General features: G+C 60.0%; 128 protein-coding genes (2 of these 128 cut by a window edge). 74 read left to right on the top strand and 54 right to left on the bottom strand.

Features of this window, described 5'->3' with window-relative positions; genetic code table 11:
• The 4 genes from CWC48_RS27120 to CWC48_RS27105 all read right to left on the bottom strand — a co-directional run.
• Positions 1-286, bottom strand: partial view of a MalY/PatB family protein gene (locus tag CWC48_RS27120; RefSeq protein WP_100490851.1) — the 5' end (the start) only. The gene continues 866 nt to the left of window position 1, outside the view; the window shows 286 of its 1,152 coding nt (coding positions 1-286); it begins with the start codon at positions 284-286; its stop codon lies beyond the left edge, outside the window.
• Positions 287-345: 59 nt separating this feature from the next.
• On the bottom strand, positions 346-939 hold the full coding sequence (locus tag CWC48_RS27115; RefSeq protein WP_100490850.1) for an FMN-dependent NADH-azoreductase: 594 nt from the start codon (positions 937-939) through the stop codon (positions 346-348).
• On the bottom strand, positions 936-1,376 hold the full coding sequence (locus CWC48_RS27110; protein ID WP_100490849.1) for a GNAT family N-acetyltransferase: 441 nt from the start codon (positions 1,374-1,376) through the stop codon (positions 936-938). Before CWC48_RS27110 ends, CWC48_RS27115 begins: the two co-directional genes overlap by 4 nt.
• Positions 1,377-2,223: 847 nt before the next feature.
• Entirely contained in the window at positions 2,224-3,075 is an 852-nt protein-coding gene (locus CWC48_RS27105) for a LysR substrate-binding domain-containing protein (protein WP_100490848.1), read from the bottom strand.
• A 244-nt stretch (positions 3,076-3,319) separates the two neighbouring features.
• On the opposite strand from CWC48_RS27105, the gene CWC48_RS27100 reads away from it, so the two are divergent.
• The 10 genes from CWC48_RS27100 to metC all read left to right on the top strand — a co-directional run bounded on the left by CWC48_RS27100 (position 3,320) and on the right by metC (position 13,865).
• Positions 3,320-4,141: a transporter substrate-binding domain-containing protein gene (locus tag CWC48_RS27100; RefSeq protein WP_100490847.1), complete on the top strand. Its 822-nt coding sequence runs from the start codon at positions 3,320-3,322 to the stop codon at positions 4,139-4,141.
• 1 nt (position 4,142) lies between these two features.
• On the top strand, positions 4,143-4,949 hold the full coding sequence (locus CWC48_RS27095) for a transporter substrate-binding domain-containing protein (protein WP_100490846.1): 807 nt from the start codon (positions 4,143-4,145) through the stop codon (positions 4,947-4,949).
• Complete coding sequence (locus CWC48_RS27090) at positions 4,942-6,363, top strand: FAD-binding oxidoreductase (RefSeq protein WP_100490845.1); 1,422 nt, start codon at positions 4,942-4,944, stop codon at positions 6,361-6,363. Before CWC48_RS27095 ends, CWC48_RS27090 begins: the two co-directional genes overlap by 8 nt.
• Complete coding sequence (locus CWC48_RS27085) at positions 6,360-7,562, top strand: aminotransferase class I/II-fold pyridoxal phosphate-dependent enzyme (protein WP_100490844.1); 1,203 nt, start codon at positions 6,360-6,362, stop codon at positions 7,560-7,562. Before CWC48_RS27090 ends, CWC48_RS27085 begins: the two co-directional genes overlap by 4 nt.
• Positions 7,559-8,284 carry an amino acid ABC transporter permease gene (locus CWC48_RS27080; RefSeq protein WP_068933488.1) on the top strand — a complete coding sequence of 242 codons (726 nt, stop codon included), beginning with the start codon at positions 7,559-7,561 and terminating at the stop codon, positions 8,282-8,284. The genes CWC48_RS27085 and CWC48_RS27080 overlap by 4 nt, the downstream gene beginning before the upstream one ends.
• Positions 8,274-8,957 (top strand): amino acid ABC transporter permease, encoded by a 684-nt coding sequence (locus CWC48_RS27075; protein ID WP_068933485.1) that lies wholly within the window; start codon positions 8,274-8,276, stop codon positions 8,955-8,957. Before CWC48_RS27080 ends, CWC48_RS27075 begins: the two co-directional genes overlap by 11 nt.
• Positions 8,944-9,768, top strand: a complete 825-nt coding sequence (locus CWC48_RS27070) for an amino acid ABC transporter ATP-binding protein (RefSeq protein ID WP_100490843.1) — start codon at positions 8,944-8,946, stop codon at positions 9,766-9,768. The genes CWC48_RS27075 and CWC48_RS27070 overlap by 14 nt, the downstream gene beginning before the upstream one ends.
• Before the next feature lie 16 nt (positions 9,769-9,784).
• The gene (locus tag CWC48_RS27065) at positions 9,785-10,381 is read left to right on the top strand and encodes a cysteine dioxygenase (protein ID WP_100490842.1); all 597 of its coding nucleotides are present in this window, start codon (positions 9,785-9,787) and stop codon (positions 10,379-10,381) included.
• Positions 10,382-10,489: 108 nt separating this feature from the next.
• The gene (locus CWC48_RS27060) at positions 10,490-11,137 is read left to right on the top strand and encodes a glutathione S-transferase family protein (RefSeq protein WP_100490841.1); all 648 of its coding nucleotides are present in this window, start codon (positions 10,490-10,492) and stop codon (positions 11,135-11,137) included.
• Positions 11,138-11,165: 28 nt separating this feature from the next.
• On the top strand, positions 11,166-13,865 hold the full coding sequence (gene metC, locus CWC48_RS27055; RefSeq protein ID WP_100490840.1) for a cystathionine beta-lyase: 2,700 nt from the start codon (positions 11,166-11,168) through the stop codon (positions 13,863-13,865).
• A gap of 40 nt (positions 13,866-13,905) precedes the next feature.
• Here the strand turns inward: metC and CWC48_RS27050 are convergent, their stop codons facing one another.
• From CWC48_RS27050 to CWC48_RS27025, 6 genes are all read right to left on the bottom strand, one after another.
• A complete protein-coding gene (locus tag CWC48_RS27050) occupies positions 13,906-14,982 on the bottom strand; it encodes a nucleoside hydrolase (RefSeq protein ID WP_100490839.1) in 1,077 nt (358 codons plus the stop codon).
• Positions 14,983-15,010: 28 nt separating this feature from the next.
• A complete protein-coding gene (locus CWC48_RS27045) occupies positions 15,011-16,321 on the bottom strand; it encodes an MFS transporter (RefSeq protein ID WP_078048278.1) in 1,311 nt (436 codons plus the stop codon).
• Positions 16,322-16,641: 320 nt separating this feature from the next.
• Entirely contained in the window at positions 16,642-17,274 is a 633-nt protein-coding gene (locus CWC48_RS27040) for an N-carbamoylsarcosine amidohydrolase (protein ID WP_078048279.1), read from the bottom strand.
• 83 nt (positions 17,275-17,357) lie between these two features.
• Positions 17,358-18,110: an Asp/Glu racemase gene (locus CWC48_RS27035; RefSeq protein WP_034108840.1), complete on the bottom strand. Its 753-nt coding sequence runs from the start codon at positions 18,108-18,110 to the stop codon at positions 17,358-17,360.
• 14 nt (positions 18,111-18,124) lie between these two features.
• Positions 18,125-18,922 carry an alpha/beta fold hydrolase gene (locus CWC48_RS27030; protein WP_100490838.1) on the bottom strand — a complete coding sequence of 266 codons (798 nt, stop codon included), beginning with the start codon at positions 18,920-18,922 and terminating at the stop codon, positions 18,125-18,127.
• On the bottom strand, positions 18,919-20,052 hold the full coding sequence (locus CWC48_RS27025) for an FAD-dependent monooxygenase (protein WP_068933471.1): 1,134 nt from the start codon (positions 20,050-20,052) through the stop codon (positions 18,919-18,921). Before CWC48_RS27025 ends, CWC48_RS27030 begins: the two co-directional genes overlap by 4 nt.
• Before the next feature lie 307 nt (positions 20,053-20,359).
• Between CWC48_RS27025 and CWC48_RS27020 the strand changes: the two genes are divergently transcribed.
• The 4 genes from CWC48_RS27020 to CWC48_RS27005 all read left to right on the top strand — a co-directional run bounded on the left by CWC48_RS27020 (position 20,360) and on the right by CWC48_RS27005 (position 26,254).
• Positions 20,360-21,412 carry a 2,5-dihydroxypyridine 5,6-dioxygenase gene (locus CWC48_RS27020; RefSeq protein WP_100490837.1) on the top strand — a complete coding sequence of 351 codons (1,053 nt, stop codon included), beginning with the start codon at positions 20,360-20,362 and terminating at the stop codon, positions 21,410-21,412.
• 103 nt (positions 21,413-21,515) lie between these two features.
• The gene (locus CWC48_RS27015; protein ID WP_034108832.1) at positions 21,516-21,950 is read left to right on the top strand and encodes a MarR family winged helix-turn-helix transcriptional regulator; all 435 of its coding nucleotides are present in this window, start codon (positions 21,516-21,518) and stop codon (positions 21,948-21,950) included.
• Between the two features lie 288 nt (positions 21,951-22,238).
• Entirely contained in the window at positions 22,239-22,721 is a 483-nt protein-coding gene (locus tag CWC48_RS27010) for a (2Fe-2S)-binding protein (RefSeq protein ID WP_100490836.1), read from the top strand.
• Positions 22,722-22,726: 5 nt separating this feature from the next.
• Positions 22,727-26,254 carry a molybdopterin cofactor-binding domain-containing protein gene (locus CWC48_RS27005; protein WP_100492472.1) on the top strand — a complete coding sequence of 1,176 codons (3,528 nt, stop codon included), beginning with the start codon at positions 22,727-22,729 and terminating at the stop codon, positions 26,252-26,254.
• 121 nt (positions 26,255-26,375) lie between these two features.
• On the opposite strand, the gene CWC48_RS27000 is transcribed toward CWC48_RS27005, so the two are convergent.
• Positions 26,376-27,023, bottom strand: a complete 648-nt coding sequence (locus CWC48_RS27000; RefSeq protein WP_078048283.1) for a TetR/AcrR family transcriptional regulator — start codon at positions 27,021-27,023, stop codon at positions 26,376-26,378.
• 161 nt (positions 27,024-27,184) lie between these two features.
• Between CWC48_RS27000 and ggt the strand changes: the two genes are divergently transcribed.
• The gene (gene ggt, locus CWC48_RS26995; protein WP_100490835.1) at positions 27,185-28,909 is read left to right on the top strand and encodes a gamma-glutamyltransferase; all 1,725 of its coding nucleotides are present in this window, start codon (positions 27,185-27,187) and stop codon (positions 28,907-28,909) included.
• Between the two features lie 121 nt (positions 28,910-29,030).
• The gene (locus CWC48_RS26990) at positions 29,031-29,825 is read left to right on the top strand and encodes an exodeoxyribonuclease III (protein WP_078048285.1); all 795 of its coding nucleotides are present in this window, start codon (positions 29,031-29,033) and stop codon (positions 29,823-29,825) included.
• On the opposite strand, the gene CWC48_RS26985 is transcribed toward CWC48_RS26990, so the two are convergent.
• From CWC48_RS26985 to CWC48_RS26970, 4 genes are all read right to left on the bottom strand, one after another.
• The gene (locus CWC48_RS26985) at positions 29,822-31,327 is read right to left on the bottom strand and encodes an FAD-dependent oxidoreductase (protein WP_100490834.1); all 1,506 of its coding nucleotides are present in this window, start codon (positions 31,325-31,327) and stop codon (positions 29,822-29,824) included. The genes CWC48_RS26990 and CWC48_RS26985 overlap by 4 nt on opposite strands.
• Before the next feature lie 69 nt (positions 31,328-31,396).
• A complete protein-coding gene (locus CWC48_RS26980) occupies positions 31,397-31,918 on the bottom strand; it encodes an AAA family ATPase (RefSeq protein WP_100490833.1) in 522 nt (173 codons plus the stop codon).
• On the bottom strand, positions 31,915-32,478 hold the full coding sequence (gene pnuC, locus CWC48_RS26975; RefSeq protein ID WP_100490832.1) for a nicotinamide riboside transporter PnuC: 564 nt from the start codon (positions 32,476-32,478) through the stop codon (positions 31,915-31,917). The genes CWC48_RS26980 and pnuC overlap by 4 nt, the downstream gene beginning before the upstream one ends.
• 148 nt (positions 32,479-32,626) lie before the next feature.
• Entirely contained in the window at positions 32,627-34,261 is a 1,635-nt protein-coding gene (locus CWC48_RS26970; RefSeq protein WP_100490831.1) for a methyl-accepting chemotaxis protein, read from the bottom strand.
• Between the two features lie 220 nt (positions 34,262-34,481).
• Here CWC48_RS26970 and CWC48_RS26965 point away from each other — a divergent pair, with 220 nt between their 5' ends.
• Together CWC48_RS26965 and CWC48_RS26960 are read left to right on the top strand one after the other, a co-directional pair.
• On the top strand, positions 34,482-35,312 hold the full coding sequence (locus tag CWC48_RS26965; protein ID WP_078050914.1) for an undecaprenyl-diphosphate phosphatase: 831 nt from the start codon (positions 34,482-34,484) through the stop codon (positions 35,310-35,312).
• Entirely contained in the window at positions 35,309-35,692 is a 384-nt protein-coding gene (locus CWC48_RS26960) for a DUF1294 domain-containing protein (protein WP_078048290.1), read from the top strand. The genes CWC48_RS26965 and CWC48_RS26960 overlap by 4 nt, the downstream gene beginning before the upstream one ends.
• Before the next feature lie 700 nt (positions 35,693-36,392).
• Here the strand turns inward: CWC48_RS26960 and CWC48_RS26955 are convergent.
• From CWC48_RS26955 to CWC48_RS26945, 3 genes are all read right to left on the bottom strand, one after another.
• Positions 36,393-36,749, bottom strand: coding sequence for an MmcQ/YjbR family DNA-binding protein (locus CWC48_RS26955; RefSeq protein WP_099491236.1), 357 nt, complete (start codon positions 36,747-36,749; stop codon positions 36,393-36,395).
• Positions 36,746-37,654 carry a LysR substrate-binding domain-containing protein gene (locus tag CWC48_RS26950; RefSeq protein WP_078050915.1) on the bottom strand — a complete coding sequence of 303 codons (909 nt, stop codon included), beginning with the start codon at positions 37,652-37,654 and terminating at the stop codon, positions 36,746-36,748. Before CWC48_RS26950 ends, CWC48_RS26955 begins: the two co-directional genes overlap by 4 nt.
• A gap of 112 nt (positions 37,655-37,766) precedes the next feature.
• The gene (locus CWC48_RS26945) at positions 37,767-39,146 is read right to left on the bottom strand and encodes an NAD-dependent succinate-semialdehyde dehydrogenase (protein ID WP_100490830.1); all 1,380 of its coding nucleotides are present in this window, start codon (positions 39,144-39,146) and stop codon (positions 37,767-37,769) included.
• A gap of 157 nt (positions 39,147-39,303) precedes the next feature.
• Here CWC48_RS26945 and CWC48_RS26940 point away from each other — a divergent pair, with 157 nt between their 5' ends.
• Entirely contained in the window at positions 39,304-40,230 is a 927-nt protein-coding gene (locus tag CWC48_RS26940) for an AraC family transcriptional regulator (protein WP_100490829.1), read from the top strand.
• Here CWC48_RS26940 and CWC48_RS30290 read toward each other — a convergent pair.
• A complete protein-coding gene (locus tag CWC48_RS30290; protein WP_157806785.1) occupies positions 40,212-40,367 on the bottom strand; it encodes a hypothetical protein in 156 nt (51 codons plus the stop codon). The genes CWC48_RS26940 and CWC48_RS30290 overlap by 19 nt on opposite strands.
• A gap of 86 nt (positions 40,368-40,453) precedes the next feature.
• Here CWC48_RS30290 and CWC48_RS26935 point away from each other — a divergent pair, with 86 nt between their 5' ends.
• Both CWC48_RS26935 and CWC48_RS26930 read left to right on the top strand, forming a co-directional pair.
• On the top strand, positions 40,454-41,065 hold the full coding sequence (locus tag CWC48_RS26935) for an FMN-dependent NADH-azoreductase (RefSeq protein WP_100490828.1): 612 nt from the start codon (positions 40,454-40,456) through the stop codon (positions 41,063-41,065).
• Positions 41,066-41,272: 207 nt separating this feature from the next.
• The gene (locus tag CWC48_RS26930) at positions 41,273-42,310 is read left to right on the top strand and encodes a dienelactone hydrolase (protein WP_078048295.1); all 1,038 of its coding nucleotides are present in this window, start codon (positions 41,273-41,275) and stop codon (positions 42,308-42,310) included.
• Here CWC48_RS26930 and CWC48_RS26925 read toward each other — a convergent pair.
• The 10 genes from CWC48_RS26925 to CWC48_RS26870 form a co-directional block, all read right to left on the bottom strand.
• Positions 42,304-43,479 carry an MFS transporter gene (locus tag CWC48_RS26925; RefSeq protein ID WP_100490827.1) on the bottom strand — a complete coding sequence of 392 codons (1,176 nt, stop codon included), beginning with the start codon at positions 43,477-43,479 and terminating at the stop codon, positions 42,304-42,306. The genes CWC48_RS26930 and CWC48_RS26925 overlap by 7 nt on opposite strands.
• Before the next feature lie 223 nt (positions 43,480-43,702).
• Positions 43,703-45,289, bottom strand: coding sequence for an ABC-F family ATPase (locus CWC48_RS26920; protein ID WP_028616043.1), 1,587 nt, complete (start codon positions 45,287-45,289; stop codon positions 43,703-43,705).
• Between the two features lie 20 nt (positions 45,290-45,309).
• Positions 45,310-46,503, bottom strand: a complete 1,194-nt coding sequence (locus tag CWC48_RS26915; protein WP_100490826.1) for a tyrosine-type recombinase/integrase — start codon at positions 46,501-46,503, stop codon at positions 45,310-45,312.
• A gap of 553 nt (positions 46,504-47,056) precedes the next feature.
• Complete coding sequence (locus tag CWC48_RS26905) at positions 47,057-48,349, bottom strand: site-specific DNA-methyltransferase (protein WP_100490825.1); 1,293 nt, start codon at positions 48,347-48,349, stop codon at positions 47,057-47,059.
• 49 nt (positions 48,350-48,398) lie between these two features.
• The gene (locus CWC48_RS26900; RefSeq protein ID WP_100490824.1) at positions 48,399-48,632 is read right to left on the bottom strand and encodes a hypothetical protein; all 234 of its coding nucleotides are present in this window, start codon (positions 48,630-48,632) and stop codon (positions 48,399-48,401) included.
• Positions 48,633-48,964: 332 nt separating this feature from the next.
• A complete protein-coding gene (locus CWC48_RS26895; RefSeq protein WP_256581765.1) occupies positions 48,965-49,390 on the bottom strand; it encodes a hypothetical protein in 426 nt (141 codons plus the stop codon).
• 63 nt (positions 49,391-49,453) lie between these two features.
• Complete coding sequence (locus CWC48_RS26890) at positions 49,454-49,654, bottom strand: hypothetical protein (RefSeq protein ID WP_100490823.1); 201 nt, start codon at positions 49,652-49,654, stop codon at positions 49,454-49,456.
• Positions 49,655-49,700: 46 nt separating this feature from the next.
• Positions 49,701-50,237, bottom strand: coding sequence for a DUF4406 domain-containing protein (locus CWC48_RS26885; protein ID WP_256581764.1), 537 nt, complete (start codon positions 50,235-50,237; stop codon positions 49,701-49,703).
• Positions 50,238-50,457: 220 nt separating this feature from the next.
• Positions 50,458-52,599 carry a DNA cytosine methyltransferase gene (locus CWC48_RS26875; RefSeq protein WP_100490822.1) on the bottom strand — a complete coding sequence of 714 codons (2,142 nt, stop codon included), beginning with the start codon at positions 52,597-52,599 and terminating at the stop codon, positions 50,458-50,460.
• 45 nt (positions 52,600-52,644) lie between these two features.
• Entirely contained in the window at positions 52,645-53,499 is an 855-nt protein-coding gene (locus tag CWC48_RS26870) for a DNA adenine methylase (RefSeq protein WP_100490821.1), read from the bottom strand.
• A 182-nt stretch (positions 53,500-53,681) separates the two neighbouring features.
• Here CWC48_RS26870 and CWC48_RS26865 point away from each other — a divergent pair, with 182 nt between their 5' ends.
• Entirely contained in the window at positions 53,682-54,542 is an 861-nt protein-coding gene (locus CWC48_RS26865; RefSeq protein ID WP_100490820.1) for a putative phage abortive infection protein, read from the top strand.
• Between the two features lie 140 nt (positions 54,543-54,682).
• Positions 54,683-55,291: a tol-pal system YbgF family protein gene (locus CWC48_RS30285; protein ID WP_157806784.1), complete on the top strand. Its 609-nt coding sequence runs from the start codon at positions 54,683-54,685 to the stop codon at positions 55,289-55,291.
• A 90-nt stretch (positions 55,292-55,381) separates the two neighbouring features.
• Here CWC48_RS30285 and CWC48_RS26860 read toward each other — a convergent pair whose 3' ends face one another.
• From CWC48_RS26860 to CWC48_RS26805, 12 genes are all read right to left on the bottom strand, one after another.
• Positions 55,382-55,720: a hypothetical protein gene (locus CWC48_RS26860; RefSeq protein WP_100490819.1), complete on the bottom strand. Its 339-nt coding sequence runs from the start codon at positions 55,718-55,720 to the stop codon at positions 55,382-55,384.
• A 69-nt stretch (positions 55,721-55,789) separates the two neighbouring features.
• The gene (locus CWC48_RS26855) at positions 55,790-56,260 is read right to left on the bottom strand and encodes a hypothetical protein (RefSeq protein WP_100490818.1); all 471 of its coding nucleotides are present in this window, start codon (positions 56,258-56,260) and stop codon (positions 55,790-55,792) included.
• Positions 56,257-56,499 carry a hypothetical protein gene (locus CWC48_RS26850; protein WP_100490817.1) on the bottom strand — a complete coding sequence of 81 codons (243 nt, stop codon included), beginning with the start codon at positions 56,497-56,499 and terminating at the stop codon, positions 56,257-56,259. Before CWC48_RS26850 ends, CWC48_RS26855 begins: the two co-directional genes overlap by 4 nt.
• Positions 56,496-57,362 (bottom strand): ATP-binding protein, encoded by an 867-nt coding sequence (locus tag CWC48_RS26845; RefSeq protein ID WP_100490816.1) that lies wholly within the window; start codon positions 57,360-57,362, stop codon positions 56,496-56,498. Before CWC48_RS26845 ends, CWC48_RS26850 begins: the two co-directional genes overlap by 4 nt.
• Positions 57,363-57,372: 10 nt before the next feature.
• The gene (locus CWC48_RS30280) at positions 57,373-57,519 is read right to left on the bottom strand and encodes a hypothetical protein (protein ID WP_157806783.1); all 147 of its coding nucleotides are present in this window, start codon (positions 57,517-57,519) and stop codon (positions 57,373-57,375) included.
• Between the two features lie 7 nt (positions 57,520-57,526).
• Positions 57,527-58,690 (bottom strand): hypothetical protein, encoded by a 1,164-nt coding sequence (locus CWC48_RS26840; RefSeq protein WP_100490815.1) that lies wholly within the window; start codon positions 58,688-58,690, stop codon positions 57,527-57,529.
• Between the two features lie 51 nt (positions 58,691-58,741).
• The gene (locus tag CWC48_RS26835; protein ID WP_100490814.1) at positions 58,742-58,963 is read right to left on the bottom strand and encodes a hypothetical protein; all 222 of its coding nucleotides are present in this window, start codon (positions 58,961-58,963) and stop codon (positions 58,742-58,744) included.
• Positions 58,960-59,190: a hypothetical protein gene (locus CWC48_RS26830; RefSeq protein ID WP_100490813.1), complete on the bottom strand. Its 231-nt coding sequence runs from the start codon at positions 59,188-59,190 to the stop codon at positions 58,960-58,962. The genes CWC48_RS26835 and CWC48_RS26830 overlap by 4 nt, the downstream gene beginning before the upstream one ends.
• Complete coding sequence (locus CWC48_RS26825; RefSeq protein ID WP_100490812.1) at positions 59,168-59,434, bottom strand: hypothetical protein; 267 nt, start codon at positions 59,432-59,434, stop codon at positions 59,168-59,170. Before CWC48_RS26825 ends, CWC48_RS26830 begins: the two co-directional genes overlap by 23 nt.
• Positions 59,435-59,453: 19 nt before the next feature.
• The gene (locus tag CWC48_RS26820) at positions 59,454-59,714 is read right to left on the bottom strand and encodes a DUF551 domain-containing protein (protein ID WP_100490810.1); all 261 of its coding nucleotides are present in this window, start codon (positions 59,712-59,714) and stop codon (positions 59,454-59,456) included.
• A 21-nt stretch (positions 59,715-59,735) separates the two neighbouring features.
• Positions 59,736-59,933 carry a hypothetical protein gene (locus CWC48_RS26815; protein WP_100490809.1) on the bottom strand — a complete coding sequence of 66 codons (198 nt, stop codon included), beginning with the start codon at positions 59,931-59,933 and terminating at the stop codon, positions 59,736-59,738.
• An 835-nt stretch (positions 59,934-60,768) separates the two neighbouring features.
• Positions 60,769-61,230, bottom strand: a complete 462-nt coding sequence (locus CWC48_RS26805; protein ID WP_157806782.1) for a hypothetical protein — start codon at positions 61,228-61,230, stop codon at positions 60,769-60,771.
• A 505-nt stretch (positions 61,231-61,735) separates the two neighbouring features.
• Between CWC48_RS26805 and CWC48_RS26800 the strand changes: the two genes are divergently transcribed.
• Positions 61,736-62,047, top strand: coding sequence for a DUF1654 domain-containing protein (locus CWC48_RS26800; RefSeq protein WP_100490804.1), 312 nt, complete (start codon positions 61,736-61,738; stop codon positions 62,045-62,047).
• A 49-nt stretch (positions 62,048-62,096) separates the two neighbouring features.
• Here CWC48_RS26800 and CWC48_RS26795 read toward each other — a convergent pair whose 3' ends face one another.
• From CWC48_RS26795 to CWC48_RS26780, 4 genes are all read right to left on the bottom strand, one after another.
• On the bottom strand, positions 62,097-62,630 hold the full coding sequence (locus CWC48_RS26795; RefSeq protein ID WP_157806781.1) for an SPOR domain-containing protein: 534 nt from the start codon (positions 62,628-62,630) through the stop codon (positions 62,097-62,099).
• Positions 62,631-62,770: 140 nt separating this feature from the next.
• Positions 62,771-63,112 (bottom strand): hypothetical protein, encoded by a 342-nt coding sequence (locus tag CWC48_RS30480; protein ID WP_218261624.1) that lies wholly within the window; start codon positions 63,110-63,112, stop codon positions 62,771-62,773.
• On the bottom strand, positions 63,105-63,428 hold the full coding sequence (locus tag CWC48_RS26785; protein WP_100490800.1) for a hypothetical protein: 324 nt from the start codon (positions 63,426-63,428) through the stop codon (positions 63,105-63,107). Before CWC48_RS26785 ends, CWC48_RS30480 begins: the two co-directional genes overlap by 8 nt.
• A 111-nt stretch (positions 63,429-63,539) precedes the next feature.
• On the bottom strand, positions 63,540-64,376 hold the full coding sequence (locus tag CWC48_RS26780) for a S24 family peptidase (protein WP_100492468.1): 837 nt from the start codon (positions 64,374-64,376) through the stop codon (positions 63,540-63,542).
• Positions 64,377-64,488: 112 nt separating this feature from the next.
• Between CWC48_RS26780 and CWC48_RS26775 the strand changes: the two genes are divergently transcribed.
• The gene (locus tag CWC48_RS26775; protein WP_017479602.1) at positions 64,489-64,725 is read left to right on the top strand and encodes a hypothetical protein; all 237 of its coding nucleotides are present in this window, start codon (positions 64,489-64,491) and stop codon (positions 64,723-64,725) included.
• Between the two features lie 82 nt (positions 64,726-64,807).
• On the top strand, positions 64,808-65,230 hold the full coding sequence (locus tag CWC48_RS26770) for a phage regulatory CII family protein (RefSeq protein ID WP_025856085.1): 423 nt from the start codon (positions 64,808-64,810) through the stop codon (positions 65,228-65,230).
• Between the two features lie 200 nt (positions 65,231-65,430).
• On the opposite strand, the gene CWC48_RS26765 is transcribed toward CWC48_RS26770, so the two are convergent.
• Positions 65,431-65,913 carry a DUF2513 domain-containing protein gene (locus tag CWC48_RS26765; protein ID WP_100490798.1) on the bottom strand — a complete coding sequence of 161 codons (483 nt, stop codon included), beginning with the start codon at positions 65,911-65,913 and terminating at the stop codon, positions 65,431-65,433.
• A gap of 155 nt (positions 65,914-66,068) precedes the next feature.
• On the opposite strand from CWC48_RS26765, the gene CWC48_RS26760 reads away from it, so the two are divergent.
• The 20 genes from CWC48_RS26760 to CWC48_RS26670 all read left to right on the top strand — a co-directional run bounded on the left by CWC48_RS26760 (position 66,069) and on the right by CWC48_RS26670 (position 78,852).
• Complete coding sequence (locus CWC48_RS26760) at positions 66,069-66,926, top strand: BRO family protein (RefSeq protein ID WP_100490797.1); 858 nt, start codon at positions 66,069-66,071, stop codon at positions 66,924-66,926.
• A complete protein-coding gene (locus tag CWC48_RS26755) occupies positions 66,926-67,675 on the top strand; it encodes a DnaT-like ssDNA-binding domain-containing protein (protein ID WP_100490796.1) in 750 nt (249 codons plus the stop codon). The genes CWC48_RS26760 and CWC48_RS26755 overlap by 1 nt, the downstream gene beginning before the upstream one ends.
• A complete protein-coding gene (locus CWC48_RS26750) occupies positions 67,672-68,385 on the top strand; it encodes a replication protein P (protein WP_100490795.1) in 714 nt (237 codons plus the stop codon). The genes CWC48_RS26755 and CWC48_RS26750 overlap by 4 nt, the downstream gene beginning before the upstream one ends.
• Complete coding sequence (locus CWC48_RS26745) at positions 68,382-68,969, top strand: hypothetical protein (RefSeq protein ID WP_100490794.1); 588 nt, start codon at positions 68,382-68,384, stop codon at positions 68,967-68,969. The genes CWC48_RS26750 and CWC48_RS26745 overlap by 4 nt, the downstream gene beginning before the upstream one ends.
• The gene (locus CWC48_RS26740) at positions 68,966-69,289 is read left to right on the top strand and encodes a hypothetical protein (RefSeq protein WP_100490792.1); all 324 of its coding nucleotides are present in this window, start codon (positions 68,966-68,968) and stop codon (positions 69,287-69,289) included. The genes CWC48_RS26745 and CWC48_RS26740 overlap by 4 nt, the downstream gene beginning before the upstream one ends.
• Positions 69,286-69,702 carry a recombination protein NinB gene (locus tag CWC48_RS26735; RefSeq protein WP_100490790.1) on the top strand — a complete coding sequence of 139 codons (417 nt, stop codon included), beginning with the start codon at positions 69,286-69,288 and terminating at the stop codon, positions 69,700-69,702. Before CWC48_RS26740 ends, CWC48_RS26735 begins: the two co-directional genes overlap by 4 nt.
• The gene (locus CWC48_RS26730) at positions 69,702-69,977 is read left to right on the top strand and encodes a hypothetical protein (protein ID WP_100490789.1); all 276 of its coding nucleotides are present in this window, start codon (positions 69,702-69,704) and stop codon (positions 69,975-69,977) included. The genes CWC48_RS26735 and CWC48_RS26730 overlap by 1 nt, the downstream gene beginning before the upstream one ends.
• Positions 69,974-70,648, top strand: coding sequence for a recombination protein NinG (locus tag CWC48_RS26725; RefSeq protein ID WP_100490788.1), 675 nt, complete (start codon positions 69,974-69,976; stop codon positions 70,646-70,648). Before CWC48_RS26730 ends, CWC48_RS26725 begins: the two co-directional genes overlap by 4 nt.
• Positions 70,645-71,226, top strand: coding sequence for a hypothetical protein (locus tag CWC48_RS26720; protein ID WP_100490787.1), 582 nt, complete (start codon positions 70,645-70,647; stop codon positions 71,224-71,226). The genes CWC48_RS26725 and CWC48_RS26720 overlap by 4 nt, the downstream gene beginning before the upstream one ends.
• Before the next feature lie 75 nt (positions 71,227-71,301).
• Positions 71,302-71,445, top strand: a complete 144-nt coding sequence (locus tag CWC48_RS30275) for a hypothetical protein (protein ID WP_157806780.1) — start codon at positions 71,302-71,304, stop codon at positions 71,443-71,445.
• Between the two features lie 380 nt (positions 71,446-71,825).
• On the top strand, positions 71,826-72,536 hold the full coding sequence (locus CWC48_RS26715) for a DUF1983 domain-containing protein (RefSeq protein WP_100490786.1): 711 nt from the start codon (positions 71,826-71,828) through the stop codon (positions 72,534-72,536).
• Positions 72,537-72,678: 142 nt separating this feature from the next.
• Positions 72,679-72,993 (top strand): phage holin, lambda family, encoded by a 315-nt coding sequence (locus CWC48_RS26710; protein ID WP_162276419.1) that lies wholly within the window; start codon positions 72,679-72,681, stop codon positions 72,991-72,993.
• Complete coding sequence (locus tag CWC48_RS26705) at positions 72,990-73,376, top strand: hypothetical protein (protein ID WP_100490785.1); 387 nt, start codon at positions 72,990-72,992, stop codon at positions 73,374-73,376. Before CWC48_RS26710 ends, CWC48_RS26705 begins: the two co-directional genes overlap by 4 nt.
• Positions 73,336-73,518, top strand: a complete 183-nt coding sequence (locus CWC48_RS30475; RefSeq protein WP_258166581.1) for a hypothetical protein — start codon at positions 73,336-73,338, stop codon at positions 73,516-73,518. Before CWC48_RS26705 ends, CWC48_RS30475 begins: the two co-directional genes overlap by 41 nt.
• 49 nt (positions 73,519-73,567) lie before the next feature.
• Positions 73,568-73,765, top strand: coding sequence for a hypothetical protein (locus CWC48_RS26695; protein WP_100490783.1), 198 nt, complete (start codon positions 73,568-73,570; stop codon positions 73,763-73,765).
• On the top strand, positions 73,762-74,370 hold the full coding sequence (locus CWC48_RS26690; RefSeq protein ID WP_100490782.1) for a hypothetical protein: 609 nt from the start codon (positions 73,762-73,764) through the stop codon (positions 74,368-74,370). Before CWC48_RS26695 ends, CWC48_RS26690 begins: the two co-directional genes overlap by 4 nt.
• Position 74,371: 1 nt before the next feature.
• A complete protein-coding gene (locus CWC48_RS26685) occupies positions 74,372-75,862 on the top strand; it encodes a terminase (protein WP_100490780.1) in 1,491 nt (496 codons plus the stop codon).
• Positions 75,862-77,322 carry a DUF4055 domain-containing protein gene (locus tag CWC48_RS26680; protein ID WP_100490778.1) on the top strand — a complete coding sequence of 487 codons (1,461 nt, stop codon included), beginning with the start codon at positions 75,862-75,864 and terminating at the stop codon, positions 77,320-77,322. Before CWC48_RS26685 ends, CWC48_RS26680 begins: the two co-directional genes overlap by 1 nt.
• Entirely contained in the window at positions 77,240-78,352 is a 1,113-nt protein-coding gene (locus CWC48_RS26675; RefSeq protein ID WP_177409456.1) for a minor capsid protein, read from the top strand. Before CWC48_RS26680 ends, CWC48_RS26675 begins: the two co-directional genes overlap by 83 nt.
• Before the next feature lie 8 nt (positions 78,353-78,360).
• Entirely contained in the window at positions 78,361-78,852 is a 492-nt protein-coding gene (locus tag CWC48_RS26670; protein ID WP_100490776.1) for a DnaT-like ssDNA-binding protein, read from the top strand.
• Between the two features lie 2 nt (positions 78,853-78,854).
• On the opposite strand, the gene CWC48_RS26665 is transcribed toward CWC48_RS26670, so the two are convergent.
• Entirely contained in the window at positions 78,855-79,412 is a 558-nt protein-coding gene (locus tag CWC48_RS26665; protein WP_100490775.1) for a hypothetical protein, read from the bottom strand.
• 158 nt (positions 79,413-79,570) lie between these two features.
• Between CWC48_RS26665 and CWC48_RS26660 the strand changes: the two genes are divergently transcribed.
• From CWC48_RS26660 to CWC48_RS26595, 14 genes are all read left to right on the top strand, one after another.
• The gene (locus tag CWC48_RS26660; RefSeq protein ID WP_100490774.1) at positions 79,571-80,344 is read left to right on the top strand and encodes a hypothetical protein; all 774 of its coding nucleotides are present in this window, start codon (positions 79,571-79,573) and stop codon (positions 80,342-80,344) included.
• A 3-nt stretch (positions 80,345-80,347) separates the two neighbouring features.
• The gene (locus CWC48_RS26655) at positions 80,348-81,325 is read left to right on the top strand and encodes a major capsid protein (protein WP_100490773.1); all 978 of its coding nucleotides are present in this window, start codon (positions 80,348-80,350) and stop codon (positions 81,323-81,325) included.
• 56 nt (positions 81,326-81,381) lie between these two features.
• Positions 81,382-81,687 carry a HeH/LEM domain-containing protein gene (locus CWC48_RS26650; protein ID WP_100490772.1) on the top strand — a complete coding sequence of 102 codons (306 nt, stop codon included), beginning with the start codon at positions 81,382-81,384 and terminating at the stop codon, positions 81,685-81,687.
• A gap of 10 nt (positions 81,688-81,697) precedes the next feature.
• The gene (locus CWC48_RS26645; RefSeq protein WP_100490771.1) at positions 81,698-82,075 is read left to right on the top strand and encodes a hypothetical protein; all 378 of its coding nucleotides are present in this window, start codon (positions 81,698-81,700) and stop codon (positions 82,073-82,075) included.
• A gap of 2 nt (positions 82,076-82,077) precedes the next feature.
• Positions 82,078-82,470: a hypothetical protein gene (locus tag CWC48_RS26640; protein ID WP_078048343.1), complete on the top strand. Its 393-nt coding sequence runs from the start codon at positions 82,078-82,080 to the stop codon at positions 82,468-82,470.
• 1 nt (position 82,471) lies between these two features.
• Positions 82,472-83,116: a hypothetical protein gene (locus tag CWC48_RS26635; RefSeq protein WP_100490770.1), complete on the top strand. Its 645-nt coding sequence runs from the start codon at positions 82,472-82,474 to the stop codon at positions 83,114-83,116.
• Positions 83,113-83,529 (top strand): phage tail terminator-like protein, encoded by a 417-nt coding sequence (locus CWC48_RS26630; protein WP_100490769.1) that lies wholly within the window; start codon positions 83,113-83,115, stop codon positions 83,527-83,529. The genes CWC48_RS26635 and CWC48_RS26630 overlap by 4 nt, the downstream gene beginning before the upstream one ends.
• 71 nt (positions 83,530-83,600) lie before the next feature.
• Positions 83,601-84,257, top strand: coding sequence for a phage tail protein (locus CWC48_RS26625; RefSeq protein WP_046489943.1), 657 nt, complete (start codon positions 83,601-83,603; stop codon positions 84,255-84,257).
• Between the two features lie 3 nt (positions 84,258-84,260).
• Positions 84,261-84,641 (top strand): phage tail assembly chaperone, encoded by a 381-nt coding sequence (locus CWC48_RS26620; RefSeq protein WP_100490768.1) that lies wholly within the window; start codon positions 84,261-84,263, stop codon positions 84,639-84,641.
• 17 nt (positions 84,642-84,658) lie between these two features.
• Entirely contained in the window at positions 84,659-84,961 is a 303-nt protein-coding gene (locus tag CWC48_RS26615) for a DUF1799 domain-containing protein (protein WP_100490767.1), read from the top strand.
• A gap of 27 nt (positions 84,962-84,988) precedes the next feature.
• Positions 84,989-88,045, top strand: coding sequence for a phage tail tape measure protein (locus tag CWC48_RS26610; protein ID WP_100490766.1), 3,057 nt, complete (start codon positions 84,989-84,991; stop codon positions 88,043-88,045).
• Entirely contained in the window at positions 88,045-88,383 is a 339-nt protein-coding gene (locus CWC48_RS26605; protein ID WP_010211410.1) for a phage tail protein, read from the top strand. The genes CWC48_RS26610 and CWC48_RS26605 overlap by 1 nt, the downstream gene beginning before the upstream one ends.
• A gap of 11 nt (positions 88,384-88,394) precedes the next feature.
• Positions 88,395-89,147 (top strand): phage minor tail protein L, encoded by a 753-nt coding sequence (locus CWC48_RS26600; protein WP_100490765.1) that lies wholly within the window; start codon positions 88,395-88,397, stop codon positions 89,145-89,147.
• A 2-nt stretch (positions 89,148-89,149) separates the two neighbouring features.
• Positions 89,150-89,914 carry a C40 family peptidase gene (locus CWC48_RS26595; RefSeq protein ID WP_100490763.1) on the top strand — a complete coding sequence of 255 codons (765 nt, stop codon included), beginning with the start codon at positions 89,150-89,152 and terminating at the stop codon, positions 89,912-89,914.
• Positions 89,915-90,137: 223 nt separating this feature from the next.
• Here the strand turns inward: CWC48_RS26595 and CWC48_RS26585 are convergent, their stop codons facing one another.
• Both CWC48_RS26585 and CWC48_RS30270 read right to left on the bottom strand, forming a co-directional pair.
• Positions 90,138-90,341 (bottom strand): hypothetical protein, encoded by a 204-nt coding sequence (locus tag CWC48_RS26585; RefSeq protein ID WP_100490761.1) that lies wholly within the window; start codon positions 90,339-90,341, stop codon positions 90,138-90,140.
• A 161-nt stretch (positions 90,342-90,502) separates the two neighbouring features.
• Positions 90,503-90,871, bottom strand: a complete 369-nt coding sequence (locus CWC48_RS30270; RefSeq protein WP_157806778.1) for a hypothetical protein — start codon at positions 90,869-90,871, stop codon at positions 90,503-90,505.
• A 127-nt stretch (positions 90,872-90,998) separates the two neighbouring features.
• On the opposite strand from CWC48_RS30270, the gene CWC48_RS30265 reads away from it, so the two are divergent.
• The 9 genes from CWC48_RS30265 (at position 90,999) to CWC48_RS26540 (ending at position 99,775) form a co-directional block, all read left to right on the top strand.
• On the top strand, positions 90,999-91,304 hold the full coding sequence (locus tag CWC48_RS30265) for a hypothetical protein (RefSeq protein WP_157806777.1): 306 nt from the start codon (positions 90,999-91,001) through the stop codon (positions 91,302-91,304).
• Positions 91,305-91,395: 91 nt separating this feature from the next.
• Positions 91,396-91,746 (top strand): hypothetical protein, encoded by a 351-nt coding sequence (locus CWC48_RS26580; protein WP_100490759.1) that lies wholly within the window; start codon positions 91,396-91,398, stop codon positions 91,744-91,746.
• Between the two features lie 62 nt (positions 91,747-91,808).
• Positions 91,809-92,420, top strand: a complete 612-nt coding sequence (locus tag CWC48_RS26575) for a tail assembly protein (protein ID WP_100490757.1) — start codon at positions 91,809-91,811, stop codon at positions 92,418-92,420.
• 59 nt (positions 92,421-92,479) lie between these two features.
• Positions 92,480-96,046 (top strand): phage tail protein, encoded by a 3,567-nt coding sequence (locus CWC48_RS26570; protein ID WP_100490755.1) that lies wholly within the window; start codon positions 92,480-92,482, stop codon positions 96,044-96,046.
• A gap of 817 nt (positions 96,047-96,863) precedes the next feature.
• Entirely contained in the window at positions 96,864-97,031 is a 168-nt protein-coding gene (locus CWC48_RS30655; protein WP_256581762.1) for a hypothetical protein, read from the top strand.
• A gap of 9 nt (positions 97,032-97,040) precedes the next feature.
• On the top strand, positions 97,041-98,390 hold the full coding sequence (locus tag CWC48_RS30650) for a hypothetical protein (protein ID WP_256581761.1): 1,350 nt from the start codon (positions 97,041-97,043) through the stop codon (positions 98,388-98,390).
• A complete protein-coding gene (locus CWC48_RS26550) occupies positions 98,387-98,779 on the top strand; it encodes a hypothetical protein (RefSeq protein ID WP_100490750.1) in 393 nt (130 codons plus the stop codon). The genes CWC48_RS30650 and CWC48_RS26550 overlap by 4 nt, the downstream gene beginning before the upstream one ends.
• 58 nt (positions 98,780-98,837) lie before the next feature.
• Entirely contained in the window at positions 98,838-99,263 is a 426-nt protein-coding gene (locus CWC48_RS26545) for a structural protein (protein ID WP_100490748.1), read from the top strand.
• The gene (locus CWC48_RS26540; protein WP_100490746.1) at positions 99,260-99,775 is read left to right on the top strand and encodes a lysis system i-spanin subunit Rz; all 516 of its coding nucleotides are present in this window, start codon (positions 99,260-99,262) and stop codon (positions 99,773-99,775) included. The genes CWC48_RS26545 and CWC48_RS26540 overlap by 4 nt, the downstream gene beginning before the upstream one ends.
• A gap of 90 nt (positions 99,776-99,865) precedes the next feature.
• Here CWC48_RS26540 and CWC48_RS26535 read toward each other — a convergent pair whose 3' ends face one another.
• On the bottom strand, positions 99,866-100,615 hold the full coding sequence (locus CWC48_RS26535; protein WP_100490744.1) for an SOS response-associated peptidase family protein: 750 nt from the start codon (positions 100,613-100,615) through the stop codon (positions 99,866-99,868).
• Between the two features lie 101 nt (positions 100,616-100,716).
• On the opposite strand from CWC48_RS26535, the gene CWC48_RS26530 reads away from it, so the two are divergent.
• Together CWC48_RS26530 and umuC are read left to right on the top strand one after the other, a co-directional pair.
• The gene (locus tag CWC48_RS26530; protein ID WP_100490742.1) at positions 100,717-101,142 is read left to right on the top strand and encodes a LexA family transcriptional regulator; all 426 of its coding nucleotides are present in this window, start codon (positions 100,717-100,719) and stop codon (positions 101,140-101,142) included.
• Positions 101,135-102,409 (top strand): translesion error-prone DNA polymerase V subunit UmuC, encoded by a 1,275-nt coding sequence (umuC, locus tag CWC48_RS26525; RefSeq protein WP_100490740.1) that lies wholly within the window; start codon positions 101,135-101,137, stop codon positions 102,407-102,409. The genes CWC48_RS26530 and umuC overlap by 8 nt, the downstream gene beginning before the upstream one ends.
• A 3-nt stretch (positions 102,410-102,412) precedes the next feature.
• Here the strand turns inward: umuC and CWC48_RS26520 are convergent, their stop codons facing one another.
• Both CWC48_RS26520 and CWC48_RS26515 read right to left on the bottom strand, forming a co-directional pair.
• On the bottom strand, positions 102,413-102,622 hold the full coding sequence (locus tag CWC48_RS26520; protein ID WP_078048366.1) for a hypothetical protein: 210 nt from the start codon (positions 102,620-102,622) through the stop codon (positions 102,413-102,415).
• Between the two features lie 402 nt (positions 102,623-103,024).
• Positions 103,025-104,263, bottom strand: coding sequence for an MFS transporter (locus tag CWC48_RS26515; RefSeq protein ID WP_099491278.1), 1,239 nt, complete (start codon positions 104,261-104,263; stop codon positions 103,025-103,027).
• A gap of 154 nt (positions 104,264-104,417) precedes the next feature.
• Between CWC48_RS26515 and CWC48_RS26510 the strand changes: the two genes are divergently transcribed.
• Positions 104,418-105,230 carry a bifunctional 2-polyprenyl-6-hydroxyphenol methylase/3-demethylubiquinol 3-O-methyltransferase UbiG gene (locus tag CWC48_RS26510; protein WP_100490738.1) on the top strand — a complete coding sequence of 271 codons (813 nt, stop codon included), beginning with the start codon at positions 104,418-104,420 and terminating at the stop codon, positions 105,228-105,230.
• A 31-nt stretch (positions 105,231-105,261) separates the two neighbouring features.
• Here CWC48_RS26510 and CWC48_RS26505 read toward each other — a convergent pair whose 3' ends face one another.
• A complete protein-coding gene (locus tag CWC48_RS26505; protein ID WP_078048368.1) occupies positions 105,262-105,651 on the bottom strand; it encodes a TIGR03067 domain-containing protein in 390 nt (129 codons plus the stop codon).
• 282 nt (positions 105,652-105,933) lie between these two features.
• Between CWC48_RS26505 and CWC48_RS26500 the strand changes: the two genes are divergently transcribed.
• Together CWC48_RS26500 and lpxO are read left to right on the top strand one after the other, a co-directional pair.
• Complete coding sequence (locus CWC48_RS26500; protein ID WP_100490736.1) at positions 105,934-107,277, top strand: LPS O-antigen chain length determinant protein WzzB; 1,344 nt, start codon at positions 105,934-105,936, stop codon at positions 107,275-107,277.
• 258 nt (positions 107,278-107,535) lie between these two features.
• Positions 107,536-108,435 carry a lipid A hydroxylase LpxO gene (gene lpxO / locus CWC48_RS26495; protein WP_078048370.1) on the top strand — a complete coding sequence of 300 codons (900 nt, stop codon included), beginning with the start codon at positions 107,536-107,538 and terminating at the stop codon, positions 108,433-108,435.
• Positions 108,436-108,450: 15 nt separating this feature from the next.
• Here lpxO and ligD read toward each other — a convergent pair whose 3' ends face one another.
• On the bottom strand, positions 108,451-108,560 hold the end of the coding sequence (gene ligD, locus CWC48_RS26490; protein ID WP_100490734.1) for a DNA ligase D. 2,377 nt of this gene lie beyond the right edge of the window; 110 of the gene's 2,487 nt are visible here — the last part of the coding sequence; its start codon lies beyond the right edge, outside the window; its stop codon occupies positions 108,451-108,453.

The raw sequence follows: 108,560 nt of genomic DNA, 5'->3' as shown, positions 1-108,560 counted from the left end.
TGAAGCCCGGTTCTACGCCCGGCAGGAACAGCAACTCTTCCGGCTGCACGCGCCAGGCGTACTTGTTCCACAGGTCGGCAATGATCGCCTCGCGCACATCCGGCCCCGCGACGCTGTAGCCCAGCACCTGTTGGTCGAGGCGTGCGTGCAGGGCCTTCAGCACGGCGGGTGGGGCGGCGATGTCCATGTCGGCGATCCACATCGGCAAAACGTCTTGCGGGTAGCGGTTCCACTTGGTGCTGCCGGTGCCGAGGCGGGGGTGGATCGTGTCGAAATCAAAGCTCATGGGGGGCTCGTATCAGGGCGTCAGGCGCAGGAATGGCGCTGATTCTAGCGCCATTATTTTTATAGGCCAGAGCTGATTGCCACCGACAGTTGCCGATGGGCCTGTTCCAGGGCGCGGTTGACGGCTTCCTCGCCCCGCACCATGGCTGGCAGGTACACGAAATCTACCGAATGGATGCCCACTGTCGCCAGGATGGCGGTCAGGTAGGGCGTGAGAAAGTCCGGCTCATGGCCCTTGCGGGCGTTACCCGAACTGACCAGCACAAAGGTGCGTCGATCCTGCAGCAAGCCGACTTTGGCAAACTGCGCATTCACCGTGAAACTGCGCTGGATGCGCACCACATGGTCGATCCAGGCCTTGAGCGCCGCCGGCACGGTGAAATTATGCACCGGGGTGCACAGGATCAGCAGGTCGCAGGCTTCCAACTCCACGATCAACTGTTCCGAGAGAGCCGTGGCGCTGCTGGTGATTGCGCCGGGGGTGGTCAGCGCGTTGGCATATTCACGGGTCAAGGGCGGCAGTGCCTGGGCGCCGTAGTCACGCTCGGTCACCTCGGCGTCGGGGACCAGGTCGCGCAACAAGGCGCGGGCCAGTTTGAAGGTTTGCGCGGCTTTGCCGTGGGGGCTGAAACTGAGGAGCAGGGCGCGGGTCATTGGCTCAGGTCCTGGGAAAAGTGCATGCCCAGGGGCAGCAGGCCCTGGCGGAAATAGAAGCGCTGGGCCAGGGACATGTGCATGCCGGTGTCCAGCACCAGCCAGCGATAGCCGCGGGTGCGGGTTTCTTCGCGTACGCGGTCGAGCAGTTGTTCGCCCAGGCGGCGACGTTGTTGTGTGGCGTCTATTACCAGGTCATCCACGTAGATGAAGCGGCCATACAGGGTGTTTTCGGTTAGCCGATAGCCGGCCAGGCCTATTACCTTGCCGTGCTCTTTTGCTGCGAGCAGGTGATAGCCGTTTTGCCGTTGGCGCTGGATTTGTGCGGCGAACGTGGGGGCGTCGGTGAGGTGGGGGCGCAGTTGGTGCATTACTGGGAAGCTGGCGATGAGGTCGGCGTCGGATTCCAGGTGGGCGAATTCGGTGTGGTCATTCATGGTGGGGGCTTTGTGTGGTGAGGGATATGCCATTGTTGTGGGTATGGCTGAGGTGGGACAGGGGCATGATTGGACATGTGGGTTGGGGCATATCCGTTATTTAGGTAACGGCTGGTATTGGTTCCGCCCTTACGGCGGGTCACTTTTGAAAAGAGCCCAAAAGTAACCAAAAGGCTCTTGCCCCAACACTCGGCACCTCGCCTAGGCTCGGTGTGCCCTCACTCCGGCTTGAATCCGTGGGCCGCCGTCATGTGCCATCCTTGGCCCAGGACGGCTAACCCGGCGTCCTGCCGGGTTACCCACGGATTCAAGCCTGCGTTCGGCCAGCGTGTTTAACGGGGCGCCTCAGATCAAGATCAAGATCAAGAGCGACTCGCTTCGCATCGTGGATACGCGGTCCACTGTAGGAGCCGGCTTGCCGGCGAAAAACGTGATACCGCCGCGTTTATCCAGATGTCCCCGCATTATCGTTAACGACCATCGCCGGCAAGCCGGCTCCTACAGGACCGCGTTTGCCTTTGCTCTACACCACTCAAGCCGGCTGTCAGGCCGCTGTGCTCTTGCTTTTTGATTTTGATCTTAGGCGCCCCGTCAAACACGCTGGCCGGAATTCGACAGGGATTTGGGGGGTAAACCGGCAGGGATGCCGGTTTAGCCGCCCCGCGCCATGGATGGCGCGTGGCGGCGGCCCCCCAAATCTCTGTCGGATTACGGGCATACCGAGCCTAGGCGAGGTACCGAGTGTTGGGGCAAGAGCCCTTTGGTTACTTTGGGGCTTTTCCAAAGTGACCCGCCGTAAGGGCGGAACCCATATCAGCCATCACCCAAATAACGGATATGCCCCCAATCACAACCCCTGACTCCCCCGAATCAAATCATAAGCCTTACGCGCAATCGGATTCGCCGTATTCGGCCGAATCCAAAGGTAATACGTCACCTCCGGCAACCGCGGCAACCCATCCGTCTCCCCCAGCACCCGCATATCCGGCCCCAACATCTCCATACTCCGCGGCGTCACCCCCAACCCCGCGCGCGTGGCGGCCTTGATACCGATGAGGTTCGAAGCCAGATACGCCTGCCGCCAAGGAATATTCGCCCGCTCCAACGCCTCCAACGCATAACGCCGATAAATGCTCGGCTCATCCACCAGAATCAACGGCAACGGCTCACTCGCCTGGTGAATGTACTGCGCAGAACAAATCCACCACACCGGCGACGTGCGCAACGCAAACCCCTCAAGGTTCGGATCAGACCGCGTAGAAATCACCATATCCACCTTGCCCCGATGCAAGTCATCCATCAAAAACGGACTGCGCCCCACATCAATCTCCAACCGCAAACGCGGCGCCGAGCGGGCGATGTGACTGAGGATCGGCGGCAATATCGTGTCAGCAATATCGTGCGGTGAGCCAATGCGCAACACACCACTCAAGCTGCTCTCACGCAGCGAATTCAACGCATCGTCATTCAACGAAAGCATCTGCCGTGCATGGCGCAGCAACTGCAAGCCAGGCTCGGTCAGTTGCTTCTGCCGGCCACGTTTCTCGAACAGACTGACCCCCACTTGCTGCTCCAGACGCTGCATATGCTGGGTCACGGACGATTGGGTGCGCGCCAGGTGCATGCCGGCGCCGGCGAAGCTGTGGTGGTCGACCACGGCAATGAAGGTACGCAGCAGTTCAAGGTCAAGGGTCGACATGGCCGGCTCCAGAGGCGGTTTTTATATCAAGGGCGTGAAGTTAAACATTACAGATATTTATGTATTGGTGAAGCGTAATTTTATAGAGCCCAACAAAACATGGTTTATGCCGTAAATGAAGGTCGTGCGTATACGGCAAGTTATAACGATATGAGATATTTGCATTTCCGTTGCCCCCGCACTCTCCCTAGCATGCCCCTCCATCAGGTCGGGGTACGCCGATCACTTGCCAGGGGGAAGTCCAATGAAGTTGAACAAATGGTTGCCGGTGGCCCTCGGGTCGATCATCGCGTTGGGCGGCAGCGTGGCGGCGCAGGCCGACGCGACCCTGGACAAGATCGAACAGCGCCACGTGCTGGTGGTCGGCGTGTTGTTGTCTGGCGGGCCATTCGGTAGCATCGATCCGGCCACGCAAAAGCCCAAGGGCCTGAACGTCGACCTGGCCAACGAGCTGGGCCGTCAACTCAAGGCTGAGGTGCAACTGGTGCCGGTACTGCCCGCCAACCGTGTGCAGTTCCTGCAGCAGGGCAAGGTCGACCTGTTGATCGCCAATATGGAATGGACCGCCGAGCGCGGTGAGATCCTCGGCTTTGTGCCGACCCCGTTCTACCGCATCGGCGGCGCCGCTGCGGTGCTCAAGGACAGCAAGATCGCCCGCTGGGAAGACCTCAAGGATCAACCCGTGTGCACCTCCCAGGGCAGCAGCTACGTGAAGCCGCTGACCGAGTTCGGTGCACAACTCAAGGCGTTCAAGAGCTCTTCGGAATCGCTGCTGGCCCTGCGTGGCAACAACTGCGTGGCGGCGGTGCATGACTCTACCCTGATCAATCCGCTGATCAACGACAGCGCCGAGTGGAAGGACTACCGCGTGATCGGCCCGGAACTCAACCCGGCGCCTTCGGTGATCTGGACCCGTCGCGGTGAAAGCGACACCCAGGCCAAACTCGATCCGATCGTCAAGGAACTGCACCGCAGCGGCTGGCTGATCGACGCCCAGACCCGCAACCGTATCAGCCCGGCATCGCCTGCGCTGGTGGAATTGCAGCAACAGTTCAAGGGCGCCTGACATGCATTTCAAGACCCTCACAGCACTCGGCCTGGCCTTGTGCGCAGGCTTCGCCCATGCCGACGCCACCCTCGACAAGATCCAGCAACGCCACGCCATCAGCGTTGGGGTGATCCTCAGCGGTCCGCCATTCGGCACCCTCGACCCCAAGACCGGTGAACACCTGGGCTACAACGTCGAACTGGCCAAGGGCATCGGCGCGGCGCTGGGCGTCGAAACCAAGACCGTTTCGGTGCTGGCGCCCAACCGCGTGCAGTTCCTGCAGCAGGGCAAGGTCGACATCCTGATCGCCAATATGCAGTTCACCGAAGAGCGCGCCGAGATCCTCGATTACGTGCCCACGCCGTACGAAGAAGTGGGCGGCGCGGCACTGATTCGCAAAGGCGCCGGCATCAAGCAGTGGGCCGACCTCAAGGACAAGCCGGTGTGCGTGTCCCAGGGCAGCAACTTCATTAAGCCGTTGCAAGAGACCTACGGCGCGCAGATCAAGGCCTTCCGCAGCCAGTCCGAGTCGCTGCTGTCGCTGCGTGGCAATGGCTGCGTGGCCGCGGTGCACGTCAGCCCGACCATGCACGCGCTGCTCAGCGATGCGGAGTGGGCGGGCTACGAGATCCCGTTGCCGGGCGACCTGATCCCGTCCAACTCGGTGATCTGGATCCGCAAGGGCGAACACGACACCCAGGCCAAGCTCGATGCCATCGTCAAGGGCTGGCATAAAAGCGGTTTCCTGATTGCCCTCGGCGAGCGTACCGGCATGGCGCCGTCCCAGGCCCTGCGTGATCTGCATGAGCTATACAGCCATGAGTGATGCGCTGTTCGCCACCTTGCAACAGCTGCTCGGCGCAGACCATGTGCAAACCAGCGAGGCAGCGGCGCATTACCTGACCGACAAGCAGGGCCGCTACACCGGTCAGGTGGTTGCGGCGGTGCACCCGGCCAACACCGAAGAAGTGGCTGCGGTGGTGCGTGCCTGCGTGGCTCTGAAGGCACCGATCGTGGTGCAGGGTGGCAACACGGGCCTGATGGCCGGCGCCACACCGGATGCCAGCGGGCGTTCGGTGCTGCTGTTGCTGGACCGCATGAACCGCGTGCGCACGGTGGATACCGACAACGACACCCTCACCGTGGAAGCCGGCTGCATCCTGCAAAACGTTCAGAACGCGGCCCGCGCAGCCGATCGCCTGTTTCCGCTGAGCTTGGGTGCCGAAGGCAGTTGCACCCTTGGCGGCAACCTCGGCACCAATGCCGGCGGTACCGGCGTGCTGCGGTATGGCAACACCCGCGAGCTGACCCTGGGCCTGGAAGTGGTGACCGCCGAAGGCGAGATCTGGCACGGCCTGCGCGGTCTGCGCAAGGACAACACCGGCTACGACCTGCGCGACCTGTACATCGGCAGCGAAGGCACGCTCGGCATCATCACCGCTGCGACTTTGAAATTGTTCCCGCTGCCCAAGGCCCAGGCCACTGCGCTGCTGGCGTTTGACGAACTCGCCCAGGCCGTCGCCTTTCTGTCCCATGCCCGTGCCGGTTTCGGTGCGAACCTGACCGCCTTCGAACTGCTCACCGCCGATTGCCTGGCCCTGCTGCGCGATCAATTCCCGGAAGGCCCACAGCCGTTCAAGTCCGCGAGCCAGCCCTGGTTCGCCTTGATCGAACTCTCCGACAACCACGGCGAAAGCCATGCACGCGAAGCCTTCGAGCAAGTCTTGGGGGATGCCTTCGAACAGCAGTTGATCAGTGATGCCCTGATCGCCGAAAGCCTGGCGCAAAGCGAAGCCCTGTGGCAGCTGCGCGAGAACATGAGCGAGGCGCAAAAGCGTGCCGGGCGCAACATGAAGCACGATATCTCAGTGCCGATTTCCCAGGTGGTGGCCTTCGTGGCCCATACCGATGCGTTGTTGCAGCAGCACTTCCCCGGTGTGCGCAACTTCACTTTCGGTCACCTCGGTGACGGCAACCTGCATTACAACGTGGCCCATCCGCTGGGTTCGACCGTAGAGGCGCATATGGCGCACTACGCCGAGCTGAGCGCCCTGGTGCACGACAGCGCCCATGCCCATGGCGGCTCGATCAGTGCCGAGCACGGTATCGGCCAGCGCAAGGTCGGCCTGCTTGGCCGCTATAAAAGCCCGGTGGAGCTGGACCTGATGCGCCGCATCAAACAGGCGCTCGACCCGCACAACCTGCTCAACCCCGGCAAAGTCCTTGAGGTACAGCCATGACCCTTCGCCTGTCCCAACGCGTGCAGCGGGTGTCGCTGTCCGCCAACGCTGCGGCCAAATCCCGCGCGACTGAATTGCGCGAGGCGGGTCGCGATATTCTCGACCTCACCACGGGCGAGCCGGACTTCGACACACCGGAACACATCAAGCAGGCCGCCTACAAGGCCATTGCAGGCGGAGCCACCAAGTACACGCCGACGCCGGGCGTGAAGGCCTTGCGCGTCGCGGTGCAGCGCAAGCTGGCCGAAGAGAACCACCTCGACTATCCGCTGGCGTCCATCGTGATCGCCAACGGCGCCAAGCAGATCATCTTCAATGCCTTTGCCGCCACTCTGGACGACGGCGACGAAGTCCTGGTGCCGACGCCGTACTGGCCGTCATTCCCCGACAGCGTGCGCTTCAATGGCGGTGAGCCGGTCTTCATCGAATGCGGGCTGGAGCAGGGCTGCAAGCTGCTGCCGGCGCAGCTGGAACAACACATCAGCGCACGCACGCGCTGGCTGATCCTCAACGGCCCCGGCAACCCCAGTGGCGCGGTGTACAGCGACACCGAGTTGCGCGAGTTGGCCGAGGTGCTGCGCCGTCACCCCCAGGTGCTGGTCCTGCTGGATGAACTCTACGAACACATCCGCTTCGACGGCCGCCCTGCGCAAAGCCTGCTGAACGTCGCGCCGGACTTGCTCGACCGCTGCCTGCTGGTGGGTGGCGTGTCCAAGACCTACGCCATGACCGGCTGGCGCATTGGCTTTGGGGCGGGGCCGAAAATCCTGACTGAGGCCATCGCGGTGGTGCAATCGCAATCCACTTCTGGCGCTTCCTCGGTGGGCCAGGCCGCTGCATTGGCGGCTTACAACGGCGGGCTGGATTTCCTCGCCGAGCAGGTCGCCGCGTACCAGTTGCGCCGGGACATTCTGGTGGCGGCGCTGAGCAACGTCGACGGCCTGGAAGTGCTCGAACCCCAGGGCGGTTTCTTTGTCTTTGTGCGCTGCGCCGGGTTGCTGGGGCGTGTGCGTCCGGACGGCCAGCGCATCGACAACGATGGTGATGTGGTGGCGTGGCTGCTGGAGGAGGGCGTAGCCGGTGTGGCCGGCAGTGCCTATGGCCTGTCGCCGTGGTTCCGCCTATCCATCGCCACCGCGACCGACAGCGTTGCCGAGGCTGGGCGGCGTATCGCAAGCGCCTGCGGAAAGTTGCAATGATGGAGCTTTTTGTCCATTGGGCTGCGGGTATTGGTCTCAACTACAACTTCCTGTTGGATGCCTACCAGCGCGGCACCCTGGTCCAGGGCGCGCTGACCACCGGCCTGCTGTGCCTGTTCACCATTATTGGCAGCCTGCTGGCGGGCATCACCCTGGCGGCGATGCTGACCTCGGGCAACCCGTGGCTGGCCAAACCGGCGCGGGTGTTCGTCGAAGTCACGCGCAACACGCCAACCCTGGTGCAGCTGTACTGCGCGTTTCTGGTGCTGAACATGCTGCTGACCCAGGCGGTCGGCGCGGCCAACCCGCTGACGCCGTTTGCCTGGGTGGTGATCGTGATTTCCCTGCACAAAGGCGCGTTCCATGCCGAGGCCTTGCGCGCCGGCATCGAGGCAGTGCCTGCCGTGACCCTGGAAGCTGCCAGTTCCCTGGCTTTCAGCAGCCGCCAGTTGCTGTGGAATGTGCAGTTGCCACTGGCGTTGCGCTTTGCCTTGCCGTCGCTGATCAACAACCTGATCGACTTGGTGAAGATGACCGCCGTGGCCTCCGCCATTGCCGTGGGCGATATCACCTACGCGGCCATCATGATCTGGACCCAGAGCGATAACGTGTTGGAACTGATGATCCTGATCCTGAGCTTTTTCGGCCTGCTGAGTTTTATCGTCAATTGTGTGGGGCGCTGGCTTGAAGCGCGCCTGAGGATGCCCGGCTATGGCCATTGATTCATTCCCGGTGCTGTCGGCGTTGCTGCAATGGTCGCCGGCGCTGGTGGCCGGTTTCGGCCAGAACATCCTGATCAGCGTGGTGGCGATTGCCCTGGGCTCGGTGCTGGGCTTGTTGATCGGTGCGTTGGCCTTGTCGCCTCTGGGCTTTGTCGCGCGGCTGTGGGTGCAGGTATTTCGCAACGCGCCGTGGCTGGTGCTGATCTATTTCACCACCTACGTGTTCCCGTTCGAGATCCACATCGGCAGCAGCTACGTGTCGTTCCCCGATTGGGTCAAAGTCACCATCGGCCTGGCGTTGCCGGCCAGCGCCAACGTGGCGGAGATCTTTCGCGGGGCCATCGGCTCGATCCCCAGCACCCAGTGGGAAGCCGCACGTTCGCTGGCCTTCACCCGTGGCCAGTTGTTCCGTTCGATCATCCTGCCGCAGTGTTTCAAGCGCATGTTGCCGCCGTGGATGAACCTGTATGCGGTGGTCACCATGGGCACCGCGCTGGCTTCGCTGGTGGGCGTGCATGACGTGATCGACACCGCGCAGATCGCCAGCAACACCGTGAACATGACCGGTTTTACCGTGGTGATTTACCTGAGCCTGCTGGTGCTGTTCTTTGCCTATTGCTACCCGATTTCCCGTCTCACCCAACACCTGGAGCGCCGTTATGCCTTCTATTGAACCCTTGGTGAGCCTGCGGGACGTGCACCTGTCGTTCGGCGCCAACCCGGTGCTCAAGGGCATCGACCTCGACGTGCTGCGCGGCCAGGCCGTGTCGATCATCGGTCCGTCGGGCTCGGGCAAATCGACAATCCTGCGTTGCATCACCGGGCTGTTGCAGCCCCAGCGTGGCAGCATCCGCGTGGGTCAGACCCAGGTCGACACCCTGGCCCAGGAGGCCCAGCGCATCGAACTGCGCAAACGCGTCGGGTTTGTGTTCCAGCAGTACAACCTGTTCCCGCACTTGTCGGTGCTGGAAAACCTGGTGATCGCGCCGCGCAAGGTGCTGGGCCGCAACAGAGCCGACGCCGAGAAAGACGCCCGTGCATTGCTCGCCAAGGTGCGCATGGAGCACAAGGCCGACGCCTATCCCGGCCAGCTCTCCGGCGGCCAGCAACAACGCGTGGCGATTGCTCGCGCGTTGGCGATGCGCCCGGAGCTGATCCTGTTTGACGAAGTGACCTCGGCCCTCGACCCGGAAACCGTCGGCGAAGTGCTGACGGTGATCCGCGAGTTGACCGAGGAGGGCATGACCTGCGTGCTGGTCACCCATGAAATGCGCTTCGCCGAAGAGATCAGCGACGTGGTGTATTTCACCGAGAACGGCGTGATTGTCGAGCATGGCAGCGCCGCGCAGATCTTCCAGAACCCAACCAGCGAACGCACCCAGACGTTCCTGCGTCATGCCTTGGGCGATTCGGGGCGCCGTGGCCCCATCGCTCACGACCCGTACCTGTTGACCAATTTGAGCCGTTACAGCCTGTCTGTCTGATAAGAGGAAATTCGTGATGAGTATCGAAAACCGTGCTGCTGTTATCGAGGCGTTCTTGCAGCAGATCCGCGTGATCAACCAACGCGGCGTAGACCGCGCGGCCCTGGCAGAAATCGTTGGCCTGCTGGAAAACCTCGCAGAACGTCGCGACCTGTTCAACTTCGACGCATTCCCCGCGCCGGTGCCGGGTCAAGGCAGCACTGCGTTTCGCTATCGCCTGAACGATGACGGCAATACGCCGACCCTGTACCTGAACTCGCTGTTGCCGGGCAAAAGCACGATCCCGCACAACCACGAGACCTGGGCGATCATCAGCGCCATCGAAGGCCAGGAGATCAACTACGTCTACGCGCGCAACGACGAAGGCCGCGAGCCGGGGTTCACCACCCTGAGCCTGGAAAAGGAAGTGATCGTGCAACCGGGCACGTCAATCTCGTTCCTCGGTGAGGACCTGCATGGCATCAAGGTTGAGGGTGAGCAGGCGACGTTGCATTTCCATCTGTACGGCTTGCCGCTGGAGTCCCTGAACGGCCGGTATGGCGTGGAAGCGGACGGTCGCATCCTCAACTACAACGCCTCGCAGATGGCGCCGTCTATCAAGGCTTACGCATAAAACCCTTGTAGGAGCCGGCTTGCCGGCGATGGCGTCCGATGGGCCACCACCTGGCTTACTGGCGCTATCGCCGGCAAGCCGGCTCCTACTGGGGACGGAGGGGTTTTTATGATTGATCTGTATTACTGGCCGACGGGCAATGGGTTGAAAGTCGGCATCCTGCTCGAAGAGCTGGGCGTGGAGTATCGCCTGGTGCCGGTGAATATCCGCGAAGGCCAGCAGAAGCATGCCGATTTCCAGCGCATCAGCGCCAATGGGCGGATCCCGGCGATTGTCGACCATCGTCCTGACGCGCCACTGAGCCTGTTCGAATCCGGTGCGATCCTCAATTACCTGGCCGACAGCGCCGGGCAGTTCTTGCCACCAGCGGGCACCGCCGAGCGGCAAAAAGTGCAGGAATGGCTGTTCTGGCAGGTGGGGCATATCACCCCGTACTTGAGCCAGTTGCAGGTGTTCAAGGAGAAGGCGCCGGCGCCGATTCCCTTCGCCCTCGACCTGCTGAACGCCGAAGCCACGCGCCTGTATCGGGTGCTCGAACAGCGCCTGGCCGAAGTGCCCTACGTGGCGGGTGAATACTCGGTGGCAGACATGGCGATCTTCCCGTGGATCCAGCCGCTGCGACAGGGCCAGGTATTGACGGACTACCCGCATATCCAGGCCTGGCGTGAGCGCATCAAGGCGCGGCCAGCGGTGCAGCGTGCCTATGCCAAGGGGCGCGAAGTGGCGGCGGGCGAGCGTTCGTTGGCGTTGCAGTAACTCTTATTCTTACTTTGTTGGGACTTCCATGAGCCAGACCATCACCCCAAGTCAACTGCAGCAATGGCTGTTCGACGGGCAGGAAATCGCTGTATTCGACGTGCGCGAACACGGGCAATACGGGGAAGCCCACCTGTTCCATGGGGTGAACCTGCCCTATAGCCGCCTGGAGCTGGAAGTACGCCGCCTGGCGCCCAATCCGCAGGTGCGCCTGGTGATCTATGACCAAGATTGCGGTGATGTGGCGGCGCGTGCGGCCGCGCGTTTGCAGGCGCTGGGTTATCGCCGTGTGCATGTGCTGGAAGGTGGCGCGGACGGTTGGCAGGCAGCCGGCTTGCAGCTGTTTGCCGGGGTGCATGTGCCGTCCAAGGCCTTTGGCGAGTTGGTCGAAGAGGCCAGCCACACGCCGCATGTGACTGCTCGGCAATTGGCGGACTGGCAAGCGCGCGGCGAACCGTTGGTGGTGCTGGACGGCCGGCCGTTCGACGAGTACCGCAAGATGACCATCCCCGGTTCCATCTGCTGCCCCAACGGCGAGCTCGGTTACCGTGTGCACGACCTGGTGCCGGACGACAGCACGCCTATCGTGGTCAACTGCGCGGGCCGTACCCGCAGCATTATCGGCGCGCAGACGCTGATCAACCTGGGGCTGAAGAACCCGATCTACGCGCTGGAAAACGGCACCCAGGGCTGGTACCTGGAGGACTTGCAACTGGAGCACGGCAGCACGCGGCGATATGCCGACCGGGTCAGCACCGACCTGGCCCAGCAGCGCCAGGCCGCACGCCAGCTGGCCGAACGGGCAGGGGTGGTGACGGTTGCGGCGGACCAGGTGCGTCAGTGGGCTGATGACGCGCAACGCAGCCTGTTCCTGTGTGATGTGCGCACCGCTGAAGAGTTTGCCACCGGCAGCCTACCGGGCGCGCAACATACGCCGGGCGGGCAGTTGATCCAGTCCACCGACCTGTACATCGGCGTGCGCCAGGCGCGCATTGTGCTGGTGGACAGTGATGGTGTGCGTGCACCGATTGTTGCCAGTTGGCTGCGCCAGTTGGGGCATGAGGCGTATGTACTGAACGGTGGAGTCGACAGCGGCCTGGTGTTGCCGGTGTTGCAACCGGTGGCCTATGAGCCGCTGCCGTTGATCAATGCCCAGGCGCTGGCCCTTGAATTGAACGATGTGAACCTGATCGACTTGCGCCCGAGCATGGCGTTTCGCAAAGGCCATATTGCAGGTTCGCGCTGGTCGATTCGCCCGCTGCTCAAAACCGACCATCGCCCGTTGGTGCTGGTAGCGGATGATCCTGCGTTGGCGGCCTTTGCTGCCGAAGGCCTGTCGGCACAAATGCTCGACGGCGGTGTTGCCGCCTGGGCCGCCGCTGGCCTGCCGGTGACTGAAGACCCGCAAAACCCGCCCGACGCGCAGTGCATCGACTTCCTGTTCTTTACCCATGACCGCCACAGCGGCAACAAGGACGCCGCACGCCAATACCTGGCCTGGGAAATCGGCCTGTTGGCGCAAATGAGCACGGCGGAAATCGCCAGCCTCAAGCCGTTGGCCGCGCCATCGCGGGTGCGCACCCGGCTGATCCACGCGGCCCGCACCGAAAAAGGCCATGGCGGCCGTGCGGTCAACGTGCCGATCACGCGCGTGAGCACCGTGCTGTTCGACAACCTGGCGCAGATGCGCGACGCCCGTGCCCGCCGTGACAGCGAGCGGGTGCTGACCTACGGTGCGCGCGGCAACCCGACCTCCCACGCCCTCGAAGACCTGGTCACCGAGTTGGAAGGTGGCTACCGCGCGCGTCTCTATGGCACCGGTCTGGCGGCCGCTGCCCAGGTGTTCCTGGCCTACCTGCGCCCCGGCGATCATGTGTTGATCACCGATGCGGTGTATTCGCCGGTGCGCAAGTTGGCCCGCGAGTTCCTGCAGCCATTCGGGATCGAGGTCGGGTATTTCTCCCCCGACGGCCAAGACCTGCAAGCGCAGTTGCAAGCCAATACCAAGCTGGTCTACGCCGAAGTGCCAGGTTCGCTGCTCTATGAATTGTGCGACCTGCCGGCGATGGCTGCCTTGTGCAAGCCGCGCAATATCCTGCTGGCCGTGGACAACACCTGGGGCTCGGGCTACCTGTACCGGCCGCTGGCGCTGGGCGCGGATATTTCCATCATGGCCCTCACCAAGTACCTCGGCGGCCACAGCGATGTGATGATGGGCAGCGTGACCACCACCCAGGCAGCCTGGCCGGCGCTGGGCCGCATGAGCGACACCTTTGGCAATGCCGTGAGTGCCGACGATGCCTACCTGATCCTGCGCGGTGCGCGCACCCTGGCGTCGCGCCTGGATGTGCATGAGCGCCAGGCCCTGGACATTGCGTTGTGGCTACAGGCTCAACCCCAGGTCAAGCGCGTGTTCCATCCGGCATTGCCTGGCCACCCTGGTCACGCGTTGTGGCGTCGGGATTTCACCGGCAGCAACGGTTTGCTGTCATTTGAACTGAACAGCCGTGAACCGGCCTACGTCGAGCGTTTTATCGACGGCCTGCAACTGTTCGGGCTGGGTGCTTCATGGGGTGGCTATGAAAGCCTGGTCACCGTGGCCGATACCCAGGACTGCGACAGCGCGGCGGACCGTGCGCTGAACCCGGTGGTGCGCCTGCATATCGGCCTGGAGGATGTGGCGGCGTTGATCGAGGACCTGCAGCGCGGGTTTGCGTTGGCAGGGTGAAGGGAGCGCGCTCCCACGCAAGGTGGGAGCGCGCAACCGGTCAGTGCTTGACCGGCGTCGGCAGGGTCACTAGGTTGACGTAGCCATCCCAGAATTTCTTCTGGTCCACACCGAACACCACCTTGGCCTTCTGCGTGCCTACCGGGGCGCCTTTCTGGTAGCCCAGTGCGCGGCCGTAGTCGGCGCCGAAGGTGGCGTCTACATCCACCCACAAATCGCGCGATTGCGTGACAATCTCTGGGTTGACCAGGTACAGCGCCGGCAAGCTGTCCCAGGTAAAGCTATGGTAGCTAGGGTCCTTGTCGAACAACGGCCCGAACTCATGCGTGTACAGGTCGGCAATCGGGCCTTTCTGGGCGATCACGCGTTGGTACACCGCCTTGTCGAAGGTGACTTTCTCGCATACATCGTTGGGGAAGATCACGTGTTCGATCGGCGCGCGCAACACGATCTTCGCGGCCTCCGGGTCGAACCACCAATTGAATTCCGCCGCCGGCGTGGTGTTGCCCGGAATCTCCAGGGCGCCGCCCATGTACACGATGCGCTTGATCAGCGGCACGATATCCGGCGCCGAGCGAATCGCCAGGGCGACGTTGGTCAGCGGGCCGACGGCAAGGATCGTCACCTGGTGCGGGTTGGCGCGCACGCTTTGCACAATGAACTGCGCGGCCGTCTCGCTGCGCAGTTTCGTGTGCGTGGCCAGGCCATCCGGTGGCGTGACCAACTGCGCGGGCGAGGTAGGACGCGGGTTCTTGAACGCCCCTGGCCAACCGGAACCGAACAGGGCCTTTTCCGCCTCATAGGTGGCGTAGTCGTGCAGCAGCGGGTAGGCGGCGCCGGAATAGACGCCCACCTCTTTCTCCACGCCCATGCGTTCCACGGCCTTGAGGGCATCGACCTGTTCCTGGTCGACCCAGGCGTTGCCACTGACCAGGGTCATGCCCAGCAGCTCGATGCGTTTTTGCGCGTGCAACTGGGCGAGCATGATGAAGGCTTGGCCGTCATCGTTGAGCACATTGAAGTCGGTGTCGAAGATGACTTTTTCCGCGGCCTGCGCGGTGCCGGCACACAGGCCGACCGCCACAAGCAACGCACAGCGTTTCAAGAAGCCTTGCATGGTGATTCATCCGAAAAAGTTGTTGTTATCAACGGTTCACCAGTTTCGCCGGCAAGGCGATGACCAGGAAGCTGCTGAGAATCAGGCAGCCAGCGAAAAACCACAAGGCACCGGCACTGCTGCCCGTGACGTCGATCGCAACGCCCATCAACGAGTTGCTCACCAGGCCTGCGATATTCGCCACCGAGCAGGCCAGGGCAAAGCCGGTGGCCGCCGCAGTGCCTTTGAGAAAGGTCGCCGGCAGGCTGAAGAACACCGGCACCGCGCCGATGATCGCCGCCGAGGCAATCGCGAACAGCGCCACGGTGGCCGCTACGTTATGGGTAAAGAAGGTGCTGGTGGCCATGGCCGCCGCGCCGATGAAAAACGGCACGATGATGTGCCAGCGGCGTTCGCGGTGCTTGTCGGAACTGGCGCCGATCAGCAGCATGCCGAGCAGGGCGGCGACGCTTGGCAACGCGGTCAGCACGCCGATATGGAAGGTGTCGGTGACCCCGGCGTTGCGGATGAAGGTCGGCATCCAGAAGCCCATGGCATAGGCGCTGAGCAGGATCGAGAAGTCGATACCGCCGAGCATCCACACTTTGAGGTTGAAGAACCCGTCACGGAAGCTGTGCTTGCTGCCGGCGCCGTCGGCGTCATCCTTGCGCAGTTCGGTTTCCAGCAGGGCCTTTTCCTCAGCCGACAACCATTTGGCTTGCTGGTAGGTGTTGGGCAGTGCCCAGAAGGTCAGCACGCCCAGCAATACGCTGGGTACCGCTTCGATCAGGAACAGCCACTGCCAGCCGCGCAGCCCGCCCATGTGGTCGAAGTGGCCCATGATCCAGCCGGACAGCGGGCCGCCGATCACGCTGGACAGCGGCAGGCCGATCATGAACAGCGCGATGATGCGCCCGCGCCGATGGGTGGGGAACCAGGTGGTCAGGTAGTACAGCACGCCCGGCAGAAAGCCCGCCTCGGCCGCGCCGAGCAGAAAACGCAGGATGTAGAACTGGGTGGTGGAGGTGACCAGCATGGTGCAGGCCGAGAGCAGGCCCCAGGTGATCATGATGCGCGCGATCCAGATTTTCGCGCCGACCCGTTCCAGCACCAGGTTGCTCGGCACTTCGAACAGGATGTAGCCGACAAAAAACAGGCCGGCACCGAGGCCGAACGCGGTTTCGCTGAACTGCAGTTGGTCGAGCATTTGCAGTTTGGCGAAGCCGATGTTGATGCGGTCGAGGTAGGCGGCCAGGTAGCAGAAGCACAGGAACGGAATCAGTTTCCAAGTGATCTTGTGGTAAAGCGTGTTGACCGGGTCGGCGACGGTGGTCGCGGGCGCTGCATTCGCAATGGGCATTGGGTGTCTCCTGGCGGTGACTTATGGTTTTTATACAGCCGCTTTTGTTCCAGCACTTCGGAGTGCTGTAGAAGCGACTTCCAAAGGCAGTGTCAGAAGACTGAGGGCGGCGCCTGGACACGATCCATATGGACGCCGGGCATATGTGGGAGCTGGCTTGCCTGCGATAGCATCGGCGCGGTGTCACTGTTACACCGCAGCGTCTGCATCGCGGGCAAGCCCGGCTCCCACAGGGATCGGTTTCCACATTTGAATGTGTTCCAAGGCCGGGCCTCAGTTTGTTCAAGACCGCACTCTATGGCGCGGTTCTCAGTACCGTCTTATTGCTCCTTGAATTTGCGCATCGCCTCCTGCTTGCTCACTACGTCGCCATACTTGCTGTCGATATCGAACAGGTTGGCTTCATGGGGGGCCGGGTGCCGGTCGCCGACGCATTCGCGCACGACGATGGTGCGAAACCCGTGTTGCACCGCATCCACCGCCGTGGCGCGGATGCAGCCGCTGGTGGAGCAACCGGCCAGTACCACGGTGTCGATGCCCTGGGCATGCAGCATCGGCGCCAGGCTGCTGCCGAAGAACGCACTGGCGTACTGTTTGGTGATCACCACTTCATCGGCCTGGGGCAACACGTCGGCGCAGAACGCCGCCAGTGGGTTGCCTTCGACCATGTCTTTCATCACCGGGGCCTTCTTGACCCAGATCCCGCCATCGACGAAATGGCCGGGATGGTAGCGGATATTGGTGTGCACCACCGCAATCCCGTGCTTGCGTGCGGTGGCCAGCAGCTCGACGCTTTCAGCTACAGCCGTGACCACACCCGGCGCAAACAGCGGCGCGCCTTCGGTGGTGTAGCCCTGCATGAAGTCGATCATCAGCAGTGCGGCTTTCTTGCCGAAGCCGATGCGGTTGCCCCATACGCCTTGGTAGTTGGCGTCGGCGGATTGTTCACTCATCTTTCAACCCCTCATTCATGTCTGTCGTGAGCGCGCTTTTTTTGCGGCAAGCCCGCTCACCACAAAGGAACTCTCCGCTCCCGTTAATAAGCGCCGGAAAGCAGGGCGCCAGCACCGGGAACGATGGGCTCCAGGTCCAGGGCCTTGAGCATCGCGTAGGTAGTGGCGATGGCGGCGGTGAGCACCGGTTTGCCGGTTTGCGCCTCGACCTTGGCCACCACTGGCAGCGATTGCATCTGCACGCAGGCGGACAGCACGATCACATCGACACCTTCCAGGTTCATGCCGGCGACGATAGCCGGCAGGTTGGCCGGATCGTGGCGGGCCACTTCGAGGTTGTCCGGGATCTCCAGCGCACGCCAGTCCACCACCTCGAAGCCTTCTTCGCGGATGTAGTTCACCACCAGTTCGGTCAGCGGTTTCATGTACGGCGCAACAATCGCGATGCGCTTGGCGCCCATCACATTCAGGCCTTCGATCAAGGCGCCGGCGCTGGTGATCACCGGGGCGTTGGCGTCGTTGTCGGCGGTGGCTTTGCGCAGGCGTTGTTCTGAGTTGCGGTGATAACCCAGGCCCATGGCCATAATCGCCACCAGGCACGCATAACCCAGCACATCGACCTTGGCGTCGGACAGCTCGACGGCACAACGGTCGGACTCGCCGTCCATGGCCGCCAGTTCTTCCTTGCGCACTTGCTTCATGCGCATGCGGCTGGAGTGAAAGGTAAAACGCTCGGGGCGGATCGCCTGGCGTGCGGTGAGCATCGCCGGGATCTCGGTTTCCATGGTGGTGTTGGAACTGGGCACGATCTGGCCGATGCGGTAAGGCTTCTGCATGGTGGTCTCCATGGTTATTGTTCGAGGAAGTCGCCAAGGGCGTGGAAGAAACCGTCGAAGTCATCCCACGGAATCATGTGCCCGGCATTCGGAACGCGGGCCACCTGGATGGCCGGTTGCAGGTCCTGGATTTCGCCAATGTCTTCATCAAGGATCACGCCGCCGCGCCCGGCCACCATCAACAGGGCAGGGGCCTTGAGGTGGTGCAGGTCGTGGTGGAAGTCCACCGTATGGAAGTCATTGAAGGCGCGCACGATGGCGGGCTCATAGCAGGTGTGCAGCCATTCGGCGCGCAGTTGCAGTTGTTCGTCGGTCCAAGTGGCGCAGAAGGCGCGCATCGCCTCGGCGTCCATGCCCACCAGGGACTGGCGGATCGAATCGACATACCACGGCAGCTTGCTCGGGTATTCGCGTCGGCCCGGGCCGGACACCGGCGGGTCGATCAGCACCACGCGGTTGACGCCCTGGGGTTGCAGCACCGCGCTGCGCACGGCAAAGCGCGCGCCCATGGAGTGGCCCATCAAGTGGTAGCTGTGCAGGTTGAGTGCATCGGCAAAGGCACCGATGTCTGCGGCGCAGGTGTCCGCGCTGTAGTCCAGCTCGGGGCCGGTGGACGAGAGGCCGCGACCACGCACATCGAGCACGTAGGTGTCGAACTGCGCGCCCAGGCGCTCGGCCACGAAGCCCCAGGTGATCGCCGGGCTGGTGATGCCGGGGATCAGGATCAGCGCCGGGCCCTTGCCGCCGTAACGCAGGTAGTGCTGGCGAATGCCATTGGCCTGCACGTTGCCGCCGTAGAGGAAGGTGCTCACGCGGCCACCCCCGATTTGAGTTCTTGGGCGTACAGGTCATAACCGTAGACCCAGGCCGGGTCTTCCTGGGTGCGCAGCCAGGTGTTGGCGTTGGACACTGCTTGTACCCGTGATGCACGTTCCTTGCGGTTGGCTTCGTAGAGCTGGAACGCGGTGCGGTAGTCGCTGATGCCGGTTTCCTGCAGGCAGCGGGTGAGCATCGCCGCGTCTTCGATGGCCATGCCGGCACCCTGGGCCATGTGGGGCTTCATCGGGTGGCAGGCGTCGCCGAGCAGCACCAGGCGCCCACGGCTCCACAGTGGCAACGGGTTGCGGTTGCGCAGCGGCCATTTGGTCACGCTTTCGGTGGACTCGATCAGGGCCTGGACGGTGGGGTGGTAGCCCTTGAAGGCGTCGAACATCTCTTCGCGGCTGCTGTCGACGAACGCGCCCTGGAAGTCCCATTCGGCATGGGGAACGCCGGTCACGTAGTAGTACTCGTCGCGCTTGCCGGTGGTGTAATAGACCATCATGTGGCGGTCTTCGGTCCACCATTTGATGCAGTCTTCGAACTTCAGGTCGTACTTGGCCAACTGGTCGCCACGGATCAGCGCACGGTGTGCGACCCAGCCGCTGTACAGCGGTTTTTCCACGCCGAGCAGTTCTTCGCGGATCTTGGAATTGATGCCGTCGGCACCGATCACGATGTCGGCGTAGGTCACCTGGCCGTCGGCGAAGGTCAGGCGCACCTGGGTGTCGGTTTCCTCGAGGGTTTCCAGGCGCTTGTTGAAGTGCAGGGTGCCGGGCTTGAGGGTAGACATCTGCAGCGCATGCAGGTCGCCACGGTGCACGGTGATGTAGGACGCGCCGTAGCCGGTGAGCGGGATGCGCGAGAGGTAGTCGCCGGTTTCGCCGCAACGGCTGAACCAGTGCTCGGGGTGCGAGCCCATCAGGTCCAGCTGTTTTTCGATGCCCATGCGGCGGAAGATTTTCATGATGTTGGGACCCATGTGGATCCCGGCACCCAAGCGGGAAAACTCCGGCGCCTGCTCATACACATCCACGTCGAAACCAGCTTGCTGCAACAGGGTGGCAGCGGCGGCACCGCCAAGGCCGGCGCCGACGATGGCGATTTTCTGAGTGCTTCCCATGGGGCGTGTTCCTCTCTCTTTTTGATTTTCGGCGGCGTCTGTCCGCAAGGTTTTTAAAGTGTATACGCTCATTTTTTGAAATGGGAAGCCTGTCTCTGCAAATTTATTTTTTGGTCATAGTTATCCCGTGTAACGTGATGTAGCCAATAAATACTGGGGTTGTTTCGATAGGTAACGTTTTGGCGCGCCGCTTGCAGTCTGTCTGCAATTCGGGTCTTATCGTTATTAAATGGCGTGTACGCTATAAAAATGCACTAGAGTGAAGCGCAGTGCTTGAACTTGGTGCAGGCCCACAGGAGACAGGAAAATGCCGGTAAGCGATTGCGAACTGACCCAGATGTTTGAACACGTGTTGACGCTGTCCAAGGTCGACCCGACCCAGAGCGTTGCCGTGCTCAAGAGCCATTACTCCGACCCGCGCACCGTGCGTGCTGCGATGGATGCTGCGCAGCGCCTGGGGGCCAAGGTGTATGCGGTGGAGTTGCCGTCGTTCAACCATCCCAGGGCGATGGGCAACGACATGACCGCCTACTGCGGCGACACCGCGCTTACCGGCAATATCGCGGCGCAACGCGCACTGGAAGCCGCCGACCTGATCGTCGACACCATGATGCTGCTGCACTCGCCGGAGCAGGAGCAGATCCTCAAGACTGGCACGCGCATCCTGCTGGCCGTGGAGCCGCCGGAAGTGCTGGCGCGCATGCTGCCCACCGAAGAAGACAAAGTGCGCGTGCTGGCGGCCGAGCAGTTGCTGAAAAAGGCACGCTCAATCCACGTGAAATCCCGCGCCGGCAGTGACTTCCGCGCTGCCCTGGGGCAATACCCGTCGGTGACCGAATACGGCTTTGCCGACGAGCCGGGGCGCTGGGACCATTGGCCGAGCGGCTTCCTGTTCTCCTGGCCCAACGAAGAAACCGCCGAAGGCGTGCTGGTGCTGGACATCGGCGACATCCTGCTGCCGTTCAAGACCTACACCCGCGAGAAGATCACCCTGGAGATCGAAAAGGGCTTCATCACCAAGATCCACGGGGGGTTCGAGGCCGAATACCTGCGTGACTACATGAAGTACTTCAACGACCCCGAGGTGTACGGCATCTCCCATATCGGCTGGGGCCTGCAGCCACGGGCGCAGTGGACGGCGATGGGCCTGCACGACAAGAACGATGGCATGTGCATGGACGCGCGGGCGTTCTATGGCAACTTCCTGTTCTCCACCGGGCCGAATACCGAAGTGGGCGGGACACGCAAGACGCCGTGCCACATGGACATCCCGCTGCGCAATTGCGATGTGTACCTGGATGACGAAGCCGTGGTCATCGCCGGTGACGTCGTCGCCCCGGCAGCCTCCCTGGCCCGCTGAACGCCCCTGTAGGCGCCGGCACGCCGGCTCCTACATCGGTAGGTGTTTGCGCCACATCCCGTTATCATGCCTCCCCATCGCCAGCCATTTTTCGAGCTCCGCCGTGCCTGATTCCTACGTCTTTTCTGAACAAGTTGGCCACCTGCTGCGCAAGGCCTACCAGCGCCACCTGGCGATCTTTCAGCAGAATGTCGGCGATTCCCAGCTCACCGCCGTGCAGTTCGTGACCCTGTGCGCGCTGCGCGATCACGGTGCAAGTTCGCTGACCGAGCTGGTCAAGGCGACGGCCGTGGACCAGGCGACCATTCGCGGCATCGTCGAACGGCTCAAGGCCAAGGAACTGATCAGCCTGGAACCGGACCCGCAGGACAAGCGCAAAGTGGTGGTGGACTTGTCCCCGGAAGGCGCCGAACTGGTCGCCCAGACTGCGCCGCGCGCCGCGCAGATCAGCGAATTGACCATGAGCAACCTCAACCCCGCCGAACGGGTGGCAGTGCTGTTCTTGCTGCGCAAGATGATCGACGACCCGCAGGAATAATTGTGGTGAGCGGGCTTGCCCCGCGCTGGGGCGTGAAGCGGCCCTGAAACCAGACACCGCCATTCATCTGGAAGAACTCGGTGGCATTACTGGGGCGGCTGCGCCACCCAGCGCGGGGCAAGCCCGCTTACCACAGGGTATCTATACGCCTTCTGGCACCGCTTTTGCTTTGAGTTCATGTAGTAGTCACTTCATCCGTCAAGTGTGTCGTGAGACCCCAGGTCCGCGACGCTTTTTTTTGACTGTTTCATGTAGTGACCACTTCACCAACTGTTACGGGCGAAGCGAATGATCAGCCAGCACATCACGGTAGCGCTTGAGGTCAACGGGCAAAAAAGCGAAGTCAGCGCCATGGCGGACACGCCGCTGTTGCTGGTGCTGCGCAATGACCTGGAACTCAATGGCCCCAAATATGGCTGCGGCCTCGGGGAGTGCGGTGCGTGCACCGTGATCATCGATGGGGTGGCGGCCCGTTCCTGTGTGTTTCCGTTGTCGGGTGCTGCAGGCCGCGAGATTGTCACCCTGGAAGGTCTGGGCACGCGCCAGGCGCCGCACCTGGTGCAACAAGCCTTTATCGACGAGCAGGCCGCGCAATGTGGCTATTGCCTCAACGGCATGATCATGACCACCAAGGCCTTGCTCGACCGTAACCCCAACCCCAGCGAAGCCGAGGTGCGCAACGCGCTGTCGGGCAACCTCTGCCGCTGCGGCACCCATATCGAAATTCTGCGCGCCGTGCTGCGTGCCGCCCGCCTGATGACTGTGGATTGATGACCATGACCGACACACCGCTTTCCCGTGACCAGTGGCTGGCCAAGGCCGGCGTCCTGTTGATCGTCGATGACGTACTGCCGCCCTCGGGGCCGGTGGCCAAGGGCGGCACACCCACCGTGAAACCCAAGGAACTGGGGCTGTTCATTGCGGTGAACGACGACGGCCTGGTGTATGCGTTCAATGGCCATGTGGACCTGGGCACCGGCATTCGCACCGCATTGGCGCAGATCGTCGCCGAAGAGCTGGACCTGGCGATGGACCAGGTCAAGATGGTGCTCGGCGACACTGAGCGCGTACCCAACCAGGGCGCGACTATTGCCAGCGCCACGTTGCAGATCTCCGCCGTGCCCCTGCGCAATGCGGCAGCCGAGGCGCGGCGGTTTCTACTGGCGCGGGCGGCAGGGCGCTGGGGCGTGAGCACCGGCAGTCTGAAGGTCGACGCCGGCGTTATCCAGGCCGCTGACGGGCGCACCACCACCTACAGCGAACTGGTCAGCGGCCAGCACGACCAACTGCGCATCAGCGGCGATGCCCCGCTGAAATCCGTCGAGGACTACCGCCTGGTAGGCAAGGGCGCCGCACGCGTGGATATCCCCGGCAAGGCCACCGGTGAGTTGACTTACGTACATGACATGCGTGTGCCGGGCATGCTCCATGGCCGGGTGATTCGCCCGCCGTATGCCGGGCTTGATTGCGGGGAGTTTGTCGGCAATAGCTTGCTGAGTGTGGATGAGGCGTCCATCGCACACATCCCTGGCGTGGTCGCAGTGGTGGTGATCCGCGATTTCGTCGGGGTGGTGGCGTTGCGGGAAGAGCAGGCGATCAAGGCGGCCGCCGACCTGCAGGTGCAGTGGAAACCCTGGAACAACGCCTTGCCGGACATGAGCGATGTCGAGCAGGCCATCCGCGACAACCCCCGCGTGCGCCGCACCGTCCTCGACCAGGGCGACGTGGATGCAGCCCTGGCCAATGCCACCCAGCGCATGCCCCGCAGTTACCTGTGGCCCTACCAGATGCATGGCTCGATCGGTCCGTCCTGCAGCGTGGCGGATTACTCGCCGGCCGGCAGCCGGGTGTGGTCGGGCAGCCAGAACCCGCACCTGTTGCGCGCCGACCTGGCGTGGTTGCTGGAATGCGAAGAAGGCCTGATCGATGTGATCCGCATGGAGGCTGCCGGCTGTTATGGGCGCAATTGCGCCGACGATGTATGCGCCGATGCCTTGCTGTTGTCCCGTGCGGTCGGCAAGCCGGTGCGTGTGCAGCTGACCCGCGAGCAGGAGCATCTGTGGGAGCCCAAGGGCACCGCGCAATTGATGGAGGTGGACGGCGGCCTCAACGCCGACGGCAGCATCGCCGCCTACGACTTTGAAACCAGTTACCCCTCCAACGGCGCGCCGACCCTGGCGCTGTTGCTGACCGGCCGCGTCGAGCCGGTGGCGGCGATGTTCGAGATGGGCGACCGCACGTCCATCCCGCCCTACGACATCGACAACCTGCGCGTGACTATTAACGATATGGCGCCCATCGTGCGTGCCTCGTGGATGCGTGGCGTATCGGCCCTGCCCAACACCTTTGCCCACGAATCCTATATTGACGAGCTGGCGTTCGCCGCCGGCGTCGACCCGGTGGAATACCGCCTGCGTTACCTCAAGGACGAACGCGCCATCGACCTGGTGAAATCCACCGCCGAACGCGCCAACTGGGCACCGCGCACCGCGCCGATGCAAACCGCCAACGAGGACCATCTGCTGCGTGGCCGTGGCTTTGCCTACGCGCGCTACATCCACAGCAAGTTCCCGGGGTTCGGCGCGGCCTGGGCTGCGTGGGTGGCGGATGTGGCCATCGACAAGCAGACCGGCGATGTGTCGGTGACGCGCGTGGTGATCGGCCACGACTCGGGGATGATGATCAACCCGGCCGGGGTGCAGCACCAGATCCACGGCAACGTGATCCAGTCCACCAGCCGGGTGTTGAAGGAGCGGGTGACCTTTGAAGAGTCGACGGTGGCGAGCAAGGAGTGGGGCGGCTATCCGATCCTGACCTTCCCCGAAGTGCCGAAGATCGACGTGATGATGATGCCGCGTCAGGACCAGCCGCCGATGGGTGCCGGTGAGTCGGCCTCGGTGCCCAGCGCGGCGGCAATCGCCAATGCCATCTACGACGCCACCGGCATTCGGTTTCGCGAATTGCCGATCACCCCGGAGCGCGTGCTGGCGGCACTGAATGCCGCGACCCTGGGTGAACCGGCCAAGTCGCCGCAAAAACGCAGGAAGTGGTGGTTCGGCGCGCTGTTCGCCACCTTGGGCGCGGTGCTGGCGACAGCCTGGCCGTTCCACCCTGAAATCGCTCCAATTGCTCCGCCCAGCGCCGGCACTTGGTCCAAGGCCACCCTGGAGCGCGGGCGTTTACTGGCGGCGGCGGGGGATTGCGCGGTGTGCCACACGGCGTCCGGTGGTGCGACCAATGCCGGTGGGCTGGCCATGGAAACGCCGTTCGGCACGCTGTACAGCAGCAACATCACCCCGGACGTGAAGACCGGGATCGGCGCCTGGTCGTACCCGGCCTTCGAGCGGGCGATGCGCGACGGTATTGGCCGTGACGGGCGCAACCTGTACCCGGCGTTTCCCTACACGGCGTTTCGCAACATCAATGAGGCGGACATGCAGGCGCTGTATGCCTACCTGATGTCCCAGGCGCCGGTGAGTCAGGCGCCGACGCCAAATGCCATGCGCTTTCCGTTCAATATCCGGCCGTTGATGGCGGGCTGGAACGCCCTGAATCTTCGGCGCGGTGAAATCACGCCGCAGCCTGAGCGCGGCGAGCAATGGAACCGTGGGAATTACCTGGTCAATGGCCTGGGTCACTGCGCCGCGTGCCATTCGCCACGCAACCTGCTGGGCGCGGAGAAGGGCGGCAAGGCATTTTTGGCGGGCGGCAGGGTCGATGGGTGGGAGGCGCCGGCGTTGACGGGGCTGTCGAAGGCGCCGACGCCGTGGACCGAAGATCAACTGTTTACTTACCTGAGCACCGGCTATTCCGATGCCCACGGCGTAGCGGCAGGCCCGATGGGGCCGGTGGTCAGCGAGTTGTCGAAACTGCCCAAGGCGGATATCCGCGCCATGGCGGTGTACCTGGCGTCGCTTAACGGCGAAGCGGCGGCCGAGGCCCAGGTGGCCGCTGCCGTCACCGTGCCAAATCCCAATGGCCGACGGGTATTCGAAGGCTCATGCAAGGCCTGCCATGCCGACGGCCTGGGGCCGAAATTGTTTGGGGTAAGCCCGTCGTTGGCGACCAACACCAATGTGCACAGCGATCAGCCGGATAATTTGATCAAGGTGATTCTGCAAGGCATCAGCAACCCGGCGACCAAGGACCTGGGGTATATGCCGGGCTTCAAGGACAGTTTGTCCAATAGCCAGGTGGCGGATTTGGCGGCTTATCTGCGCGGGCAATTCGCGCCGAATGCGCCACAGTGGAGTGGCTTGGAACAGAAGGTCGCCCACCTGCGCGCCAACCCCGGTACTCACTGACACTGCGCGATAAAAACTGTGGGAGCGGGCTTGCTCGCGAATGCGGTTGTCCAGTCAACATCTGCAGCGACTGGCACTCCGCGTTCGCGAGCAAGCCCGCTGCCACATTTGGATTGCGTTTCTACAGGGGGATGGGAGATACCCCACGCACCACCAAATCACTGATAAACCCCAGCCAATCCTGCTGCTGCCCCTTGTCCGCCAGGTCTTCTCCAAGGAACGAACTCAGCGTGTGCCGGTTGGAGTTATAGAAGTAGCACAGCGACGCAATCATCAAGTACACGTGCTTGAGGTCCACATCCTGGCGAAACACGCCCTGGGCCTGGCCGGCTTCGATGATCGGCTTAAGCACGCCCACGGCTTCCCCCGACAACCTGCGCATCTCCCCAGACTGCTGGGCATGTTTGCCCTGGTGCAGGTTCTCGATGCTCAGGATCGCCACGAATTCCGGGTGCTTGACGTAGTAGTTCCAGATAAACGCCACCAGGTCACGCAGGGCCTGCTCCGGTGCGTCGAGGTTGAGCTTGAGCTTGCTTTCGGCTTTGTTGAATTGCTCGTAGGTGTGCTCCAGCACGCAGACGAACAGGTGTTCCTTGCTGCCGAAATAGTAATAAAGCATGCGGTCGTTGGAGTCGGCTTCCTTGGAGATGGTGTCGACGCGCCCGCCGGAATAACCGTCGCGGGTGAACACCTTGACCGCCGCCTGGAGGATGCGCGCGCGGGTCTGGTCGGCCTGTTGGGCGCGGATGCCGGTCTTCTTGATCGCCATGTCAAAGGGGCCTTGCAAGACAGTCTGGGCGCGAAATATAGCATGGGCTTTTTCGGGTCCGTTCTGTGACCGACAAGTTCTGTAATAAAAACGCCATTGCGCTGGGGATTCAATCTGCGTCGGGCTATTTTGGTGCGTCTTAATAACTAGAGTAGCCATGGATGAAATACCAACCCTTCAGCCGTACCTTGATTGCCACAGCCCTGGTGTTGACGGTCAGTGGTGTGCAAGCCGCTTCCCAGGCCCCGGTGGCCGGTGAAAATGGCATGGTGGTAACGGCCCAGCATTTGGCAACTCATGTCGGCGTGGATGTGCTCAAGGCCGGCGGCAATGCGGTCGATGCTGCCGTGGCCGTGGGCTATGCGCTGGCGGTGGTGTACCCGGCGGCAGGCAACCTCGGCGGCGGCGGTTTCATGACCGTGCAGCTGGCGGACGGGCGCAAGACCTTCCTCGATTTCCGCGAAAAAGCCCCGCTGGCGGCCACCGCCAATATGTACCTGGATAAAGACGGTAACGTCATCGAAGGCCTCAGCGCCAAAGGCCACCTGGCCGTGGGTGTACCGGGCACCGTCTCGGGCATGGAGCTGGCCCTGAGCAAATACGGGACCCTCAAGCGCGCCCAGGTCATCGCCCCGGCGATCAAACTGGCCGAAAACGGCTTTGCCCTGGAGCAGGGCGATATCGACCTGTTGCACACCGCTACCGGCGAGTTCGAAAAAGACAAGGACATGCGCGGCATCTTCCTGCACAACGGCCAGCCAATGCAGGTGGGCCAGAAGCTGGTGCAGAAAGACCTGGCCAAGACCCTCAAGGAAATCTCGGCCAAGGGCAGCGACGGTTTCTATAAAGGCTGGGTCGCCAAGGCCCTGGTGGACTCCAGCCAGGCCGGCAAGGGCATCATCACCCAGGCTGACCTCGACAAGTACAAGACCCGCGAACTGGCGCCCATCGAGTGCGATTACCGTGGCTACCACGTGGTCTCGGCACCGCCTCCAAGCTCCGGCGGCGTAGTGATCTGCCAGATCATGAATATCCTCGAAGGTTACCCGATGGCCGACCTCGGCTATCACTCGGCCCAGGGCCTGCACTACCAGATCGAGGCCATGCGCCACGCCTACGTGGACCGCAACAGCTACCTCGGCGACCCGGACTTCGTGAAGAACCCGATCGAGCACCTGCTGGATAAAAACTACGCGGCAAAACTGCGCGATGCCATCGAACCGCAAAAAGCCGGTGACTCCCAGGCGATCAAGCCGGGCGTGTCGCCCCATGAAGGCAATAACACCACCCACTATTCCATCGTCGACAAGTGGGGCAACGCGGTGTCGGTCACCTACACCCTCAACGACTGGTTCGGTGCGGGCGTGATGGCGAGCAAGACCGGGGTGATCCTCAACGATGAAATGGATGACTTCACCGTCAAGGTTGGTGTGCCGAACATGTACGGCCTGGTCCAGGGTGAAGCCAATGCCATCGCACCCGGCAAGGCGCCGCTGTCGTCGATGAGCCCGACCATCGTGACCAAGGACGGCAAGGCCGTGATGGTGGTCGGTACGCCGGGTGGCAGCCGCATCATCACCGCTACCTTGCTGACGATCCTGAATGTCATCGACTACAAGATGAACATCCAGGAAGCCGTGGACGCGCCACGTTTCCACCAGCAATGGATGCCGGAAACCACCAACCTGGAGACCTTCGCGGTCAGCCCGGATACCCAGAAGATCCTCGAAAGCTGGGGCCATAAGTTCGCCGGTCCACAGGATGCCAACCACTTGGCGGCAATCCTGGTCGGCGCACCTTCCCTGGGTGGCAAGCCGGTGGGTAACAACCGTTTCTATGGGGCGAATGATCCGCGTCGCAACACCGGGCTGTCGCTCGGCTATTAAGGCCTGACGCAGTAAAAAGCGGTGGGAGCGGGCAAGCCCGCTCCAACAGTTGTGGTGTGCGGATTGAACATCCGTTCCTCTCCAGGGCTCTACCCCAAGAGCCCTGGAAGGACCGGACCCCATGAAAGCCCTGAAAATCGCCACCTTCAATATCAACGGCATTCGTGCCCGGCTGCCGAACCTGCTGCAATGGCTGGCGCGGGAACAGCCCGATGTGGTGTGCCTGCAGGAGCTAAAGGCCGCCGAAAGCCTATTCCCCTATGCCGACTTCGAAGCCGCCGGCTATGGCGCGATCTGCCTGGGGCAAGCGTCCTGGAACGGGGTAGCGATCCTGGCGCGGGATGCCCAGCCGCTGGAAAGCCGGCGCGGTTTGCCCGGTGATGACAGCGACACGCAAAGCCGCTATATCGAGGCTGCCGTGCATGGCGTACTGGTCGGCTGCCTGTATTTGCCTAACGGCAACCCGCAACCCGGGCCGAAGTTTGAGTACAAGTTGGCGTGGTTCGAACGCTTGATTGCCTATGCAAAGGCGCTGCAAGCCAGTGAGCATCCGGTGCTCCTGGCCGGGGATTTTAACGTGGTGCCCACTGACCGGGATATCTACAACCCGCGTTCCTGGCTCAAGGATGCCTTGCTGCAACCGCAAAGCCGCGAGGCTTACCAGCGCCTGCTGGACCAAGGGTGGACCGATTCGGTGCGCCACCTTTACCCAGAGGCGCGCGTCTACACCTTCTGGGATTACTTCCGTCAGCACTGGCAAACCAATTCAGGCCTGCGCATCGATCACCTGTTGCTCAACCCGGCGCTCGCGCCTTATCTGAAAGACGCCGGCGTGGATGCCTGGGTGCGCAACGAGCCCCACGCTAGCGACCATGCGCCGACGTGGATTCAACTGGGCACACGTAAAAAACGCTAATGGCTGCGGATCAGTTCGAGGGCTTCGGTCTTGCCCAGGGGCTGCTGCATGCGTTGTGACAGGCGCGCCATCGCTTGCGGGTGTGCGCAGGCAATCACCGCTTCCACCTGATCGTCATGGCAGAGCAGGGCGATGAAATCATGCTGTTGCAGGTCGCCCTCCAGGTGCAGTCGGTTCCAGTGCTGCGGGTGGCCGAGCACCTCGAAGGTCTTGTCGAAGTGGTAGGTCCAGAAGAACGGCACGTCGGCGTACACCTGGGTGTCACCGAGCATAGTGCGCGCCGCCAGCACGCCGAGCTGTTGGGCCAGGCGCCAGTGTTCGATGCGCGTGGGTTGGTGCTGCCAGGGGAAGGTCACGTTGTCGCCGGCGGCCCAGAGGCCCGGGGCAGCCTGCAGTTGATCATCGACGACAAGTGATTGGTCCTCGGCTTTGGTAACGCCGTCGATAAAGGCAGTGGCGGGTGTTACGCCGACGCCCATCAACACCAGGTCGGCCGCCAGGCGATTGCCGTTTTTCAACAGCACCGTACTCACGGCGCCATGCCCGTCCAGGCGTTCGGGCTCGGTGTTGCTGTGAAAGATCACACCGTGGTCTTGGTGCAACTGGCGCAGGGCGCCGCCGATGCGCTTGCCCAGTTGCGCTGCCAGCGGGATGGTGTGGCGGCTGACCACCTGCACAACCAGGCCGCGTTGACGCAGGGCCGACGCCGCCTCCAGGCCGATAAAACTGTCACCGATGATCACCGCGCAGGTGGCGTGGTCTGCGGCCGCGCTGATACGCGCGGCGTCTTCGCGGCTGCGCAGCACGAACACGTTATTGAGCTGGGCACCGGGGATATCCAGGGGGTGTGCGTTGCCTCCGGTGGCGACCAGTGCGGCGTCGTAGTCGAACTGGCGGCCATCAGCCAATTCGATGCGCTTGCCGATGGCGTCCAGGCGCTGCACTTCGCCGTGAATGTTCGCGCTCTCGTCCAGCAGGGGCGGGGTGTCTTCGGCTGCCATTTCACCGGCAATCACGAATTTGCTCAGGGCGGTGCGATCGTAGGCGGGCTGCTGTTCGCGGTCGATCCACAGCAAGCGCCCGGCAAACCCTTGGCGTTTGAGGGTGGCCACGGCGGCGGCACCGGCGGCGCCTGCACCGATTACGGCAAAACAGCGCGTGTCCTCGCGGGGCTGCGTGAGCTCGGCGCTGATGGGCTCGTCACCGACACTCACCACGCCATCGTGAACCTGCACCGGGTATTGCCTGAGCCCGACCAGCGCCGGCGGTTCCTGCACGGCGCCGCTGTCCACGGCGAACGCGGCCTTGTGCCAGGGACACACGATGCGGCCTGCGCAGATCACGCCTTTCTCCAGCGGTGCACCCGCGTGCGGGCAGTCGGCCTGGAAGGCCCGGACCTGGTCGCCGACGCGGACCAGCAACATGGGGTGCGTCGCGGTCTCGACACGCACACCGCGGTTTTCAGGCAGGTTGATCAGGCGGGCAACGATACGCATATTCATGGGTCAGTCTCCTTTAGAAGGTTGACTGACGGGCATGGCCATGAACTGCGTCGGCCCGATGGTCGGTCGCTACGCCAATAACTTCGTCACGGCGGCGAAGGCCATGACCCGGCGCTGTGCCCAATCTCCACCGATCACCAAGAACGGTTGGTGGTGCTGCCGCATCCAGTCCAGGCTGGCCTGGAAAAACGCCTGGCGGTCCGCCAGTTCCGGTTGGCAGCGTTGGCCGTCGGCGGTCCACTCCACATCCTCCGGCGAGAGCAGCAGGTGCAGGTCGTAGTGACGTGCCAGCAGTTCACTGTCGAGCCAGGCCGGGCAGTCACCGAACAGGGTTTGGCTCCAGAGTCTGTTGGTCAGCAGGTGCGTGTCGAGGATCAGCAACTGCGGTTGCTTGGCGCGCGCGGCGTCTTCCCAGGCCAGTTGGCCACGGGCGATGTCCGGGATGTCGGCCAGCGTGGTGTCGCGTTGATGGTGATCGATGAAGTACCGCACGTATTCGCCCACCATCAGCCCGCCGAACTGCGCTTGCAGCTGCGCCGCCAGCCAGCTTTTACCGCTGGACTCCGGGCCGGCCAGTACCACCACCTTCATGCGTGCAGCGCCGGGTCAGTGCGCCATTCACGCCAACCTTGCACGGCAATCACAGTAAACAGCGCGTAGAGCGCGGCGGTGAGGTAGAGGCCTTTGTAGAGGAACAGCCCGACGAAGATCACATCCACGGCAATCCACAGCGGCCAGCACTGAACGCGCTTTTGCGCCATCCACATTTGCGCCACCAGGCTGAAACCGGTGAGGGCGGCGTCGAGCCAGGGTTGCGCCGCGTCGGTCCAGTGCGCCATGGCGGCGCCAAGCAACAGGCTGCCGAGGGCGCCCACCGCCAGGCTGGCGAGGATGGCCGGCACGCCCAGACTGGTCACCTGCCGGCCCTGCTTGACCGCGCCGGCGCGGGTCCACTGCCACCAACCGTAGACCTGCAGCGCGGCATAGACCACCTGCAAGAGCATGTCGGAATAGAGTTTCACGTCAAAGAACACCCAGATGTACAGCAACACCATCACCAGCCCGATGGGCCAGCACCATGGGTTCTGCTTGACCGTCAGCCAGACGGCGATCACCCCAAGGGCGGCGGCGAACAGTTCAAGCCCGGACATGAGGGTTCCTTGGGAGCGTGGGAGAGGGCGGGGATTGTAACCAAAGATGATCCTTTGTAGGAGCCGGCTTACCCGCGATGGCGGCCTTGAGTCTTGCGCGGGTCTCAAGGGCCTTATCGCCGGCAAGCCGGCTCCTACAAGTGGGGTGTCAGACTTTGAATTGGCGCAAGAGCCCGTCGAGTTGGTCGCTCAGGCCGCGCAAATGCGCACTTGCCACGCTCGACTGTTCCGCCGCCAACGCGGTGCTGTGGGACAGACCGGCGGCCTGGGTGACGTTCTGGTTGATGTCTTCGACCACATGGGCCTGTTGCAGGGTGGCGCTGGCAATCGAGGCGTTGAGGCCGTTGAGGTTGCGCAGGGCCTGGCCGATGGCAGTCAGGCTGGCACCGGCCTGGCCGGCCTGTTCGATGGTCAGTTGCGAGGCACTGTGGCTGTCGCTGATGACCTTGACTGCCGCTTCCGAGTGGCCTTGCAGGCGTTCGATCATGCCCTGGATCTCGGCAGTGGATTTTTGCGTGCGCTGGGCCAAAAGCCGCACTTCATCGGCCACCACGGCAAAGCCACGGCCTTGTTCACCGGCGCGGGCAGCTTCAATCGCGGCGTTGAGGGCCAGCAGGTTGGTTTGGTCGGCAATGGAGCGGATCACTTCAAGTACGCTGCCGATCTGGGTGCTTTCGGCGGACAGGGTGCGGATCACCTCCACCGCCTGGTTGATGGTGCCGGAGAGCTGGTCGATCTGCTGCAGGCTGCCGTCGATATTGACCTGGCCTTGTTGCGCCTGGGCCTGAGCGTCGCGCATTTCGCTGGCGGCGTGTTCGGCGTTCTTGGCCACGTCCTGCACGCCGTAGGTGACTTCATTGATGGCGGTGGCCACCAGCTCCATCTGCTGCGATTGTTGCTGGCTGCGGTCGTGAGCCTGGGTGGCGTTGTTGCCCAACTCCTGCGAGGACTGGCCCAGGGCGTTGGCGCACACCTGCAATTGGCTCACCACCTGGCGCAGCTTGGCGGTGAAGCTGTTGAAGTGTTGTGACAGCTGGGTGACTTCGTCCCGGCCATGGGTGTCGAGGCTGCGGGTCAGGTCGCTTTCGCCGCTGGCAATGTTGCCCATAGCGTTCACCGCATCCTGCAAAGGCCGCACGATACTGCGCGCGATCAGTGACACCAGCAGTGCCATGACCAGCGCGATCCCCAGGCCGATGAACGAAGCTTTCCACACCTGGCCGCTGAACTCGGCCTGCACGTCATCCACATACACGCCGGAGCCGATAATCCAGCCCCAGGGTTCGAACAGCTGGATATACGAGGTCTTGGCCACTGGCGCGTCGGCCCCGGGCTTGGGCCAGCGATAATTGACGATGCCGGCGCCCTTGGCCTTGGCCAGGATCACGAACTCATTGAACACGGCAAACCCGTCCGGGTCGCGAATGGCCGAGAGGTTCTGGCCATCGAGCTTGGGGTTGGCCGGATGCATGATCATCACGGGCGTGAGGTCGTTGATCCAGAAATAGTCGTCATGGTCGTAGCGCAAGCCGCGTACCGCGCTCAAGGCTTGCTTCTGGGCGGCGTCGCGGGTCATCACGCCGGTGGTTTCGAGGCTGTGATAAAACGTCAGGATCCCGCTGGCGGTCTGGACCACGTGTTGGGTCTGCTGGCGCTTGGCCTGGTACAGGTCGTCATGGATCTGCTTGAGCATCAGCAAACCCAGGGCCAGCAGCATCAGCACGGCGACTATCAGGATCAGCCACAGGCGCCGGCTGATCGACATATTGCGCAAACTGTTCATCGTCCTGTCACTCCGTGCTTTTTATAATTGTGGGGGCTGCATCGACTTTTCCGACTTGTCTGATAGGCTTTCGGCCTGTAATCGCAAAACCTGAGTACCGTCTGATTTTTCACGAAATTTTTGCAGGCCGGCGTTGAAAATCAGCACCGGCCTCTGTCGTCAGTGAACCACTAAAAAAGATTAATAAGGCATGCCGTTGAGCATGACCTTTGGGGGAAGCATGGATTTTTGGACCGCCATTCAGGCATTGATTCTTGGCATTGTGGAGGGGCTTACCGAGTTCTTGCCGATCTCCAGTACCGGCCACCAGATCATCGTTGCCGACTTGCTCGACTTTACCGGCGACCGTTTCAACGCCTTCAACATCATCATCCAGCTGGGCGCGATCCTGGCGGTGGTGTGGGAGTTTCGCGGCAAGATTTTCGAAGTGGTCAGCGGGCTGCCGACCCAGCGCAAGGCCCAGCGGTTTACCGTCAACCTGTTGATCGCCTTCCTGCCGGCAGTGGTGTTGGGGGTGATATTCGCCGACCTGATTCACCACTACCTGTTCAACCCGATCACCGTGGCCACGGCGTTGGTGGTGGGCGGCATCATCATGTTGTGGGCCGAACGCCGCCAGCACGAAGTACACGCCGAAACCGTCGACGACATCACCTGGAAAGACGCGCTCAAGGTCGGCCTGGCCCAGTGCCTGGCGATGATCCCGGGCACCTCGCGCTCCGGCTCGACCATCATCGGCGGCCTGCTCTTTGGCCTGTCCCGCAAGACCGCCACCGAGTTCTCGTTCTTCCTGGCAATGCCGACCATGGTCGGTGCGGCGGTGTATTCGGGCTACAAGTACCGTGACCTGTTCCAGCCCGCGGACCTGCCGGTGTTCGCCATCGGCTTCGTGACCTCCTTCATCTTCGCGATGATTGCCGTCAAGGGCCTGCTCAAATTCATTGCCAGCCACAGCTACGCCGCGTTTGCCTGGTACCGCATCGCATTCGGCCTGCTGATCCTGGCCACCTGGCAGTTCGGCTGGATCGACTGGGCGGCCGCCAAGGCATGACCCTCCAACACCCACGCCTGAAAGCGGCGATCTTTCTGCTGCTATGCGCAGCGCCATTACTGGGCTCGGTACTGGCGTGGCAACGCGGCGAAACCGTCATCCCACTGGCGGCCTATGGCGTAGTCAGCGTCATCGCGTTTTTCCTCTACTGGAGCGACAAACGCAAGGCACGCAGCGACAGCTGGCGCACCCCGGAAAACATCCTCCACGCCGTCGAACTCGCGGGCGGCTGGCCAGGCGCGCTGATTGCCCAGCAAGTATTCCGGCACAAGACGCGGAAGGTGTCTTATCAAGTGCTGTTCTGGGTGATCGTGCTGTTGCATCAAGTGTTCTGGTTGGACCAACTGTTCCTGGGCGGCACGCTGTGGTCAGTCCTATAGGCCGACACAACGCTCTAACAACACCCAACGCTAACCACGATGCGAAGCGAGCCGCTGTTGATGTTGATCTGGCTTTTGATCTTGATCCTAGGCGCCCCGTCAAACACGCTGGCCGGAATTCGACAGGGATTTGGGGGGTAAACCGGCAGGGATGCCGGTTTAGCCGCCCCGCGCCATGGATGGCGCGTGGCGGCGGCCCCCCAAATACCTGGCGGATTACGGGCACACCGAGCCTAGGCGAGGTGCCGAGTGTTGGGGCAAGAGCCCTTTGCTTACTTTGGGGCTTTTCCAAAGTGAGCCGCCGTAAGGGCGGAACCAATAGAAGCCTTTACCTAAATAACGGATATGTACCCGATCAGATCCAGCATCCAGGTCGGCTGTCAGGCCGCCTTCGCAGGCAAGCCAGCTCCCACATTTGGATCGCAGGGCGACAGTTGGAGAGTGGTCGGCTGTCAGGCCGTCTTCGCAGGCAAGCCAGCTCCCACATTTTTGAATCGCGGGGCGACAGTTGGAGAGTGGTCGGCAGTTAGGCCGTCTTCGCAGGCAAGCCAGCTCCCACATTTTTGAATCGCGGGGCGACAGTTGGAGAGTGGTCGGCTGTCAGGCCGTCTTCGCAGGCAAGCCAGCTCCCACATTTTTGAGTCGCGGGGTGACAGTTGGAGAGTGGTCGGCTGTCAGGCCCCTCGCCATACCCGAATACCTACGCCTCCAGCAACAACCCAACCTGCGTGCGCTTTGGCAACTTACTCACCACCAACTGATGTGAGCGCCGCAACAAACCCCGCAACTCCTCAGCCCCCAACGGATAGGGCGTATTCATAATCACCCACTGCGCCCGCGCCAGATACGGCGCCGGGTGAATACCTGGGCGATCCACATGCCCCAGGAACAACTCCTTGTCCACCTTGAACGCCAACGACTCACCGCGCAGATTCTGCAGCGCAAACATCTTATTGCCCGCAATCGAAAACACCCGCACACCACCCCACTTGTAGTCTTCCCGCGCGCCCGGCAGGCTCAGGCAAAACGTCGCGACTTGGGCTTCAGTCATCTTCATAACAGGCGGTCTCCACATCCTTTGAACCCTTCTTCCAGGTAATCGATCCAGGCACGAATGGCCGGCAACACGCCACGGCGATGCGGGTACACCGCTTGCAGCCAGCCACCCGGCAAGGACCATTCCGGCAGCAATTGCACCAACCGGCCGCTGGCCAGTTCTTCTTCACAGTACATCATCGGCAAGACGGTAAAGCCCAGGCCCATGATGGCGCTGGCCTTGCGCACGATAAAGTCGTCAATCCCCAGCCGGGCCTCCATTGCCAAGTCGTGAGCGTTGCCCTGGGGATCGAGAATGCGTTGATGCACCAAGCGGTCCGCCTCCAGCGCGCCGAGGATCGGCAATTGCTTGAGGTCGTCCAGGGTTGCCACCTGGCGACCGAGCATCAGCGCGGGGCTGGCCACCAGTACGGTCTGTGCCTGACGCAGGCGTTTGGTGACCAGCAGCGGGTCTTCATCGCCGAGTTCGCGCACCCGCAACGCCACATCAATGCCTTCGGCCACCAGGTCGACACGGCGGTTGACCAGGGTCATCTCCAGCTGCACCTGCGGGTGGGCGGCGAGAAAACCCGCGACCAACTCCGGCAGGATGTGCTGGGCCATGCCCACCGGGCAGCTCACCCGCAGTCGCCCGCGGGGTTCACTGGACATGCTGGCCACCGCCTCATCGGCCATTTCCGCTTCCAGCAGCATCGCTTGGCAATGCCGCAGGTAGCGCTCGCCGACGGCGGTGAGGGTCAACTGGCGGGTGGTGCGTTGCAGCAGGCGTGCACCGAGACGTTCCTCGAGCTCGGCAATGCGCCGCGACAGCCGCGACTTGGGAATCCCCAGCAGTCGCCCGGCTGCGGCGAAGCCACCGGCTTCGACGACTTTGGCGAAATAGTAGAGGTCGTTAAGGTCTTGCATGATCAACCTATTGTCCTGTCAATGGGACGAACTATCCGCGCCTAGCGTGTGCAAATCCACCAGAAAAAAAGCCAGCACCTTGTGGGCGTTGGCTTTTTCCCGACGGGACTGCCTAGAACTGCGCGCCCGCCATCAACACATACTTCACATGCACGTACTCTTCGATCCCGTAATAGCTGCCTTCACGGCCATAACCCGATTGCTTGATCCCGCCAAACGGCACCGACGCAGTGCCCACCGACCCTGAGTTGAGAATCACCATGCCGGCTTCCAATTGACGCGACAGGCGCAACGACCGTCCCAGCGCGCTGGTGTAGGCATAGGCGACCAGGCCGTATTCGGTCTGGTTGGCACGGGCGATCACTTCGTCTTCGTCCTTGAAGGAATAGATCGCAAACACCGGCCCAAAGATCTCCTCGGTCGCGAGCGGAGAATCGTCCTGCAGGCCGGTCAACACCGTCGGCTCGTAGAACAGGCCGCCTTTGGCGTGAGGCTTGCCCCCCATCAAGACCTTGGCGCCGGCGGCCTTGGCGTTTTCCACCAGGCGCACGACTTTGTCAAAACCCAGTTGATTGACCAGCGGGCCGACCACGAAGCCTTCGCGCAGGCCCTGGTCCACTTCGATCTCGGCCACGGCTTGCTTCACGCGCTGGACGAAGTCTTCAAGGATGCTGTGCTGCACAAAGATCCGGTTCGGTGAGATGCACACTTGGCCGGAGTTGCGCAGCTTGGCGCTGACCAGTCCCTTCACCGCCTCATCCAGGTTGGCGTCCTGGAACACGATAAACGGCGCGTTGCCGCCCAGCTCCAGGGTCATCTTCTTGATACTCGCCGCGCATTGTGCAGCGAGCAATTTGCCGACGCCGGTGGAGCCGGTGAAGGAGATCTTGCGGATGCGCGGGTCGCCCGTGAGGATCAGGCCGATCTCCTTGGGGTCGCCCACCACCACCTCCAGCACACCTTCCGCGATGCCGGCCTGGCGGGCGTATTCGAGCAGCTTGAGGGCGGTGAGCGGGGTGTCTTCGGCGGGTTTGATCACCATGGTGCAACCGGCGGCCAGGGCAGTGGCGACCTTGCGGGTGATCATCATGAACGGGAAGTTCCAGGGCGTGATGGCGGCCACCGGGCCGATGGCTTCCTTGGTCACCACCACATTCGCGTTACGGTCGTGGGTGGGGATTGTGTCGCCGTAGACGCGCTTGGCTTCCTCGGCGTACCACTCGATAAAGCCCAGGCCGTAGTCGATTTCGCCGCGGGCTTCACTGAGGCATTTGCCGTTTTCGCGGCAGAGCAGTTCGGCGAAGGCTTCTTTGTCAGCCTTCACCGCGTCGTGCCAGCGGCGCAGGAGGTCACTGCGCTCCTTGGCGAGCCTGGAGGACCATTCGGGGAACGCGGTGCAGGCACGGTCGACGGCGGCCTTGACCTCGTCTGCGCTGTTCTTGGCGATACGGCCGATTTCTTCACCAGTGGCAGGGTTGTAGACGATAAGCATGGGGGATCTCCGAGGGCTGAAAGTACGGTTTCAGGCTACGGGCATGCGGTGTTCGAGCGAATATCCATTCCAATGTGCTGATTGCCTATTCCTATAAGTCCGTAGCGTCGGTGCCGGTCACGGGGTACCGTGGCGCTTTACCCAAGGGCCCGCGACCATGGACCGTACAGACAGAATCATCGAGCTGATGGGCACCCTGGCGCCCGTCGAAGGCTATAACCTGAGCGCATTGGATGACGTGCGCTTCCTGCGGTCCAACCGCCCACTGCACCGCGTGCCGGTGCTGTACGACCCAGGCATCGTGATCGTCTGCCAAGGGCGCAAGCGCGGTTTCCTGGGGGATGAGATTTACCTGTATGACGCCCAGCACTATCTGGTGGTGTCAGTGCCGGTGCCCTTCACCATGGAGACCGACGCCAGCGAAGCCGAGCCGATGCTGGCGGTGTACCTGCGCCTGGACTTCACCGTTGCGGCAGAGTTGATGGTGGCGCTGGATGACTTTCCGGCGTTGGTCGAAGCCAAGCCTCGGGGCATGTATTCGTCGCCCATGGATGACTTGCTCAGTGAGTCGTTGTTGCGCTTCCTGGAGGCCATGAGCGTGCCGATGGATGCGCACATTCTCGGCCCGGCGCTGATGCGCGAAATCTACTACCGGATCATTACGGGCGAGCAGGGCGGTTCGATGCGCGCCGCTTTGAATCGCCAAGGTCAGTTCGGCAAGGTGGCGCGGGCGATTCGCAAGATCCATGGGTGCTATGAGCAGCACCTGGACGTAGAGGAACTGGCCAAGGAAGCGATGATGAGCTTGCCGAGTTTTCACGCGCATTTTCGCACGGTCACCGACACCTCGCCGATGCAGTACCTCAAGTCCACGCGCCTGCACCAGGCACGGTTGCTGATGCTGCGCAGCGATATCACCGCCGCCTCGGCCTGTGCCAAGGTCGGCTATGAAAGCGCTTCGCAGTTCAGTCGCGAGTTCAAGCGCTTCTTTGGCCGCACGCCCCAGGAGGAGATCCAGTGGATGAAGCGCACCTATGCATTGCCGGCGCCTACGTCGGCGTCGATTTACGTGTCGTCCCACTGAGCAGGGTGCCCGACATGGGCGGTGGAGACGCCGAAGGTGCTCGCATTCAGCGCCAGCCTGGCCTTGTTGTAGTAGCGGGTGCCGACTGAAAGCCAGAGCTGGTTGGATTGTCTCATCAGCGGGACAAACAGTCGCATTTGAGCCCTCTAATCGTTTATTCGGATCATCTGTAGGATCAACTCCACTTGATCGCCACGTCGCGATCCTCACTTGGAGTTCACCCATGAAACTGTTGCATATCGATTCCAGCATCCTCGGCGACAACTCGGCCTCCCGTCAGCTCAGCGCGGCTGTGGTCAAGGCCTGGCAAGCGGCGGAGCCGGGCCTGGAAGTGACTTACCGCGACCTGGCCAGCGAAGGCATCAACCACTTCTCCGGCGCGACCCTGGGCGCCCTGGGCACCGCTGCCGAACTGCGTGATGCCGCGCAGAAACACGAAGCCGAACTGAGTGCATCGACGCTGGCTGAATTCCTCGCCGCCGATGCCGTCGTGGTCGGTGCGCCGATGTACAACTTCACTATTCCAACCCAGTTGAAAGCCTGGATCGATCGCATCGCCGTCGCCGGCCAGACCTTCCGCTACAGCGAAGCCGGCCCCGAAGGCCTGTGCGGCAACAAGAAAGTCATCATCGTGTCCACGGCCGGTGGCCTGCATGCCGGTCAAGCGTCCGGCGCCGCCCATGAAGGCTACCTGAAGCTGCTGTTCGGCTTCCTCGGTATCACCGACATTGAAATCGTGCGTGCCGAAGGCCTGGCCTACGGTGACGAAGTGCGCAGCAAGGCCCTGAACGACGCCAACGTACTGATCAACGAACAATTGTTCGCCGCCGCGTAAGGCTTGTGTAAATTTCGCCTTTCCTCGGTTTCAATCTGAAGCCGGGCGCCTAAACTCTGTATTCTGCTCGCCTCAAAACGACCGGAGTACGGAGTTTTTTCGTTTACCCGCTGTCATTACTTTGGCCCAGGTTGTGCAAGCATGGGTTTAACAACCTGGACGTTTCTTCGATATGTCGGTTCTCACGCAGCAAAGGTGGACATCCCCATGATGCGTCTTTGTGCTGTTATGGTTCTTTCTCTGCTCGGCAGCCTGATTTCAGTGCACGCTGCACCTGCGCCGCACCCGCATTGGAGTGTGGGCTTCCATCGCATGACGTTTCTTGATCCGCTGGACCTGCAGCCGATGAAAGCCGTGGCCTTTTACCCGTCCACCGGCCTTGAGCACACCACACAACTGGGCGCGTACCACGTCGCCGCCACCGAAGATTCGAAGATCGCCATCGGCCGCTTCCCAATGCTGATGTTGTCCCACGGCAACACCGGCACGCCCCTGGCCCTGCACGACCTGGCCACATCGCTGGCGCGCAAGGGTTTCGTCGTGGTGGCGGTGCTGCACCCTGGCGACAACTATAAGGACCACAGCCGACTGGGCACGGTAAGCAACCTGTATGGCCGGCCTATCCAGATTTCCGAAGCAATCACCGCCACGTTGGGCGATCCGATGCTATCGCCGTTCGTCAATGTCGACCAGGTGGGGGTTATCGGCTATTCAGCCGGCGGCGAGACTGCATTGATCCTGGCCGGTGCCAAGCCGGATTTCGACCGCTTGCGCCGTTACTGCCAGGAGCGCCCGGAAGACCGCGACGCCTGCACCACCAAGGGCGAACTGGTGGTGGACCGTGACGACCTGCAACCGCAATCCGACCCGCGTATTCATGCCTTGATGTTGATGGCGCCACTGAGCCTGATGTTCGGTCGCCACACCCTGGCCGACGTGCATGTGCCGGTGCTGCTCTACAGCGGCGACGGCGACAAGCTGGTGGCGGTGGACAAGAACGCAGCGGCCCTGGCGCGCAAGCTGCCGGAACCGCCGGACTTCAAGCTGCTGGCCGGAGCAGGGCACTTCGTGTTCATGGCGCCGTGCGACAGCGATCAACTGGCGGCGATGCCGGCGATCTGCACCGACGCTGACGGTGTCGACCGCGAAGGCATTCACCGTGATCTGATTTCCGAGGCGGGGCGTTTTTTCAGCCACACCCTGGGCCAATCCACCCGCGCCGGTATGCAGACGGCTGATCAGTAAGCGCGACGCTTGAGCGACAGGGTCAAGGCCAGGGCGGTGACCGACAGCAGCGCTGCGCAGAAGGAGATCCACCCGTAGCCGAGGTTCAGGGCCACGGCGCCCATCAAAGGTCCCGCAATCGCCAGGGCCAGGTCAAAGAACACCGCATACGCACTGAGCCCGGCGCCACGGCTGCTGTTGGGCACCTGCTTGATGGCCTCCACACCCAGGGCCGGGTACACCAGCGACAAGCCAAAGCCGGTCAGCCCGGCGCCAATCAATGCCACGCCCGTCGAGGGTGCCAGCCACAGCAGGGTCAGGCCCAGGGTTTCGATGGTCATGCAGGCAATCGCTGCGCGAAAGCCGCCGAAACGGCTGATAGCGGAGATGAACACCAACCGCGACAGAATAAAGCACACGCCGAACACCGTCAGGCAATACGCCGCGCCGGTCCAGCCGCGATTGAGGTAGTACAGGGTGATAAAGGTGGTGAGCGTGCCGTAGCCAATCGAGGCCAGGCATAGGCTGGCGCCGAACGGCGCGATACGCCCGAACACCGCCCAGAACGGCAAGCGCTCCCCGCGCACCACCGGCACCGAAGGCTTGTTGCGGATCAGCAGCAGGCCCAATGCCGACAACACCGACAGCGCAATGCCCAGGCTGTTGTAGCCATAGTCGGCCACCATCACCACGCCCAACGGCGCACCAATGGCGATGGCGCCGTAGGAGGCGATGCCGTTCCACGAAATCGAGCGCGCCGTATGCTCGGCACCGACCGCGCCCATGCACCAACTGATGGTGCCCACGCCGATCAACCCCTGGGCGACGCCCAGCAACAGCCGGGCGACGATCAGGATGCCCAGGCTCAACGACGGCAGGCTGTCCATCAGCGTGGCGATAAACGTCAGCACGCCACTCAGCAGAATCCCGGCCAGCCCCAGCACGATCGCGCGCTTGGTACCCACCGTGTCGGACATGCGCCCGGCCATGGGACGGCTGAGCAGGGTGGCGAGGTATTGCGACCCGATCGTGAGCCCGGCTACCACGGCGCTGAAACCCAGTTGCTCATGCACATAGCCTGGGATGACCGCAATCGGCAGGCCGATGCAGATAAACGCGATGAAGGTATAGAAGACGATGGAGACGATCTGCAGGGTGATCGACAGTGAGCTGGGGGCGGCGGCAGACATGGGCACTCGTTCGCGGGCGGGCGGTGAGGGCATCATGGCAAGGGGAGGAGAGAAAAGGAAGCTGCCTAACGATAAACCCGGATGGACCTGAAACTGTAGGAGCCCGCTTGCGGGCGATGGCGATTTCAACGACGCCATCGCCCGCAAGCGGGCTCCTACAGGGCATGCATTCCCAATAAAAAACCCCGTCGTAGGACGGGGTTTTTTATTCGGCGCGCGGTGCTTAGAACACCACGCCCTGGCTGCGCAGGTAGTCGTCATAGGTGCCGCTGAAGTCGATCACGCCAGTAGCGCTCAACTCGATGATGCGGGTGGCCAAAGACGATACGAACTCACGGTCGTGGCTGACGAAGATCAGCGTGCCTGGGTAGTTCTCCAGCGCCAGGTTCAGCGCCTCGATGGATTCCATGTCCAAGTGGTTGGTCGGTTCGTCCATGATCAGCACGTTCGGCTTTTGCAGGATCAGCTTGCCGAACAGCATGCGGCCTTGCTCACCACCGGAAATCACCTTGACCGACTTCTGGATCTCGTCGTTGGAGAACAGCATGCGACCCAGGGTGCCACGGATCATTTGCTCGCCTTGGGTCCACTGACCCATCCAGTCGAACAGGGTCACGTCGTCTTCGAAGTCGTGCGCATGGTCCTGGGCGTAGTAGCCCAGTTCTGCAGCGTCGGTCCACTTGATGCTGCCGGCGTCCGGGGTCAGTTCGTTGACCAGGGTACGCAGCAGGGTGGTCTTGCCGATACCGTTCGGGCCGATGATCGCCACGCGCTCGCCGGCTTCAACCTGGAAGCTGAAGTCTTTGAACAGCGGCTTGCCGTCGAAGCCTTTGGCCATTTTTTCGACCATGACTGCCTGACGGTGCAGCTTTTTGTTCTGCTCGAAACGGATGAACGGGCTCACGCGGCTCGATGGCTTGACTTCGGCCAACTGGATCTTGTCGATCGCCTTGGCACGGGAAGTGGCCTGCTTGGCTTTGGAGGCGTTGGCCGAGAAGCGGCTGACGAAGGATTGCAGTTCGGAGATCTGTGCCTTCTTCTTGGCGTTGTCCGACAGCAGTTGCTCGCGGGACTGGGTCGCTACGGTCATGTACTCGTCGTAGTTGCCCGGGAACAGGCGCAGCTCGCCGTAGTCCAGGTCAGCCATGTGGGTGCACACGCTGTTCAGGAAGTGACGGTCGTGAGAGATGATGATCATCAGGCTGGAACGCTGGGTCAGGATGTTTTCCAGCCAGCGAATGGTGTTGATGTCCAAGTGGTTGGTCGGTTCGTCGAGCAACAGCACTTCAGGATCGGAGAACAGCGCCTGGGCCAGCAGCACGCGCAGTTTCCAGCCTGGGGACACTTCGCTCATCGGGCCGAAATGCTGTTCCAGGGGAATGCCCAGGCCCAGCAGCAGTTCACCGGCACGGGATTCAGCGGTGTAGCCGTCCATTTCGGCGAATTCGGTTTCCAGCTCGGCCACGGCCATGCCGTCTTCTTCGCTCATTTCCGGCAGCGAGTAGATGCGGTCGCGCTCGGCCTTGACCTTCCACAGTTCTTCGTGGCCCATGATCACGGTGTCGAGCACGGTGAATTCTTCGTAGGCGAACTGGTCCTGGCGCAGTTTGCCCAAGCGTACGTTCGGCTCCAGCATGACCTGGCCGCCGGACGGGTCGAGGTCACCGCCGAGGATTTTCATGAAGGTCGACTTGCCGCAACCGTTGGCACCGATCAAACCATAACGGTTGCCGGCGCCGAACTTGACCGAGACATTCTCGAAGAGCGGCTTGGCGCCGAACTGCATGGTGATGTTAGCTGTGGAGATCAATTACTTTACCTATCAATAGCTTAGAGTGCGCTTATTTGAACTGGGACCAATTTGGGACCAATTTGGAGCTTTTCCATTTCGCCCCAATCTGAGCTTGAGTTGATCCAACGCGCATAAGTCGAGAGCAGCATCTGCACGCTATGGCCGAGCTGCTGGGAGATGAAGGCGGGGTTCATGCCAGACATAATGCATATTGTCGCATAGGTGTGACGACAGTTGTATGGCGGCCGACGACGGATATTCAGCGCCTTCAATGTCGGAACCCATTGCTTGTGCAGGTCAGACGTCTGCTTCACGTACTCCGAGTTCTTCGAGGGCGGGAAAATGAAAGGCGTTTCCAGCACTTTTCCCTTGCCGTTTTTTCTACGCTCTGCGTATTCCTTGGCGAACGCCAGGGCGTGCAAAGCGCGGTCATTCAGCAAAACAAAGCGGTCTCCGCCTGTTTTCGTGCGCTCGACCACTTCCCCCAAGGCGATCCCGCGACACACGTGGGCTGTCTTCTTCTCCTCGTCTATCGCGTCCCAGCGCATCGCCAGGGCCTCGGAAAGACGCATTCCTGTAAAAAACACAAACTCGAAAAATGCCGCATAGATCGTGCTGGGCCAGTGATCGTGCTCGTACATCTTGGCGATGATCTGGTTCGCCTCCTCCAGGGCGAACGGATCGATCTCCTTTTTGCTGCGTTTGGGCAATTCGAGGATCGCCGCCGGGTTCTTCGGGATCAGTTCCTCAGACATCGCTGAGTTCAGGATGGTCGATAGCTTCGAGATCGCGTTGCGCTTCACTCCGGGCGACTTCCATTCTCTGGAAGCCATGACCCGGCGGAGTAGGGTGGTGGTGATCAGATCAATCCTCACCAGAGCCAGGCCGGGCATCCAGTACCGGTTCAGCACCCCCTTGTAGTTGTTCTTCGTGCCGGCCACCACCTCCCGACTATCCAGCCAGAGCTGGGCATACTCGCCAAAGTTGATCTTGCCACCGGCGACGTTGCTGGAACTGGGGAACAGCTCGGCGTATTTATCGTCGTCGAGCAGCCCAAGCTTGATCAGGCCTTTTACTTGATCAACAACCTGTGAGGCAGACTTGATTCCTTTCTGTGTCGGGGGATAGGGGAGCGTTTCACTGCGCCGGCTGCCGTTCCACATAAAGCGGATGCGGATCGATCCGTGGTGGAGGTCCATTCCTGCGGGCAAACCCATTGGCTTTCGAGCCATTCGTAATATCTCCTGATGCTGTACAAGACCCGGCTGCCCTGTTTGTTCCAGACGCCGAGGGGGATTTGGTTGCGAGCGCGCTTTGAGCGCAGGGCGGCGAGAGTGGTGCCGAGGATCTCGGCCATCTGCGCCTCCGGCACCTTGTCGCCTGTGATGCCGTTGTTGAGCTGTTCTGCTGCTGACATTGAGTGCTCCGCGCCGCGCTTGGCGGCAGAGGGTTGGTAGTAAGTAGTCACGACTGGTCTACAGTTGGTCGAGGCGTTACTCGATGGGGAGAAAATGGATGTTCGACAAGTATCCCGAGCAAAAGCAGGCTAGAAAGTGGGTAGGAGCGTTTGGTGCTGCACTCCTGGGTTGGGAGTGTTTCTTATCGTCATAGATGGGGCGGGAGGAGGGCTTTGTATCTTTATGGGTGTCAGTTTGGTGATGCTGGTGTTCCTGGCGAACGAAAAACAGTTCGCGAAGAGGTTAAGGGTTCTAGGCTGGTTTGATGGGCTTTCGTGAAAGTAAACCTCGCCCGCCCCTCACCGGCAGGCATTTAGGGGGATTGGGGTTAGGCTGTTGCGAACAGATCGAGTTGGTCGGATTCGACCTTCTGCTCTTGCTGTCGGAGTACTTCGAATTCGATGCGCGCCCGGGCGATCGCCGCGTACTGCTCGTCAATCTCGCAGCCGATGAACTCGAAGCCCTCGCGCACTGCTGCTTTGCCGGTGCTGCCGCTGCCCATGAACGGATCCAGCACTACGCCGCCGGCCGGGGTCACCAGGCGGCATAGGTATGCCATCAGATCTGTTGGCTTGACGGTGGGGTGGTTGTTGCCTTTCGTGTCCGTGGTCTGGACTTTGCGTAGGGTGGTCCCCATTTTGAACTGGGGGCCGGGGTTGTTTAGTCCTTCGTGCCTATCGGTGCGGCTGGTCTTGGCGCAGTAGAAGAAGCGGGCAGCGCTCCCACTGTCGCCGTGAAAGGCGCCGGCCACTCGCTCGCGCATGCCGGAGTACTTCACCGAGCCGCTGAAACCGTTGGAGGTGGGCTCGGTTCCAAGCACCGGCGCACTTGCTCCGGCTTCGGCGGGAAACATGGCCACCACTTCCTGGCTGCCGTCATGAATCAGGTTCGCTGGCCAGCGGCCCGATCCAGCTGCCCCGCCGCCAGCGCGAATGTTGGTTGCTCCATGCTGCTCGATCGATCGAGTGCCAGCGGAGCCCCGGTCGCCGGAACAGTTGCGGGCATAGGTCTCGTCGGTCACGCCGATGCGGCAACCGTCGATGTTCAACGCGCCAGTGCCCCACCGGGCAACGTTAGTCGCCACGGTCCCGCTGAACGGCTTGCGCGCTACACAGATCGGTTCATGCGCTGGTTTCAACGCGGTGCCCCATCCCTGGTGTGCGCCCTTGAGGTTGTGCGACTTGGGGAAGCCGCTCCCGAACACCCACATAATCTGGTCGCGGATCTCAAACCCGGCCATCTCAATGCCCACCGCCATGTGGTGGTAGGTGCGAGCGGCAGCAAATGACAGCAGGTGACCGCCAGGCTTGAGAACACGCAGGCATTCGGTGGCCCACTCAAACGTGAACGACTGAAACGCCTTCATACCACCAGGTGTTAAATCGTACTTTCCAGCTTCCGAAGCTGTCGACCGATGCCCGCCAGTGACACCGCAAGCAGGATCAGCCGACGGCATGCTGTCGCGGTAGGCTGCACGTGATTCGATGTCCTGGCCATCCCAGCTTTTGCCCATGAAGCGGATGCCGTACGGCGGATCGGTTACAACGCTGTCGATACTGTTGTCGGGCAGCGTCCGCATCGACTCAATGCAGTCGCCGATCAAAACGCAATGCTGTTTCATGGCCTTGGCCCCTTGTAGATGAAGACGTAGGCGAACCACAGGGTGGCGATCATGGCGCCACCTCGACCAGTTTCCATTTGGTGTTGTTACTCTGGCTGTGATCCGACTCGACCAACCCTTCACGCGTCATTAGCTCAAGCTCCCGGCGGATCTGCTTGGTGGTGAACGGCTCGATGTGAAACCGGAACCACCTGGTGCAGAACCAGTTACCTAGGGAGCCGCCTACGCCGCTCATATATGTCGTGATGCGCTGGCGCAGGCTTGATTTACTTTCTTCAGGCATGCCGGGTTCCTTGCCGCTATAGCGGCTGACATTGAGAGGGGGAGGGGTTTATTTGAAATCGATCCTGGACCAGATCGAGAGTTGTGCTAGAAATGACATGTCGGGCATGCATTTCAGATTTTTGTCGTTGAAATGCTTGGCCGGCAGGCGCTCTATCAAGTCATTTGAGCGCGCCCTTCATGCTTTGGGCAGTGATTCGATGGATCGATGTAGTTAGCTGCGAGTTAAACAACTCCCTTCCTCTGGGCTAGTAACTCAACGCCTTGGTCCATCGGTCACATCCTCGCCCAGTCACGCGTAGATGAAGACGTAGGCGAACCAGAGGGTGGCGCTCATGGCGTCACCCTGCGCGCCCACTCGACGTATGGGCCGTCATCCGTATCGAAGATCCCCATCAGGAACCACTCAGGGCCCGGTGATTCGGGATTCCAGGCGGTGCACGCAGCATCCTCGTCAAGTAGCTCCTCGAGCTCGTCGCCTGAGTGCCAGCCTTTCAACTCCAGTCCCTGGCCCTTGACCCATGCAACGTACGGCGCCGGGTCTTCGCCATCGCCAAAGCTGGGAATGTTCGGGTGATACCACCAGCCGTCTGCATCGCGCTTCACCTCGACCGGCCCGAACGGCTTGCTGCCGCTGTGCGCCTCACAGGGAGTGACGTAAACCACGTCGGAGTAGTGCCCGCCGCCAGAGCTGAATTCCATCTTGCAGCCGCACTTGGCGGGCTCGCTGTTGACGAACGTAATCTTTTCTTCGGGCATGACTTCGTCCTTGCCGCTATAGCGGCTGACTTTGAAGGGGGAGGGGGGCGAAAGAGTGAGGCGCTAATTCCAGCGAACGTTGAGTTCTGAAATTTGTTCGTGCAGCTGCTCTATGAGTTCAAACCAAGAATCGAAACCATTTGATTCGTTCAGGACCAGGAACAGGTAATAACCTCCGGTTTCACCTGCGCGGTCATCCTGAATTTCTATCGTCCAACCGGCATATTCGCCAGTCAAAACTGTTCCAGTATGAAGGATCTGCATGTGTTGGTCGGAATCCAGTGAATGTCTGAAATGGCAGCTGTACTTTTTACATCAGCTTGGAAAATGTTGGTACTGCGGCATTCTCCCTAATTACCAGATCATGGGCATTCACAACCGTCATGCCGAGTTGTTCCGCAATCAGGACTTCCAGGCGTGCGCCTTGCGACTTCTCCCAGTCGGGCAGAAGTGCGATCACGCCACACAGGCCCAGGCGCGTCAGGTCGTAGGCCATGTAGTCGGCCCACTGCGCGCCCTCGACGATTCCGTGGTCTGCCGGGTTTTCGACTTCGTAGCCCTGGGCGCGCAGCTGATCGGCCACGGCGTTGAAGGCGGGGTAGTTGAAGTCGGGGATGCCAGTCATCGGCCCGGCCACGTACACCCGGTTGGCGCGGTCAGCCTGGAGCGTTACGCCTGGCAGCACAAATGCCTTGATGCGATCTACCGCCCGATCAATTGGCGCCTGGATGAACGGCGGCAACGGCTCGTTCGCTGGTGGCGTTGTTCGCGTCACGGCGGCGATCATTCCGACCAGCGAGTCAGTTACGACGCTGCGGATGTCTGGCTTGCGGTTTTCTGTAGGCATAGAGAATCCTTGCCGGGCCATGCCCGGGCGCTGGAGTTGATTGATTTGAACTGCTGATTCCACCAGGTGCCGAAACAGCTACCACCCAGAGGACATAGCGATGAATGAAGAAAAGAAGAAAGAGCCCGAGCAAGAAACCCCGGCACACTCCACCGAGGAAGAGCGTGAGCGCCTGAAGGACTTCAACAAGGACGGTATTCCGCCTGGTTCGAGCTGATCATCAAGCTGCTCGCGCTTGGCGTTGTTCCGTGCGCCATGGATCGTTTGCCCTTGCAAGCGCTGCCATTGGCGGCGGGCTGACGCTGTTTCCGCACATGTGCACCTGCTGAGTCTTGGTGAACGGCTTGCCGTTGGCGCCGTGGCTGATGATGTAATCGCTCGGGAAGCCCTGGGCCTTGTACAGCTCAGCCGGCTTCAGCATCCGCAGGCAGATGTCGACGATCACGTAGGGCGTGCCCTTGAGCATCACGGTGACCATTGCCAGTCGGTCCTTGGTGGTGATCGTCGGCGCCGGCGAGTCGCAAGCGCTGATGTTCTCGGTGCCGTAGTAGCTGATCAGGAAGGCAGCGACCCGAAGGGCACCGGCTTCGTGTTCAGGCGACAGGGTGAGCGACACCAGCGAACTCTTGCCCCCACCACCGGCAGTAATGGTTGGTGCTGGATCGTCCAAGCCCTGGCCCACGCTGCCGCCGAATGCACGTTCCATGAAAGCGCTGACCAACCCGTGGTGCTGGCCGCCGGCGCTGATGGTGTGCAGTGGGTCGTTCGCGTCCCGTGCATCACAGTTGCCGCGCATGTGCACCAGGTGTGCCGTCGTGAGTGCGTGATGCTGCCCGGTCGTTACCGTCGGCACGGGGCAGTCAAGGGCAGTCGGCGCTTGGCCGGTGGTGTTCGTCACCAGGGTGGCCGTCACCAACTGCTGCTGGCTGCCGGTGTTGGTCACCGTGGTCATCGGGTCTTCGATGCTCTTGGCGTCGGTGGTGTTGAAGCCGCCATTCATCTGGGCCATGAACACCGTGGAAATGCCCATGGCGTGAGCGGCGCCGGCCGGGCGCTGATAGTTGCCGCCGCTGGTGATGGTCGGCAGTGGCTCGTCCAGCGCCTTGCCCGCGTCATCGAAGCGGAACTTCACCAGGTGTGCCGCTGCGATCGAGCGGTGGTTCTGGGTCATCAGCGTGCCCACCGGCTGGTCCATGCCCACCGGCTTGCCCGAATACTCGGGGCCACCGGCCCCAACCATCAACGGGCTGATCAGTGTCAGCTCACCGCGGTTCGCGCACGTCACCGTGGGTAGCGGGTCGAGCGGGTCGTTGATGCGGTCGCTACCCTGGTGCGTTGCCGGGGCAATCACAGGGCTGACCATCGAGAAGGCGCCGCCCTTTGGATAGGAGGTGATTGTCCGCAGCGGCTCATCGGCGGACTGCACTGCCTCACCGGACCAGTTGGCGATCGGCACAATGAACGGTGCTGCGCTATCGATGACGAACTTCTTCATCCCCTTTGCAACGCGGCGCAGGGTGGCCGGGGCCAGGTCCTTCTTGCGGCCGAATATGCTTTTGCCCAGGTCAGTGAAGTCGATGCAGTCGGCGGCTGTCTTCCACTTCTGCTGGCCCTTGGTGGGGTTCTTGGCGTGGGTTGGCTCAGGCCACACAATCGGCTGGCCGTCGCACCGGGCGATCATGAACAGGCGTTCCCGGCTGGTCGGCGCGCCGAAGTCGCACGCCTTGATCACCTTCCACTCCACCACATAGCCCATGCCTTCCAGCAGAGCCACGAAGCGGCGCCAGGTGCGGCCGCGCTGCTTCGGGTCGGGAATCAGGAACTGCTGGCCCACCGGCACAACCTCACCAGGCGCCGCAATAGTGCCGTCCAGCTTGACCACTCGGCCCGTGGCCTTGTCGCGCTTTGCGATCAGTCGGCCCCACTGCAGGATCTGTTTCACGTTCTCCAGGCTGATCACCCGGGGTCGTTTCTTGCCTCCCCACTTGAGGCCGATCCACGAAAGGTTGCGGATCTCGCGCTTGCGCGGTTGGCCGCCGGCCGCCTGGCTGTGGTGCGTGCAGTCCGGCGACATGTGGAACCAGCCCACGGCCTTGCCGCCGCATTCGGTGTCCGGGTCACCATCGAACACGTCGGTGGTGAAGTGCTTGGCGCCTGGGTGATTGACGGTGTGCATGCTGATCGCTTGCGGGCTGTGGTTCTTCGCCACGTTCACCGTGCGGCCCAGGCCCATTTCCAAGCCAGTCCCGGCGCCGCCGCCACCGCAGAAGAAGTCGACAACGATCTCATCGTCCTGAGGGTTGAAGCCGAGTCCGTATTGGGTTTTGAAATCGAAGGGGTTTTTCTTCTGTTGTGCGGACATAGCGGATCCTCGCCGGCTGGCGTGAAGTTTAAAAAGGGTTGGGGATTAAGCTCGCTCGCCGAGATCCAGGCCTATCTGGCTTACTCGATCGACACAGGCAGGGTTCAACCAGATGCATTCGGTTCGGCTTGCTGTGCCGCGCGCGGCACTGATTCGGGCGGATGTGCTGTAGCTGGCCCAGCCTGGCAGCAGTTCGGCGTAAAGGTCGCTGGGGTATCCCGAAAGCACGACCATTCCTTCTAGCTCGAGCAGGACGCCGAGAAGTTCACGGTGGGCGGTGTCGTCCATCTCGTGCTTGTAGTAGCGCCCGCTGGATGCGCCCTTGTATCTGGTGTCATGCACATAGGGCGGGTCGACGTAGTGCAATGTCTGCGGCCCGTCATGCGCCTTGATCACCTCGATCGCGGGGCGGTTTTCGATTAGGACGCCGCTCAGCCTCTGGCCAACCTCGGCAAGTTGCTCCGGATAGGAAGCCCAGAGTGACTGGGCTGTGCCGTATTGGCGTTTGGTGTCGATGCGGAATCCGGTGACGCCCTTGGTGGCGCCGGCGGAGCCGAACCCCATTTGCGCCCTGATGATGGTCCGCCTTGCACGCTCGATCGGCTCGGTGCTCGGTTCCCAAGACAGTTCGAACTCTTCGCGGGAGTAGGGCGTGAATACCAGGCTCTCAACTAGCCCCGATCGCGAATGCTGATCCTGCAAAACCCTAAACAGATTCACGATGTCGCCATCGAGGTCGTTGTACACCTCGGCATACGACCGAGGCTTTTGCATCAGCACCCCAGCGGCGCCGCCGAATGACTCGACGTAGCATGTGTGGGGAGGAAAGTGTTGCAACACCCACGGCGCAAGCCGGAACTTGGCGCCGTGGTACCGGATGACCGGGGCGGTGATGGTCATATTGAATTCCAGATGCGCGCCTGCCTCGCCGGCTGGCGTGATTCGTTGATGGGGTTATTTCTTCTGGTAGGTCTAGGTCAGCGATGCGATGCCGCTATGCCTACGCGGGTGAGTGCAACACTGGCTAGAAAAGAGATTCACGGTGTATTCTCGTCGATCAAAATGGAATAGGGGTTAGGGAAATGGGGAAAAGCAAAAAGAACAGGGATGATGTTGCATTTATTTCTCTGGCAGTTGCTGCGCTTGTGTTAATAATTTTTGTTTTGATCGTTGTTTTATCGAAAACGTTGGCGTCCTACGATATGCCTTTCCTAGTAACGAGAAGTGAGGAAGGGTTAGATCGTTTAGGTCAGATCGGAGATTTTTTTGGTGGTATATTGAATCCGCTATTAAGCTTCATTGCGTTTGTGGCTGTTGTTGTAAGCTTTCGAGCTCAGGCGCGAAACTCAAAGTTGGCGGAGGAGTCTTCTAATGCGCTTAGTGCTAACCAGGCAAGTCAGCTAGAGCAGTTAGTTAAGCAGGGGTTGATAGCTGAAAGGCAGTCGTTTGAAAATGTTTTTTTTGGTCTGCTTCAAATACACTCCAAGAATGTACAAGGTTTCACTTTTTCAGTTGGTGGATATTCAGAAGTAGGTCAATCGGCGTTCAGCGCCGTTGAAGCAAGATACAACTTTAATAAGTTGCTTTCAGTGCCTGTTAATCAGGCCCAATGGCCGGGCGTAGTCAGTAACAATATTGAATTGTTCAGTGTCCATATTAATCCGTTGCTGGGGCATTTTTTCAATACTGCTTCGCAGATACTAACGTATGTCGAAACTGCTGATAATTTGTCTGATTTGGAAAAAAATCGATATGTTAAAATCTACACTTCGACAATGAGTCGGGCGGAAATGGAGTGCTTGTTTTTGTGCTTAATGAGTTCCTATACCTTGGAAAAGTTACGGCTCTTTAATGGTGTGTCCTTTTTTGCGGGTCATTCGGCGGATGACATGTTGAAAGAAATGAAACGTCGTCAGTTCTTTGGCATGTCTGATTTAACTTGAGTCATAGTTAGCGGGCAGATCAACTCTAACCTAGGTGCATGAGGTTACCTGCCTAGGAAAAGATTTTTCTACATACAGTTTTCGTTGCTTGCGTAGATACATGCGAGTTATCGGCACAGGGTCGGATCAAGGGGAGCAATATGGGTTATGAATGGTGGAGTTCTACCCTCAAGGTTATTGGTTATATTGGAATGGCTCTTGTATTCCTATCGACCGTATGTGGAGGCTTTGTAAACGACAAAATAGATAAGGCCAAAGAGGGGAAAATTGACGATCTCTTAGCCGGAAAAAATTCCCTACTGGCCAGTGTGGATGATTACAGGCGTCAGCTTGAGGAAAAGCAAGTTCAAATAGATGATCTGCGTGCGAAAGCAGTAAATGCCTCTCGAAATTTATCTAGCTATTATGAATTCAACGGTGACCTGATTCGAATCGATGGCGGTAAGCATTCTTCGATAATTGGGGAGAGATATGAAATTTTTGAAAAGTTTCATACGCTTCAAGCTGCTAAAGATTGGTCTGCGTTAAAATCGATCTGTACTGAGGCCATTGCTGAAACTCCTCGCTGGCTTACTCCATATTTTTATCGAGGAGTCGCTTACTTCCAGCTAAATGAGCCTGATTTGGCAAAGCAAGACTTGGAGTTTGTTGTTTCTGAAGCAGGCGACTCTGCAGCTTACGCACAAGCTAGAGAACTTCTCAAAATTGTCACTGACCATATTGATAGGTCTAGAGCAGATGTGCGATGAGTAATTTCTTGTAGTCAAGTGATGCAACTATGTTGCATCGCATGGCTACTGCTTGTGTCATTCGCTGAAGTTTGTAAATAGTTAAAGTGGTTAGTGGGGTGCTGGCGGGGCGATGATCTCGTCGCCCGGATCTTTCTGGATGGCGAGCAAGCTTTTGTTGCGGAATTCCCGCGCCACGTTTTGCGATATCTCGATTTCGTGGCGCGGCGGATTCAGTAGAGGCTGGCACTTGGCAGCGCCCATTGCATGCAGGTGATGAATCATTAGCGTCATCGCCTCGCCCTGCTCAGTAATGCCTGACCACTCCATCAGGTCGGCTAGGGCTTGGCGTGTACCGGGGCGAACCCTGAGCCTCAATTCCTCCTCGGCATTCGCCACGCGCTTCCCGGCAGACTTGGCCGAGCGTTCTTTCTGGGGTACTGCTGCCATGGCCTACCTCTTCTATTCCGCTGGCCGGCAGTGCCAGCCAGGTTTGACGTTTGCGTTGCTGGGTGCGGGCTATGCGGCGCATGAATCGACCTTCACCTGGCGCCATGCGCCGACGGCTTCGAACATCCGCGCAGCGTGATCCTCATCGAGCGACATCGCTTCAGGGATGGCGATCCAGCCGGAAGCCACCATCTGGCTTTGGTTGGCCTCATCGCGCAACTTCTTGTAGCAATGCTCAATCACGTCTTCCAGGTGGTCGGAGAGGTAAACGCCATCGGGCGCCACCTCCACAGATTTGCTGTAGCGGTCGCCGCGGGCGTCGATGCAGAGGGCGCTGAGGTAAATCGTCCACCGGTGGGGGATGCCGCATACGGCCTGGCCGATCTTCCCCGGCGCGATGTTCTTCATCGACTTGTAATTGATCATGCCCTGGCGGCCGCTGGGGTCGATGTTGACCACTGCGACGTGATTGGATGCCAGCAGCGAGCGGCACGACCGGGCAATGCGGGCTTGCAGGTTATGCGGCTTGCGCTTGCTCATAATGCCTCCGCGAGTTTGCGCAGCGCGTTACGCTCGGCCCGGCTGATGGGCGGCTTGCGGCGCTTGAGTATGGTTTCGGGATCTATCTTGGCAGAGCGGGGCGGTGGCAGCGGATTATGTGGCGGGCTTGGCAACTGCGCGACTGTCCCGCCTGCGGCCAAGAACTCCGCCGTGCGCTCCGATATCGAGTAAGCGTCCTGGCGGTGCTGCTCGACCAGGCTGAGGTGGTTGCTGATCATGCTGGCTGTCTCGCTTTGTTCAGTTCAGCCTTGCGGATCTCCTTAGCGGCGACCAGCGATGGCTTGAGGTTGTCGAAGCCGTGGACGATTACGCGCCCGGCGTTGTAGGCCGACTCCAGCGCGGCCATGTCAGCCGCTTGACGGATGTCGGCGATCGCATCAACAAGTAGCTCCTTGGCTCGCTCCTCCGGGCTGATACCGGAGTTCAGCCAGCTCAGCAGGCGCTTGCCCGTTTCCTCGCTGATCAGTTCAGGCTGGTCAAACAGCTTCGTCCGGTCTTTGCTGGCTGTGGCCGTGTGCCCGTCGTGGGTGAGGTCCAGCACCACGGTGAATTCGTAGTCGGTGCCGTCGCGCTGCTCTGACTTCATGCCCAGCTTGAGGATCTTCTTACCCTCGCCTTGAACCGTTTCCGTCTTGCTGCGCATGGTGCAGATGATGTGCATCGAGCTGGTGAGGATCTTGTCCGTCAGCTTCCGGTGGCGCGGCGTGGTCTCGTTCCAGGCCGCCCACGTGTTGCCCCGGAATTTCTGGTGGGCCACTGTCTCGTTCTGCTCCAGGCAGCCCCCGGAACCTGTCCACTCATGCGAGTAGCTATCGATGATCAGCGTGTCGTACCCTGCCAGCTCAGCGGCGACGATCACTTCGATGTAGCGCTCTGGCGAGTACGGCGCGTGTAGCTCCGTTGCGTCGAAGTCAACCAGGTCCGCGTACAGCGATGCGCTGCCGTTTTCGGTGTCTAGCACCGCGATACGCCCGCCAAGCCCCTGGGCCAGGAGAAGAGCGGAGTAGGTTTTGCCTGATCCAGACGGCCCGGCAAGTGCCAGCCGTAGCTTGGCCTGCTTGCGTTCGGCTTTCTTGAACATTTGAGTTTCCTCAGCTTGGGTGGTTGTCCCACTGCCGCTGGATGCGGCGGGCTTCGTCTTCGTACTCTTTGCGCTGCTCACCGGTGAATCGGTCAGGCGAGAAGGCGCCGACCATCATCCAGTCGAACTGGGCAGCCAGTTTTGGCGATGTACTCATGGTTGCCTCAGTAGGCGATGGATACAGATGGGATCTTGCGTTGAGCGATCAGCGTGACCGCCTGCTTAGCGCAGGCCTCTGGCATACCGCCCGCAATGAATGCCTCCAGTGCGGCACGATTGATCTTTCCTTGATGGGCCTTGTCGGCCTCGCGTGCCTGTGCCTGCTCCAGTTCAAACGCTACGGCGGCGGCCTGACGAGCCTGTTCGGCCTGACGTGCCTGTTCAACTGCTTGCTCTTGGCGCTGAGTAGCTGCAGCACGCTCTTGCTCTGCGCGCTGTTCAGCGGCAACACGTCTTGCTTCCGCCTGTGCTGCTGCTGTGCGTGCCTGTTCGGCTTGCAGTTCCAGTTGCAGGCGCTGGTGTTCTGCGGCGGCTTCCGCGTCGCGCGCGGCCTGTTCGGTGGCCAGTTGCGCTGCTGCGGCCTGCTCCAACAGCTCCTGCTCACGACGCGCGGCAGCATCACGTTCAGCCTGGGCACGTTGCTCGGCTTCAATGCGAGCTTGCTCCGCAGCTACGCGGGCAATCTCTGCATCGCGGTCACGCTGGGCCTGGGCCTCTGCCTCAGCCCGCCGCAGCGCCAGTTCTGCCTGATCAGCTTCGTACTGGGTACGCTCGCTGTGCATGGCCCGCAGCTTGGCAAGCGTTTGGTCTTTCACCTGGGCCGCTTCCACAAGGAACTCTTCCCATGTGTCGTCGAGTGCAATGGCCTCAAGGTCGGCGATCAAGCGAGCAACTTCGGATGATGACGGCGCCTCACTGAACTTGGCCATTTCTTCAATCTGGTAAACGGCTGCGTTGTGCTTGGCTACCCTTGCATCTTCGGCGGCTTGCCAGTCATCGAGCGGCTGCCGGACCTCCTTCTGCCATAACTCCAGCGTGTCCCATACGCGCTTGCGCTCAGCGTCAATCAGCTTTGGGATTTCCTTCTGTTTGGCGGAAATCTCCTTGCCTACTGCCTCCAGCGCATTTTTCGATTTTGCGATCTGGTGCGCCATCGATGCATAAGCTTTGCGGCCTTTGTCCGTTTTCAGGTCGGGAAGCACTTTTTTGAATTCGTCTACCTTCGCGCGGACCTGCTGAAGCCAAGGGTCAAGTCCCTTTACAGTGCTAAATACGGTCAACGCTGTTTCTTTCGGCGGTACGACTGCCAGTTCGTTTTCTGCGGACATGGGGGAATCCTTGCCGCGAAGCTCGCAGCGATTAAGAGGTTGTGATTGGGCTTATGCGGCGTGGGATGCGTTGTAGGAGGCGTAGATCTGGTCGATACGCGCCCGGTAGTGCCGGTGCTCCGTCTCATCAATCACGCGCAACATGAACGCCAGGGTGACGCACGATGTCGCGGCGGCGCTGGCGTTTGGCTTGCCAAGGTCGCTGATCATGTTGCTGATCTCGCCTTCAATCCAATTCACAGCGGTTTGGTGGTCTAGCTGGGCAACGTTCACTCAACACCTCCTACTGGTGGGCAGATCAATTCCATCTGCGCCATGGCCGCTCCAATACGCAGCTTTAGGCTGGCGCGCTCTTTGATGCGGCGCGCCTCTCGCTCGGCCAGGTCGTCCGCTGTGTATTCATGGAACAGGTCGACATGCTGCGTCTTGCCGAAGTTTGGCAAGTCCCAGCGCCTATCGGATTCCCTTGCCTGGGCGCTATCCGCGTAGCTGGTTGGCATGGCGAGTCTCCAGGCTGCGGGCGAGGGCGCAAGCTTCGTTATGGTTTCGGCGAAACCCCATAACCTTGTCGGTCTGGCTGTCCACCACATGGAAGAAGTCACGGCCAGCTGGCTTTACCACCATACGGAAGGCGATCACTGGCTCAGGCCGGCCGATCAGTCGGTACAGCTCAATGGTGGCTAGACGGGAACGCTGATGCAGGCCGTCGACGATGTCGCGGCGCGATTGAATGCTGTTGTGCATGGTCGCCTCCAGGGTGACGTTATTCGGTGGGAGGGGCGGGGAGTGGCTGCCAGTGGGTGATCCACCAATCATCGCCGTGCGGGGCGCTGTAGCTGTCGAAGTATGAGAGCGCGCGGTGGTTGCAAATAGGCACGTACTCTCCCATTGCTACTTCGCTTCCTTCTTCCTCGGCCTGGGATCCGTCTTCGTTTTCATAGCGGCGGATGTACTTCACAGAAACCAGAAGATCGCAGCGATGTTCAGGCCTGCGGTCATCGTTGACGCTAATCCAATCGCTCATGGCGACCTCCAGTGTTTGGGGTTAGGCGGAGACTGCAACCAGAACAGCTTCACGAAAGCGCGATGGGCTCCAGTCGCACGATTCGTCAGCCGGGATATGCCCGAACATCGCGGTGCAGCGTTTGCAATGCACGCAGTCGCCGCAGGTCTTGCCCTCGGGCAGGTTCATCTGGTCAGCGTTATCCGCAGACCGTGGATATGTCCCTCGTTGCTCAGGCATGACTCTCTCCGTTCGTTGGTTCACCTGTATTCGTCAACACTCATGCCTCCCGCTGGTTGCCGATGGGCGCGGGGGAGGAGTGCTGACGGGTAGAGGCGCGTAAAAAAGCCCAGTCGAAACCGGGCTTTTCCCTCTTTACGTACAAGCCTGCCGGGCGCATGTGGCGTCGGGCAGCTATTGGCTAGTCCATGGTGAAACCCTCCTATCGTTCGCTCACTGGGAAGGCAGTGGCCACCTATTGAATGGGTGATGCAGATGCCCGGTGCTGATCTCCGGGTTGGGTGTGAAGTGTCAGGTTCAACCGAGCCGATCAACCGAGGTCCGTCGGCGCCCCACTTGCGAGCCTGCGTCGTTGCCCATCAGCCTGGGCATGCATCCGCATCGGGGAGTGATTTGGTAGGGATTCGAACCCAAAAGAATTACGTCGATTTCGGCAGCGCTACCCAGCCGACACCACCCCGCACGCAGGGCGCCCCTGATCCGCCGAGGCAAACTCCAAATCACACCCCGATGCGCTCTCATAGAGAGGATCGGGCAGTTAACGACAGGCTGTCGTGGCGATTTACGAGCGGATCATTTCCTCAGGGTCGAAACCGAACTCACGGCAAAGCGCGCTGGCAACGCCGGAGCCAACACCAAAGGCATCACGCACTAATGCCCACCGGTATTGCCCGTGCTTGGAGCGGTATTTGCTGGGACCTTTAAGGCTTCGAATTGCAGACCGTATAAGGTCTCGCTCATCGATGTCGCATCCGCTTAACTTCATCACTTCGGCGTCCTCCCGGTTGTTTTCCCGATGCCCACCGCTCTGGATGGGCGTCAGTGAAAAGGTCCGTCATTTGTGCGCTTCAGGATCTTTCAGGTGCTTGTCGAACAGTTTCTTGTGCCGGCGGGCGAAGCGAGCCACAAAGGCGACCGCAACAAGTGTCATGGCTGCCATGACGACCGGGTAAAGTTTGATAGCGAGGAAGACCGCGAGAGGTGAGAAAAAGAACAACCCAAGAAACGGCAGCAGAACCTCCGTTTGCGTTGAGTCCTTTTTGTCTTTCCACCATTGGTAGCCGTTGCTCTCGGTGGTATACGGCGTCCAACCTCGCAGTCGAGCCATAAACTCCAGCACCGGGTTTCGACCGGCCTCCGCATCGTCAATCCAGGCCCAGGCCTTTCGCCAGACAAGACCAAGGAGAGCGGCACCCAAGAGTAGGCCCGCTACTGGAAATCCCAGCATGAAGCAGGCCATCAGTTGTTCCGGAAAGCTTCCAAATCTGTCCATCTCACTTCCTCCGTTGATTTCCAATGCCGCCTCATAGAAGCGGCATCAGCAAATCTGTGGGTGCTTCCCGCGCCGCTTACCAGGTCATTCGCCAGTTCGGTCAACACCTCGACAGCCGTATGGGGTATCCCATCGTTGGCAGGCTTTCGGGCCTGTCTGTCGCCGGTCACCAGTAGTGGCAGCGCGTTTTGTTCACCTGACTTCCTCTCGCCCCACAGGTGATAGCCGGGGCTGACCTCCCAGCGTGAGCCGGGTAATCGTGTATGGCGCATGTTTTTAAAGAGCGGCGGGCTGTGAGGCCCTTCGCAGTGGCTGTGTGTCGCTGCGATGGAGTTAATTTAGCCCCAAGCTAAAGTAGCGTCAATAGCTCCAAGCTAAATATTTAGCGATAGGCGAAATTATTGAGATGTGCCGTGTCCCTCCCAGCCGATGGATGAGGCCTATAAGCGCTTTACGCGCCAGTTAGCAGTGAGCTATGATTTTTCCATTAACTGTACGTATATACAGTATTCAATCGGGAGGGAATTTCATGGCGAAGAAGCAGGCGGCAACGGCAGCACGGCAGGAAATGAGCGGCATGGAGCGACTGGGGCTGCGCGTCTCATCGATGATCAATCACCCCGTGGCGCAGGCGCAGCGCTGGGTGACGATTCATCGCCTGGACACGGATGGGGAACGGGAGTGGGAAGAGGTTCTGGGCGTGATCGCCCAGACGGAGGAGCTTGAGTTGACGCTCAACGACGACGGCAGCGTGACGGTGAGGTGGGAGCAGCAGGAAGTCGAGGTAGCAGGGAGGGGAGAGATCGAATATGAGCCAGAAGAAGAGGCGGCGCCTTTCTGACGGGTACGAAAAAGCCCGCGTTCGGCGGGCCTTGACCTTGTGCGATCAGCTACGCTTGCGGCGCGATGATTTGAATATCGCCGAGCAGGTCGCTAACCGAGCGAATATTGTCGCGAGCTGCTAGCGCGTCGGCCTCTGAGCCAAATGGCCCGACTGCTACGAATTTCGCGGATCCTTTCGTGGTTGGGAGGCCTAGGCGCTTAACTGATCTGGTCGCCTCGGCGTGCGCCCATGGCTCGCACACAACTCGCACCGTCCACCCTGATTTCAACGGCGCTTGTGCAGATGATTGCGGCAGCATATCACCACCACAATGCTTGCACTTTATGGCAGCTCGCTTGATGGTCTCTGCACACAGCGGGCAGGGGCGAGTATCTGTTTCGGCCTCGGCTTGCGTCGCAGTGGATTTGCCGCCGAGAAGCACCATAAGCAAGCCGGCGAGTACGATCATTCCGCCGACAATGGTGTGAATCTGGCGATCCGCCATGAGACCTAGGTTATTCACTCGGCCGCCGGCGCCGGTAGGCACGGACACATCCATGCTCAGCGCGAAGATCAGCCAGCACGCGCCGACGATCAGCACGAATGTCCCAAATCCTTTCATCGGATCCCTCCCATAATTGAGTCAGCACCTTATCATTAGTGACGCACAGCCACCATTGGAGGGGGGTAGGGCAGATACAAGAAGCCCGGCGCTGGGCCGGGCTTTCGGTGAAAATCACATCAAATCCAGTGAAATCCTTTAGCCATCAGTCCTGCCAACCCAAGAGCAACTACAATCAGGGCGCCAAAAAGCAGTCGAAAGTCTCGTTCGAGATTATCTCTAACCTTGCCGACTGATGTTTTCGTCTCGGAGCGGAACTCAACAACCTCTTCTTTCAGGGAGTCTAGATCCCTTCTTATGTATTCGACGTGAGTCTCAAGCTTTGCTACGCGAGCTTCCATTTCTTTTCCTTCAGGCGGCTCAGATCCGCCGCCGCCTTTTTTGATGAAAGCTTCAGCGACGTCGAGTTCTGCTGCCTGTTGTTTGTACTCTTCCTTAAGGTAGCTCACTTTGTCACTCATGAGTAGTGTCATCCTTGTCAAGTGCCCATTCTGGATCCCCTGCTAACAGCTTTCCAAGGCGCTCATCGAATTGATCAATTTCCGCGAAAACATCTCTCAGCTCCTCGAAACTTTTTCTTGCTTTATCCTTCATGTCTGGACTTTCAGACGTCAGTGCTAACATCGTTAATGACGTCATGGCCCCGTGAAAGATTGACAAAATCGCCGATCTGAGCGGCTGTACCAGTTGCACCACCTCAATTCGACTCATTGGCTCAATCAAAAAAGCCTTTTGTTCAGGAGTAATAAAGGTGGGGGTGCTTTTGTCATCATCCATGTTAATCACCAATTAATCAGTATTGTCCGGAAGCTAATGCGGCTTGAAAAAAGCATGCCGCCCCTCGCTCAGATCGCCGCATAGCTCTATTGGATAGGAAAGTCGAGCGCGTTATACCGGTTGTCCATTCCACACATAAAGCACCCTGGCGAGAATGTGGGTGTCGTCGACACGGATGTCCTCGGGGTCGTGATGTTTGTTGTCCGAAATCATCTTGAAGCGGTCCTTGCCTTTCTTTTGCAGGCGCTTCACGTACAGCATTTCGTCGTGGGAGAAAAGATAGATTCCATCTCCGGTGAACTCCCGGATCGTGATGTCGACGAGTAGCGGGTCGCGGTCTTTGATCGTGGGCGCCATGGACTGGCCCCACCCAGTGATCATCTTCAGGTGAAAGTGTTCTTTGAAGGTAAGGCCCAGGTCGCGCAGGTGCTTGGGGCTGACCCTTATGTCCTGGAGCATTTCCGGGTATTCGTGCGGTATCTGTCCGCCGCCCATCGCCGCACGCACGTCGTAGTGGGCAATCCACACCTCATCTCCGACTTGGCCAGGGCGAGAGAAGTCGACGGTTATGACGTTGCTCGACTCGTCAGCGGCCGCAATGATTCTGTCACGAGCCGTGCTCGTTAAACCTTTGACCTTCGAAAGCATCTGCTTTATCTGGTCCGCCGCTGTCTGTGCGGATGTCTCGCCTGCGTGATCGCTCGAAGTCAGCTCTTCAGCTGGAGTTATCGACTCACCTGGCGATATGGAGTCAAACCAACCTCTGGGCAGCCCCTCGATCGCCTCGATTCTCCGCGCTACATCGTCTCCCAAATTCTTCGCTGTCTTGTCCGACAAAATCTGGCTCAGGTGCGCAGGCGCCATTCCCCAGCGCTCGGCGCACGCGCCTTTTCGCTGGTTTCCTATGAGGCTGATCAGTTGCTGTTTACGAATCGCATAAATATCCATGCGGGCAAGAATGCCAGCGTTTAGCTCAATGCTAAATGTGCTCAAAGCTAAATATTCCTTGCTACGATATTAGCCATAAGCTAAATTTCTCCCATGTTTAAGGAGAGATCCCATGAATGACCATCTGCGTGACTGGCTCGCCAGCGCTTCAAACGAACGGCGCCAGTCAGTGGCTGCCGCTGCCAAGACGACGGTAGGGCACCTGTGGCAGCTGGCAGGCGGTCACCGAAAAGCTTCGGCCGACTTGGCGGAACGCCTTCAAGACGCATCCGGTGGAGAGATCACCATCGCTGGCTTGCGACCGGATCTTCTCGACCTGGCGCACAAAGTCCTACGCGGCGCCGCCTGACATCCCCGTCCGCCGTTCCATTGAGCAAATGATCGCCTCTGCACCTGCAGGGCGCCACGTAAAGAATTCCGAGGTTTTAGGCATGCAAGATTTTTTGAGGGCTTGCGACACCGTCGTCGAAGAGGCGAACACCAAAAATCTCGCCACATTGATGAGCATGCCGCCGGTGAGCTTGCTTCAGCGCGCCAACGCGAACTACGACGGCGCATGGTTCAACGTGAAGCACCTGTACTCCTTGCTTCTGCACACGGATGACATGCGCCCCTTGGCTGCATTGGCTGGCGAGTTTGGTTATTCGATTCTCAAGACGGATCAGCCCAAGGCGATCGACATCCACGAAGCGCTTGGGCGCGCAACGCTGGAGTTCGCCGAGGTCACCGTCGAGACGCATGCAGCGATGGCTGATGGCCGAGTTGATCAGGTCGAGCGCGCACGAATCCTTCGCGAGATCGACCATGCCGAGAGCGCTCTGGCACAGCTGAAAGCCTCTGTGAAGGTCGCCTGATATGAAGATCACACAGAGCCAGGTCGTACAGGCTTTCATTGCTGGGCGTTGCAGTCCCGAAAGCACCGAAATCATTCCTTCGATTGCCGGGCTGGAGCGGCCCGAGTTCTGGCCTGAGTTATGGGGCTCGGTTGGTGGAGAGCGCTCGAAAATCGGTTACGCCAAGTTCGAGTTGGCGACCACCAAAGTTACCTGCGGGGTTACTGAAGGTACGCACCAATTAGCGCAACTGCTGCGGGCAGACGCCCAACCCCCTCATCCAGCAGTTTCAGTGCCAGGTGTTTTATCGCTTCGGCAGAGAGTCCTTTCAATCCTTGCACAAGGCGATTTTTCTCTTCTGTCGGCGTATCACTCTCAAGAATTTTCCTTTCCAGGAGATCGCGGAGGGTGTCCTCATGAATCTTGATCGTTACGGTTCCAAGGACTGCGCCAAGGCCTCCGTCCTCCTCAAGAAAGTCCATTCCTCTTGCTGTGATCCGCGCCTGAGTGAATGTCACAGATCCGCTGTTCATTCCGAGCTTCACGCCGCTTTCAACGAGTCCGTGCTCCTCCAGGTACAGGAGGCTGCTTGTGCACTCGACCTGAGAGTATCCGTCCAGGTGGTACGCCGATGGACTTCGGCGAGGATAGAAATCTCGCAACTCTTCCAAAAGTGCGCGCTGCAACTCCCTATTCAGCTTCATGTATCCAGCCTCCGAGGCATTCTTTTATGGAGACATAAAGCTAACACGGATGCGCAGGACACCCAATTCACCCGCACCACCAAATCGCAGGCGAAAAAAAACCACCTGGCCGGGTGGTTCTTCGTGCTGCATTCAAAAACGTTCTGGAGCTGATTATGCACAGTTCAACATATACCAGCAATACCCCCAACAATCTCGCGCCACGTTTTTCGCAATCTGAAAACGTGGCGCGCAATTCAGCAGTAATTCCGTTCGACTTCGACGGCGCCGCAATCCGCGTCATCACCGACAAGCTCGGCGATCCGTGGTTTGTTGCGCGCGACGTCGCTGACGCCCTCGGCTACTCCAAACCGGAGAACGCGGTGGCCCGTCATTGCAAGGCTGCGACCACTACCCCGAAACAGGGTGGTGGTTTCATGACCATCATTCCTGAGCGGGACCTGTACCGGCTTGTGATGAAGTCCAAGCTGCCGTCCGCCGAGAAGTTCGAAGAGTGGGTAGTCGGCCAGGTCCTGCCGAGCATTCGCAAGACCGGCTCGTTTTCCGCCCAGGGCCCGAACAACTCCAAGATCGTAGGCGAACTCGCCATTCTGGAGTGCTTCGACCGTCTGCTGAAGCCTGCGAACTCCAGCAAGATGATGATGCTGGCCAAGATCGCCGACAACAATGGCCTGGATGCCAAGTTCCTCCCTGGCTACGCCGTGGACGCCGCACCGGATGCCGCTGGCGGGTCTTCGATGCCGACCAAGGCAATTACCGCCCTGATCAAAGATCACGGCATCGCCAGCACGGCTCGCGCCTTCAACCTCGCGCTCGAGGCCAAGGGCTACCTCAAGGTCCTCCAGCGCAAAAACTCCAAGCAGGAAATGGTGGACTTCTGGTCCGTGACCGAGAAGGGCATGGCCTACGGCAAGAACCTCACCAGCCCTCAATGCCCCCGCGAGACGCAGCCTCATTGGTACGTGGATGGCTTCCTTGAATTGGCCGGCCTTGTCGGCAAAGGAGCCAAGTAATGGCCGGTGATTGGATAAAATTCGAACTGTGCACCCTGGACAAGCCAGAGGTTTGCCAGATCGCAGAGTGGGCTGGTATCGATCCAGATGCGGTAGTTGGCAAGCTTATGCGCGTTTGGGGCTGGTTCGATCAACAGACAGAAAATGGTAACGCTCCGAGCGTTACTAAAAAGTTACTTGATCGTCTCGTTGGCGTTAATGAGTTCTGCGACTACATGAAACTGGTCGATTGGATGGTTGAGTGCGAGGGCGTTATCAGTCTCCCTCATTTCGACCGTCATAACGGGAAGACCGCTAAAAACAGGGCTTTGACGGCTCGCAGGGTTGCAGGACATAAGTCAGGTAACGCAAAAGGTAACGCTGCCAGCGTTAAAAGTGCGTTACCTAAAGAAGAGAAAGAGAAGAATAAAGAACCTCTCTCTGTGCGCGAGTCGGTTGACCCTCGCATGCCCAGCGAAATGACCCTCGACTGGAATCCTGATGACAAGCTGCTGAAGACCTACTCGGTTCACTCTGGCGTAGCGCTGGACCTATTCACCGAAGAGGCGCGCCGCGCTTTCACTGCCCACTATGAACCGCGCGGCCAGGTGAACACCCAGGCCGAGTGGGTGCAGATGCTGGTCAAGTGGGTGCTCAACGATCGCAATCGTGCAGCAGCTTCGAACATCAGACAGTTCACGCCACGCCAGAGCAGTGAGCCTGACTTCGACAGCAATGCCTGGGCCGAAGGCCTTGTGGTGAGCCCATGAAGCCAGCCAGCCAACTGATGGCTACCATGGGCAACCTGCCTGCCGTGGAGCCTCGCCAGCCACTCCAGGTGACGCCACAGACGGCCGAAGTGGTGAACGACCTGTTCCGTCGCCTGCGCGGGATCTTTCCAGCGTGGCGCCAGGCGTGGCCGTCCACCGAAGCGCTCGACGCCGCCAAGGCTGAGTGGATCAAGGAGTTCGCCGACGAGGGCATCCGAACCCTGGAGCAGATTGAGTTCGGAATCCAGAAGTGCCGCAAGCTCAAGAAGCCGTTTGCACCGAGCGTTGGCGAGTTCATCGCCATGTGCGCACCTGGTCCTGAGGACTTCGGCATGCCGGCTGTTGGTGACGCCTGGATCGAGGCGCTGATGACCACGTACAGCCACGAAGCGGTGAAGCTGGCCGCCGAGGCTACCGGGTTGTTTGACCTTCGTGGGGCCAAGCAGGAAGACAAGGGGCTCCGCGCCAGGTTCGACCGCAACTACGAAATCATCCTTCGCCGCGCCCAGGCTGGGCATCCGCTCGACGGCCGGATCGCCGCCGGCATCGGCCACGATAGCCAGAAGACCGAATTCGAGCTCGCCAACGAACTGGCTGACCAGCAGACCCAGGCACGAATCCTTCATCAGGGCATTCCGGCCGACGGCAAATCGGCGCGTGCGCTGCTGCTGGCCAAGTTCGGCAAGAAGACCACGGAGCAACGGACATGACTGACTACACCGAACTAAAGCGGCTGGCCGAGGAGCAATGCATTTCCAGTGATCTTGGGATGTTTGAAGATCATCAGCTTTGCGAAAACATCCTGGCCCTGATCGGCGATAACCAGCGGCTGAATGCTGAAAACAAGCAACTGATCCTGCTGGAGTACCACGGAGGCACCGCTGAAGCCGCGATAAACCTGCTGGCCGAGCGCGACCAGCTCAAGGCAGAGAACGATGCGCTGCGCGACGATATTGAGCAGAGCCAATACGACGTGAACGCATGGCGAAACAGCGAAGAGTCTGTCTGGATCGAGGTCTTTAACAGCGAAGGCGACGATCCATTCATCAGCGCTATCACCGGCCAGATCACCGTCGAACAATTGGCTTTGATCCAGGCTGAGATCTTGGAATATCGGGAGGATTACTTCGAGAAGGGTTCAGGCCTTTACGTTTTCAAGTGCCGCCACTACCAGGCGAATTACGACAACGTGGGCATGACTGAGCCAGCTCACTGGGAGGCTGACTTCGAGTCGTACAGCCCTTTCCCGTGGGAAGAAGAGGCCGCCGCCATGGGCAAGGGAGAGCAGTCATGACCCAGCTCACCGAAATTGAAAAGTGGATCAAGCGCAATAATCGGAAAAGGCCAAAGCTGGTTCGCTCCGAGGGGATCAATCACTACATCGTTTACTTCGACAAGGGCAAAGCCAGGGTCGGAATTGTGCAGGACGGTATGTACAGCCGCTACGGGGTCATGTGCTACGGCGCCATGCCGAACACTGACCCGTTCTACTGCTGGCAGTCCGAGCCTGGCGCATGCGATGAAAGCGACGTGAAGGTGATGGTCGATTACCTCAACGGGGTGAGCGAACTTCCCGACTTCGACTTTGCGTCGATCAAGGGGGTACGGCCATGACCAGCCTCCAGATCCGCAACGAATCCGACCGCAACAAGGCCATGGGCTACATCGCCGGCCTGGACCTGGCCAAACCCAAGAAGCTGGCTATCACCGAAGTGGACCGCAGCGGGGAGCAGAACAAGGCTCTGCATGCGGCTCTGTCCGATATCGCCGCCCAGGTCGAGCACGCCGGAAAGAAGTGGGACGTCTTGATCTGGAAGCGCCTGCTGACCGCCGCCTGGCTGCGCGAATCGGGCGATCAACCGCAGATGATTCCGGCCGTAGACGGCAACGGCTTCGACGTCATCTACGAGCGCACCAGCAAGCTCACCGTGAAGCAGTGCGGTGAGTTGATCGAATGGGTGCATGCCTTCGGCGCTGAGCACCAGGTGCGCTGGACACAAAAGGACAACTGGGGAGGGCGCTACTGATGAGTCATAACTTCAAGCCGGGCGATCTGGCGATGATCGTTAAAAGCTTTCCCGAGTGTGCTGAAAACATTGGTCGTTGCGTTGAAGTGGTCGAGGTTGACCATCCGGTGATGGACAAATTTCCAATTCGGGTTGCGGCAGACAATTTGAAAGGGGTGTGCCAATTCTCTGGAGCAGTTGAATCCGTCAATTTTTGCTGGTGTGCGCCTTCCTGCCTGATTCCACTTCGCGGCGACTTCACCCTTGAGCAGCAGAAAGCCAAGGAGGCTGTATGAAGCGCACCCCACTACAGCGCAAAACCCCGCTCAAGTCCGTAGGCCCGCGCCGCAAGCGCTGCCCAGCCTGTCGGGTGATGTTCGTGCCCGTTCGCGATTCCCAAGCTGTATGCGGTGAGATCGAGTGCGCCATTGCTCACGGGCAGTCGGAGAAGGGGCGGGCGATCGCCGGTAAGGCGCTGGCGGAAGTTGGGCGCCGCGAGATCAAGGTGCGCAAAGAGGCCCTGAAAAGTCGCGCTGACCACCTCAAGGACGCAGAGAAGGCCGTCCGAGACTACCGCCGCACCTATGAGCTGAGCATCGGCAGCGGGTGCATCAGTTGCGGAGAGTCGCAGGAATCGATCCTGGCCGCCCAGGGCTGGAAGGTCGGCGGTGCATTTGACGGTGGCCACTTCATGGGGAAGGGAGCACGCCCAGAGCTTCGCCTTGAGCCAACCAACATATGGCTCCAGTGTAAAGCATGTAACTCGGGCTCCTATATGCACGCCCGCAAGGGCTACACCGTTTCGCAGGGTTTCCGCACTGGTCTGATCGCCCGCATCGGTCTGGAGGCGGTGGAAGCGCTCGAAGCCGACCATGAGCCGCGAAAGTACACCGTTGAAGAACTCAAGGCAGTAACCGCCGAATACCGGGCAAAGACTAGAGAACTGAAAAAGGGGCAGGCAGCATGAAGATCAACTCAGCGCGCCAGGCGTGGCATGACTGCAAGTACAACCCGGCCCCCGGCCAGGCCTCTGACGTTGTGCAACTGGGCGTGGTAGTGCAGAACACAGAGCGCGGGCCAACGGCGAACCACGCGGTGCACGGCGCCCTGGCTGGCCATATCCAGTCGGCAATCGCCAGGCTGCATCCGCAGATCCGGGTTTTCGGTGACTTCATGTACGCCGCCGAGCAGAGCGACGACATCCGCGAGGCTGCGGAAGAGGTCGTATTCCTGCTGGTGCAAAACCGGTCTCCACGGATGACGGCGGCCAAGCGCAAGAAACTGGAGTTCGTGGTGAAGGGCGTCATGCGGCGCTACCGACACATGCACCAGGGCGGCCAGTCGTCCAACGAAGACCCGTTCGCCAACGCGGAGAAGTTCCGGGCCTGGATGTGGCAGTTCTACGGCGTGCGCCTGGAGTCGTGCAATTGGGAGAGGGACTGGGGTGGCGTGCTGCAGCTGATCTTCGAGTGCTGCGAGGATCTGGACCGACGCGCATTGAGCCCTGTTGCAGCAGTAATTTACGAAATGCGCGAGGCCGCATGAGGGCCTATTGCGTTCCCGTGCGGCTCATGGCATGATTTCGCCACTGTTAGAGTTTTGCCTTCGGCAACTTACTCAATGACTGAAGAAAACCCGGCCATCGCGCCGGGTTTTTTATTGCCTGAGTTTCACTGCAGCCAGGGCAGCCTCACGGAAGGCCTGGACGCTGATAAGCCGGTAGTGCAGCGCTACGGAAAAACACCGGCAGCCCGCGCACCCTGACCTCACTGTGCTTCCAGGGTGGCGTGAGACCATATTGGCGAGATCGATGCATTGGGGCGTCGACGCTGGCAAGGTCTTTGGCTGGCAGCGTGGGAAGACACGCAATTTATGCAGGTGAATGCGCAGGCTGATGCGTTAATCAGGTGAACGAGATCCCCGCCGGTCCGTGATGCGGCACACTAGTGCCGGTCGCATCTGCCGCGGTTAGGTTGCTGAGTATTTCGGCAAGCTGGTTTGGGGGTAGCCGCGAAAGCGGAGTAAGTAAAACGAGGCGCCGGTACGCGCCTATCGTCACTAAGCCGGGGATCAGCACCGGCCATCTGCACCTATTCCAAGGCTCGCCATATCGGCGGGCCTTTTCTCGTTATGAGGCACAACAAATGTCCCGCACGATTCAATCCTCCGACTACGTGCCGGGCGTTTCCGGCTGGAAGTTCAGCAACGTCACAGGCGAGTTCGAGATTCATAGTTCTGATGCGTCGACCAGCGCCGAGCCTCGGCTTATCAGCGTGACTGCGGGCTCTTGGTCGGATTTCGATCTACCGTCCAATGCCGTGGAGTACTACGCCTTTATCGGCGCGGAAATGGATAAGATTCCTGCCGACTGCCGGGCTAGCGCCGAAATCACGACCGAGGATATCTCGTTTGATCATGATGGCTCGGATGTGCGCACTACGCTGACCTATGAGCGCCGGGAGACTTGCGAAGAGGTGGCGGATCGCATCGAAAAGAGCTCGGTACACGCTCAGATTCAGGGCTTGGTTGGTGGTAGCTTCAACATCTTCCATAACGGCCAGCTTCGCGTTCGACTTGGAAGTCTCGAAGAGCCAAGCCCTTTCGTTGTCGCCGACGGCAAAATTTATTTTCGCGATGACCTGGTGAAGGAAGCGTCGATAGCCAAAGCCAAGGTCGCGAATGAATGGTCGGTCCGGGTTGAGTTCTCTCCGACCGGGCAGCCGTATGCTGCTGGGTTCGGAATCGGCATTGGCTCGGCGGGCGAGTTCAAGCCTGACTTCATCGTGAAGGCCTCGCACATGGAAATCCTTCCTGATGGTCTGGTGAAGATTACCCAGGCTCCGAAGAAGTCCTGACGGCAGAACCCTATTTACGGCCTCGACACTGATCGGGGCGTTTTCGTTTTCGGCTCCACCACACCCATTGCTCCGAGCTGGGAGTGCTGTGTGAGCCGGATTTATCAATCTCCCCAAGGGGGAGGCAACCCGGATGCCAAACATGCCTGACAAGCCAGACACATGGGCCAAGATCTGGCTGGCGTTGAGCAATCCGCTCTGGCAGGGCGTGATCATGTCCATCACCGTATCGTTGCTTCGAGTCATGTACGACGCGAAGGAAACCAGTAAGCGCCGGATTGTGTTCGAGGCGCTGATCTGCGGATCGCTGAGCTTGGTCGCGTCCAGCATTATCGAGTGGATGGCCTGGCCTTCCAGTCTGTCGGTTGCCGCGGGAGGGACTATTGGGTTCCTCGGCGTGACAGCCATTCGCGAGCTGGTGACCCGCTTCCTGGGCCGCAAGGCGGATGCCGCATGAAGGCCTTCGCTGCAGCAATCATCATCGCCCTGGTCGGCCTGCTCCTAATTGGGATTCAGCAGTCGCGTGTCGTCGCCCTTCGCGGGGAGGTGGCCTTCGAAGCCGGCGAGAAGAAAAAGGCAGTCGACGCCAACCTCGAAAGCCAGGCCACGATCACCACCCTGCGCGCCGAAGCCCAGCGCAACGCCGACTACCAGAAAGACCTGAACAAGCGGTTACAGGCCAGTCAGGCCAAAGCCAGAAAGGCGGAGAAGAACTTTGAAGAACTCAAACGCAACAGCAAGCCTGTTCGTGATTGGGCTGCTCAGCCTCTGCCTGACGGCCTGCGCGGTAAAGCCGCCACTGGTAACAAAGACAACGGCAGTAAGAGTAGAGCCCCCTGAGCTGGTCCCATGTGAGCGGGTAGCTGATGAAGATCTCGCCGACAACGGCCAGCTTTGGGAGCTGAAGAACCAGGCCATCAACCTGCTCGACACCTGCGCTGACCAGGTGGACGCCCAGATCCTCCGCAGCCAGAGCAAGTAATCCGCGCCACGTTTTCGAATGCGCCAAATCGTGGCGCGAGGTTTTGCAGATGAGCAAAGTCACCCGCCTGCGCCACGCGCTACCGATGAGCCCGGATATCAATGCAGCGGTAAGCGCTCTCGACAAGGCCATTGCCGATGCAGTTGACGCCGCCAAGGCTGCCGGACTGCCTCAGGGCCTTGTCGTCAGCCTGCTCCACGGCCACGCCCATGCACAGACACACCAGATGGTGACGGAGTCCCCATGACAAGCAAGCAACCCGACTGGGAGGCAATCGAACGTGCCTACCGGGCCGGGTTGCTTTCCATCCGTGAGATCGCATCAACCCAAGGCATCACCCACGGCGCCATCAATAAGCGCGCCAAGCGGGATGGGTGGGAACGAGACCTCAAGGCGAAGATCCAGGCTAAGGCCGATTCGCTGGTATCCAAACGCACGGTATCCACTGAGGTATCCACCAAACAGGCGGATACCGAAAGAGAGATCATCGAGGTAAATGCTGAGGTCATCGCCAATGTGCGGATGGCTCACCGTGGCGATATCTCGCGCGGCCGACGTCTCACGAACAAGCTGCTGGACGAACTGGAAGGCCTGACTGACAACCGGGAGTTGTTCGATCAATTGGGCGAGCTGATGCGCGACCCGGACGACAACGGCTTCGATAAGCGTAACGAACTGTATGGCAAGGTCATCAGTCTGCCTGGCCGCTCCAAGACAATGAAGGAAATGGCAGAGACGCTGAAGACTCTGATCTCCCTGGAGCGCCAGGCCTACGACCTCGACACCAAGTCCGGCAACAGCGATGCCGATGCACTCTCAAAACTGATGGACGATCTATCGAAGGAAGCCTGACATGAAGCCCGAGCACTTGAAGCTGCTCCGGGATAAGCGCTGGCGGTTGAACAACCTCTACTTCATCACGGACAAGCAGGGCAAGAAGGTCCGCTTCCGGATGACGGACGAGCAGATCGAATACTTCGACGGAATGCACACCCGGAACATCATCCTGAAGGCTCGGCAGCTCGGCTTCACCACCGAGTGCTGCATCATCCAGCTCGACGCGGCACTGTTCGAGTCTGCCAAGTGCGCTCTGATCGCTCACACCCTTAACGACGCCAAGCGCCTGTTTCGGGAGAAGGTCAAATATGCCTACGACAACCTGCCTGCTGAAATACGCGCCGCCAATCCTGCTTCTAACGATTCTGCTGGTGAGCTTGTGTTCAGCAAGGGCGGATCTGTCTACGTGTCCACGTCCTTCCGGGGCGGGACTCTACGCTATCTGCACGTATCCGAGTTCGGGAAGATCTGCGCCAAGTTTCCCCACAAGGCCCGAGAGATCGTCACCGGCGCCTTCGAGGCTGTCGCCACCGATTGCTTCGTCACGATTGAATCGACGGCGGAGGGCCGGGCGGGCTACTTCTTCGATTACTCGCAGAGCGCGGAGCGCCAGCAACTAGCTGGTCTGCCTCTGGGCCTGCTGGATTGGAAGTTTTTCTTCTTCTCCTGGTGGAAGAATAAGGCCTACTGGCTTGACCCGACAGATGTGGTCATCCCGCAGCGCCTGACCGACTACTTCAGTGAGTTGTTCGCCAAGCATGGCATCGACACCAACCCAGGCCAGCGCGCCTGGTACGCCGCCAAGGAGAAGACTCTCGGCGACGACATGAAGCGGGAATACCCGTCTATTCCGGCTGAGGCCTTCCAACAGTCTATCGAGGGCGCCTACTACGCCAAGCAGTTCACCAAGCTGTATGGCGCCCAGCGCATTGGCCCGCTGCCGGACAACAGTCATCTGCCGGTGCACACGATTTGGGATATCGGCGTCGGCGACTCCACGGCCATCTGGTTTGTTCGGATCGTCGGCGAGGAATACCACGTCATCGACTTCTACGAGAACAGCGGTGAAGGCCTGCGGCACTACATGAAGGTGCTCAAGGATCGCAAGTACACGTACGGCGATCACTGGGGCCCGCACGACATCGACAACCGCGAATTCGGTAGCGACGGCAAGACCCGCCGCGAGCTGGCCCGGGCGGGCTACGAGATCGACGGGCAGAAATACAGCCTCAAGTTCAGCGTTGTTCCAAAGCTCGGCATCGACGAGGGCATTGAGCAGGTTCGGGAGATCCTTCCGGCCTGCGCCTTCGATGAGTCCAAGTGCGAACTGGGTATTTCCTGCCTGGAGAACTACCGAAAGGAGTGGGACGACAAGCGGGGCTGCTGGAAAGACAAACCACTTCACGACTGGTCATCGCATGGCGCGGACGCCTTCCGCTACTTCGCCGTCTCGATGGGCCGACGCAAACGCACAGGCGGAACACGCCGAATTGGAGGCTTGGCCTGATGCCAGTGCAATCGACAAACCCCGACTACGACGCGCACATCGCCGAGTGGGAGATGATGGATGACGCGCTTGAAGGTGAGTGCGCCGTAAAGCGCAACGAGCGCAACCTGCCCAAGCCGAGCGGCATGGTCGAAGCTGAAAAGCTCGACGGCGCTGGCAACAAGTATCTGTACCAGAACTACACCGACCGGGCTCAGTACGAGCACTGGGTGCGCGACTCGCTCCGGTCGATGATGGGGCTGGTCTCCCGGTTGATTCCGGAGATCGAGCTGCCTAGCGGCCTGAAGGGACTGGAAGACAATGCGACGGCGGACGGCTTCGGCCTGAAGCAGTTGTTCTTCCGCATGGTGCGCCAGGCGATCTCCCACGGCCGGGTGCCGCTGGTGGTGAACATTGACGAGAGCGGCGAGCCGTACTTCTCGACGTACGCCACCCGCAACGCCATCAACTGGGACACTGCTGATCAAGGCGGCCGGCAGGACCTGGTCCTCTCGGTGTTCCGCGAGTTCCGCAAGAAGGGCGGCGATCGCTACAGCCATGACTGCGACACAGTGTTTCGTGAGTTCTTTATGCTGGGCGATGTTTGCTACACCGCAGTGCGGAATGAAGGCGGTGAGCTGGTCGAGGACGAGAGGTCGCTGGGTACAACAGGTACGGACAACCGCCTGGTCAAAGGCCTGCCATACCTGCCCGTGATCTACTGCGGCTCGACCGACAATTCTCCAGATGTCGATGAGGTGCCGCTGCTGACCATGGCGCGGGCCGCGCTGAAGTCCTACCAGTTGAGCGCTGACTACTTCACGTCGCTGCATCAGACCAGCCACCCGCAGCCGTGGGTCTCTGGCCTGGATGAGGCGGTGGAGTTGAGCGTCACCGGCCCTTCGGCGGCATGGGATCTTGGGCCTTCCGGTTCCTGCGGCTACCTGGAGTTCCAGGGCGCCGGCATCGAAGCCGTGCGCAAGGCCATGGATGACCAGAAGAATGCCGCACTTGAGGCGGGCGCCAAGGTCATGGACGTGGGCGGCACCGAGTCGGGCGAGGCGCGCAAAACACGCCAGAACGATCAGCACGCCACGCTGCACAGCATCGTCATTACCGTGGCCGAGGCGGTAGAGCAGGGGCTGCGGTACGCCGCTGACTGGAAGGGCTACGACCCCAAGCAGGTTAAGTTCAAGGTGAACCCTGAGTTCGTGACCCCAGTGGTCGATGCCCAGGTGCTCGCGGAGCTGCTGAAAGGCGTGATGGCTGGGACGATCAGCGCCGACACCTACTGGCAGTACCTCACGACAGGCAAGCTGCCAGACCGCCCATACGAAGACGAAGCCGACCTGATCAGCGATGAGCGCGAGTCGGCCGGCATCAACCTGGACAAAGACGATGCCAACGACAAACCAGGCACAGGCGGACAGCCAACTGCTGGAGCAGACGACCCGTCACTCAGTAATGCTGGAGCGGCTTAAAGCTGGCGAGGTCAAGAAGTTCGAGAAGTACCTGCGCAAGATCGACAAGCTGGTGCGGGATCAACTCACCCGCAAGGAACTGACCACCTACAGCCGGGACCGCCTTGAGCAGTTCCTGGCCCGGGTGGACGGCAAGCTGTTGGAGATCTACAAGGCCTACGGCGACCTGGTCCAGGCGGATCTCGTCGATATCGCGCTGTATGAGTCGAGCTTTGAGGCCAAAAGCCTGAGCAATGCGCTCTCTATCGACGCGGTGGTGCCGACCAACACGGTGATCCGCGCTGCGGTGTTCTCCTACCCGCTACAGGTGAAGGGCATCGACGGCGGCAAGCTGCTGAAGAGCTTCGTCAGCGGCTGGACGCGGACCGAGACGATGCGCGTCACCAACACGATCCGGCTCGGCTTCTGCCAGGGCCAGACCAACGCCCAGATCATCCAGGCGATTCGCGGCACCGCGGCGCAGAACTTCACTGACGGCGTCCTGGCGGTGAGCAACCGCAATGCTGCAGCCGTGGTGCAGACGGCAATCCAGCATGTGGCTACCACGGCACGAATGGAGACGCTGAAGGCCAACAGCGACGTAGTGCTGGGCTATCGCTGGGTGTCGACGCTTGACCGCAAGACCTCGCAGCAGTGCAAGGGCCTGGATGGGATGCGCTTCGATCTGGGCAAAGGTCCGCTGCCGCCGGCGCACATCAACTGCCGGTCAACCACGGTGCCGACCACCAAGCTTTCGGAGATGTTCGCGAAGGACGCCACGCGCGCCTCGGTGGGCGATAACGGCGGGGCCCAGGTCGACGCTGGCCTGAATTATTACGAGTGGCTGGCAACGCAACCGGCGAGCTTCCAGGATCATGCCCTCGGGCCGGTCCGGGGCAAGTTGTTCCGCGATGGAGGGCTGACGCCGGAGAAGTTCGCGAAGCTGCAGCTCGACAAATCATTCAAGCCACTGACCCTGGCGCAGCTTAAGGAAGCCGAACCTGACATGTTCACCCGAGCAGGCGTTACACTCGGTGCTCCACCAGGTTGAGATAGCCGATGCAGATCATCGTTGAGGACGGGAAGGGCAGGCCAGACGCGAATAGCTTCGTGCCGCTGGAGAAGCTGACCTTCTACCGCGACTACTACGGGTTTCGGATACCTGAAGCTGAGGCTGAACAAGCCGAACTGCTGCTGCGCGCTGCAGCCGATATCAATGCTCGTCAATGGAAGGGCAGCAAGGCCAATCACAAGCAGGCTATGGCCTGGCCGCGGCGTGACTGCAAGATCGAATACCAGACGCTCTCCGACACATTTGTGCCCTTTGAGCTTGAATGGGGCCAGGTGCGGCTGGCGGTCGAGTTGTACGCCGCCGAGCAGGGCTTCCAGATCGAAGAGCCCACCCACTGCACCGAACCAAACGGCCGGCGCACGCGCCTCAACCGAGACACGCCGAGCCGGCGCATGCGGCCCCCGCCATACGCGCAGAGCAGGACGCAGTTCGCCGACTACTTAGTCATGCGTGGACTAAGTGTGGTTTCCTCCAAGTGATTTCACCGTTCTTTGACGGGGATCCAGTGATGAACATCGATTTTGTTGAAAAGTGGAAGCTTCCGACCGCTCATAAACTCGTCACCTTGATCAGGAAGATAGTCGATCGAGAGAACTGGGCGGTAATAACCAGGAAACTCGCGTTTGGAGCGCCGGAATATTCCGGTTTGCTCAAGGGCATCTACCACTTCGGACGTTGCTTGCATCGTATTTTTATACGGCGAGTCTTTTGGAAGAAACTGAGTACGAAGCAAATATTCAAGAGAGCCCATTTGATTGGACGAGAATTTGTCCAAAGTCTGTTGGCGTGCATTGATTGACATGCTTACTGTCGCGCTTCGGCGGCAATAATCGACCAAACGAATAAGATCAATCTCAGCGCCTGGGCCGCCATATGGAAGCCGAATTTTGAGTCCGTCTGAGCTGATCAGGCTAGACGCAACAGTCAACTCTTCAGGGATGTCCTTATCCTTTATCAGGTCAAGATAGGCTTGGTAGGGAAGTACAGCAAAAACCGGTTTTTCCTGATCGTTCAGTATGAACTGGACATTTTTACTCATGGTCATTTCCTTTATTTGGTTTATTTAATAACGATAATCCAAATAAAAGAAAATCGCCAGAGGTATTGCCAAGTATTTTTCTGACGTCTACGAACCTCGGCTATGCCGGGGTTTTTTTATGCCCGTCAGGCGGGCCAACCAATCCCCAGGGGATACCCATGCCATTTGAATTTGACCCGGCCGCCGCTGGCCTCACCCTCGACGAAACTCAGGCCGCAGCCCTCCAGGAGGCGCTTGGCGGAAAGGTTCAGGAGTATCTGGACAAAGAAGTAAACGGGCTCAAGTCCAAGAATCAGGAATTGCTCGGTTCTAACCGTACCATCAAGACCGAACTGGACAAGCTGAAAGGTCAGTTCGAAGGCCTTGATATTGATGCGGTGAAAGGCTTGCTCGCGAAGGTGGGCCAGGACGAAGAAACAAAACTGATCGCCGAGGGCAAGCTCGACGAGGTGATCAATCGCCGCACCGAACGCCTGCGCACCGATTCCGAGAAACAAATCAAGGCCGCCAACGAGCGCGCCGACAAGGCCGAACAATTCGCCGCCAAGTACAGCGACAAGGTGCTGGCCGATTCCATCCGCGCTGCTGCCATCAAGGCTGGCGCGCTCCCAGAGGCCGCCGAGGACATCATCCTGCGCGCCCGGGGCACTTTCAAACTCAGTGAAGACGGTGAGGCGATTGCCACCGACCGTGACGGCGAGGTCGTTTACGGGAAGGACGGGAAGACCCCGCTGTCGCCGCTCGAATGGGCGGAATCTCTGCGTGAAACAGCAACACACCTGTGGCCAAGGGCTCAGGGTGCCGGGCAGACCGGCGACAACGGTGGCAAGGCCACGAAAAAGTGGGGTGAGTACACGGAAACCGAACGCGCTGCGATCGCCCGTGACAACCCTGAGCTCTTCAAGAAAATCCAGGCCACCAAAGGAACCTAATCGATGGCAACTACCCAACTGACCGACATCTTCGTCGGTGACTACTACGCCTCGCTGGCGCCGGTTAACAGCCCGGAAAAGACCGCTGTTTATGAGTCGGGCATCGTGACTCGCTCCCCTGTGCTGGACGCGATTGCCTCCGGCAGCCAGGGTACCGCCGAGATCAGCTACTGGCAGGATCTGAACGCTGATGAAGCCCCGAACATCAGCAACGACGACCCGAACGACCAGGGTGAAGTCGGCAAAGTCACCCAGGACAGCATGCGTGCCCGCGTCCTGTACCTCAACAAAGGTTACGGCGTGGCTGACCTGACGGCTGAACTGGCCAACAGCGAGCCTCAGCAGCAGATCCGCAACCGTTTCGGCACCTACTGGACCCGCCAGTGGCAGCGTTACACCCTGGGCGCGGCTCGCGGCATCATCGCCTCGAACATCGCGAACAACGGTGGTGACATGGTCATCGACGCCGGTGCGACCATCAGTGCGAATGCCTTCCAGGATGCAGCGTTTACCGCCGGCGATGCCGCTGACCAGTTCGGCGCGATCGGCGTGCACTCGGTGGTGATGAACCAGATGGTAAAGCAGGACCTCATCGAGTACCTGCGCGACTCCGACGGCAAGATCATCCTGGCCACCTACCTCGGCAAGCCAGTGTTCATGGACGATGCTCTGGTGTACGGCGCAGGCAAGTACCTTTCCGTGTTCTTCGGCCAGGGCGCTTTCGGTTACGGCGAAGGCACGCCGAAGGTGCCGGTAGAGCTGGAACGCAAGCCTGGCGGCGGTAACGGCGGCGGTGCCGAAGTGCTGTGGGAGCGGAAGACCTACATCCTCCAGCCCGCCGGCTTCAGCTGGAAGGGTTCCGAGGCTCAGAACCTCAGCCCAACCGCAACTCAGTACGCCGCTGCTGCGAACTGGGAGCGTGTGTTCAGCCGCAAGCAAGTTCCGTTCGCCGCCGTCATCAGCGGTACCACCACGCCGTAATCCGGCCCACACAACCTGGCGCTTTTACGGGCGCCGGGATGCTTTTGAGGTGACTCATGAAAGTGATCTACACGGACAAACCGGGCAAAGAGCGCGGCGTGTGCTACCGCCTGTTGAGCGAGTTCTTTGGGGTGATCGGCACCGCGACTGAGGTTGTCGTCGAGGGCGATGCGCCGGACATCTTCGATGCCTACCAAGCGGCCGACATCAAGGTTTCCGACGGCAAGGAGCAGGAAACCCCTGAAACCGACCCTCTGAAAATGAAGGTCCCCGAGCTGAAAGAGTGGCTGACCGCGAAGGGCATTACCTTCGACGCGACCGCCAAGAAAGAAGACCTGCAGGCCTTGGTGCCAGCGGAATAAGGACAAGCACATGACCGACTTCATCACCGTTGCCGATGTTGATGCCTCGCTGGGTCCTGGCTGGGCCGGTGCCGGTGATCCGGTCCTTGCTGTGACCATGGCAAATGCCTGGCTCACGGCCAAGATTAAGCGGGCTGTTCCCGATCCGGCTCCGGCCGAGATCAAAACAGCCGGCGCCCAGGTCGCCAAAGAGGCAGCGGCGGGCAAGTTGTACACGTCCACGCAGAAAGAAGTGCAGAGCAAGACGGTATCGGCGCAGTCCGGCACGTCCGTGAGCAAGACCTACGTGGCAGGCTCCGCCGATCAGTCAGCCGGCGTCAACTTCGCCCTAGCGCTGCTGGCCCCGTGGATCACACGCTCCGGCGTGATGATGCTGAAGAGGGTCTGACCGTGGGCATGCGTGAAGAGATCCAGGCCGACCTGGCCGAAGCGTTCGACGATCCTGATGGCTTGGCCGACGCAGTCAAGTCGGTCACAGGCCTGCGCAAGGTTGCGGGCGAGTATGACCCCGACCTGGGTGGCGAAACGCCTGAGACCACCGTGACGTACTCGGGCCGCGGCGTTCTTGGCAGCTACCTTTCCAAGGAAATCGACGGCACCCTCATCCAGACCAGCGACAAGAAGCTGCTGGTACTACAAAACGAGCTGTTCGTGTCGGAGGCCGGCGTTCCGACGGCGGTACCGGCTGCCCCGGCTATTGGCGATATCGTCAACGGGCTGCGGGTGATGAGCGTGTCTGCGGACCCTGCTGATGCAACGTGGACAGCGCAACTGAGGAAATGACATGGCGACCCAATCCGGCAGCTTCGCCCTCAGCCTGGCCGAGTTCGCCGCCCAGGCCAGCGAAGCCATCGACGCGAGCCTGCGCGAGATCATCATCGAGATTGGAAGCAGCATCATTCGCATGTCGCCGGTGGGCAATCCTGAGATATGGGCAGCGAACGTCGCTCACCGGGAATCCAATGCCCGGGCAGCTGATGACTACGACTTCAAAGTCGCCGTCCGCAATACGCTCATCAACCTGAACGAATCGAACTTCACGAAGGCGGGCAACCTCAAGCGCGGCGTGAAATATGCCAAACCGCTAACGAAGACCGAGCGCGACCAGAACTTCAGCGTGAATGGCTTGGTAGCTGGCCGAGACTATGTTGGCGGTCGCTTTCGGGCGAACTGGAATTTCTCCATCGGCTCTGTCGACAACAGCTTCCGTATTCACCCAGACCCGACAGGAACCGAGGCAACCGCAAGGCTTGTGGCGGGCGCTTTTGAGTTCAAGGCCGGGCAGACAGCTTTTATCGTTAACAACTTGCCCTATGCGATCCCGCTGGAGTTCGGCCATTCCACCCAGGCCCCCGGCGGCATGGTTCGGGTAACCGTGGCTCGCTTTCAGCAGATAGTGCTGGAGGCCATCAGGAACAACCAGGTATGAGTCACGCAATCATCGCCTCGATTTACGAGGCCAAGCTCATCGCCTGGAACGCTGCCAGGTCGGACAAGTTCAAGATCGTTTTCGAGAACACGGCCTACACGCCGGAGGAGGGCGAAACTTACCTTCGAGCTTTCACTATCCCCGGCGATACCGCAAGCAACACACTCGGCGGCGATCACCGGCTGTACACAGGCGTGTTTCAAGTCAGCATCATCGCGCCAGCGGGCACCGGCAAGACCAAGACGAACCCTATAGCAGCTGAGCTGACCGATCTGTTCCCGCTATACGCCAGAGACACGAAGGGTGCGGTCACCGTGGTGACCATGTCGCCAGTTGACCAGGGGCCAGGCATCACAGGCGATTCGACCTACACCGTCCCGATCTCGTTTTTGTACCGGGCCGACACTAACTGATCCCGCCCATTGGGCAAACCCAGAGACCCGCCATTGAGCGGGTTTTTCACATCTGCAAAGAGGAAATATCCATGGGCTACAAACTCCCGAACGGCGGCACCTTCCAGCACGCTGCAACCTACGGCGCGGCACTGGCGTTCGCTGCCATCAGCAATGCGAGCGAGGCGGTGGCCACTGTTGTTGGCGGCACCATTGCTGCCGGCGATATTGTTCTGCTCACGTCCGGCTGGAGCAAGCTGGATAGCAAAGTGGTGCGCGTGAAGGCGGCCACCGCCACGGCTATCACCCTGGAAGGTATCGACACCACCGATACGCAGGTTTTCCCGGCTGCGGGCGGCGCAGGCACTATGCGCAAGGTGCTGACCTGGGTGCAGATCCCGCAAATCTCCGACGTTGCCTTCTCCGGCGGCGAGCAGAACTACCTGGACGTGGTGTTCCTCGAGGACGACCAGGGCAAGCAGATCCCCACCGACAAATCGGCGGCAAGCATGGTGCTCACCATCGCCGACGATCCGGCCCAGGCGTTCAACGGAGTGCTGCTGAAGGCGGACGCCGGCAAGCAGATCGAAGCGGCCCGCTTGAACCTGCCCGGTAACGACACGCTGCTGTATGGCACTTACACGTCGTTCTCCAAACAGCCCGCGGTGTCCCGTAACAACCTGCTGACACGCACCGTCAGCTTGGCGTTGCAGGCCGAGCCGACCCGCTACCTGACTGCGGTGGTTTAACCCATGGCTAAGATCCGTATTGCGCAAAAGGCTACGTTCAATGCGCCCGTGCTGATCCCGATCGTCGGCAGCGCGCCCGAGAAGGTTGAGTTCACCTTCAAGTACCGGGATCGCGCCGAGCTTGCCGCTTTATTCGATGATTGGAACGAGGCGCGGGACAAGGCGCGGGCCGCGCTAGGCGACAAGCCGTCTTGGTCAGAAGTGGTCGCTGTTGATACCGAGCAGCAAACCCAGCAGATCAAGGACCTGGTAGTCGGCTGGGGCTTCGATGACGAATACAACGAAGACAACATCGTCGCATTTGTGAAGTCCTGCCAGGGTGCCGCCGAGGCGGTTGTTAAGGCCTACGAAGGCGCATACAACCAGGCCCGCCTGGGAAACTGACCGACGCCGCCCGCGCGATGTATTCGCCAGATGTGCCGGACACGGTAATCGGCATTTTCGGTCTTGCCCCTGGTGATCTGGTTGAGGAAGTTGAGGTCTGGCCATGCAACTGGCCGGCCTTCCTCCTTTTCAACCGCATGTCCACCCAGTGGCGAGCAGGCGCCGGCGGCGCGATCGGTCTCGACTACAGCTGCATCCGAGATGTGGCCGGGTTCCTCGGCATCAAGAAAAAGAAACTCGCTGAAATCTTCCCTGACCTTCAGGTGCTGGAAGGCGAAGCCCTGCGCGTTATGGCGGAGGAAAGGGAAAACAGCCCGTAACCACGGGCACTTATTCAAGGTGAGTCGATGAACATTGCAGAACTCGGCGTCAAGATCGACTCGGCCGATGCAATCCAGGCAAAAACGAGCCTGGATGAAATGGCGAAGGCAGGTGGCCGGGCCGAGCAGTCCGCCGTTTCGCTGATGAACGAAATGCAGGCGCTGGAAAAGTCACTTTCCACCAGCGCCAAAACCACCCAGGACCTGGCGAAGCAGCGTGACGCTCTCGCCAAGCTGACCAAGACCGGCGCCTATGGCGAGGCCGAGGCGGCGAAGATCTCCGCTCAGCTGGACAAGCAGCAGATCGCCCTGGCCAAGTCTGCCCTCGACGAGCAGAAGGCCCTGAACAGCCTGCTGGGAGCCATCGACCCAGCTCGCGCTGCCCTCGCCAAGCTGGATACGCAGGTCGAGCAGCTTGGCAAACACCTAGATGCCGGCCGTATCAGCCAGGACCAGTACAACAGCGCCCTGGGTAAGATCGACAAGGATTACGCCAAGCTCGAAAAGACCACCACCGGTTTCGACAAGCTGCGCCTCGGTACCCGCCAGGCGCAGGAAAACGTCGTGCAGTTGGGTAACGCGCTGTCGTCGGGTGATTGGGGTAGCGGCGTTCGCGCCGTCGCTCAGTTGGGCGCCGGTGCTGGCGCTGGTGCTGCTGGTCTGCTCGCCATCCTGGCCCCGCTGGCCCTGGCTACTGCCGCCGTGGGTGGCCTCGCCGTTGCCTACTACAAGGGCAGCGAAGAGCAGGACCGCTATAACAAATCACTGATCCTTACTGGCAACTACGCCGGCGTGAGTGCCGGGCAGTTGGGTGACATGGCGCGGCAGGTCAGCGCTACCGTGGGCACCACAGGCCAGGCCGCTGCAGTGCTGGCGATGCTGGCGGAAAACGGCAAGATTGCCGGCGAGAGCTTTGCCGGCATCACCCAGGCCGCAGTGTCGATGCAGGAAGCCACCGGCAAGGCGGTCGGCGAGACTGTTGCTGAGTTCGTCAAGCTCGCCGATGACCCGGTTAAAGCCTCTGCAGCGCTGAACGAGCAGTACCACTACCTCACCGCTTCGGTTTACTCGCAGATTGCCGCGCTGGAAGAGCAGGGCGATCACGCGGGCGCCGTGAAGCTGGCGACCGAGTCCTACGCCGATGCAATCAACGAGCGCACGCCGAAGATTCTGGAAAACCTGAGCTTCTGGGAGCGAGGCTACAACGCCGTTGCGCGCGCGGCCGACAGTCTGAAGAACATTGGACGACCGGATATCGGCGCCGATATTGAGCAGGCTCGCCGGGACCTGTCGAGCGCGCAATCCGGTGACGTTGGCTTTTTCCAAAACAAGCAGGAGATGATTGATCTCTATCAAAATCGCCTGAACATGCTTGAAGACCAAAAGGCGGCTCAGGCTGAAATCGCCAAACTGGAAGGCGATCAGGCGAAGGCTCAGCAGTCTGCAATTACTTCGATGCAGAAGGTTGACGCGCTCACCAAGTCCTCGTGGACGAATGAGCAGAAGCGGGCAGATGCACTCAAGGACTACAAAAAACAACTCGACGATATCCGCAAGGTAGCGCCGAACGATCCTCGCCTGGCCCAGGCAACGGTCGACAAAAATATCGCCAACATCAACGACAAGTTCAAAGACCCGAAGGCAGCCGGCACCCAGGTTGATCTAACAAGCTTCAACAACGCCAAGAACGAACTGGCGGCGATCACCGACACCTACAAAAACTACCAGAAGGAACTCGAAGCGGCGCAAAAGGCCGGCCTGCTGTCCGAGGAAGACTATCTGCTGCGGCGCCAGGCGCTGATCGGCAATCAGCTCGACCAGACGACGGCAGCCTACGAGGCAGAGATCGCAGCGCTTGAGGCCGCCAAGGGTAAGAAGTCCACGTCGGCTGCGCAAAGCATCCAGCTGGACCAGAAGATCGCCGACGCGCGGGCAGGGATGGTCAAGGCGCAGAAGGATGCCGACAGCCAGCTTGATGTGCTCGCAACCAACGAGACCGGGCGCCTTGCCAAACAGGAGAGGGCGATCAGCACGTACGTGCAGGCGCTGGGGCAGCAACAGCGTGCCCTGGAATTGGCAGGCCAGCGCGCAGTGCTTGGCGTAGGGCAGGGCGATCGCCAGAATGCGCTCAGCGGCGAACTGAACAGCCAGCAAGACCGGTTTGCTCAGCAGTCGCTGGAGCTTGCCAACCAGAAGTCCGACCCGTCGCGCAACATGTCGGAAGAGGAGTTCACGCGAAAATCGCAGGCGCTCGCCGATGCGAACAAAAAGGCGACCGACCAGATTCGGCAGAACTACGCGGATGTGGAGGCCGTCCAGGGCGACTGGACGAAGGGGGCTACGGCTGCCTGGGACAACTACTTGGATTCGGCAGCCAACATTGCCGGCCAGACCAAGAGCTTGTTCGGCAACGCCTTCAGTTCCATGGAGGACTCGATCGTCAACTTTGCCATGACCGGGAAGCTCTCCTTTGCCGACTTTACCAAGTCGATCTTGGCGGACATGGCACGTATTGCTACCCGGCAGGCGAGTTCTGCTTTGCTGGGTAGCCTGGTAGGGGCGGCGGCGAGTTACTTCGGTGGTGGCGCGGCCGGAGGCGGCAATGGTCTCGCGGCAGGTTCCGCTGGCGCAGCATCGTCGAATCTCGGCGCCTCGGCGGCTGGTTACTCCAACACTTACTTTCCCCAGGCTTTGGGCGGCGCATGGTCGGGTGGCGTGCAGCTGTTTGCCGATGGCGGCGCCTTCACGAACTCCATCGTCAGCAAGCCCACAGCGTTCGGCATGGCCAATGGTAAGACCGGTGTCATGGGCGAGGCTGGCGAGGAGGCAATTATGCCCCTGACCCGGACGTCGAGCGGCAAGTTAGGGGTAATGGCCATGGGCGGCGGTGGGGCAGGCGGCACGCAGATCAATGTCGAGGTGCACATCGATGGCGATGGTAATGCGTCGTCCGCCGCCGACGCACCTGGCTACGACGTATTCGGCAAGGAGCTGGCGACGTTCGTAGAGCAGAAATATCAGGAACTGCGCTCTAAGGATATGCGCCAGGGCGGCGTCATCAACAAAGCAATTAAGGGGCGCTGATGGCTATCGAGCGATTCATCTGGGCGACGGAGAAGGGCGCTGAGGGTGATATCACCCAGCGCGTCCGCTCCAAGCAGTTTGGCGATGGCTACGAGCAGTCGGTCGAGGATGGCCTCAACAACCGGTCGCAATCCTGGCCGGTGACCTTCACCGGTTTGAAGGGGCGCATCAAGGACATCATGGCGTTCCTCGACCGGCACAAAGGGGCGAAGGGCTTCCTTTGGGAGCCGCCCCTGGGTGAGCTTGGCCTTTACAAGTGCAACGGCTACAAGCCAGTGCACCGCGGCGGCCAGGTCTACGCCATCACCGCGACATTCCAGCAAACCTTTCATCCCTGAGATAACCCCCCATGGCACTGATCACGGACATCCAGAAACTGGAGCCCGGCGGCGAGATTCGCCTGTTCGAAATTGACGGTACCGAATACGGCGCCGATTACCTGCGCTTCCACGGTCACGCTATCCCGCACACGCCTGAGGAATTGCTGGCCTACGAGGGCTCCGAAGATGATCTACCCGCCAAGTCGATTATCTGGCAGGGCCAGGAGTATGCGGCCTGGCCGGTGCAGATTGAGGGTATCTCCTCGAGCAGCGACGGCACCGCCTCTCGGCCGACGTTCGCCGCGGGCAACGTGAATGGGCGGGTTACAGCTTTGTGCCTGGCCTTCGAGGACATGCTCAAGTTCAAGCTGACTGTTCGCGAGACCCTGGCCCAGTACCTGGACGCGGCAAACTACCCTGACGGTAACCCAACTGCTGACCCGACTCAGGAGGCACTGGAGATCTGGTACATCGACCAGAAAACCAGCGAGGACGGTGAGGCGGTGGTGTGGGAGCTGTCTTCCCCGGGCGAGATCGACAACCACGGGCTTCCAGGGCGCCAAATGACGACGTTCTGCCATTGGGCCATGACCAACGGCTACCGGGGGCCGGACTGCGGCTACACCGGCGCGGCCATGTTCGACGACGAGGACAACCCCACGGATGACCCGGCACTGGACCAGTGCAAGGGCTGCCTGTCGTCCTGCAAGCTGCGCTTCGGAGAGAACAACGAACTGTCCTTCGGTGGATTCCCCGCCGTTTCCCTCATTGCCCGGAGCTGACAATGCGCAAGCACATCATTGCGGCCATCCAGGCACATGCGGCGGCCCAGTATCCGAAAGAATGTTGCGGCCTGCTGCTGGCCGTCGGGCGCAAGCAGAAGTACTTCCCGTGCACGAACATCGCCACTGAGCCGGGCGAAGAGTTCCGGCTCGATCCCGAGGACTACGCCGCGGCGGAAGACTTGGGCGAAGTGATCGGCATCGTTCACTCGCACCCGGACGCCACCAGCAGGCCGTCACCCCATGACTTGGCCATGTGCGAGGCCACGGCCTTGCCCTGGCACATTTTGTCGTGGCCCGAGGGCGACATGCGCACGATCACGCCAACGGGCAGCACGCCGCTGCTCAAGCGCCCGTTTGTGCACGGGGCATGGGATTGCTGGCAAGTCTGCGCCGACTGGTATCAGCGGGAGTGGGGGATTGAATTTGAGGCCTTCCAGCGCACCGATGGCTGGTGGGAGAGTGCAGAGAACTCCAGCCTTTATGAGCAGCACTACGAGGCAGCCGGCTTTGTTCGTGTCGACCGACCGCAGCGCGGTGACATGATCGTTATGCAGGTTGGTCGGACGGCTCACCCGAATCATGCCGGGATCTATCTGGGCACTGATCCGGCGCTACCTGGCGAAGAGTCGGGCGCGTTCGGCCCAGGCCCGTTCCTGCTGCACCACCTGTATGGGAGACCTTCCGAGATCATCGTGTACGGCGGCCCATGGCATGACCGAACGCGCCTGATCCTCAGGCACAAAGACGCAAAAAAAACAATATGACGCGGCGTGGCCGCAGGAGTGGGTATGCACAAGAGTGATCAGTTCAGCCCGGTAATCGCTTGGCGCTCAATGCTTGGGAGAAAGCCAAATCGCGAGCCGGTAGAGATTGATGTTCAAGATGGGCGCGCTGAGTATTTGCTCAGCGGCCCGTATCGTATGGCAGAAGGATCCAAGATCGAAGTGATCGATGGGAAGGTTCTTTGGACTGGAGGCCGGTCAAGGCCTAATTGATAAAGTCGATGACACCAGAAATCTGCCCGCCTGCGTGCGCATATCTACATTCTTGAACGCGTATCAGCGCAAACTCTTTACCGGATTTCTCGAACTCCTGAAACACTTCATCGTACGGCTTTTCTGTCCAGAACGAATAAAGACCCTGCTTGTTTGGCACGTAGGTCCCGTCCACTGAAACAACACCCGAAACCATCCCTACCTCCTCATGTGGTGTTATGAGTAAATAAGGGAACCGCGTTTGTCCATTGTTCACATTGACCTCCAGGCCATAAACGCGCCGGTATTGGCGCTATCCCAGTCCTTGGGCTTGCAGGCGAAGGACTGGGAAATCCTTGTGGGGGATGTGGAGTTTCTTCAGATGTGACTGAGTTTCCAGAGATCGTCGGCATCAGTAAGAACGCTATCGCCTGAGTCTTTAACACTGGCGATTAAATTTTGTAACTCCTTAATCTCAAGAGGAGGGAGGTGCGTCGTTGAAACAGCTCCCGCTGCACTTGCTGATTGCTCCCCGTTGTTTCCGTTACTGCTATTGCTTTTACTTTTCTCTACCGGAAGAGGGATCAGTACTTCGCTTACCCGGTATTGTTCCAGTTTCGTGTTTTTTAGCACCGTCTCGATAACGAGCCTCGCATCTCTGCGCCTTTCTTCGGTATCTGGACCGGCTTGCAAAATATTGAGGGAGGCTTGTATTGCTGCTGCTCGGGCGTCGTTTAATGCGGACATATGCGCTGACCTATCCATCCGTGGGAGGCACAAAGCTACTACGCGGTCGCCTACGTCAGTTACTGGCATTCCATCCACACTGGATGCCTGGCCAGGCTCAATGCAAAGAGTTGGATCAATTAGTCCAATGGGGCATGATCAGATCGAACGGATCAGCAAACGAAAATTGGAGATTTTTATGTCTGGCAAGTCTTTTGAGCATGGCCGCTGGAGCGTGCATGAAAACCGAGGCCCTGGTAGCCCAGTCGGTTACATCGTCGACGGAGTGGGTGAAGAGGTTCGCCCTGGGGCAGGTGCTTTTCAAATCAATGACGGTGTACTGTTTGATCCTGATGGCAAACGCTTGGGATACCTGGCTGCGCTAGAGGATAGCTGGGTAGTTAATTTGGGGGATTATGAGATTGGTCATGTATTAAGGCGCGCAGTCCGCTAACCGGCGCAATTCAGGAGCCCATCCTATTCGCTGGGCTTTTTGCTTTCTGCGGCTAGGTGCTAGAGTCCCGCCAAACCAACGAGGGAACGACATGCGGATTTTGATAGCGGCGGTAGCGGTGGCGATGCTGGCGGGATGCATGGCGCCCACGATGAATGAGGCGCGCCAGGCCGGGCCGTATAAGGTTCTGACCTCGAAGAAGAGCGACGCCGCGTTGGCAAAGTGCGTTCAGTACGAATGGCAGAACCAGTCGATCTTCGGCGGCACTCCCGGTGCAGCTCTACAGCCGGGCCGTGATACCGGATATACCGTGTTCACGGAGGGATCGCAGTATTTCGTTGATATCCAGCCCAAGAGCTCTGGTTCCGAGGCGAATTATTACGTAGTGGTTGCTAACTGGATCGCTAATAAACGTCTGACGGCACTGCAAGGCTGTCTGTAGCGATACTTCAACCCATTCAAGGCTCGCTTCGGCGGGCCTTTTTAATGCCTGGAGAAACACAAGTGGCAGCACTCTCAATTAATTATCAGCCGATGACTACCATCATGCTTTACGGGCAGCTCCGGCAGTTTGGTCGGTCTTTTCGAATGGCCGTGAGGTCGCCAGCTGAGGCGGTGAAAGCGCTATGCGTACAAATGCCAGGCTTTGAACGCTTCCTTTCCAATGCAAAATCCAGGGGGATCGAGTTCGCGGTCTTTCGCGGCAAGGCGAATTTGGCGGAAAAGGAGCTTGGCTTCGCCGGTGAGGGGGATATCCGTATTGCGCCGGTAATCACCGGTAGCAAGCGCGGCGGGGCGCTGCAAACCATCATCGGCGCTGTCTTGATTGTTGTTGGTCTTGTCATCACAGGCGGCACTTTCGGCGCCGGTGCGCCCTTTGGCTCAGCCCTTATCATGATGGGCGGATCCATGGTGCTGGGGGGCGTAATCCAGATGCTCAGCCCGCAGGCCGGGGGACTCAAGACCAGCGCCGCGCCTGAGAACACACCCGGCTACGCCTTCGGCAGCGCAAAGAACACAACGGCCTCCGGAAACCCTGTGTCGCTGTGTGCAGGCCGCCGGCGCTGGGGTGGTGCGATCATCAGTGCCGCCATTTACGCCGAAGACCAGATGTAGCCAACAGCCGAAAAACTGAGGCCGCCCAAGAGGCGGTTTTTTTATGCCTGGAGAAAAGCATGGGCGCAGCACGCAAGATCGACGTTTATGGCGCCAAGGGCGGTTCCGAGAAGCCTAAAACCCCAACCGAGGCACCAGACAGCCTGCGTTCCGTCGCCATTGCGAAAATGCTCATTGCAGTGGGTGAGGGTGAGTTTGACGGTGCTCCGACCGCCAAGGACATCTTTCTCGACAATACGCCGCTGCAAGACCCACAGGGGAGCATGAACTTCCCGAACGTGAAGTGGGAGTGGCGCAGCGGGGCTGTGGACCAGTCCTATATCCAGGGCATCCCATCGGTCGAGAACGAAACAACCATCAGCACGGAGCTGCGCAGCGGCACGCCGTGGGTTCGAGCAATCACTAATACCCAGCTCTCGGCTGTACGTGTGCGCTTTGCCTGGCCTGCGCTCCAATCGGTGGATTCCGGCGGCAATATCAACGGTTACACGATTGGGTATAAAGTCGAACTCGCAACGGATGGGGGCACATACCAGGAGGTTTTGAACGAGGCGGTGTCCGGCAAGACCACCAGCCTGTACGAGAGAACTCGACGCATCAATCTGCCGCGCGCGACAACCGGGTGGCTTCTGCGGATCACTCGACTGACTGCAAACCAGAACAACAACAAAATCTCCGACACCATGCAGATTGCCGGCTTCACCGAGGTGATCGACGCCAAGATCCGGTACCCGAACACCGCGCTGCTTTACATCGAGTTTTCTGCTGAGCAGTTCCGCAGCATCCCGGCAGTGACGATCGAATGCGATGGCCGGAAATGGCAGGTGCCGAGCAACTACGACACCAGGTCGCGCACCTACACAGGTATCTGGGACGGAACCTTCAAGGAAGCCTGGACCGACAACCCTGTTTGGCACACTTACGGCATCACCACGAACGACCGTTTCGGCCTGGGCCGTCGCATCAAGCCGTGGATGGTGGACAAGTGGGAGTTATACCGCATCTCGCAGTACTGCGACCAACTGGTACCGGACGGGAAGGGTGGCCAGGAGCCGCGCTTCATTTGCAACCTGAACCTGCAGAGCAAGGCCGACGCCTGGTCGCTGCTGCGTGATATCTCGACGATCTACCGGGGCATGACCTACTGGGCCCAGGGCCAGGTCTTTACCCTGGCGGATATGCCGCGCGCCACCGATTTCGACTTTGCCTACACGCGGGCGAATGTCATCGATGGCAAGTTCACCTACTCGAGCGCATCGGAGCGCACCCGCTACACGCGGGCGCTGATCAGCTACGACAACCCGGGGAATAACTTCGATACCGATGTCACAGCTGTGACCGATGCCAAGTTGCAGCGACGCTACGGCGACAACCCGCTGGAGATCAGCGCTATTGGCTGCACCCGCGAATCCGAGGCCCAGCGCCGGGGCAAGTGGGCGCTGCTCACGAACTCCAAGGATCGGGCGGTTACCTTCAAGGTCGGCCTCGACGGGCGCATCCCGCTGCCGGGCTACGTGATCCCGATAGCCGACGAGCTGCTGGCCGGTCGGCCCGTGGGCGGTCGTATCTCGGCGGTGAACGGAAAGGTCATCACCCTAGACCGCGACACCCAGGCCAAGCCCGGCGACCGGCTTATCCTCAACCTACCCGACGGCAAGTGCGAGGGCCGCACCGTGCAGTTGGTCAGCGGTCGGCAGGTCACCGTCACCGTAGCTTATTCCGTGCCGCCGGAGCGTGAGCTGGTGTGGGCGCTGGATGCTGACGACCTGGCCATCCCACTTTATCGCGTGGTCAGCGTGGCGCGGCCGGAGCCTGGTGTGTTTGAAATCTCGGCAGTTCAGTACGACCCGAGCAAGTTCGATCACATCGACACCGGCGCCCGCCTGGAAGAGCGGCCAATCAGCGTTGTGCCTATCACCGTAGTACCGGCGCCGGCGAGCGTCGACATCACGTCGAACTACTCCGTGGATCAGGGCCTGGCGATCAGCACCATGAACATTTCCTGGCCTGCCGTGAATGGCGCGGTCGCCTATGACGTGGAGTGGCGCAAGGACAGCGGCAACTGGATCAAGCTGCAGCGCACGGGCGCGACAAGCGTGGACGTGGCGGGGATTTACTCAGGCGCCTACCTGGCCAGAGTTCGCTCGGTGAGCGCCTTCGAGATCTCGTCTATCTGGAAGAATTCCAACCTGACTAACCTGGAAGGGAAGGTCGGCCTGCCGCCGGCGGTATCGTTCTTGACTGCCACCAGCGAACTGTTCGGCATTGGCCTGAGAGTAGGGTTTCCAGAAGGCGCCGAGGATACACAGCGAACGGAGTTCTGGTATGGGCAAGCGAACGACTTGTCGGCGGCTACCAAGCTGACCGACCTGACCTATCCCCAGGCGGATTACCGCATGCAGGCCCTACAGGCTGGCGCGCAGTTCTTCTTCTGGGCGCGCCTGGTTGACCGGACCGGGAATATCGGGCCGTTCTATCCAGTCGGCAACGGTGTAATGGGGATGGCCAGCGCCGATGCGGATCCTGTGCTGGACCTGATCGCCGGCCAAGTCGGACGGACAGAGCTCGGCAAGGACATCACGGATGAGATCGACAAAATCCCAGGCCTGCAGGCGCAGATTGATGCACTTGATGGGCTGTCGGCCTATGACCCTGATTCGGTATACCTCGAAGGCGACCTGGTGGTGGTTGGCAAGCGAATCTACCAGGCCACACAACTGGTGCCGGTCGATACTTCGCCGCCGAACGCCGGGTACTGGGTGGACGTCGGACAGGTTCTGGTCACTGCCAACGGACTGGCGCGCCAGGTCGAGATCAACACCACCAGCATCACCGAACTGGACGGCGTGGTCACGGCCCAGGCGTCGAGCCTTCAGGCCTTGCAGTCAGCGTACCGGGACGATACCGGCGAGGGTGATCTCGCTGACGCGCTCCAGGGCTACAGCGCCTCGGCGAGTTTCGCGCAAGAAGTGAAGACGCGCGCCTCGCAGAACGCGGCCATGGTGCAACGCCAGACCGAGCTTAGCGCCGAGGTGGGTGAGGTCAGTGGCTCCGTGACTGAGCTGGAAAGCGTCGTGGTCACCGACCGAGAGGCGACGGCCCAGGCTATCCAGCAGATCGGCGTAGAAATTGGCGAAACCTCTGCAGCCGTTCAAACGGTCAGCCAGGCCCAGGCCGACACCGACGGCAAGCTATCCACCATGTGGTCCGTGAAGATGCAGCTCAATCAGAACGGGCAGTACGTGTATGCGGGCATTGGACTCGGGATTGAAAACGTTGACGGTGTTCTGCAAAGCCAGTTCCTCGTTAGCGCTGACCGGTTCGCCATCGTCAACAGCATTGCGGGGGGGGCCGTGAGCATTCCGTTCGCGGTCCAGGGCGGCCAAGTGTTCATGAACTCGGCCTTCATCCAGGACGGCAGCATCACCATGCTGAAGATTGGCCAAGCCCTGCAATCGGACAACTACGTCGCTGGTGTGCAGGGGTGGCGCCTGGATAAGGCGGGCAACCTTGAGTTCAACGGGCCTGCACCTGGTGGTGGACGTCTGACAATGACCAATCGCGCAATCAAGGTCTACGACGAAAATGGGGTTAAGCGCGTGCAGCTTGGAGATCTGACGGCATGATCGCGGGGCTGAGAATATGGGGCGCCACTGGTGCCCTTGAGTTAGACGAGAACTCTTTCACTGTCATGGTCGCTTATTCAGCTGTTATTCAAAGTGGGGGAGGTCAGGGTAGGTCGATATTTATACCGATAACCGCAGTGGAGCCTTCAACGCACTCCGCTGTCTGCGTTCCTATAACTGACTATCGAACTGATGCGCAAAGTACTACAGCCATTCAGTACATGCCAATTGTGGGGGCTGGAGGAGTAACAGTTTTCTTTGGTCAGCCTAATACAACTGGACCAATTGGAATACTTACACCTCAACGACTCTTAGTTATGAGGAATAGGTAATGCCTTACGGCCTGACTTATGTTAACAGCAGCAATGTGGTGACTCTAGACTCTGAATTCTCAAGACTAGTTGTCTTGGCAAAAGGTTCTTACAGCGGCACCGGGGGAGCCGGTGTTGGGTTCCCATTCACTATCACATCCGCTGAACCACCACTCGTCTTCGTAAGGCCCAGCCAGTCCAACACGCTCTGCTTCTGCAAGATTGCTGGTAGCCCGGGAGCGTGGACAGGATTCTCTTTCACGGGTATCGCGGGGGTCGGGACTTCGGGAAGCTGGTTTTCTGCCGCATTCCAATCAGCACCGCTCGCTAAGTATGGGCTCCGACTTTGGGATGGTGGAACTAGGTTGCTATTCGATAATGGCACGCCCTGCGCTCAGTTCACCAGAACCATATCAAGTTGGAGTTACCTAGGTTCCGAGCAGACAAGCCAAAACGTCTACAGGCTGAGCTGGACTGCTAGCACTCCTTTAAATACTGGAGATTTCATGCTGCTCAATAATATTGCGATGGACGTGGCTGGAAGTTCTACCCGGCAAGGAAACCAATATGCAGTCTGGCAATATGAAAACAATAGATTAGTTATGCAAGTAATCGGCGTGGACATTCAAACCACGCTTTATACACCCGTGGTTTTTGCAAAACCCATCTCTTAGGTGATCTATATGACCTGGTACAAAACAGGCACAGTTGCTGTGACACCTGGCAGCAATGCCGTGCTCGGAACTGAGACGTCCTTCATCGCGAACGCTCGCGTCGGTGATGCGTTCCGCGGGCCTGATGGTGAGTGGTACGAAGTAACCAACATTGCCAGTGATACGGCGATATCCATCGCACCCAACTACCAAGGCGCGGCCGAGGCCGCTGGCGGTTACTCGCTGGCGCCAATGCAGGGCTACGTCAAAGATTCGGCTGATGCCTTGCGGGCAGCCACACAGGTGATCGTCAGTGGCGTTGCTGACATGCAGGAGCAGGTTGCGGCTGCGACCGAGGCGGCACAGTCAGCAGGACAGTCGAAGGCTGCGGCCACTGAGCAGGCGGACATCGCAACCGCTGCCGCTCAGGCTTCGAGTGACAACAAGAACGCCGCGCAACTGGCCGCTCAGCAGAGCCAGAACTCGGCCCAGGCGTCTGGTGCGGCTGCCGATCGGTCCGAGACCGCGCGTGATTCCATTGTTCAGTCGGAGCAAGCGGCGGCAGCTTCAGCGGCTGCGGCTAAAGACTCCGCAGATCGCGCTGAGGAGGTCACGGAAGGCAAGGCCTCCAGTGGCGCGAATAGCGACATCACCAGCCTTAGCGGGTTGACTACTCCGCTTTCTATTGCGCAGGGTGGTAATGGCGGCAACGCCACACCGTATATGCCAGTAGCTGACGCTAACGCGCAAATGAATAACGGAATGTACTCAACGCAGAACGCATGGACAGGTTCTCCGTTTCCTGGAACTGATAGCCGCAACTACGGCTACCTGGAGCACGTAAACTGGACTGACAACGCCCAGGTACAGTTCCAGCGGTGGAGCAGCATTAACAGCACTGTAAAAGAAATGTTTCGTCGCAAATTAGGCGGTGCATGGACCCCATGGGTGGAAATCGCTTCGGTCGGCGACGTAACGGCGCTGGCTTCTAACGTCAATCAACAAGGGGCCGCGATTGCCGATATCCAGTCCAAACAGATTATCACTAAAAAATGGACTGGTTCAGCAGTAACCGTTACTGCCGGGGCACCAATGACCATTTCCCACAATCTGGGAATCCCCGCCAAGATAATTCGGGTTACCGGGACTATCCTCACTGCAGCTGGCGGCTATAGCATCGGAGATACCATTGACTTTGGTAGTTGCCCGGTAACTCTTAACGGGTCGCTTAGCTTTAATTATACTTTCTATAATTCCGCTAATAACTCGTTAGTTGCAATTCTTGGCTCTAGTGGTATTGCGCTAAACAATAAAACTACAGGGGCGGTTACTTCTCTGGCTGCCAGTCAGGTATCCATCGTATTTGAGGTTCTAGCATGAGCGAGTTAATTGAAACATTTCAGAATGACGAAATGTTCTATTACATAAGCGCTGACGGCAGGTATCTTGGTGCAGCGAATGGTGATAACCCATACGGCGGGGAAGCTATCTACCCGCCTCCTGAATACGGCGATCAGATATGGCTATTTTCCGATTCCCCGCCGTATTGGTCTGAAAGCCCTTCCCGGCTTACCTCTATTGAGGACGCATGGCGCGAAGAGCAAATGTCCCGCGTTTCAAATCAGCTGCTCATGATGGAAGACGAAGATCCGGACGCGGAGCCGGGTACTCCACGCCAATGGCGAGACTATCGTATCGAGCTGCGCAAGTGGACCGAAACCAACCCCGACTTCCCTAATAGCAGCAAGCGCCCAGTGGCGCCGAGCTGATCACCACCCGAACACCGCCACCCGCCATGAGCGGGTATTTTTTTGCCTGGAGAAAAGCATGCCGATCACTGAAACCCGTGGGGTACGCAACCGCAACCCCGGCAACATCGACTACAACCCGGCCAATCAATGGCAAGGCCAGCTCGCGCCAGACCCTTCTATTGAGAAACGCTTCGCGCGATTCGATACACCGGAGAACGGTATCCGCGCCCTGGGCAAGCTCCTGCTGACGTACCAGCGCAAGCATGGGCTTAAGACAGTGAAGGCGATCATCAACCGTTGGGCGCCTTCGGTGGAAAACGACACTGCGGCGTACGTGCGTGCTGTTGAGGCGAGTACCGGCACCCGGCCAGGCGCCGAGGTGGACTTGGGCCAGCCGGCGGTTATGGCTGGCTTCGTCAAGGCGATCATCCACCATGAGAACGCAGGCTATGCCTACCCCGACGCCGTTCTAGCTGAAGGCGTGCGGCGGGCGCTGGCATGACTTCTGGGCAGAAGCTGGCCGCCCTGGTGGTGCTGATCCTGGTGTTGATGGTCGGGGCAGCTGGCGGCGCCTGGCAGGTTCAGGACTGGCGCATGAGCAAGAAGCTCGCCGAGCAGGCAGGCCTGCACAAGGATGATTTGGCAGCGATCAGCAATGCCGCAGCCGCCCAGTCCCGCGCCGAGCAGGACAAACGCCTGGCAACAGAGCAGAAGCTCGCCGCCTCCGACCAACAACACACCAAGGAATTATCCGATGCTCAGCGCAACCAGGCTCGCTTGCGTGACCAGCTTGCTACTGCTGATGTCCGGCTGTCAGTCCTCCTTGCCGAGGATCCAGCCGGTGGCTGCGACGTGCCTTCCACCCCCGGCGCCGTTGGCGTGGTTCATGCAGCCCGTCGAGCCCAACTTGACCCAGCGCATGCTCAACGAATTATCGCGATCACCGACGACGGGGATAACGCCGTGATCGCGCTGCGGGCCTGCCAGGCGTACGTCAGGGCTGTGGCACGCTGACACCACTGAACTACCCTTAGGTCTGGCGTTCGTATTGCGATTACCGGCCAATCAAAAAGGGAGAGCATGGATAAGCGGCTTGCAGGTCTTTCATTTCTGCTTACCCTGGGTTGGGTCACCGCTGTCGTGTTCGTCATGTGGTTTTTTAGCCGATAAGTCCGGATCTATGAGCTCTGGACCTTGGTTCCTGACGTTGCCGACGGCTTTACCAACGGGGAACCACTCAAACTGTTCGGTCGGCTGGCAGAGCTCTTTCGCGATTTCCTCCGCGCGCGCCGGCGAGAGGTCAGTATCGAGCCATTCATTGGCGTGCTCAGGGGTAAGCACCAATGGCCGGCGGTCATGTATGTCGACCATGCCCTGATCGCTGGCAGCGGTGATGATGACGAAGCCGTCATCTTCGTGCAGGTCGAGGCCTGGGTGAACCTGGGCCATGGCGCCAAAAAACATGGGCTTTCTGGTTTTCAATCTGATGAAGTAGGGCTGCTTCTTTTTCGGATCGTTTGGGTCTTTGACCCATTCGTACCAGCCTTCACTTGGTACGATTGCCCGGCCAGTCGGCCAAAGCTGTTTAAAGAACTTCCCGGTAGTCACGGTCTCGACCCGAGCGTTTATCGGATCGGGCCGCTTTCCCTTCGCCCAGAATGGCGACCATCCCCAATGCACAGCATCAACGTGCAAACCATCCTCTTTGCTGTGCAGCAGTTGCACACGCGTCGACGGCGCGACATTGAACCGGTTTATTGGCTCGGCGTCGTAGCCACTGAACAGCTCGATCTGAGGACTCAGCTCCTCGATATAGATCGCCATCCCCTCGTACTGCACGAATCGACCGCACATAGCCACACCTCCGCCCGTCGAAATCCCCTACAGAGAAATTGACCGCAAGACTAGTACAAAGTTAACTGTACATTCATACAGTATTTGCACAAGGCATTGTCATGAGCTTCAACATCCTGGGTCCAATCGCCAGCGGCGGCGTCAAACTGCCTTTCTGCTCGTTCCACGTACCGGCAGGCTTTCCGTCACCTGCGGCCGATCACATTGAGCAGCATATTTCCCTGGATGAAGTACTCAACATCAGGGCTCCGCACGTCTACCTGGTGATGATCACTGGCGAAAGCATGCAAGGCGCCGGAATATTTGAGGGTGATCTGGCAGTGGTGGACCGCTCCATTGAGCCGGCCCACGGCCATATCGTGGTGGCGTTGCTCAACAATGACCCTATGTGCAAGCGACTGTGCAAGCGTGGCAAGGAAGTGATCTTGCTATCCGAAAACCCGAAGTACCCAGCACGCTACGTGCTGGAAGGTGACGAGCTGTCTATCTGGGGTGTGATCACCAGCACCGTGCGCAGCCATGTCTAATCCCCCAATATTCGCGCTGATCGACTGCAACAGCTTCTATGCCAGTTGCGAGCGAGTGTTTCGGCCCGACCTAGCCAAGACGCCTATCGTGGTGCTCAGCAACAACGACGGCTGTGTCATCGCCCGGAGCTACGACGCGAAGCCGTTCATCAAGATGGGCGAACCGTACTTCCAGATCAAGCACAAGCTCGAGCAACACGGCATTGTCCCGTTTTCCTCAAATTACGCCCTGTACGGAGACATGAGTGAGCGGGTCATGACGCTGATCGAGAGCATGGTGCCCGCCGTAGAGATCTACAGCATCGACGAAGCCTTCGCCGACCTCACTGGGATTGGTGAACTTGACGCGCTCGGCAGGCAGATCCGTGCCCAAGTACTTCGTTGCACCGGCATTCCCGTTGGTGTCGGCATTGCCAATACGAAGACCCTGGCCAAGCTTGCGAACCATACGGCGAAACGCTTGCAGGCTCAGACCGGGGGAGTGGTAAACATCACCGACCCGGTGAAGCGTGATTGGGTTTTGCGCAACACCGATGTATCTGAGGTGTGGGGCGTGGGCCGCAAAATGAAGCTTCACCTCGACGCCCTGGGCATTAAGTCCGCAATGGACCTGGCCAAAGCCGATCCTTGGACACTCCGGAAAAAATTCAGCGTGGTGATCGAAAAGACGGCGCGGGAGCTGGCCGGCACTTCGTGTCTGGAACTTGATGAGCCCGATCCGCCGAAGCAGGAAATTTGCTGCAGCCGAATGTTTGGCATGCGCTTGACCGAGCTTGCACCTATCAAAGAGGCGGTGGCCACCTACATGATGCGAGCCTCTGAAAAGCTCCGCGCCCAGAACTCGCTCTGCAAGAAGGTCCGCGTCTGCATACGCACCGGCATGTTCAACCCGGACGAGGCGAAGTATGCGAACGGGGTGGTGGTGGATATGCCGTATCCAACCGATGACGTTCGGCTACTCACCAAAGCTGCCGTTGATGCGCTCGACCGCATATTCCGGCCAGGATTCAAGTACAGCAAAGCCGAGGTGATGCTGCTGAACCTCTGCCAGCCTGGCGAGTACACCGATGATCTGTTCGCGGTCTCGCAGCCTGCAGAAGCCACGCGAGTAATGTCGGTGCTGGATCAGATCAACGATCGTTGGGGAAGGGGAACGCTGCGGTCTGCCAGCGTGCCTACCAATCCTGATTGGGGTATGCGGCGCGAGATGATGAGCCAGAGCTACACCACAAAGCTTGACCAGCTGTGGACGATTGCCTGCAAGTAGCAATCACTCAGGCGACATCAGAACGCCCAGTGTCAGTTTGATGAACTCTTCGTTTTCGTCGATGGTGTGCAGGGCGCCCCGGATGTTCTCGGCGACTTCAGCGGAGCCGCGCTGCTCCACCCAATTTGTTAACTCCATGATGGATGCCTCAAGGGCTAGTTGATTCTCATAAAGCTTGGAGAGCAGCGAAGGTAGAAGGTCTGAATTTGGCATGCTTGTTCCTCTTTTGAGTGAACAGCTTAGCAGCCGGCGGAAGCTTGGGATTTGATGTAGGTCGGCAGGACGCCAGAGGAGGGTTATGCAGTTTCGGCATGGGGTGAAATTTGCCCGTTGGGACCAGTTTTGGGACCAACGGGTGCATTTTAGTGCGTTATGGTTGATTACTCATGACGACTTGGCCCAGTAAACACTGATCACCAGTAATCATCAGAATGCGTTTCATACCGCATGGTGATGTTAGCTGTGGAGATCAATTACTTTACCTATCAATGGGTTGCGAGCGTGACGGTAGGAGCCATCAGGCATGCGTCAACAGCGACATCAAGGCGCGAAACCCGGTCGCTGAGCAGAAAATTGGGGATGTGTGTTGGAATTTGGCGCGCATTGTCGCATATGTCAGGCGACAGTTGTATGTCGAGCGAAGGAAGGTTTCTCCAAGGTCTCCGGCATCGCCAGCCACAACAGTGCCAGGGCCAGGGCAGCCACGCCGGCCAGGGTCAGGAAGGCGGCGTTGTAGCCGGCCTGTTGCACCACGAACCCCGCCAGGCTGCTGCTCAGCGCCGCGCCCAGGCCAAAGACAGTAGAGAGGGCGCCCAGGCTGACGTTGAAGCGTCCGGTGCCTTGGGTCAGGTCCTTGACGATCACCGGGAACAGCGCGCCAAAGATCCCTGCGCCGACGCCGTCGAGCATTTGCACGGCCACCAGCCAGTAAGGGTCGCTGGACAAGGTATAGAGCACCCCGCGCAGCGGCAGGATCATGAAGCCCGCCATCAGCAGGGGCTTGCGCCCCCAGATGTCGGCTTTCAGCCCGACCAGCCATGCCATCGGCACCATCACCAACTGCGCGGCGACGATGCACGCCGAGGTCAGTGGCGTGGCCATCTGCAGGTTGATCTGCGACAGCTTCTGGCTGACCAACGGCAGCATCGCCGCATTGGCCAGGTGGAACAGGGCGCAGCAGATCGCGAACAGCAGCAGCGGGCGGTTGGCCAGCAGTAGCCGCATGCCGGAAGGTTGTTCCTGATCGCTGTGATGCGCCGGGTCGAATCCGCGTGCGACGTCATGGTCGATCGCGGAGGCCGACACGCAACTGACCGCGATGATACTGGCCGCCGCCATGAAGGCCATCAGGTAGAACACCACCACTGGCCCGAACAGGTAGGCCAGGCCACCGGCCAACAGCGCCGCCACGGCATTGCCGGCGTGGTTGAAGGTTTCGTTGCGTCCGGTGCGGCGCGTGAACGCACGCGGTCCGGTAATCCCCAGGGAGATTGCGCTGATTGCCGGTGCAAACACCGAGGCGGCGACGGCGCTGGCGGCCTGGGTCAATGCCACCAGGCTGAATGAGCTGACAAAGGGCAGCAGCAGGCAACTGCCGGTCACTACGATGGCGGCCAGCGCGATCACGGCGCGCTTGCTGCGAGTGCGGTCGATCAGTGCGCCCGCCGGGCCCTGGGTAAGCAAGGCGGCGATACCGGCCAGCGTCATGACCACGCCGATGCTGGCCGGGTCCCATTTGTGCACGGCCAGCAAATAAATGGCGAGGTAGGGGCCGAGGCCATCGCGCACATCCGCCAGGAAGAAATTCAGGCTGTCCAGGGACAGGGTAGTGCGCAAGTCGGAATGATTGGCCACGGCAAAGGCTTCGCAGGCGGCGTCCAAGGGCTGGACACGCATGCGTTAATGACCTACGCGGCCTGTGTTAAGTTTCGCCTGCCTTGTGGGGTTTTAATCCGTGAACACTTGGCTTATTTTCTCAGCCCCGCTGTATTGAATATCTGGACACGCAATGGACATGCCCTCAGCTCAACAGGCAGTTGCCAGCAACAAGGACGCCTGGGACCAATCCGCCAACCTGCACAAAACCACCGCCACCTGGAACGCGCTGCTCAACGGCGTGGGTGCGGCTGATTTTTCCTGCCTGGACCCGACCCTGACCGGCTTGCTGCAGGATGTGGGTGTGGCCGGTAAAGATGTGGTGCAACTGTGTTGCAACAATGGCCGTGAAACCCTCTCGTTGTTTGCCCTGGGCGCACGCTCGGTGGTGGGGGTGGACCAATCCCGGGCTTTTCTCCAACAGGCCCGCGAATTGGCGGCTGTCTCGCCCCACAGCCCTGAATTCATTGAAAGTGATATCCACCACCTGCCGCCGCAGTTGCATGAGCGCTTTGACATCGCGCTGGTGACCATCGGCGTGCTGGGCTGGATGCCGGACGTGGGGTTATTCATGCGCCACGTGGCCAGCACCTTGAAGCCAGGCGGTACGCTGGTGATGTATGAAACCCACCCGTTCCTGGAAGTGTTCGATCCCCGGGCGCAAAACCCATTCCTGCCGGCCAGTTCCTACTTTCGGCGCGAGCCATTCGTGCTGCAGGAGTCGATTGTCTATGAAGGCCAGGGTGAAGTGGCTGGACCGACCTCCTATTGGTACGTGCATACCTTAGGCGACATAGTCAGTGCCGCGATCGGCGCGCAGTTGCAGATCGGCCACCTGCAGGAATATCCCCATTCCAACCGCGAAGAACTGTACGACCAGTACGAGCACCAGCCTGCACAGTTGCCGATGTGCTTTACCTTGACCGTCACCAGGCGTCTTGATTGAGGGGGCTTTTCCAAAAGCAAAAACGCGCTGGTCAGGCGCGACGCACGAAAGTACGCAGGGTTTGACCTGGGCCAGTATTGAATATGATTGGCCTGGGCATGCCTTCATCTGCAGCGATAAAAACGAATTCATCCCCTTCCAGGCGATAGCTTGCGGGCAATCGCTTGCCGGCATCTTCGCCGATGGAATCGATCCAAGTGATGCTTTTAGGAAGTGTGCGGCTGTCGAGGAAAAACTGGCCAGCCAGGAGGACTTCACCATTGACCGTGAGCACTTCAAATTGGTCACCGCTGATGGTGGTCAGTGCACCGGGCGCGCTATGGGCATCGTCAACGGGGTTTGGCACGCCGTTGTCTTCAAGGGCGATTTGCTCCCAGACGCCTTGGAGCAGTTGGTAATCCGGATCGCGAGTAATCGGCATAGAGAGTCCTTTCGGGTTTATTTCGGTTTTAAGGCAATTATTCAACTGAAGTTGTCTATTCTTATGACAAGCATATTTCCAGTCGTTGATGTCTGTAGGAATATTTACGCAACGCGCGGCGAACATAGTTTAATGGGTTGGGATTTTTCATTACCCTAAGTTGTCAGATTGCCCCGAAGACTTTTACATCGGTGTCGCAGGGCGTTGCCCCTGGCCCTTCAACGGGCTTTCCAAAAATTTACGGTGATGGCCGTTTAATGTCATTTTTTAGGTGAGCTAATTTTGAATCGAAACGTCCCGCTTCATGTGACTCCTTCATCAGATGAAATTGACCTGTACGACCTCTTTCATTCGATCTGGCGGCAAAAAAGACTGGTCCTTGGGTGTGCGATCATTGCGGGGGTTTTGGGGGGAGGTTACGCGTTTTTGGCGCCCCGGACTTATGAGGTCAGCAGTGTATTGCGTCCTGCCGCGCTCAATGAGCTGGACGCGTTGAACCGTTCCGAGGTTTATAAGCTACCGCCCGCCGATGCGCTGTCAAAGGTGGGGGCGCAATTGGACTCTTACGAAACACGGCTGGAATTTTTCAAGTCGCACCAGCAATTGTTCAAGGCATTTCAGAAACCAGGCCAAAGCCTGGAGCAGTCTTTCGAAGACTTCAATCGCAACGCGGTCAACCTCATTCTGCCTGACCCCAAAAAGGCTGACTCGTTGAGCAGTTACATCCGCCTGGAGTTGCAATACCCGGTCGATGTCGATGGTGTGGCGATTCTCAACGGGTTTGTCGATTACGCTATTGGCGCCGAGCGCGAGCAAGTGGGCGCGGACCTCAAGGTGATCGTCAATAACCGCTTGAACGAGCTCAAGGGCAAGATTGATGCCGCTCGCGCCAATTATGAGAACGAGAAAGAGTCGAAGATCGCCTCACTGCTGGAAAGCGACCGGCTCAAGCGTGCCCAGTTGCAGGATGAGCTCAGTGCGCTGCGTCTGCAGATGAAGATGGAGCGCAGTGATCGGCTGGCAGAACTGACCGAGGCCATCGCCATTGCCAAGTCCTTGGGAATCAAAACCCCGACGACGCCGTCGGCAATGGCGGATGCATCACGCGGTGGGAGCGGGCAGGTCATGCGTACTGAAGTCAACAACCAGAAAATCCCGCTGTATTTCATGGGTTCCAATGCGCTTGAAGCGGAGCGCGACGCACTCCAGCGACGCACCAACGACGATTTCACCAACGCCCGCGTCGCCGAGATCGGCAAAGAATTGCAAATGTTGGAGGTGAACCGTAAGGTCGAGGTAATGCGCAGGCGCGACAATGAGGACATTTTCCTGCAGGATGTCGAGCCGCTGCGTGCCGAAGTCGCTCGGTTGCGCAACTTGAACATCGATATGAGCAACCTCAAACTGGTGACCATTGATCGTCGCGCCCAGGAGCCGCTGGCGCCGATAAAGCCGAAGAAAGCGCTGGTGGTTGCCTTGAGCCTGACTGCAGGGCTGGTGCTGGGGCTGGTCATCGCGTTGATCCGCTACGTTGTGCAGAATCGTGGACAACCGGCACCTTACTCGCCGCTGGAAGAGGGGCGTTTTTCCCGCCGAGAACGCAAGGACGATGAACCTTTGCTGTAACAGCATCGCGCCCAACGGCGGTCCATGCCCCGTGGTTGTGCGCCTTCGCAACATCCGTCAGAAGACAGCTTTTCACAATTCTTAGTTAACTTTTAGTTACAACCTGTGGCTAAATAACTGCAAAGGGCCACGCGCCGGATGGTCACTCAGCCGGTCGTGCCGATTGTGTGAATTGTGATTTCAGGTGCTGCTATCCAACCTCGGCCGTCGTGGGCACGCAGGAGCAGCCTGTTCTCTTCTGACGTGTGACGAAATCCCTTGAAACTCATCATTGTTGTTCTCTACGTTGCCTCGATTGCGTATGTACACCTGCGTGGCCGGGTGCGACACAAGCTGGGCCGCCAGCTCAGTGACCATTCCACCTTCCTGGCACCGGTCAACTGCTTTCTCTACCTCTTCTCCAAGCTGCCCAGCCGACCGTACCTGTCGCCCAGCGAATTCCCCGACCTCAGCCCGCTGCAAGAACACTGGGAAGAAATCCGCCAGGAAGGCCAGAACCTGATGCGTGCGGGCGAGATCAAACGCTCGGACCAATACAACGATGTGGGTTTCAACTCGTTCTTCAAGTCGGGCTGGAAACGCTTCTACCTGAAATGGTACGGCGACAGCCACCCGTCGGCGATGAAGCTGTGCCCGCGCACCACGGAGCTGGTGCAGGGCATCGGTTCGATCAAGGCCGCGATGTTTGCCGAGCTGCCACCGGGCTCCAAGCTGGTGCGCCACCGTGACCCGTATGCCGGTTCATACCGCTATCACCTGGGCCTGGATACCCCGAACGATCCTGGCTGCTATATCAACGTGGACGGCGAAAACTATTACTGGCGTGACGGCGAACCGGTGATGTTCGACGAGACCTACATCCACTACGCCGAGAACACCACGCAGCACAACCGCATCATCCTGTTCTGCGACATCGAGCGCCCGATGAAGTACCGCTGGGCTGCGGCCTTCAATCGCTGGTTCAGCCGTAATGTGATGGCAGCTGCCGGCTCGCCCAACGATGCCGGCGACAAGACCGGCGGGCTCAATCGTGCCTTTACCCGCCTGTACAAGATCCGCTTGCGGGGCAAGGAGCTGAAAAAGCGCAACCGCACGCGTTATTACCTGGAAAAGTGGGCGATCTTCGCCGTGTTGGCGGCCATCTTCCTGCTGATCTGACCGCTTCGGGCGCCTTCACTCCGGTGAATGGGCGCCCAGTTTTTCCCACATCTTCTTGCCGATTTTCTGTCGATTGGCATAGCCGTCCCAAGGATCAGCCTTCAGGCCGTCCAACCGCTGCTGCA

The organism is Pseudomonas sp. S10E 269, assembly GCF_002798465.1.
Taxonomy (GTDB): Bacteria; Pseudomonadota; Gammaproteobacteria; order Pseudomonadales; family Pseudomonadaceae; genus Aquipseudomonas; species Aquipseudomonas pergaminensis.
This window is presented reverse-complemented; position numbering and strand designations above follow the sequence as displayed.

What these genes read in the sequence shown, in the direction of transcription:
- CWC48_RS27115 (WP_100490850.1), bottom strand. Translation starts at nt 939, where the DNA reads ATGACCCGCGCCCTGCTCCTCAGTTTCAGCCCCCACGGCAAAGCCGCG.
- CWC48_RS27110 (WP_100490849.1), bottom strand. Translation starts at nt 1,376, where the DNA reads ATGAATGACCACACCGAATTCGCCCACCTGGAATCCGACGCCGACCTC.
- CWC48_RS27105 (WP_100490848.1), bottom strand. Translation starts at nt 3,075, where the DNA reads ATGTCGACCCTTGACCTTGAACTGCTGCGTACCTTCATTGCCGTGGTC.
- CWC48_RS27100 (WP_100490847.1), top strand. Translation starts at nt 3,320, where the DNA reads ATGAAGTTGAACAAATGGTTGCCGGTGGCCCTCGGGTCGATCATCGCG.
- CWC48_RS27095 (WP_100490846.1), top strand. Translation starts at nt 4,143, where the DNA reads ATGCATTTCAAGACCCTCACAGCACTCGGCCTGGCCTTGTGCGCAGGC.
- CWC48_RS27090 (WP_100490845.1), top strand. Translation starts at nt 4,942, where the DNA reads ATGAGTGATGCGCTGTTCGCCACCTTGCAACAGCTGCTCGGCGCAGAC.
- CWC48_RS27085 (WP_100490844.1), top strand. Translation starts at nt 6,360, where the DNA reads ATGACCCTTCGCCTGTCCCAACGCGTGCAGCGGGTGTCGCTGTCCGCC.
- CWC48_RS27080 (WP_068933488.1), top strand. Translation starts at nt 7,559, where the DNA reads ATGATGGAGCTTTTTGTCCATTGGGCTGCGGGTATTGGTCTCAACTAC.
- CWC48_RS27075 (WP_068933485.1), top strand. Translation starts at nt 8,274, where the DNA reads ATGGCCATTGATTCATTCCCGGTGCTGTCGGCGTTGCTGCAATGGTCG.
- CWC48_RS27070 (WP_100490843.1), top strand. Translation starts at nt 8,944, where the DNA reads ATGCCTTCTATTGAACCCTTGGTGAGCCTGCGGGACGTGCACCTGTCG.
- CWC48_RS27065 (WP_100490842.1), top strand. Translation starts at nt 9,785, where the DNA reads ATGAGTATCGAAAACCGTGCTGCTGTTATCGAGGCGTTCTTGCAGCAG.
- CWC48_RS27060 (WP_100490841.1), top strand. Translation starts at nt 10,490, where the DNA reads ATGATTGATCTGTATTACTGGCCGACGGGCAATGGGTTGAAAGTCGGC.
- metC (WP_100490840.1), top strand. Translation starts at nt 11,166, where the DNA reads ATGAGCCAGACCATCACCCCAAGTCAACTGCAGCAATGGCTGTTCGAC.
- CWC48_RS27050 (WP_100490839.1), bottom strand. Translation starts at nt 14,982, where the DNA reads ATGCAAGGCTTCTTGAAACGCTGTGCGTTGCTTGTGGCGGTCGGCCTG.
- CWC48_RS27045 (WP_078048278.1), bottom strand. Translation starts at nt 16,321, where the DNA reads ATGCCCATTGCGAATGCAGCGCCCGCGACCACCGTCGCCGACCCGGTC.
- CWC48_RS27040 (WP_078048279.1), bottom strand. Translation starts at nt 17,274, where the DNA reads ATGAGTGAACAATCCGCCGACGCCAACTACCAAGGCGTATGGGGCAAC.
- CWC48_RS27035 (WP_034108840.1), bottom strand. Translation starts at nt 18,110, where the DNA reads ATGCAGAAGCCTTACCGCATCGGCCAGATCGTGCCCAGTTCCAACACC.
- CWC48_RS27025 (WP_068933471.1), bottom strand. Translation starts at nt 20,052, where the DNA reads ATGGGAAGCACTCAGAAAATCGCCATCGTCGGCGCCGGCCTTGGCGGT.
- CWC48_RS27020 (WP_100490837.1), top strand. Translation starts at nt 20,360, where the DNA reads ATGCCGGTAAGCGATTGCGAACTGACCCAGATGTTTGAACACGTGTTG.
- CWC48_RS27010 (WP_100490836.1), top strand. Translation starts at nt 22,239, where the DNA reads ATGATCAGCCAGCACATCACGGTAGCGCTTGAGGTCAACGGGCAAAAA.
- CWC48_RS27005 (WP_100492472.1), top strand. Translation starts at nt 22,727, where the DNA reads ATGACCGACACACCGCTTTCCCGTGACCAGTGGCTGGCCAAGGCCGGC.
- CWC48_RS27000 (WP_078048283.1), bottom strand. Translation starts at nt 27,023, where the DNA reads ATGGCGATCAAGAAGACCGGCATCCGCGCCCAACAGGCCGACCAGACC.
- ggt (WP_100490835.1), top strand. Translation starts at nt 27,185, where the DNA reads ATGAAATACCAACCCTTCAGCCGTACCTTGATTGCCACAGCCCTGGTG.
- CWC48_RS26990 (WP_078048285.1), top strand. Translation starts at nt 29,031, where the DNA reads ATGAAAGCCCTGAAAATCGCCACCTTCAATATCAACGGCATTCGTGCC.
- CWC48_RS26985 (WP_100490834.1), bottom strand. Translation starts at nt 31,327, where the DNA reads ATGAATATGCGTATCGTTGCCCGCCTGATCAACCTGCCTGAAAACCGC.
- CWC48_RS26980 (WP_100490833.1), bottom strand. Translation starts at nt 31,918, where the DNA reads ATGAAGGTGGTGGTACTGGCCGGCCCGGAGTCCAGCGGTAAAAGCTGG.
- pnuC (WP_100490832.1), bottom strand. Translation starts at nt 32,478, where the DNA reads ATGTCCGGGCTTGAACTGTTCGCCGCCGCCCTTGGGGTGATCGCCGTC.
- CWC48_RS26970 (WP_100490831.1), bottom strand. Translation starts at nt 34,261, where the DNA reads ATGAACAGTTTGCGCAATATGTCGATCAGCCGGCGCCTGTGGCTGATC.
- CWC48_RS26965 (WP_078050914.1), top strand. Translation starts at nt 34,482, where the DNA reads ATGGATTTTTGGACCGCCATTCAGGCATTGATTCTTGGCATTGTGGAG.
- CWC48_RS26960 (WP_078048290.1), top strand. Translation starts at nt 35,309, where the DNA reads ATGACCCTCCAACACCCACGCCTGAAAGCGGCGATCTTTCTGCTGCTA.
- CWC48_RS26955 (WP_099491236.1), bottom strand. Translation starts at nt 36,749, where the DNA reads ATGAAGATGACTGAAGCCCAAGTCGCGACGTTTTGCCTGAGCCTGCCG.
- CWC48_RS26950 (WP_078050915.1), bottom strand. Translation starts at nt 37,654, where the DNA reads ATGCAAGACCTTAACGACCTCTACTATTTCGCCAAAGTCGTCGAAGCC.
- CWC48_RS26945 (WP_100490830.1), bottom strand. Translation starts at nt 39,146, where the DNA reads ATGCTTATCGTCTACAACCCTGCCACTGGTGAAGAAATCGGCCGTATC.
- CWC48_RS26940 (WP_100490829.1), top strand. Translation starts at nt 39,304, where the DNA reads ATGGACCGTACAGACAGAATCATCGAGCTGATGGGCACCCTGGCGCCC.
- CWC48_RS30290 (WP_157806785.1), bottom strand. Translation starts at nt 40,367, where the DNA reads ATGCGACTGTTTGTCCCGCTGATGAGACAATCCAACCAGCTCTGGCTT.
- CWC48_RS26935 (WP_100490828.1), top strand. Translation starts at nt 40,454, where the DNA reads ATGAAACTGTTGCATATCGATTCCAGCATCCTCGGCGACAACTCGGCC.
- CWC48_RS26930 (WP_078048295.1), top strand. Translation starts at nt 41,273, where the DNA reads ATGATGCGTCTTTGTGCTGTTATGGTTCTTTCTCTGCTCGGCAGCCTG.
- CWC48_RS26925 (WP_100490827.1), bottom strand. Translation starts at nt 43,479, where the DNA reads ATGTCTGCCGCCGCCCCCAGCTCACTGTCGATCACCCTGCAGATCGTC.
- CWC48_RS26915 (WP_100490826.1), bottom strand. Translation starts at nt 46,503, where the DNA reads ATGGCTCGAAAGCCAATGGGTTTGCCCGCAGGAATGGACCTCCACCAC.
- CWC48_RS26905 (WP_100490825.1), bottom strand. Translation starts at nt 48,349, where the DNA reads ATGAAACAGCATTGCGTTTTGATCGGCGACTGCATTGAGTCGATGCGG.
- CWC48_RS26900 (WP_100490824.1), bottom strand. Translation starts at nt 48,632, where the DNA reads ATGCCTGAAGAAAGTAAATCAAGCCTGCGCCAGCGCATCACGACATAT.
- CWC48_RS26895 (WP_256581765.1), bottom strand. Translation starts at nt 49,390, where the DNA reads ATGCCCGAAGAAAAGATTACGTTCGTCAACAGCGAGCCCGCCAAGTGC.
- CWC48_RS26890 (WP_100490823.1), bottom strand. Translation starts at nt 49,654, where the DNA reads ATGCAGATCCTTCATACTGGAACAGTTTTGACTGGCGAATATGCCGGT.
- CWC48_RS26885 (WP_256581764.1), bottom strand. Translation starts at nt 50,237, where the DNA reads ATGCCTACAGAAAACCGCAAGCCAGACATCCGCAGCGTCGTAACTGAC.
- CWC48_RS26875 (WP_100490822.1), bottom strand. Translation starts at nt 52,599, where the DNA reads ATGTCCGCACAACAGAAGAAAAACCCCTTCGATTTCAAAACCCAATAC.
- CWC48_RS26870 (WP_100490821.1), bottom strand. Translation starts at nt 53,499, where the DNA reads ATGACCATCACCGCCCCGGTCATCCGGTACCACGGCGCCAAGTTCCGG.
- CWC48_RS26865 (WP_100490820.1), top strand. Translation starts at nt 53,682, where the DNA reads ATGGGGAAAAGCAAAAAGAACAGGGATGATGTTGCATTTATTTCTCTG.
- CWC48_RS30285 (WP_157806784.1), top strand. Translation starts at nt 54,683, where the DNA reads ATGGGTTATGAATGGTGGAGTTCTACCCTCAAGGTTATTGGTTATATT.
- CWC48_RS26860 (WP_100490819.1), bottom strand. Translation starts at nt 55,720, where the DNA reads ATGGCAGCAGTACCCCAGAAAGAACGCTCGGCCAAGTCTGCCGGGAAG.
- CWC48_RS26855 (WP_100490818.1), bottom strand. Translation starts at nt 56,260, where the DNA reads ATGAGCAAGCGCAAGCCGCATAACCTGCAAGCCCGCATTGCCCGGTCG.
- CWC48_RS26850 (WP_100490817.1), bottom strand. Translation starts at nt 56,499, where the DNA reads ATGATCAGCAACCACCTCAGCCTGGTCGAGCAGCACCGCCAGGACGCT.
- CWC48_RS26845 (WP_100490816.1), bottom strand. Translation starts at nt 57,362, where the DNA reads ATGTTCAAGAAAGCCGAACGCAAGCAGGCCAAGCTACGGCTGGCACTT.
- CWC48_RS30280 (WP_157806783.1), bottom strand. Translation starts at nt 57,519, where the DNA reads ATGAGTACATCGCCAAAACTGGCTGCCCAGTTCGACTGGATGATGGTC.
- CWC48_RS26840 (WP_100490815.1), bottom strand. Translation starts at nt 58,690, where the DNA reads ATGTCCGCAGAAAACGAACTGGCAGTCGTACCGCCGAAAGAAACAGCG.
- CWC48_RS26830 (WP_100490813.1), bottom strand. Translation starts at nt 59,190, where the DNA reads ATGCCAACCAGCTACGCGGATAGCGCCCAGGCAAGGGAATCCGATAGG.
- CWC48_RS26825 (WP_100490812.1), bottom strand. Translation starts at nt 59,434, where the DNA reads ATGCACAACAGCATTCAATCGCGCCGCGACATCGTCGACGGCCTGCAT.
- CWC48_RS26820 (WP_100490810.1), bottom strand. Translation starts at nt 59,714, where the DNA reads ATGAGCGATTGGATTAGCGTCAACGATGACCGCAGGCCTGAACATCGC.
- CWC48_RS26815 (WP_100490809.1), bottom strand. Translation starts at nt 59,933, where the DNA reads ATGCCTGAGCAACGAGGGACATATCCACGGTCTGCGGATAACGCTGAC.
- CWC48_RS26800 (WP_100490804.1), top strand. Translation starts at nt 61,736, where the DNA reads ATGGCGAAGAAGCAGGCGGCAACGGCAGCACGGCAGGAAATGAGCGGC.
- CWC48_RS30480 (WP_218261624.1), bottom strand. Translation starts at nt 63,112, where the DNA reads ATGAGTGACAAAGTGAGCTACCTTAAGGAAGAGTACAAACAACAGGCA.
- CWC48_RS26785 (WP_100490800.1), bottom strand. Translation starts at nt 63,428, where the DNA reads ATGGATGATGACAAAAGCACCCCCACCTTTATTACTCCTGAACAAAAG.
- CWC48_RS26780 (WP_100492468.1), bottom strand. Translation starts at nt 64,376, where the DNA reads ATGGATATTTATGCGATTCGTAAACAGCAACTGATCAGCCTCATAGGA.
- CWC48_RS26775 (WP_017479602.1), top strand. Translation starts at nt 64,489, where the DNA reads ATGAATGACCATCTGCGTGACTGGCTCGCCAGCGCTTCAAACGAACGG.
- CWC48_RS26770 (WP_025856085.1), top strand. Translation starts at nt 64,808, where the DNA reads ATGCAAGATTTTTTGAGGGCTTGCGACACCGTCGTCGAAGAGGCGAAC.
- CWC48_RS26765 (WP_100490798.1), bottom strand. Translation starts at nt 65,913, where the DNA reads ATGAAGCTGAATAGGGAGTTGCAGCGCGCACTTTTGGAAGAGTTGCGA.
- CWC48_RS26760 (WP_100490797.1), top strand. Translation starts at nt 66,069, where the DNA reads ATGCACAGTTCAACATATACCAGCAATACCCCCAACAATCTCGCGCCA.
- CWC48_RS26755 (WP_100490796.1), top strand. Translation starts at nt 66,926, where the DNA reads ATGGCCGGTGATTGGATAAAATTCGAACTGTGCACCCTGGACAAGCCA.
- CWC48_RS26750 (WP_100490795.1), top strand. Translation starts at nt 67,672, where the DNA reads ATGAAGCCAGCCAGCCAACTGATGGCTACCATGGGCAACCTGCCTGCC.
- CWC48_RS26745 (WP_100490794.1), top strand. Translation starts at nt 68,382, where the DNA reads ATGACTGACTACACCGAACTAAAGCGGCTGGCCGAGGAGCAATGCATT.
- CWC48_RS26740 (WP_100490792.1), top strand. Translation starts at nt 68,966, where the DNA reads ATGACCCAGCTCACCGAAATTGAAAAGTGGATCAAGCGCAATAATCGG.
- CWC48_RS26735 (WP_100490790.1), top strand. Translation starts at nt 69,286, where the DNA reads ATGACCAGCCTCCAGATCCGCAACGAATCCGACCGCAACAAGGCCATG.
- CWC48_RS26730 (WP_100490789.1), top strand. Translation starts at nt 69,702, where the DNA reads ATGAGTCATAACTTCAAGCCGGGCGATCTGGCGATGATCGTTAAAAGC.
- CWC48_RS26725 (WP_100490788.1), top strand. Translation starts at nt 69,974, where the DNA reads ATGAAGCGCACCCCACTACAGCGCAAAACCCCGCTCAAGTCCGTAGGC.
- CWC48_RS26720 (WP_100490787.1), top strand. Translation starts at nt 70,645, where the DNA reads ATGAAGATCAACTCAGCGCGCCAGGCGTGGCATGACTGCAAGTACAAC.
- CWC48_RS30275 (WP_157806780.1), top strand. Translation starts at nt 71,302, where the DNA reads ATGACTGAAGAAAACCCGGCCATCGCGCCGGGTTTTTTATTGCCTGAG.
- CWC48_RS26715 (WP_100490786.1), top strand. Translation starts at nt 71,826, where the DNA reads ATGTCCCGCACGATTCAATCCTCCGACTACGTGCCGGGCGTTTCCGGC.
- CWC48_RS26710 (WP_162276419.1), top strand. Translation starts at nt 72,679, where the DNA reads ATGCCTGACAAGCCAGACACATGGGCCAAGATCTGGCTGGCGTTGAGC.
- CWC48_RS26705 (WP_100490785.1), top strand. Translation starts at nt 72,990, where the DNA reads ATGAAGGCCTTCGCTGCAGCAATCATCATCGCCCTGGTCGGCCTGCTC.
- CWC48_RS26695 (WP_100490783.1), top strand. Translation starts at nt 73,568, where the DNA reads ATGAGCAAAGTCACCCGCCTGCGCCACGCGCTACCGATGAGCCCGGAT.
- CWC48_RS26690 (WP_100490782.1), top strand. Translation starts at nt 73,762, where the DNA reads ATGACAAGCAAGCAACCCGACTGGGAGGCAATCGAACGTGCCTACCGG.
- CWC48_RS26685 (WP_100490780.1), top strand. Translation starts at nt 74,372, where the DNA reads ATGAAGCCCGAGCACTTGAAGCTGCTCCGGGATAAGCGCTGGCGGTTG.
- CWC48_RS26680 (WP_100490778.1), top strand. Translation starts at nt 75,862, where the DNA reads ATGCCAGTGCAATCGACAAACCCCGACTACGACGCGCACATCGCCGAG.
- CWC48_RS26675 (WP_177409456.1), top strand. Translation starts at nt 77,240, where the DNA reads ATGCCAACGACAAACCAGGCACAGGCGGACAGCCAACTGCTGGAGCAG.
- CWC48_RS26670 (WP_100490776.1), top strand. Translation starts at nt 78,361, where the DNA reads ATGCAGATCATCGTTGAGGACGGGAAGGGCAGGCCAGACGCGAATAGC.
- CWC48_RS26665 (WP_100490775.1), bottom strand. Translation starts at nt 79,412, where the DNA reads ATGAGTAAAAATGTCCAGTTCATACTGAACGATCAGGAAAAACCGGTT.
- CWC48_RS26660 (WP_100490774.1), top strand. Translation starts at nt 79,571, where the DNA reads ATGCCATTTGAATTTGACCCGGCCGCCGCTGGCCTCACCCTCGACGAA.
- CWC48_RS26655 (WP_100490773.1), top strand. Translation starts at nt 80,348, where the DNA reads ATGGCAACTACCCAACTGACCGACATCTTCGTCGGTGACTACTACGCC.
- CWC48_RS26650 (WP_100490772.1), top strand. Translation starts at nt 81,382, where the DNA reads ATGAAAGTGATCTACACGGACAAACCGGGCAAAGAGCGCGGCGTGTGC.
- CWC48_RS26645 (WP_100490771.1), top strand. Translation starts at nt 81,698, where the DNA reads ATGACCGACTTCATCACCGTTGCCGATGTTGATGCCTCGCTGGGTCCT.
- CWC48_RS26635 (WP_100490770.1), top strand. Translation starts at nt 82,472, where the DNA reads ATGGCGACCCAATCCGGCAGCTTCGCCCTCAGCCTGGCCGAGTTCGCC.
- CWC48_RS26630 (WP_100490769.1), top strand. Translation starts at nt 83,113, where the DNA reads ATGAGTCACGCAATCATCGCCTCGATTTACGAGGCCAAGCTCATCGCC.
- CWC48_RS26625 (WP_046489943.1), top strand. Translation starts at nt 83,601, where the DNA reads ATGGGCTACAAACTCCCGAACGGCGGCACCTTCCAGCACGCTGCAACC.
- CWC48_RS26620 (WP_100490768.1), top strand. Translation starts at nt 84,261, where the DNA reads ATGGCTAAGATCCGTATTGCGCAAAAGGCTACGTTCAATGCGCCCGTG.
- CWC48_RS26615 (WP_100490767.1), top strand. Translation starts at nt 84,659, where the DNA reads ATGTATTCGCCAGATGTGCCGGACACGGTAATCGGCATTTTCGGTCTT.
- CWC48_RS26610 (WP_100490766.1), top strand. Translation starts at nt 84,989, where the DNA reads ATGAACATTGCAGAACTCGGCGTCAAGATCGACTCGGCCGATGCAATC.
- CWC48_RS26605 (WP_010211410.1), top strand. Translation starts at nt 88,045, where the DNA reads ATGGCTATCGAGCGATTCATCTGGGCGACGGAGAAGGGCGCTGAGGGT.
- CWC48_RS26600 (WP_100490765.1), top strand. Translation starts at nt 88,395, where the DNA reads ATGGCACTGATCACGGACATCCAGAAACTGGAGCCCGGCGGCGAGATT.
- CWC48_RS26595 (WP_100490763.1), top strand. Translation starts at nt 89,150, where the DNA reads ATGCGCAAGCACATCATTGCGGCCATCCAGGCACATGCGGCGGCCCAG.
- CWC48_RS26585 (WP_100490761.1), bottom strand. Translation starts at nt 90,341, where the DNA reads ATGGTTTCGGGTGTTGTTTCAGTGGACGGGACCTACGTGCCAAACAAG.
- CWC48_RS30270 (WP_157806778.1), bottom strand. Translation starts at nt 90,871, where the DNA reads ATGTCCGCATTAAACGACGCCCGAGCAGCAGCAATACAAGCCTCCCTC.
- CWC48_RS30265 (WP_157806777.1), top strand. Translation starts at nt 90,999, where the DNA reads ATGGGGCATGATCAGATCGAACGGATCAGCAAACGAAAATTGGAGATT.
- CWC48_RS26580 (WP_100490759.1), top strand. Translation starts at nt 91,396, where the DNA reads ATGCGGATTTTGATAGCGGCGGTAGCGGTGGCGATGCTGGCGGGATGC.
- CWC48_RS26570 (WP_100490755.1), top strand. Translation starts at nt 92,480, where the DNA reads ATGGGCGCAGCACGCAAGATCGACGTTTATGGCGCCAAGGGCGGTTCC.
- CWC48_RS30655 (WP_256581762.1), top strand. Translation starts at nt 96,864, where the DNA reads ATGCTGCTCAATAATATTGCGATGGACGTGGCTGGAAGTTCTACCCGG.
- CWC48_RS30650 (WP_256581761.1), top strand. Translation starts at nt 97,041, where the DNA reads ATGACCTGGTACAAAACAGGCACAGTTGCTGTGACACCTGGCAGCAAT.
- CWC48_RS26550 (WP_100490750.1), top strand. Translation starts at nt 98,387, where the DNA reads ATGAGCGAGTTAATTGAAACATTTCAGAATGACGAAATGTTCTATTAC.
- CWC48_RS26545 (WP_100490748.1), top strand. Translation starts at nt 98,838, where the DNA reads ATGCCGATCACTGAAACCCGTGGGGTACGCAACCGCAACCCCGGCAAC.
- CWC48_RS26540 (WP_100490746.1), top strand. Translation starts at nt 99,260, where the DNA reads ATGACTTCTGGGCAGAAGCTGGCCGCCCTGGTGGTGCTGATCCTGGTG.
- CWC48_RS26535 (WP_100490744.1), bottom strand. Translation starts at nt 100,615, where the DNA reads ATGTGCGGTCGATTCGTGCAGTACGAGGGGATGGCGATCTATATCGAG.
- CWC48_RS26530 (WP_100490742.1), top strand. Translation starts at nt 100,717, where the DNA reads ATGAGCTTCAACATCCTGGGTCCAATCGCCAGCGGCGGCGTCAAACTG.
- umuC (WP_100490740.1), top strand. Translation starts at nt 101,135, where the DNA reads ATGTCTAATCCCCCAATATTCGCGCTGATCGACTGCAACAGCTTCTAT.
- CWC48_RS26520 (WP_078048366.1), bottom strand. Translation starts at nt 102,622, where the DNA reads ATGCCAAATTCAGACCTTCTACCTTCGCTGCTCTCCAAGCTTTATGAG.
- CWC48_RS26510 (WP_100490738.1), top strand. Translation starts at nt 104,418, where the DNA reads ATGGACATGCCCTCAGCTCAACAGGCAGTTGCCAGCAACAAGGACGCC.
- CWC48_RS26505 (WP_078048368.1), bottom strand. Translation starts at nt 105,651, where the DNA reads ATGCCGATTACTCGCGATCCGGATTACCAACTGCTCCAAGGCGTCTGG.